Source organism: Bremerella alba (assembly GCF_013618625.1).
GTDB classification, from domain to species: Bacteria; Planctomycetota; Planctomycetia; order Pirellulales; family Pirellulaceae; genus Bremerella; species Bremerella alba.
Window position 1 is genome coordinate 57,672 of the sequence record NZ_JABRWO010000001.1, and the last position, 115,343, is coordinate 173,014.

79 protein-coding genes and 5 tRNA genes (2 of these 84 cut by a window edge) are annotated in these 115,343 nt (G+C 52.2%); 51 read left to right on the forward strand and 33 right to left on the reverse strand.

Annotated features, from left to right (window positions below):
- Together HOV93_RS00215 and HOV93_RS00220 are read right to left on the reverse strand one after the other, a co-directional pair.
- On the reverse strand, positions 1–964 hold the start of the coding sequence (locus tag HOV93_RS00215; RefSeq protein WP_235989639.1) for a DUF1588 domain-containing protein. 1,532 nt of this gene lie to the left of the window's left edge; only the first 964 of its 2,496 coding nucleotides appear in the window; its start codon is at positions 962–964; its stop codon lies beyond the left edge, outside the window.
- The gene (locus HOV93_RS00220) at positions 961–2,280 is read right to left on the reverse strand and encodes a DUF1552 domain-containing protein (protein ID WP_207394439.1); all 1,320 of its coding nucleotides are present in this window, start codon (positions 2,278–2,280) and stop codon (positions 961–963) included. The genes HOV93_RS00215 and HOV93_RS00220 overlap by 4 nt, the downstream gene beginning before the upstream one ends.
- Positions 2,281–3,236: 956 nt before the next feature.
- On the opposite strand from HOV93_RS00220, the gene HOV93_RS00225 reads away from it, so the two are divergent.
- Both HOV93_RS00225 and HOV93_RS00230 read left to right on the forward strand, forming a co-directional pair.
- A complete protein-coding gene (locus HOV93_RS00225) occupies positions 3,237–4,517 on the forward strand; it encodes an efflux RND transporter periplasmic adaptor subunit (protein ID WP_207394440.1) in 1,281 nt (426 codons plus the stop codon).
- Positions 4,518–4,574: 57 nt separating this feature from the next.
- Positions 4,575–7,976, forward strand: coding sequence for an efflux RND transporter permease subunit (locus HOV93_RS00230; protein WP_207394441.1), 3,402 nt, complete (start codon positions 4,575–4,577; stop codon positions 7,974–7,976).
- Positions 7,977–8,060: 84 nt separating this feature from the next.
- On the opposite strand, the gene HOV93_RS00235 is transcribed toward HOV93_RS00230, so the two are convergent.
- The 7 genes from HOV93_RS00235 to HOV93_RS00265 all read right to left on the reverse strand — a co-directional run bounded on the left by HOV93_RS00235 (position 8,061) and on the right by HOV93_RS00265 (position 18,425).
- Positions 8,061–9,341 carry a GDSL-type esterase/lipase family protein gene (locus tag HOV93_RS00235; protein WP_207394442.1) on the reverse strand — a complete coding sequence of 427 codons (1,281 nt, stop codon included), beginning with the start codon at positions 9,339–9,341 and terminating at the stop codon, positions 8,061–8,063.
- A 143-nt stretch (positions 9,342–9,484) separates the two neighbouring features.
- Complete coding sequence (locus HOV93_RS00240; RefSeq protein WP_207394443.1) at positions 9,485–10,771, reverse strand: DUF1501 domain-containing protein; 1,287 nt, start codon at positions 10,769–10,771, stop codon at positions 9,485–9,487.
- Between the two features lie 64 nt (positions 10,772–10,835).
- Positions 10,836–14,558, reverse strand: a complete 3,723-nt coding sequence (locus tag HOV93_RS00245; RefSeq protein ID WP_207394444.1) for a DUF1553 domain-containing protein — start codon at positions 14,556–14,558, stop codon at positions 10,836–10,838.
- A gap of 71 nt (positions 14,559–14,629) precedes the next feature.
- A complete protein-coding gene (locus HOV93_RS00250) occupies positions 14,630–15,061 on the reverse strand; it encodes a hypothetical protein (protein ID WP_235989640.1) in 432 nt (143 codons plus the stop codon).
- Positions 15,062–15,135: 74 nt separating this feature from the next.
- Positions 15,136–16,068 carry a DUF1559 domain-containing protein gene (locus HOV93_RS00255; RefSeq protein WP_207394445.1) on the reverse strand — a complete coding sequence of 311 codons (933 nt, stop codon included), beginning with the start codon at positions 16,066–16,068 and terminating at the stop codon, positions 15,136–15,138.
- Between the two features lie 126 nt (positions 16,069–16,194).
- Positions 16,195–17,898, reverse strand: coding sequence for a FecR domain-containing protein (locus HOV93_RS00260; RefSeq protein WP_207394446.1), 1,704 nt, complete (start codon positions 17,896–17,898; stop codon positions 16,195–16,197).
- The gene (locus tag HOV93_RS00265) at positions 17,895–18,425 is read right to left on the reverse strand and encodes a sigma-70 family RNA polymerase sigma factor (protein ID WP_207394447.1); all 531 of its coding nucleotides are present in this window, start codon (positions 18,423–18,425) and stop codon (positions 17,895–17,897) included. Before HOV93_RS00265 ends, HOV93_RS00260 begins: the two co-directional genes overlap by 4 nt.
- Before the next feature lie 622 nt (positions 18,426–19,047).
- On the opposite strand from HOV93_RS00265, the gene HOV93_RS00270 reads away from it, so the two are divergent.
- From HOV93_RS00270 to HOV93_RS00315, 10 genes are all read left to right on the forward strand, one after another.
- The gene (locus HOV93_RS00270) at positions 19,048–19,890 is read left to right on the forward strand and encodes an ABC transporter permease (protein WP_207394448.1); all 843 of its coding nucleotides are present in this window, start codon (positions 19,048–19,050) and stop codon (positions 19,888–19,890) included.
- Positions 19,891–21,207 carry an ABC transporter ATP-binding protein gene (locus tag HOV93_RS00275; protein ID WP_207394449.1) on the forward strand — a complete coding sequence of 439 codons (1,317 nt, stop codon included), beginning with the start codon at positions 19,891–19,893 and terminating at the stop codon, positions 21,205–21,207.
- A 117-nt stretch (positions 21,208–21,324) separates the two neighbouring features.
- The gene (gene pseB / locus HOV93_RS00280) at positions 21,325–22,323 is read left to right on the forward strand and encodes a UDP-N-acetylglucosamine 4,6-dehydratase (inverting) (protein ID WP_235989642.1); all 999 of its coding nucleotides are present in this window, start codon (positions 21,325–21,327) and stop codon (positions 22,321–22,323) included.
- A gap of 51 nt (positions 22,324–22,374) precedes the next feature.
- The gene (pseC, locus tag HOV93_RS00285; protein WP_207394451.1) at positions 22,375–23,574 is read left to right on the forward strand and encodes a UDP-4-amino-4,6-dideoxy-N-acetyl-beta-L-altrosamine transaminase; all 1,200 of its coding nucleotides are present in this window, start codon (positions 22,375–22,377) and stop codon (positions 23,572–23,574) included.
- On the forward strand, positions 23,571–24,284 hold the full coding sequence (gene pseF, locus HOV93_RS00290; RefSeq protein WP_207394452.1) for a pseudaminic acid cytidylyltransferase: 714 nt from the start codon (positions 23,571–23,573) through the stop codon (positions 24,282–24,284). The genes pseC and pseF overlap by 4 nt, the downstream gene beginning before the upstream one ends.
- Positions 24,275–25,312, forward strand: a complete 1,038-nt coding sequence (gene pseG / locus HOV93_RS00295) for a UDP-2,4-diacetamido-2,4,6-trideoxy-beta-L-altropyranose hydrolase (protein WP_207394453.1) — start codon at positions 24,275–24,277, stop codon at positions 25,310–25,312. The genes pseF and pseG overlap by 10 nt, the downstream gene beginning before the upstream one ends.
- 19 nt (positions 25,313–25,331) lie before the next feature.
- Entirely contained in the window at positions 25,332–25,937 is a 606-nt protein-coding gene (gene pseH / locus HOV93_RS00300; protein WP_207394454.1) for a UDP-4-amino-4,6-dideoxy-N-acetyl-beta-L-altrosamine N-acetyltransferase, read from the forward strand.
- A gap of 153 nt (positions 25,938–26,090) precedes the next feature.
- Complete coding sequence (pseI, locus tag HOV93_RS00305; protein WP_207394455.1) at positions 26,091–27,161, forward strand: pseudaminic acid synthase; 1,071 nt, start codon at positions 26,091–26,093, stop codon at positions 27,159–27,161.
- On the forward strand, positions 27,158–28,651 hold the full coding sequence (locus HOV93_RS00310; RefSeq protein WP_207394456.1) for a hypothetical protein: 1,494 nt from the start codon (positions 27,158–27,160) through the stop codon (positions 28,649–28,651). The genes pseI and HOV93_RS00310 overlap by 4 nt, the downstream gene beginning before the upstream one ends.
- 35 nt (positions 28,652–28,686) lie before the next feature.
- Positions 28,687–29,631 (forward strand): glycosyltransferase family 2 protein, encoded by a 945-nt coding sequence (locus tag HOV93_RS00315; protein WP_207394457.1) that lies wholly within the window; start codon positions 28,687–28,689, stop codon positions 29,629–29,631.
- Here HOV93_RS00315 and HOV93_RS26280 read toward each other — a convergent pair.
- Positions 29,588–30,802: a glycosyltransferase gene (locus HOV93_RS26280; RefSeq protein ID WP_207394458.1), complete on the reverse strand. Its 1,215-nt coding sequence runs from the start codon at positions 30,800–30,802 to the stop codon at positions 29,588–29,590. The genes HOV93_RS00315 and HOV93_RS26280 overlap by 44 nt on opposite strands.
- Positions 30,803–31,103: 301 nt before the next feature.
- Here HOV93_RS26280 and HOV93_RS00325 point away from each other — a divergent pair, with 301 nt between their 5' ends.
- From HOV93_RS00325 to HOV93_RS00340, 4 genes are all read left to right on the forward strand, one after another.
- Positions 31,104–34,103, forward strand: a complete 3,000-nt coding sequence (locus tag HOV93_RS00325) for a DUF1553 domain-containing protein (RefSeq protein ID WP_207394459.1) — start codon at positions 31,104–31,106, stop codon at positions 34,101–34,103.
- 14 nt (positions 34,104–34,117) lie between these two features.
- Positions 34,118–35,575 carry a DUF1501 domain-containing protein gene (locus HOV93_RS00330; protein WP_207394460.1) on the forward strand — a complete coding sequence of 486 codons (1,458 nt, stop codon included), beginning with the start codon at positions 34,118–34,120 and terminating at the stop codon, positions 35,573–35,575.
- Between the two features lie 102 nt (positions 35,576–35,677).
- The gene (locus HOV93_RS00335) at positions 35,678–38,077 is read left to right on the forward strand and encodes a DUF1549 domain-containing protein (RefSeq protein WP_207394461.1); all 2,400 of its coding nucleotides are present in this window, start codon (positions 35,678–35,680) and stop codon (positions 38,075–38,077) included.
- A gap of 13 nt (positions 38,078–38,090) precedes the next feature.
- Complete coding sequence (locus tag HOV93_RS00340; protein ID WP_207394462.1) at positions 38,091–39,521, forward strand: DUF1501 domain-containing protein; 1,431 nt, start codon at positions 38,091–38,093, stop codon at positions 39,519–39,521.
- Positions 39,522–39,657: 136 nt separating this feature from the next.
- Here the strand turns inward: HOV93_RS00340 and HOV93_RS00345 are convergent, their stop codons facing one another.
- Positions 39,658–40,224 carry a hypothetical protein gene (locus tag HOV93_RS00345; protein ID WP_207394463.1) on the reverse strand — a complete coding sequence of 189 codons (567 nt, stop codon included), beginning with the start codon at positions 40,222–40,224 and terminating at the stop codon, positions 39,658–39,660.
- Positions 40,225–40,466: 242 nt separating this feature from the next.
- Between HOV93_RS00345 and HOV93_RS00350 the strand changes: the two genes are divergently transcribed.
- Complete coding sequence (locus HOV93_RS00350; protein WP_207394464.1) at positions 40,467–42,269, forward strand: c-type cytochrome; 1,803 nt, start codon at positions 40,467–40,469, stop codon at positions 42,267–42,269.
- A 341-nt stretch (positions 42,270–42,610) separates the two neighbouring features.
- Here HOV93_RS00350 and HOV93_RS00355 read toward each other — a convergent pair whose 3' ends face one another.
- The 8 genes from HOV93_RS00355 to HOV93_RS00390 form a co-directional block, all read right to left on the reverse strand.
- Positions 42,611–43,123 carry a hypothetical protein gene (locus HOV93_RS00355; protein WP_207394465.1) on the reverse strand — a complete coding sequence of 171 codons (513 nt, stop codon included), beginning with the start codon at positions 43,121–43,123 and terminating at the stop codon, positions 42,611–42,613.
- A gap of 31 nt (positions 43,124–43,154) precedes the next feature.
- Positions 43,155–43,252 (reverse strand) — tRNA-Trp (locus HOV93_RS00360).
- 18 nt (positions 43,253–43,270) lie between these two features.
- Positions 43,271–43,345, reverse strand: a tRNA-Gln gene (locus HOV93_RS00365).
- 152 nt (positions 43,346–43,497) lie between these two features.
- Positions 43,498–43,572: transfer RNA gene (locus HOV93_RS00370), tRNA-Asn, on the reverse strand.
- 15 nt (positions 43,573–43,587) lie between these two features.
- Positions 43,588–43,658, reverse strand: a tRNA-Gly gene (locus HOV93_RS00375).
- Positions 43,659–43,710: 52 nt separating this feature from the next.
- Positions 43,711–43,782: transfer RNA gene (locus tag HOV93_RS00380), tRNA-Thr, on the reverse strand.
- A gap of 455 nt (positions 43,783–44,237) precedes the next feature.
- Positions 44,238–45,221, reverse strand: a complete 984-nt coding sequence (locus tag HOV93_RS00385) for a dihydrodipicolinate synthase family protein (protein WP_235989645.1) — start codon at positions 45,219–45,221, stop codon at positions 44,238–44,240.
- Positions 45,218–47,770, reverse strand: a complete 2,553-nt coding sequence (locus HOV93_RS00390) for a sialidase family protein (RefSeq protein ID WP_207394466.1) — start codon at positions 47,768–47,770, stop codon at positions 45,218–45,220. The genes HOV93_RS00385 and HOV93_RS00390 overlap by 4 nt, the downstream gene beginning before the upstream one ends.
- 361 nt (positions 47,771–48,131) lie before the next feature.
- Here HOV93_RS00390 and HOV93_RS00395 point away from each other — a divergent pair, with 361 nt between their 5' ends.
- The 7 genes from HOV93_RS00395 (at position 48,132) to HOV93_RS00425 (ending at position 56,677) form a co-directional block, all read left to right on the forward strand.
- Positions 48,132–49,202 (forward strand): GntR family transcriptional regulator, encoded by a 1,071-nt coding sequence (locus HOV93_RS00395; protein WP_207394467.1) that lies wholly within the window; start codon positions 48,132–48,134, stop codon positions 49,200–49,202.
- A 67-nt stretch (positions 49,203–49,269) separates the two neighbouring features.
- Positions 49,270–50,157, forward strand: coding sequence for a DUF1559 domain-containing protein (locus tag HOV93_RS00400; RefSeq protein ID WP_207394468.1), 888 nt, complete (start codon positions 49,270–49,272; stop codon positions 50,155–50,157).
- Between the two features lie 43 nt (positions 50,158–50,200).
- The gene (locus tag HOV93_RS00405; RefSeq protein WP_207394469.1) at positions 50,201–50,638 is read left to right on the forward strand and encodes a hypothetical protein; all 438 of its coding nucleotides are present in this window, start codon (positions 50,201–50,203) and stop codon (positions 50,636–50,638) included.
- Between the two features lie 360 nt (positions 50,639–50,998).
- The gene (locus HOV93_RS00410) at positions 50,999–54,202 is read left to right on the forward strand and encodes a hybrid sensor histidine kinase/response regulator (protein WP_207394470.1); all 3,204 of its coding nucleotides are present in this window, start codon (positions 50,999–51,001) and stop codon (positions 54,200–54,202) included.
- A 150-nt stretch (positions 54,203–54,352) separates the two neighbouring features.
- Positions 54,353–55,597 carry a sensor histidine kinase gene (locus HOV93_RS00415; protein ID WP_207394471.1) on the forward strand — a complete coding sequence of 415 codons (1,245 nt, stop codon included), beginning with the start codon at positions 54,353–54,355 and terminating at the stop codon, positions 55,595–55,597.
- Positions 55,587–56,153: a response regulator gene (locus HOV93_RS00420; RefSeq protein ID WP_207394472.1), complete on the forward strand. Its 567-nt coding sequence runs from the start codon at positions 55,587–55,589 to the stop codon at positions 56,151–56,153. Before HOV93_RS00415 ends, HOV93_RS00420 begins: the two co-directional genes overlap by 11 nt.
- Before the next feature lie 5 nt (positions 56,154–56,158).
- Entirely contained in the window at positions 56,159–56,677 is a 519-nt protein-coding gene (locus HOV93_RS00425) for a hypothetical protein (RefSeq protein WP_207394473.1), read from the forward strand.
- A 6-nt stretch (positions 56,678–56,683) separates the two neighbouring features.
- Here HOV93_RS00425 and HOV93_RS00430 read toward each other — a convergent pair whose 3' ends face one another.
- The 9 genes from HOV93_RS00430 to HOV93_RS00470 all read right to left on the reverse strand — a co-directional run bounded on the left by HOV93_RS00430 (position 56,684) and on the right by HOV93_RS00470 (position 67,399).
- Positions 56,684–57,979, reverse strand: coding sequence for a DUF1552 domain-containing protein (locus HOV93_RS00430; RefSeq protein ID WP_207394474.1), 1,296 nt, complete (start codon positions 57,977–57,979; stop codon positions 56,684–56,686).
- Between the two features lie 32 nt (positions 57,980–58,011).
- Positions 58,012–60,438 carry a DUF1592 domain-containing protein gene (locus HOV93_RS00435; RefSeq protein ID WP_207394475.1) on the reverse strand — a complete coding sequence of 809 codons (2,427 nt, stop codon included), beginning with the start codon at positions 60,436–60,438 and terminating at the stop codon, positions 58,012–58,014.
- A 193-nt stretch (positions 60,439–60,631) separates the two neighbouring features.
- Positions 60,632–62,122: a pilus assembly protein TadG-related protein gene (locus HOV93_RS00440; RefSeq protein WP_207394476.1), complete on the reverse strand. Its 1,491-nt coding sequence runs from the start codon at positions 62,120–62,122 to the stop codon at positions 60,632–60,634.
- A gap of 29 nt (positions 62,123–62,151) precedes the next feature.
- Positions 62,152–62,604, reverse strand: a complete 453-nt coding sequence (locus tag HOV93_RS00445; protein ID WP_207394477.1) for a TadE/TadG family type IV pilus assembly protein — start codon at positions 62,602–62,604, stop codon at positions 62,152–62,154.
- Positions 62,601–63,014, reverse strand: a complete 414-nt coding sequence (locus HOV93_RS00450; RefSeq protein WP_207394478.1) for a TadE/TadG family type IV pilus assembly protein — start codon at positions 63,012–63,014, stop codon at positions 62,601–62,603. Before HOV93_RS00450 ends, HOV93_RS00445 begins: the two co-directional genes overlap by 4 nt.
- Positions 63,011–63,904: a type II secretion system F family protein gene (locus tag HOV93_RS00455; RefSeq protein ID WP_207394479.1), complete on the reverse strand. Its 894-nt coding sequence runs from the start codon at positions 63,902–63,904 to the stop codon at positions 63,011–63,013. Before HOV93_RS00455 ends, HOV93_RS00450 begins: the two co-directional genes overlap by 4 nt.
- A gap of 112 nt (positions 63,905–64,016) precedes the next feature.
- Entirely contained in the window at positions 64,017–64,976 is a 960-nt protein-coding gene (locus HOV93_RS00460; protein ID WP_207394480.1) for a type II secretion system F family protein, read from the reverse strand.
- Positions 64,977–65,001: 25 nt separating this feature from the next.
- Positions 65,002–66,273, reverse strand: coding sequence for a CpaF family protein (locus HOV93_RS00465; protein WP_207394481.1), 1,272 nt, complete (start codon positions 66,271–66,273; stop codon positions 65,002–65,004).
- On the reverse strand, positions 66,254–67,399 hold the full coding sequence (locus HOV93_RS00470; RefSeq protein ID WP_207394482.1) for an AAA family ATPase: 1,146 nt from the start codon (positions 67,397–67,399) through the stop codon (positions 66,254–66,256). The genes HOV93_RS00465 and HOV93_RS00470 overlap by 20 nt, the downstream gene beginning before the upstream one ends.
- 452 nt (positions 67,400–67,851) lie before the next feature.
- Between HOV93_RS00470 and HOV93_RS00475 the strand changes: the two genes are divergently transcribed.
- From HOV93_RS00475 to HOV93_RS00580, 22 genes are all read left to right on the forward strand, one after another.
- Positions 67,852–68,637, forward strand: coding sequence for an alpha/beta hydrolase family protein (locus HOV93_RS00475; RefSeq protein ID WP_207394483.1), 786 nt, complete (start codon positions 67,852–67,854; stop codon positions 68,635–68,637).
- A gap of 747 nt (positions 68,638–69,384) precedes the next feature.
- Complete coding sequence (locus HOV93_RS00480; RefSeq protein ID WP_449243530.1) at positions 69,385–70,308, forward strand: AAA family ATPase; 924 nt, start codon at positions 69,385–69,387, stop codon at positions 70,306–70,308.
- 82 nt (positions 70,309–70,390) lie between these two features.
- Positions 70,391–71,266 (forward strand): DUF58 domain-containing protein, encoded by an 876-nt coding sequence (locus HOV93_RS00485; protein ID WP_207394485.1) that lies wholly within the window; start codon positions 70,391–70,393, stop codon positions 71,264–71,266.
- A complete protein-coding gene (locus HOV93_RS00490; RefSeq protein WP_207394486.1) occupies positions 71,263–72,249 on the forward strand; it encodes a hypothetical protein in 987 nt (328 codons plus the stop codon). Before HOV93_RS00485 ends, HOV93_RS00490 begins: the two co-directional genes overlap by 4 nt.
- Positions 72,249–73,316, forward strand: coding sequence for a vWA domain-containing protein (locus tag HOV93_RS00495; protein WP_207394487.1), 1,068 nt, complete (start codon positions 72,249–72,251; stop codon positions 73,314–73,316). The genes HOV93_RS00490 and HOV93_RS00495 overlap by 1 nt, the downstream gene beginning before the upstream one ends.
- A gap of 57 nt (positions 73,317–73,373) precedes the next feature.
- Entirely contained in the window at positions 73,374–74,468 is a 1,095-nt protein-coding gene (locus HOV93_RS00500; RefSeq protein WP_235989646.1) for a vWA domain-containing protein, read from the forward strand.
- A 20-nt stretch (positions 74,469–74,488) separates the two neighbouring features.
- Entirely contained in the window at positions 74,489–75,616 is a 1,128-nt protein-coding gene (locus HOV93_RS00505; RefSeq protein ID WP_207394488.1) for a tetratricopeptide repeat protein, read from the forward strand.
- Positions 75,617–75,699: 83 nt separating this feature from the next.
- Positions 75,700–78,498, forward strand: a complete 2,799-nt coding sequence (locus HOV93_RS00510; RefSeq protein WP_207394489.1) for a BatD family protein — start codon at positions 75,700–75,702, stop codon at positions 78,496–78,498.
- A 109-nt stretch (positions 78,499–78,607) separates the two neighbouring features.
- Positions 78,608–80,092 carry a sensor histidine kinase gene (locus tag HOV93_RS00515; RefSeq protein WP_207394490.1) on the forward strand — a complete coding sequence of 495 codons (1,485 nt, stop codon included), beginning with the start codon at positions 78,608–78,610 and terminating at the stop codon, positions 80,090–80,092.
- Entirely contained in the window at positions 80,082–81,452 is a 1,371-nt protein-coding gene (locus tag HOV93_RS00520) for a sigma-54-dependent transcriptional regulator (protein ID WP_207394491.1), read from the forward strand. Before HOV93_RS00515 ends, HOV93_RS00520 begins: the two co-directional genes overlap by 11 nt.
- A gap of 454 nt (positions 81,453–81,906) precedes the next feature.
- Positions 81,907–83,658, forward strand: coding sequence for a chloride channel protein (locus HOV93_RS00525; protein ID WP_235989648.1), 1,752 nt, complete (start codon positions 81,907–81,909; stop codon positions 83,656–83,658).
- Positions 83,659–84,293: 635 nt separating this feature from the next.
- Positions 84,294–85,976 (forward strand): arylsulfatase, encoded by a 1,683-nt coding sequence (locus tag HOV93_RS00530; protein WP_261358546.1) that lies wholly within the window; start codon positions 84,294–84,296, stop codon positions 85,974–85,976.
- A 34-nt stretch (positions 85,977–86,010) separates the two neighbouring features.
- A complete protein-coding gene (locus HOV93_RS00535) occupies positions 86,011–87,807 on the forward strand; it encodes an arylsulfatase (protein WP_207394493.1) in 1,797 nt (598 codons plus the stop codon).
- Between the two features lies 1 nt (position 87,808).
- A complete protein-coding gene (locus tag HOV93_RS00540; protein WP_315853317.1) occupies positions 87,809–89,302 on the forward strand; it encodes a sulfatase family protein in 1,494 nt (497 codons plus the stop codon).
- Between the two features lie 37 nt (positions 89,303–89,339).
- Entirely contained in the window at positions 89,340–90,785 is a 1,446-nt protein-coding gene (locus HOV93_RS00545) for a sulfatase family protein (protein WP_207394494.1), read from the forward strand.
- Positions 90,786–91,116: 331 nt separating this feature from the next.
- Positions 91,117–92,016: a DUF1559 domain-containing protein gene (locus HOV93_RS00550; protein WP_207394495.1), complete on the forward strand. Its 900-nt coding sequence runs from the start codon at positions 91,117–91,119 to the stop codon at positions 92,014–92,016.
- Between the two features lie 91 nt (positions 92,017–92,107).
- Positions 92,108–92,497, forward strand: a complete 390-nt coding sequence (locus HOV93_RS00555) for a hypothetical protein (RefSeq protein WP_207394496.1) — start codon at positions 92,108–92,110, stop codon at positions 92,495–92,497.
- Between the two features lie 175 nt (positions 92,498–92,672).
- Positions 92,673–93,242, forward strand: a complete 570-nt coding sequence (locus HOV93_RS00560) for a sigma-70 family RNA polymerase sigma factor (RefSeq protein ID WP_207394497.1) — start codon at positions 92,673–92,675, stop codon at positions 93,240–93,242.
- Positions 93,239–94,981, forward strand: a complete 1,743-nt coding sequence (locus HOV93_RS00565) for a FecR domain-containing protein (RefSeq protein WP_207394498.1) — start codon at positions 93,239–93,241, stop codon at positions 94,979–94,981. The genes HOV93_RS00560 and HOV93_RS00565 overlap by 4 nt, the downstream gene beginning before the upstream one ends.
- A 3-nt stretch (positions 94,982–94,984) precedes the next feature.
- Complete coding sequence (locus HOV93_RS00570; protein ID WP_207394499.1) at positions 94,985–98,215, forward strand: DUF1549 domain-containing protein; 3,231 nt, start codon at positions 94,985–94,987, stop codon at positions 98,213–98,215.
- A gap of 48 nt (positions 98,216–98,263) precedes the next feature.
- A complete protein-coding gene (locus HOV93_RS00575; protein WP_207394500.1) occupies positions 98,264–99,691 on the forward strand; it encodes a DUF1501 domain-containing protein in 1,428 nt (475 codons plus the stop codon).
- A 354-nt stretch (positions 99,692–100,045) separates the two neighbouring features.
- On the forward strand, positions 100,046–100,255 hold the full coding sequence (locus HOV93_RS00580; RefSeq protein ID WP_207394501.1) for a hypothetical protein: 210 nt from the start codon (positions 100,046–100,048) through the stop codon (positions 100,253–100,255).
- Positions 100,256–100,350: 95 nt separating this feature from the next.
- Here HOV93_RS00580 and treZ read toward each other — a convergent pair whose 3' ends face one another.
- Entirely contained in the window at positions 100,351–102,156 is a 1,806-nt protein-coding gene (gene treZ, locus HOV93_RS00585) for a malto-oligosyltrehalose trehalohydrolase (RefSeq protein WP_207394502.1), read from the reverse strand.
- A gap of 187 nt (positions 102,157–102,343) precedes the next feature.
- Between treZ and HOV93_RS00590 the strand changes: the two genes are divergently transcribed.
- Genes HOV93_RS00590 through HOV93_RS00600 form a run of 3 tightly spaced genes read left to right on the forward strand, consistent with a single transcriptional unit; the run spans position 102,344 to position 107,097 of the window.
- The gene (locus HOV93_RS00590; RefSeq protein ID WP_207394503.1) at positions 102,344–104,074 is read left to right on the forward strand and encodes an arylsulfatase; all 1,731 of its coding nucleotides are present in this window, start codon (positions 102,344–102,346) and stop codon (positions 104,072–104,074) included.
- A 12-nt stretch (positions 104,075–104,086) separates the two neighbouring features.
- Complete coding sequence (locus tag HOV93_RS00595; protein ID WP_207394504.1) at positions 104,087–105,709, forward strand: arylsulfatase; 1,623 nt, start codon at positions 104,087–104,089, stop codon at positions 105,707–105,709.
- A gap of 44 nt (positions 105,710–105,753) precedes the next feature.
- Positions 105,754–107,097, forward strand: coding sequence for a sulfatase family protein (locus HOV93_RS00600; RefSeq protein ID WP_207394505.1), 1,344 nt, complete (start codon positions 105,754–105,756; stop codon positions 107,095–107,097).
- Positions 107,098–107,174: 77 nt separating this feature from the next.
- Here the strand turns inward: HOV93_RS00600 and HOV93_RS00605 are convergent, their stop codons facing one another.
- The 4 genes from HOV93_RS00605 to HOV93_RS00620 form a co-directional block, all read right to left on the reverse strand.
- Positions 107,175–108,443 (reverse strand): tetratricopeptide repeat protein, encoded by a 1,269-nt coding sequence (locus HOV93_RS00605; RefSeq protein WP_207394506.1) that lies wholly within the window; start codon positions 108,441–108,443, stop codon positions 107,175–107,177.
- Positions 108,440–109,786 (reverse strand): ATP-binding protein, encoded by a 1,347-nt coding sequence (locus tag HOV93_RS00610; protein ID WP_207394507.1) that lies wholly within the window; start codon positions 109,784–109,786, stop codon positions 108,440–108,442. The genes HOV93_RS00605 and HOV93_RS00610 overlap by 4 nt, the downstream gene beginning before the upstream one ends.
- A gap of 131 nt (positions 109,787–109,917) precedes the next feature.
- On the reverse strand, positions 109,918–111,453 hold the full coding sequence (locus tag HOV93_RS00615; protein ID WP_207394508.1) for a hypothetical protein: 1,536 nt from the start codon (positions 111,451–111,453) through the stop codon (positions 109,918–109,920).
- Positions 111,454–111,597: 144 nt separating this feature from the next.
- Positions 111,598–113,109 (reverse strand): aldehyde dehydrogenase family protein, encoded by a 1,512-nt coding sequence (locus HOV93_RS00620; RefSeq protein WP_207394509.1) that lies wholly within the window; start codon positions 113,107–113,109, stop codon positions 111,598–111,600.
- A gap of 225 nt (positions 113,110–113,334) precedes the next feature.
- On the opposite strand from HOV93_RS00620, the gene HOV93_RS00625 reads away from it, so the two are divergent.
- Positions 113,335–114,147, forward strand: coding sequence for a hypothetical protein (locus HOV93_RS00625; RefSeq protein ID WP_207394510.1), 813 nt, complete (start codon positions 113,335–113,337; stop codon positions 114,145–114,147).
- 85 nt (positions 114,148–114,232) lie between these two features.
- Positions 114,233–115,343, forward strand: the 5' portion of a protein-coding gene (locus tag HOV93_RS00630; protein ID WP_207394511.1) for a sulfatase-like hydrolase/transferase. Its footprint extends 272 nt past the window's final position; 1,111 of the gene's 1,383 nt are visible here — the first part of the coding sequence; it begins with the start codon at positions 114,233–114,235; its stop codon lies off the right edge, out of view.

The following is a 115,343-nucleotide window of genomic DNA, read 5'->3' on the forward strand; positions in this document are numbered from 1 at the left end:
ATTCATACACCGGCGTCAGTGGACGCACAACCTTGGTACTGTAGACAATCGAAGTAGGCAGGCCGCGAAGGTCTCCCTGCATCTTATCTCGAATTGAGTTCGGATCATCCGTAATTTGATATGGTTCGGCGATACTCAGGGGACCGTAGGCCATGTAGCGAATGATGTTGTCGGCGATGCTGATGATCTGAATCGCTTCGGCACTATTAACCGTTTGAAAGTGAGGATAGTTCTTCAACCCGTGATCTCGTGCCGAGGATAGCACGGCTGGAACGCTTTTTACTGCGGTAGCGTAAGCGACGGTTCCTCCTTGCCACTTAATGATGCGATCGATGCCGAAGTAAAGCTTCAATTCCCCACCGTGATTCGTAGGGACGGCGTCGCCATGAGCCCGCAGACCGGGCTTAGAAGGATTAAACTCCGGCTCACTGTTGATCAACTCGTTCAATCGCGTAATGTGCTCTTGAGGTGTCACCCGCCAGATACGTGCAGGAGATGACGCTGGCCGGAGTTGAATGTCATCCGGCAATGGCCCAAAAAGCAGATCATGGTCGATAAAGTTACCTTTGCCTGGATCAAGATGGGCCTGGAACCCGCCTTTGTCTTTCAAGACGTGTGTAAGCTCTTGAACGATCCAGTCAGAAAGCTGTAGCCTCTCGACGACTTCCAGCTGAGTCATGTCCTTGGGGGGCATCTGCTTCAAGGTGACCTGTGCCCAAACCGTATTCCAAGCCTCAGCATTCAGGTCATCGACAACGCCCAGGTCATGAAGCGAAAAATTCCCTTCGTTTGCGTCTGGATCCTTCTCTCCGTGACAGTCCCCACAATAGGTAGTCAGAAGGGGTTTCGCAAAGCTACGAAAGTCTTTTTCAACACGTTGGCCAGGCGTGTATGTCTCGGCGTTTGCCACTGCGATTAAGCCACACCAGAGCATCCCGAACCAAGCGAATGCGAGCTTGCTCATACCAGCAGTTCCTTGAGCGGTCCGTTGCCATCGTCGAACTTTTGCGCCAGCTTGTCATCCATGTTGAAGCGATCGCACGTAACACCTGCTGCCCGCAGAAGCGTGGTATGGAGTGCGTTGATTGGACGGTTGCCATCAATCTGCGTAAAGCAACCCGTCTTGAATGCCCCATCGAAACTCCCCAACAACATGACCGGCCAGTTTGTGCCCCGGGTATGCTGACTATCCGCATTGTTACTGGTGTAAACAATCAGCGTGTTGTCCATCATTGATCCGCTACCTTCGGGAACGCTTTCCAGCGACTCGATGATCTTCACCAACATGCGACTGTTGTACTGGCGAATCTTGATCCAAATTGGATTGTCAGGCTGCTTCATGTGCCCCAGGTTGTGTCCCTGTTGTTCAATCCCCAACCCCTTCCAGGCACCGAAGATCTCGCCGCGACCTGATCCGATGGTTAACGTGTTCGTAATCCCCGAGGTGAGTGCCGAAATCCCTAAGTCCAATAAGACATCGTGCCAATCGGTCTCAAATTCTGGCTGGGTATACCGCTCGTCCACCTCAGGCGCAAATTTTTGTAAGTGGCCGGAAACCTTATCGAGACGTTCACGCAAGCCGTTGATATCCTGAAATCCGTCGACAAACTGTCGATAGCGTTGACCGTCTCCAGCAGGCAGTGACTGCCCTTTGGCGGCGGCAAGACCTTCTATCTCATTAAAAACATTGGAGCGTGCTTCGTGCTGAAGACGGATATCGCCTGTCGAGATGCTCCCATACAGCATCTGATACAGGTGATTGGGATTCGAGTGCATAAAAATCGGTTGACCGGCACCACTTGCAGAAAGTGTTGCCAGAGTCGGCTTCGACGTCATGTTTTCAATCGAATCCATTCCGATGCACAAATGAGGCAAGAGCGTCTGAGGCAACGCCTTGCTCAACTCGTAGTCGATAGTCGCTGCACTCGGCGGAACGCCATCCCCACCACGGTAACCGCCCAACGCGCCGAAGAACGCGCTATGCGAAGGACTAGTATGTAGGCCATGCAGGCCGTTGATAATATGAAGGCGATCTTTGTATGGCTCGAGTGGGCTGATCGGCTCCGGCAACTCGGCATTTGCTAAGGAACCACTGTTATGAATTCCCTTGGGAATGCAGGTCGCTGGGTCGAAACCCTGATTCTGCATAAAGAAGATGATTCGCTTAGGCGTGGTGCTCTCTGAAGATGATGCGACCAGCCGCTGGGCAGTCAACGGAAGACCTAGCGCGACGCCGGCACTGGTTGCCGCTGCTTGCAGTATGGTTCTACGGGTAAGCATGATCGATCCTTCCGCATATCAAAGGAGGTCAATTGCCTTAATTATTTGCTCAATGCATGGCAAGGGGATACTCGATCCCTCTTCGCAGTGAAACTCGCAAACGGAGTTGCTGCAATGCAAATAATGGACTTGGCGGGAACGCTTGCAAGATGGGGGGTGGGGCCTACGCTTTTTAGTATATCGGCACATCGCCCGAAAGACTACGGAATTCGCCGGGAACAATGCGTTTTTTTACCTATTCGTTGTCCTTTTTCGCTTAAGTCGGACGCCTAATTACCTAGCTTCACGGTATGGAAACAGTGGCCCCGATTGCCTATTTAGATTCTCGGTATTTGAAGAATATTCTCCTTATCACATCAACTCATCCTGATCCAAGTGAATGGGGCATGCGAGATCACCGACTGCTGGCTGACCATCTGCAATAATTGGCTGCAAAATTTGATCGTGCTAGAAGAAAGTCTTTCGAACTGGCTGGGTGAGTCCGAAGCTATTCGATACTTACTCAACCTCACAATAATTTTATCAAGTTCAGATTCGTTTATCTAAACGAGTGACCGGTCTGTTGACTCAAGAAAGCTGGCCGATGATATAGGCAAGATCACGCCCAATAAATCGGGGCAGTCTATTCGGTGGTAGTCCAAATAACTCACCTGGTGGTTACGAGAGCCATCGCGTTCCCCCTAAAACACACAGACTGACTGATCCTCACGGACAACCAAAGCTAAATATACTCCAATTCATTCAGCTCGAATTCGTTTACTACGGTCACCTTTTTAAAGAACAACATGGTTTCTCAAATAAGTCACTTCGGTTGGCCTCGTGTAATCTGACTGCGGTCACGGTATAAAAGAGAACTTCGTTCAACATGAATTCAAGAGACGTGACTGGCCCCAGTGAGACTCGCCTCGTTCATCGTCATCGCCTACGATCAAAAAGACAGCAACAGGAAGTTAATAATGAAGCTGAACGTGCTTCGCTTGACGATCACCCTGGCACTTACCTTGCTTATCGTGATTGGCTGTGGCCAACGTCGACAAATGCCGAAAGTCGAACCACCGGACGTGACCGTCGCTCCGGCAATCAAGCGTGAAGTGGTTGACTTCAGCGAGTACACAGGCCACATCGAAGCGGTTTTTTCCGTTGATGTTTACGCCAAGGTCTCAGGTTACCTTCAGAAGGTTGCATTTAAAGACGGGGCGGTGGTCAAGCAAGGTGAGCTTCTATTCGAGATCGATAAGCGAACCTACCAGGCCGAATACGATCAGGCCGTTTCCCAAAAAGCACTCTATGTCGCCAAAAATGAGTTGGCACAAGCAACCTTAGCTCGCAACAAAAAGCTGGTAGGAAGCGGTGCCGTTAGTCAAGAACTTTTCGACGAAAGCGTCGCGTCTGCCAACGAAGCAGTAGCTCAAGTCAATGCCGCAGAATCGGCAATTGCCGCCCGGAAAGTTGATCTGGACTATTGCACGATCAGTGCGGCGATCAGTGGCCGCATTGATCGTACCTACGTCACCGACGGGAATCTTGTCCAAAGTGGAGTCGGCGCCCCGACGCTTCTAACCACCATCGTTTCGGTCGACCCCGTATATGCCTACTTCGATGTCGATGAACTAGCTATGTTGAGCTACATCCGACAGCGAATAGCCGAGAAAGGTCAACGAGGAGATGGCTCACTCCGAGAACTTAACATTCCCGTCCAAATCTATCTTGCCGATGGTTCTGAGTATCCTCATCTTGGAACGATCGACTTTGGCTCAAATCAAGTGAGCGCTGGCTCAGGTACTTTGACCGTTCGTGCCGTAGTCCCGAATCCCAGTGGGATGCTCCGCCCTGGGTTATTTGTTCGTGTCAAGGTTGCTGCCAAGCCCCCTTACCATGCCGTGCTCGTTCCCGAAAGCGCTATCGGTGCCGACCAGAGTGATAGGTACGTTTATGTGCTCGATAAAGATGGCAACGCCGAGCGACGCAGCGTTCAACTGGGAACCCAGCAAGGTCTGCTACGCGTCATTAAAAAAGGTCTCGCTGAAGGCGAGAAAGTCATTGTCAATGGCCTACTGCTGGTACGACCAGGAAAACCTGTCAAGCCTCAGGATACGACCATGCCAGAGCCCCCGAAGATTGACGAAACTATCCTTCGTTCCGTGAGCCGGAACGAGCCCCCCATGTCGAGTCAACCTTCGCAGCAACCGGTGAATCAGACGAACCCATCGTCGGCTCCGATGCCAAATGGTTCCTAATCACCATCGCAATTTTGTTCGTTTGATCGCCAAATAACACCGACGAAAGATAGCAACGTGCTGGCTCGCTTTTTTATCGACCGCCCCATCTTTGCCTGGGTTATCTCTATTATCATTGTCCTGGCGGGCTCGATCTGCGTCTGGTTACTACCCATCGCACAATATCCAGAAATCGCCCCGCCGACTGTTTCAGTGACATGCCAATACCCGGGCGCGAGCGCGGAGGTTGTTGCAGAAACGGTGGCGGCCCCTATTGAACAACAGGTCGTCGGTGTCGAGGACGCACTGTACATGTCCTCACAGTCAGCGAGTGACGGTAGTTACACGTTGACGGTTACCTTCGCCCTAGGAACCGACCTGGATATGGCCCAGGTCTTGGTTCAGAACCGCGTCGCCCAAGCCACGCCCCTCTTGCCCGATGTGGTCAAAGCTACCGGGGTGACGACCCAAAAGAAGTCCCCCAATATCTTGCTCGCCGTAAATCTCTTTTCTGCAGACGATCCCGAAACAGGCGAGCCAATTCTCGATAACCTTTACCTGAGCAATTACGCCACGATCCAAATTCGAGATCAGCTTTCCACACTCGAAGGGGTTGGCGACGTGGGTATTCTGGGCGAACAAGACTACAGCATGAGAGTTTGGCTGAATCCAGATGCCCTCGCCTCGCGTAGCATGACCGCCGGCGACATCGTAACTTCCTTGAAAGAGCAAAACGTCCAAGTGGCTGCTGGGCAGATCGGTCAGCCTCCGGTCCCTCCTGGGCAGCAAATGCAGCTCACCATGACAACATTGGGACGGTTGAAGACGCCTGAGCAATTCGCTGATATTGTCGTCAAAACAGGAAGTGACGGCCAAATCACGCGAATTAGTGATGTTGGTCAAGTTGAACTCGGCGCCCAGAATCTGAACACGATCTGTCGGTTCGACCAAAAACCTTCGGCCGGTATCGGCATCTTCCAATTGCCAGGATCAAACGCGCTAGACGTGGGCGAACAAGTAAAACGTAGGATGGAAGAGCTGAAAGAAAAGTTTCCCCCCGGTCTCGAATATGAAATCGGCTACGACACGACACCGTTTATCGAACAGTCTGTAGAGGAAGTTTTTAAAACGCTTCGAGACGCAATCATCTTAGTTGCCATCGTTGTGCTCTTCTTTCTACAAGACTGGAAAGCGGTGATGCTGCCCCTGATCGACGTGGCGGTTTCGCTGATTGGCACATTTGCAATCATGGCAGTCATGGGCTTCACGCTCAACAATCTGACGCTATTTGGCCTGGTACTCGCGATTGGGATCGTCGTGGATGATGCGATTGTCGTTCTAGAAAATATCGAGCGATGGATCGGAATGGGTTATAAGGTTCGGGACGCCACCATACATGCCATGGAAGAGATCACAGGACCTATCGTTGCGATCACGCTGGTGCTGAGCAGCGTGTTCTTTCCTAGCGCTTTCCTAGGAGGCGTCACAGGGCAGTTCTTCCGACAGTTTGCCTTGACCATTGCGGCGGCCATGTTGATTTCGGCCATGAACGCAATGACGATGACGCCAGCCCGAGCGACATCTATTTTCCGCGACCCCAAGCCCGGCGAAGATCATACGAAGCATCGTGAAGCTCTGCCATGGTGGGGCATTGCCGTATTGGGTGGGGTTCTCTCTGTTTGGCTTGGAAGCATTTTCCTGAGTGGTTCCGGCCTGAAGGGCGAAGAGGGCATGGCCCTCTGGATGCAAGCCGCCCTCTTTATTCCGGGAGTCGTCGTTGGCTATTTATTGTCCCACACGGTGAATCGCGCATTGGCGGCCGTGTTCGGCGTCTTCAATCGAGCGTTTGATTGGGTGACCAACCTATACGGCCGAGGCATCGCTTCACTACTTCGCATTAGCGCGGTGGCCGTCGTTGTATATGTCGGACTGATTGGACTAACGGGTTATGGTTTCAATGTGATCCCCGGAGGCTTCATCCCCACCCAGGATCAAGGCTACCTGGTGTTTGACGTTCAACTTCCCGACTCTGCCTCGCGTGAACGCACCGACAAGGTCATGACTCAGGTAGAAAAGATCGCCTTGGAGACACCCGGCATTGCCCACGTTGTCGATGTTTCAGGGCAATCATTTGTGCAAAACGCTGTGAGTTCTAATCTAGGCGGCGGTTTCTTTTCGCTGGCTCCTTTCTCAGAAAGGCGGGGAAAAGAAACCACGGCCGAGTATATCGCCATGGAACTTCGCAAGAGGTTCAGCAAAATCCAAGAGGCCCGTGTCTCTGTGTTCGAGGCCCCGCCAATCAATGGCCTGGGAAATGCGGGTGGCTTCAAGCTGATGGTCGAAGACCGTGGCGACAACGGCTATGCCGTGCTCCAGGCCCAAGCGGACCGTCTTGCTAATTTGGCCCTGGATCAACCGGGGATTGTTGTGGCATTTAGCACCTTCCGGGCAAGCACGCCACAGTTGTTCGTCGACATTGACCGCGAAAAGTGCAAGAGCATGGGCGTCGAATTAACGGCCGTCTTTGAAGCACTTCAAGTTTACATGGGCGGCTACTACGTCAACGACTTCAATCGTTTTGGTCGAACATGGCAAGTCAACGTTCAGGCAGATTCCAAGTTCAGAGTGAACGCCGAATCCGTCCGACAATTTAAAGTTAAAAGCGTCACCGGAGACATGGTTCCGCTGGGTACTCTTTGCACCATCGAAGACAGCACCGGACCGATGTTCATAAATCGCTATAACAACTTCCCCGCTGCGGCCATCAACGGTGTAAATGTGCCGATCGTCAGCACAGGCGAAGTTCTTACGATGATGAACGATCTGGCCGCAAAAGAACTACCTGCTTCGATGGAAGCGGAATGGACCGAGATTTCTTTTCTGCAGGAGCAGGCAAGTCAGTTTCAATCGTTTAAGGATGTGCTTCAGAATCCGATCTCGGCACTTATCGGTGCGGTCATCTTGGTCTATTTGATTCTGGCGGCACTCTATGAAAGCTGGGAACTGCCGATCACAATCATCCTGGTGGTTCCCATGTGTGTCCTGGCAGCAATTACCGGAGTGATGATCGTGCACATGGACCTCAATATCTTTGTGCAAATCGGCTTTGTGGTGTTAGTGGGGCTAGCGTGTAAGAACGCGATTCTCGTGGTTGAGTTCGCTAAGGACCTAATGGAGAAGGAGAACAAGCCACTCCTGGAAGCTACGGTCCAAGCTTGTATAGTCCGTTTGCGTCCGATCATCATGACCAGCTTCGCATTTATCCTGGGTGTTGCACCTTTACTTTGGGGGCATGGAGCCGGAGCAGAAATGCGGTTCGCCCTAGGGGTCACGGTGTTTAGTGGCATGCTGGGTGTGACTGGCTTTGGCTTAATCTTTACGCCGGTATTTTTCTACGTCGTGATGAAGCTATTGCAAAAAGAAGGCCTTTCCCCGATCCATCAGCATGAGCCTACCCCCGAATCACCACCTGAATCGTAAGACGGCTTATATCGACTTCCAAACGCCGCTGAGACATGCAAACTCTCACGCGGCGTTTTTTATTTTGACCAATCCGTCATTCCTTTAGGGAACGAGTTCTCCCAAAACAAGAATCTGACTTGCCCGGACTTTTGTGCCTTGGTACTTGGGCATCTTCAATTCTTCTTCGGGATTTTTTAGCCGAAACGCGACTGGTTGCCGATCCGGCTGATCGGGATGAACTTCAATGGTCACCTCATGAACCGTTTCTGGATCGACATCGCCAGCCAAGAACAGCGTTGCGATGCGATGATAGGTAGAGTAACTGTCAAATCGCGGCACGAGTTTCTCTCGAGTTTTGCCATCGACGGTAATGATGACCTGACCACCATCAGGGCCTAGCAAGTCGTACAACTTGGCGGACGACCCTCGAAAACGAAACGTCAACTTACTACCAGGCTCGGTTGCCTCATAAATCTGGCCCATACGATTGCCAAACCGCCGAGCTAGTTGGGCATCTTCCGGCAGTGCTTTCCAGTCTCCGCTAAGCATATCAGTGCTGATCGGCACCATCTTGGCGGCTTGCCAGTGGTCATTCACAAACGCAGTCTTTAGCTTGGCCTTGTGGTCAACAGGCTGAGCATCGATCGCCATCTGCTCGATCGCATCAGCAAGGACTTCCGTATAGATTTCGTGACCTGCATCCAATGGATGGACTCCATCTTTCGAAAAATGAATCTTTCCTTCTTCCGGTTGGTCGCTCTTAAATACGAGCTTACCGTCCGATTCCAGTTCGACTATTTTCTTCGCAAAATTTACCGATGGAATTCCGTAATGGTCAGCCAACATCTCCATCGCAGAGGCTGCACGAGGGCATTCACCATTACGAAGTGGGTCTTCGTAGTTAACACGAAACGTATAGACGAAGCAGATGTCTGTCTCCGGATCGACTGCCCAGGTCTGACGGACGATTCCCTCCATTGCCTTCCAAATCCGATCCGGCGACGCACCACCGTCGTTTACGGCGAATTCAACAAACAAAAGATCCGGCTTATGCCGCAGGGCATCGCGCCCCAAGCGAAACACACCCAAGTCGCTGCCGGTACCACCGATTGCTGCGTGAATTTCTTCAATTGTCGCATCCGGGTATTTTTGTTTCAGCCATTGGGTCGTTTTTACTCGCCATCCATTGGCTGCCGTAATCGATCCTCCAAGGTATGCAACCCGAACGGTTTCTCCTTTTTCAAGTTTCGCCAGCACGTGCCCCATGCCATCACGAGGCTTAATTAGCTCCGCTTGAACTTCATGATACATGGGCTCAGCGATTGCGATCGCTGGCATTAGGGCACCAAAAACAAACGCCAACGTGGCGAGGACAGATTTCATCGTTGAGGCTCCATCGTGGAAGGTATGTTGTGGGTTGTACAGTCTAATTGTGCTCGCGGAGGTTTGCGAGCTAACTGCAAAAAAGCCCTGGCTAAGGTTAACCAGGGCTAGGTGAAAGGAGGTGCTGCGAATTTCCAGGCCAACTAACCGAACAATTTCGCTATGGGTATCCCACCATCAGTAATTGGTACGGGACGATCTCCATCGTAAAGTGACTTCGCATAATCAATTCCCAGCGAAGCATGAATGGTCGCAAAGAAATCTGGCACCGAAACAGGATCCTTAACGATTTTCTGTGAAAGCTCATTCGTCTCACCATATGCCCCTTGATGCTTCAGACCACCGCCGGCCAGCACGCAAGTGAATGCCGAACCCTGGTGACCACGTCCTCCGCCACCATCGAATTGCGGCGGTCGACCGAATTCCGTCGTGATGACTACGAGCGTTTTGTCTAATAATTTATGATCCTCTAAGTCGAGTATCAGCGTTGAGACGGCATCATCCATTTCGCGAATCAACTTATGCTGGTCAAGAATGCCCCGATTATGAACGTCCCACCCTGCCCCATTCAAAAAGTTAAGATTGTGAGACACTTCAATAAAACGTACGCCTCGCTCGACCAGCCGACGGGAAAGCAGGCATCGTTGACCGAACTCGCCTCCATAGCTTTCCCGCAACTCAGCCGGCTCGTTATCGAGGGCAAAGCTCTTCATGAACTCTGGTCCGCTCAGTCGTAGGCTCAGTTCAGCAGCCGCTTCGTAATCACGCAGTCGAGCATCCTTCGTTTCCGGCTGAACGCCACGAAGATCCTTGAGATACTGTTCGCGGCGCGCTTGGCGACCCGGCGTGATAGCATCGGGGCGAGATAGACCGGCCGGCCCGCGTCCCGTCTCTGTAAGATAGAGATAGCTATCCTTTGCCCCGAGGAACCCAGGCCCCCGCGAACTATTGGGATAGCCAATCAATACGTAAGGAGGCGCTGCTTCCGAGACGGCTCCTCGCTCGTGGGCGATGATCGACCCGAGCGAAGGGTACACAACCGTGCCGCTTACCGGACGGCCAACATGCATCCAGTTCGTAGCTGCTGCGTGCTCGTCAATCACCGAGTGATTTACCGTGCGAACAGCCGTGACTCGGTCCATAATCGAAGCGACCTTAGGCAGATGTTCGCAAACTTCAACACCTTCCACGGCGGTGGGAATGGAATCATAGTAGGCACCGGCTTTCTTCTTACTTGGATCGCCCTTACGTTTGGGATCAAACGTATCGATCTGCCCCATCCCTCCCCCAAGCCAGATCGAGATAACATGCTCGGCCTGACCTTGGATTCGCTGGCCTTCGTGCGAAGCCCACGCAGGGGTTGCGGCCATGCTTGCGGCAGCGGCACCTGTCGCCAAAAACCTACGTCGATTCAATGCCTGACTATTCATAGAAGATATCCTTTGATCGAGCTTAATTTTGTGCGGGAATAAAACGCGATGATGATATCAACGCTTAGGGCATCCAAACGAATTCTTTGAGGTTAGCAACGCTCCAGACGAAGTCTTCGTATCGCATCCGCCACTCGGACTGAAGACGTGGGTCAGCCGGCGGGCCTTGGCGAACACGTTCGGCATGCTGCTGCTGAATCGTATTCGCTTCCGAACGTAAGTGATTCGACCAAGTGACCTGCGGCAACCGGTCCCATGGTTTCGGTTGCACAACTTTACTTTGCGGAACCAGTCGATTAACGAAGCCATCAGAAAGTCGCTCGTGAAACAGCGTTCGTTCCTCCGGCGTGGGATATCGACTCAATAGACGTAGAAACACCGAGTCGATCAAAGCATCGACCGATTTCGCATCGACTGCCAAGTCGGCTAAGGGAGAATTGTAAGCGGCTTTGGTCAAATTGATGGTTAGATTGCTATTTGCCATGACCGCTGGCTGGCGAACGTTCGGATCTGTTTCACGATCCGTCTTTGGTGCCTGTCGATCGGCAGACCATCCAAACGCAGTAAGCACTTCCGAGACCATCGCCGCGTAAGGAAACGTAAGGCTCGGTCGATCACGTTCGTTAGACAGACTCACGAACATCCAACTGCGATGTGGGGTGCCGAAGTTATTCCGACTGCCGGCGGCACGACGACCATCCGGATCGACCGTCATCGTTTCGACATTCATTTCTTGCCCCGTTGCGGCATACAGTGAGTCGACAATTTGCTCGGCCGTCATGCGGCGGCGTTCCGGAGCGTTGAACAGCCGATGCATTGGCTCCGCACTCAAGTTCTCTCCAATAGCCTCTTGCTGATAGAGATCTGATGTCATGATCACTTTAGCCAGATGCTTGATGTCATAGTCGTTGGCGACAAGCTCTTTTGCCAGCCACTCGAGGAGTTCCGGATGGCTTGGCGGATTTCCCTCCCAGTCGTGCGGCAGTTCGACGAGCCCAGCACCAATGAGCCGACGCCAGACGCGGTTGGCAATCACCTGCGCAAATCGTGTGTTTTGCGGTGCGGTGATCAATGTCGCCAACTTTTCGCGACTATCTCCCTTATTCTGCATTAAGCTCCATAGTTGCTCGTTATCCTCTGCCCCTGTTAGTTGAGCGAAGGGCCATGTTGGCGTTACAGGTTCGCCAGGCTTTAGCGTCACCTCAATCAAGGAATCTCGCTCTTTCGCTTCAAAAAAGCCTGGCGGCACGGTACTCGACTTGGGCACGGTCACCGATTTACGGGCAAACATTGCCGCAAGCGAATAGAGATCGCGTTGGGTAGTAGAGTGATACGGCGAGTCATGGCAGCGAGCACATTGCATCTCAACACCAAGAAAGGCACTCGCCACGACATGCCCTTTGGCTGCAAACGGCGAATCGTTCTGGGCTGCCTGGGCGAAACCCGCGCTGCCACCTTCGGGACTACTTCCACGCATCATCATTAACTCGGTAACCATTCGATCGATTCCCTTATCATCGACAAGAGAATCGTACAAGAACCATCGAAAGGGACCTGTTGCGTTGAGGGTGGCATTGATCATCGTAGGATTCTCGGCCAGTAGGTCCTGCCAGTAGCCGACCCAGTGATCTGCCCAACGAGGATCGGCGAGCAATCGATTGATCAGTTGCTCTCTCTTGTTCGGCGAATCGCCCTTTAGAAACTCCCTCACATCGGCCTCAGATGGAACAACACCGACCGTATCGAGATAAGCCCGCCGGATAAACGTTGCGTCATCTACAATTTGGGCTCGCTCAGTACGTCCTTCAGCTAGTGAAGCCTCTGGCCATATAGCTCCATCGGCAATCCACTTTTCGAGAATTTGGATTTTCTCCTCCGACACACGCTTACCGGTTGGCGGCATTCGTGTGTCTTCCTCGGAGCTTCTCATTCGAGAAATTATTTCGCTGGCATGTGGATCGCCCGGTTTAATCGCTGGCTCGCCGGAGAAGCCTCCGAGCACAGCCAAATCACGCGCGTTCAGTGAGAGACCTCCCTTGTCCTTTTCGCCATGACAACGAAAACACTCGCCACGAAGAATGGGAAGCACCTTCGACTGGAAGTGATTCGCTTCGGACATTGGCAAATCGCCACTGGTGGCTTTCACTTCTTCAATCCGAGCAACAATAAAAGCGTCGATCGGATGCTCTACCCTGGACGAAGTTGCGGGAATATCTGGCTGCGGATTTTGAGCAACCCATTCTCGACCAATTTCATGTCTTTGTTCCCACCATTTGCCCTGAGTGGCAGCCGCGATGTGACGATTCCTGTCATTGAGTCGGGTCATGGAAGCCGAAATGCGGTCCAGTTCCGCTTCGACAGCATGGTCTGTCAACGGAAGAGGATCGCTGGACAGATTTAATGGCCGCAAAATGGAAAAGGTCTCTTCGCCATCAGTGCTGATGGCAACGGTTAGTTCCCCCGGTTCTGCTCGGAAACGCTTGCCACCAGCGATCGCTTCCACCACTACCCGGACTGGACCGGACTTCTCAATCGAAAGCGTCTCTTTCACTTCCTTGCAGCGATGCCACTTCGCGCGATGGCCAGGAGCAGGCGGCTTGGTGATCGGGGTAATCGGTTCCTCGCCATCCGGGGAACCCGAAAGAGGCGTCGTCTTTGCAATCAACTTCCCATCGATCCACACTCGCGACATGCTTCGGGCACGTAAAAGCAGCGTATGTTCACCTTGGGGAAGCATCACATTACCAGCCATACGTACAACCACAGGAGCTTTCCAGGCCGTGCGGATGCCCCAGTCGTCATAGCGCACAGGAAGTTGATCGAGCAGGAAAGACTTTCCAGCCCAAAGTGCCGATGCTTCCGGGAAGGACTCGTCCGACATCAGCCAGCGATCGTGGGCAGGAAATCCTTCATGAAAGGTTACTTGAACTTCGTTGGGAGGAATGAAGCCCAGATCTGGCATCGCTTCCGGCGCAGGACCAACGACCGCTCGCTGTCCCTCAAACCGAAAACGCTTCTCGAGTATTTCGTCACTAAGAATCTCGCGATGAATGGCAATCGAGTCGAGCCCACCTCGGAAACTTGTTGTGGATGCTCCTCCCATCGACGAGCCGATCCATATTTCATCATCGTCAACAATAGGGGCCTCCTCCGTCGGGCCACCCATATCCCAGAAACCGTCCACCTTCTGTCCGTCGATCCAGGTACCGATACTCTTCGATTCACCAAAGCGATAAGTCGCGGCGATATGGTGCCACCCACTACGAGGAACAAATCCTTCGCGAGACGTCCAACGATGCCAATGGTTTTGACCGGCAGCAGAGTTCGGCGTGGCGAAGAGGAAACTCACGCATGCCTTGCCATTGAGACGTCGAACTCGAAGCGCCCAGTTCTGATTGTCTCGTGAGAAGCCTGGCCGATTCGTTCGCCCTTTGCCAATCACATACGTGTTTTCCCCTTCACGCAGTTCGCGAATATCGACCCAAGCTTCCAAGGTAATCTCGTCTCCGTTGGTGAAATCAAACGGACTAAGCTTACCCGGATCAGAAAAGACAAACCGAGAACCACTTCCATCGAATTCAACAGCCGTATTATTGACCGGAAAATCGGGAAAATCCGGTGGCCTAGGACCAGTCGTATCACGATGGACACCCCCAACCGATCTCAGCGGAGTCTCCTCTTCGGTTCCAAATTCCCAGCTAGCGACCGGCTCCTCCGCGAATACAAGTGGTAAATCCCAAGACGCTATCAGTAGACAGAGTATCAAGAGGGGACGGATACGATTCATAGGAGGGCCTTCCGAAATTGTCTTCATGGTGGGAGGTGTTTGGCGGGTCGAGAACTGGGGATAGCCGAACGTCAATCATTCAATTCCAGCGCAAATTGATTTTTACCACTGGAGACGACCTCAGCTGTCAGTTCGCTAGTAGAGAAGCTGGTGTACTTTTTAGGAATCATTGATTTGGGAACAGTCATTTCTGTGTTCGCTGCTGTCGCTGCCATTACGCCGGCGTCTACCTCTGTCGCTGTCACAGAAACTTGATGCGTACCGACGATGGCGCCATCACCATTACCGTACGTCGACAACGAGAATCTCCCGTCGGATTGAATCTCGCCGGTTGCTGGTGAGCCTGCCGGAGGACGAAAGCTCACCCGTCCGTATGGAAGCGGCTTCCCGTTGTAGGTGACGATGCCCGTTACGGGTGCCGTCTCCAACCCCTTCTGCCCGAAGCAACCCGAACAAAGCATCAAGCCTATCGAAAGCATAAAAAGCAAGCCGAATAATCGCATATGTATTTCCTCACGCCATCGCTTAGGTAGGGTTGCGAAAGTCTTAAACTAGATAGGTCGGAAGCTGGGAGGGACTAGGGGATCGAATGCGACTCGCCGCCATCGATCGTGGCAATTGCTTGGTAAACTTCAAAATTAATAGTCTCTGGCAGGAAGTGAACGCTACCGTCCGCTGCAAGAAAACTGCCACCGCCTGGATGCTTGCTGGTGAACGGAAGATGATTGAACGCAATCCCGTCGTTTCGATCACGGCGAGAGTTGATCGTGTCTTCGTAAATGATCTTGACGTTGTAGAGGGCACCATTAACGGTGCTCGTTGTGCCAGCGATCCAAACTCGCACATTTCCTGGAAAACCACTATTTACGCCTGTGCGATCACGGTGAGCGTAATCGCCAATCATGATCGTATTACTCAACCCATCAACAATATCGGCAGCACGGCGTTCGCCATTAATGCGAAACACTCCGTTGGATGTGATCATCCCGTGCCCTGCATTGCCGGGAAGATTTTGATCGAGTACCGAGTCATTAAAGTAGACGCCCGCGATACCTTGATAGGTAAGCAGTGCTCCATCGGAATATAACGCACCGGATGTATTCTTAGAGTCGCCATTGAAACTGGGACAGATGAAGCCATCGACGACTGTCTTCCGAATGTCTTGTTGCGCTGCGGCCAAGGGGTTCAGCGAAAAATTGTACTGATCGTACAAAGCGTTCTGTTCAATGAATGGCAGTATCGCCACCGCCCAGCCATGCGAGTCCCATTGACCAGATTGCAGCTTGTAATACGAGCCTGGCGGAAAGCTTTCTTGGCTAATGTCCATATAATTGTGGCAAGCAAGGCCCATCTGCTTAAGGTTGTTCGAACACTGCATTCGACGAGCGGCCTCACGGGCTTGTTGCACGGCCGGCAGTAAGAGAGCAATTAAGATCCCAATGATGGCGATGACAACAAGCAACTCCACAAGCGTAAATCCGAGCTGACGTGATCGAGACAATCGTTTCATGAATAGGTGCCTTCGAGGCGAGAACAAGAGGAGAAAAAATGAGTAATGGATGGCCGATCAAAAGAGCCAAATGGATGACATCGACCCTTTGCCCAAATTGGCCTATCTGTGGGACTGCAAGATAAGTTACGGCTTCGCTTTTGAGAGGTTATTTGGTTGCGGTCGCTCTACCTCAGGAAGTCCCGCGATGAATGTAGGATCGACTATATCATCATCATTCAGGGCATCTTGAAAAAACAAACCTTCGACCTCGGCCCCTTCCTCATAGCCGAGATCGGAGAGATCGATCCCCACCGCAATCGCTTGAAATTTAACGGCCTGAATCATCGGAGTCGAACGGAAGGATTCTAATTGGGAAAGTGAACGTGGAACGTTGTCAAACTTCTGCAGGAACAGTGGCTGAACTTTCAGTGCTTCCGGAGACTCGAGAGTAAGGTCGTACGATGTTACAGTGTGCGAATGCAAACCATCACGAAATTCGAGTGGGCTAATGTGAAACGCATCTCCGTCGAGCGGGTTGGAGAACACTTGCAGTTCAAAGAAGACTACGTCCGCCCCAGGACCATTCTTAACGGGACGTTCAAATCGAATCGCCATGCCAGGCGTTCCATATTGCCCATTACTTTCATCAACGACCAAAATTGGATCATCCGTTAATTGCTGCTGGCTCCCACCAATATTAATTACGCCGGTACAGATGCTTCGGTCTGAAGCTAGACTGGAATGAACTACCGGCAAGGCGGCCTCTCCGATCAAATAGCCATGGCTATCTTGGGCATGAAAATGTGTGATCTGAGAACCGATAAGATCTTCAACCGGATATTTATAAGTCTCGCCACCACGTTGAACCTGGACGCTCAGTAATTCATCGGCCCGGCCATCTTCAGACATAGTCGCTTCATACGCGACAATTCGATCAGGCAATTGCCGCTGATACTGATCGGCCTTGTAAGGAACAGTGACCGCTTCCTGGGAGTCTCCGTACGAAAATCGACGAGCTTCGGCTGGTTTAAGTCGCAATTCAAAGATTTCGCTTTGAACGTTTTCCCTGGCAATCGTTTTTTTTCCATATATGTCCGCCGCCCCTTCGACAACTTGCACTTCGGTAGCATTGTCCTCCAATACATGAACTGAGAATCGAGTTCCTCGATCAATGACATTCACCTCAGGAGTCTCTACCTGAAAACCTTCGGCTCCCTCAGGTGCATGAACGCTACAACGGCCAACATCGAGAGCCAATCTTTCTTCCGATTCAACGCGAAATACTGCAGGGCCTTCGATTATTACGGAAGCACCTCGCTTAAAGGCGAGTTCCACCATTCCTTCCTTTAACACATAGTCACGGTTCTTGAGAGGAGAAACATTGATCTTAGGTGGCATTTCGCCGAAGAATCGAGCATGCGCTAAATTGGCGAACCGTACGTCATTGACTATTTGCTTATGCGTCGTCGGTTGTATATTGGCGGTTTGGGAGTTCGCGTTCTGGGCAAGTGGACTCCCACCAAGCGGAAGTAATGCTCCTACGAGAAACGCGATCGGTAGCAAAAGGGCGATTGCCAGTCCTGTTTGCCAAAAGGCAAAGCTTGGGTTGCTTTCAGTTTCTCTTTTCTGGGAAGCGACCTCGACCGTCTGACCTTCATTCGAAAGAGAAGCAACCTCAGGCAAATCCTCATGGATTTGCAGAGCGTCCAGGTAGTGTTGTCGCGATACAGGATCGTCTTTCAGCATTTGGTCGAGACGATGAAATTGATCATCGGTGATCGATCCATCAATAAGTCCCGCGATTAGATCGTTCAGTCGGCAATTATCGGCGTTGTTCGCTTCGCTCACGATGCGCCCTCCGAGGCCGCCAGCGATCTACGCACGCAGTTGGCCAGTAGATATCTAATTCGTGCCAACGAACGATAGAGTTTCGCCGTAGGCTCTTCGATTCTCGTTGCTAAGCTTTCCACTGTTTCTTCACTGAAGTACCGCAATTCGACCAGTTTACGGTCCTGGCTTTTTAGCTTACGGAGACAAACGGATAACGCTGCTTTTCGCAGATCGGATAGCTGCTGATGTTGTTGATACTCGGCAGCGATAGATTCGACTACTTCTTCCGAGAAATGCCGCCCGCGAGTCTTGGCTCGTTTACGATGCTGCATTACCTCGTACAAAGCAAAACGACATGCCCAATTGAAGAACGGTTGGGTCACATCATATTGATCAAACTTCCGCATGAGAGCTATCGCTGTCTCTTGAAGGATGTCATCAACATCGGACGTCACAGGCACCAATGCACCGACATATCGCCGTAAACGACCTTCTGCCTTGGCGTACAACCGAACAAATTCTTCATTCTGCTTTGTAAATTCCACGATCACTCCGATTTGCTTCCCATAGAGTCATCCTGAAACCAACCAATTCTCGCAATAAATTTGAGAACTTTAGAATTTCCTGGAACCGCTCTACCAAAGAGTAACCGTAACACACTTCAACAAAAAGACTTACGAATAATTCGACTGATACCGTAGTGGTAGTTGATTTTAGAAGTTGAGAACGTCAAAGCATCCTTTAAATGAACACTCACCGACCTGCTGATATGAGGGCACCCAATACGTCGCACACCCCTAGCGGCAAACGAGCATTTACCTGCCATTAACATTGCGCAAGAGCGACTCCCCTTTCAAACTAACCGCACATGGCGGGGAACTCATCAACCCGACCTCAGCACAAATCGGGTGTAACAGACGTGCCTAAAAAGACTTACGTCCTGCGACCCTGTCTTTCAAATGAATAAATGTTTGCTGAACACGGATTCAACCGAGATGAGCCGGACGAACTCTCATTTTCATATCCCATCATCACTGCGCTAACACAACCTTAATATACGCCTCTTAAACTGAGTCGTTTGAGTTCCTGCCTAGCTTGCTACTAGGTAAGCGATGTTCGCTGGAGCCAGATCAGATTGATTTAGTGATTGCGTAAACCTCGGCAAGTATGGCAACCGGCGAAATACAGGACGATCTTCAATACCACAGTGCCCGGCACCAGTGGGACCTGATCGATATTCAGGAACTCTGGCGCTTTCGCGAGCTGATTTGGATGTTTGCTTTGCGGGACCTGAAAGTACGTTATCGACAAACGTTTGTCGGTATTGCTTGGGCCGTGGTTCAGCCGTTAGCAATGATGCTCGTCTTCAGTTTTTTCTTCCGTGTTTCCGGTGGTAAGCCTTCAGAGAGCGGCTTGCCGTACGCAATCACCGCGTTGTGTGGCTTGATTCCTTGGCAATTGTTTGCATCGACTGTAACGTCTGCCACCCAATCGATTGTGGCCAATCAGCAACTGGTGACCAAGGTTTACTTCCCTAAGATCATTCTTCCGATTTCGTCCGTAACCGTGGCCTTGGTCGATTTCAGCATCGCTTTTTGCATGCTGCTCGTCGTAATGGTCTGGTATCAGGTTGCTTTTACTATGGCGATACTTCTGTTGCCGCTGATGATCGTCATTGTCGTGGTTTGCTCGCTCGCCGTATCATTATGGCTATCGGCAATGAATGCGATCTATCGGGATGTTCAATATCTCGTCCCCTTCTTACTCCAGATTGGGTTGCTGGCCAGCCCCACTGTTTATGAGGCCTCGATGGTCTCGCCTGAGTGGCGATGGCTCTATTCGCTCAATCCAATGGTTGGTGCCTTGGAAGGATTTCGCTGGGCGATTCTTGGTACTGCACCACCAGCTTTGGGTCCCATGGCCATCTCTCTAGGTTGTATGCTTGCTATCCTGATCGGCGGAATGATTTACTTCCGACGAATGGAACGTTTTTTTTCAGATCGAATCTAAATGCCGAAACACGCAATCCGAGTCGAAGGACTGGGAAAGAGATTTAAGATTGGAGTCCAGCATGGCGGTCATCGGCTGACCGAAATGATCTCTGGTTACGCGCGCTCGGCAATCAACACACCTGTGCGATACTTGCGTACTCTTCGCAAAGCCAAGAGTCCGTCAGCTCCTCCTCCAGCGTCCGAATATTGGGCTTTTCGTGATCTGAATTTCGACATCCTACAAGGCGAAGTCGTTGGAATTATCGGCAGAAATGGGGCTGGAAAAAGCACTCTTTTGAAAGTGCTGTCACGAATTACTGAGCCAACCGAAGGCCGCTTTGGTGTGCGGGGTCGAATCAGTTCTCTTCTAGAAGTCGGCACAGGCTTTCATCCAGAACTTACGGGCCGTGAAAACATTTACCTAAGCGGCGTTGTCCTGGGCATGAAGCGTGCTGAGATCAAACGGAAGTTTGATCAAATAGTTGATTTTTCAGGTACGGAAAAATTCCTGGAAACGCCGGTCAAGCGATTCTCGTCGGGAATGCAAGTCCGGCTTGGGTTTGCAATAGCTGCATTCTTGGAACCTGAAATTTTGATCGTGGACGAGGTTCTCGCGGTTGGGGACCACGAGTTTCAGAAGAAATGCTTGGGCAAGATGTCGGCCATAGCTGAAGAAGGCCGCACGATAATCTTTGTCAGCCATAACGCTGGTGCCGTGCAACAAATGTGCTCGCGTTGTATCTGGCTTCGAGATGGTTCGATACACGGTGATGGTGATCCACAGTCGGTCCTTCGCGATTATATGTCTCCAGATCAAGGGGATCTCTACAACTTACCCGTGAAGGGAAATCTCGGAGTAGAGATTCGTTCAATCTTGCTCAATGAAGTTCCCCTAAGCGACAACCAATGCATTCGCTTTACTTCACCATGCGATCTGACATTCGAGATTGGTGCGGAAACACCCCTCCCCAATCTTCAACTGATGGTACGCATTGGCAGCGGAGAGTCTCCTCTCTGCGAACTAAACACCGCCTACGACGCGAAAAGCATTGCGTCTGGCCGGGGCAATCAAGTTTCAGTTACCTGCCAGATTCAATCCCTGCCATTTTATCCCGGCACCTATGATCTTTCGCTAAGACTCCGAGGTGCCGGGATGAGTCGAGACTTGCTTGCCTGGACACCGGTAGGGGAACTTAAAATAGTCCCCGATTTTGAACTCGCAGATAGCGACAACACCCAATTCCACAACGCATTCGAGACTCGTCCGCCGGTCCACTGTTCTCATACTTGGACTGTTCAGCGAAATGAGAAGGCTCACGCGACAACCAGAAATTGATTGCCGAAAAGGGATCGCCTTAGATATTTCAAGCACTAGTCGAATGTCGCGGTTTGCAATACGAGGCGTTAAAAGACATTTCGATTTTAAGACTGTAAACGACAGATGAATGAATCAATGAATAACGTTCTTATTACCGGTGGCACTGGATCGTTTGGAAACGCGCTTGTCAAGCGACTTTTCACCTTGAATGAAGTGCCTTCACGCATTGTCATCTACTCGCGAGACGAACTAAAGCAGTATGAAATGAGACAGCGATTTCCCGCTGACAAGTACCCCCAGCTACGGTTTTTTATTGGGGATGTTCGTGATGGCGAAAGATTAACGCGTGCTATGGAAGGAGTCGACACAGTCGTTCACGCTGCGGCATTAAAGCAAGTGCCAACCGCCGAATACAATCCTTTTGAATGTATTCAAACTAACGTCATGGGTGCCCAAAACGTTATCACGGCTGCCTTGCAACAGAACGTCCACAAGGTCGTAGCGTTGTCGACAGATAAAGCGTGTGCTCCCATCAATTTGTATGGGGCCACGAAACTCTGCTCGGATAAACTGTTTATTGCGGCCAACAATATTAAGGGACCTCGCAGTATTACATTTTCAGTCGTCCGTTACGGCAACGTAATGGGCTCCCGTGGTTCAGTTATTCCGTTCTTTTTGGAACGTCGCAATAGCGGAACGCTTCCTATTACTGACCCCCGTATGACTCGATTCAATATCCTTTTAAGCGAAGGGGTCGACTTGGTCCTAACTGCCCTAAAGAAATCGCTGGGAGGTGAATTATTCGTTCCGAAAATCCCTTCCTATCGAATTACTGATGTCGCTAAGGCGATTGGGCCAGATTGTACACAGGAAATCGTCGGCATCCGTGCTGGCGAAAAACTGCATGAGGAAATGATCACCGCCATTGATTCCCTGCAGACATTAGAGACCGACGACCATTTCATTATTGTTCCCTCTCATCCGCATCTCGGCTTAACCTCTCAAATCAACAGTTTCGCTGAATTCCATGAGGCACAACTTGTACCGGAAGGCTTCTCGTATCGCTCAGATGAAAATGCTCAATGGTTGACTATCGATGATATTCGTAATTTGATTGAAACCCAAACCTTTTAACATTCCGTAATTCTGTCAAATTTACGACGAACTTTCCCTGGCGATCACAATATGATTCCATACGGCCGTCAACAAATCGAACAGCCTGACATCGATGCCGTCATAGCGACGCTCAAAAGTGATTGGCTAACAAGTGGCCCATGCGTGGAAGAATTTGAGAGGCAGTTCGCCGATTTCGTTGGAGCCCGCTATGCCGTAGCAGTAAATAGTGGCACGGCTGCCTTACACCTTGCGACGATGGCTGCGGGGCTCGGTCCTGACGATCGACTAATTACCAGCCCTATTACATTTCTCGCTTCTGCGAACTGCGCAACGTACGTAGGAGCGACGCCTGACTTTGCCGATGTAAATCGGGCTAGTCGTAACCTTTGCCCCAAAGCTTTGGAAGCCAATTGGCTACCAGACACCAAGGCCGTTGTTGCCGTCGATTTTGCCGGCCAACCATGTGATATCCAAGGCATCTCCGAAGTAGCCAGGAGGCGAGGCGCAATCGTTATCGAGGACGCATGTCATGGAATCGGCAGTGCCACGAGCCAAAATGGCCAAGTCATTAGAAGTGGTGGAAGCGAATGGGCGGATATTACGACGTTCAGCTTTCACCCGGTCAAAACTATGACCACAGGCGAAGGCGGCATGCTTGTTACCAATAGCGATGCGTTGGCAAGCAAAGCACGTATCTTGCGAAACCACGGCATGACGCGTGATACGAATTCATTTGTTGGCCTGGGAAGCGAAGAACAGGCCTTTCAACCTGGCCCGTGGTATTACGAAATGCAGGAGCTTGGCTTCAACTATCGAATTAACGATCTGCAATGTGCGCTCGGGCTTTCACAGTTGTCGCGACTGCCCCAGTTTATCCGACGCCGCCAGGAAATTGTCGCGATCTACAACGAAGCATTCCAAGACATTGAATTTCTTCAGACTCCTGCGATTAGCCCGAATGTCGAGCCGGAGTTGGTCTCGTGGCACCTTTATTCGGTAGAAATTGATTTCGACTCGATTGGAATTTCTCGTAACGAGTTCATGATTAACCTCCGAGAAAAAGGAATCGGGACGCAAGTTCACTACATCCCTGTTTACTTACAACCATACTACCGGCAGCAATATGGTTACTTACCTGGCAAATGCCCAGAGGCCGAGGCCTATTTTTGCCGGGCACTGAGCCTGCCTCTCTATTCAGCGATGACTGACAATGACGTTCGAACCGTGGTGAACGGCGTGACCGACATGTGCGAGAAGGCGAATTCATGAAAATCGCAATCATCCCCGCTCGAGGTGGCAGCAAACGAATCCCACGAAAGAATATTCGTCTTTTTGCCGGAAAGCCGATCATCGGATACTCGATTGAAACGGCGATTGGCAGCGATCTCTTTGATGAGGTAATCGTTTCGACGGACGATCAGGAAATAGCAGATGTCGCTAACTTCTTCGGTGCTAAGACCCCCTTTTTGCGACCGAAAGAACTTTCAGGCGATCACACGCCTACTCTTCCCGTGATTCGACACGCAATTCAACATTTTGAGACCGGAGCAGGTAACGTTCACTTGGCATGCTGTATTTATCCAACCGCTCCGTTTTTGAGTACGGAAAACCTAACCGCTGGCTGTCGCTTGTTAGAGCATGACCGACATGCCGAGTTCGCTTTTTCAGTGACGAGCTTTTGCTTTCCTATTTTTCGATCACTTAAACTCGAAGGCGATCGCGTTAGCATGTTATGGCCGGAGCACGAAGCAACCCGATCCCAAGATCTTCCTGAAGTATTCCACGATGCCGGGCAGTTTTACTGGGGCACGCGCGATGCCTTTCTTCATGCCAGCGGAGTGTATTCCGCGCACGCAAAGGGAGTTGTCCTACCGAGACATTTGGTGCAGGACATCGACACCGAAGAAGACTGGGTACGCGCCGAACAGATGTTTTTCGCACATCTCGCAACGCTGAAAGGAGACGACGCGTGCTCCTGATCCGCGCAGATGCCAGCGTTACGATAGGAACAGGCCACATCATGCGATGCTTGGCACTTGCCCAGGCATGGCGAAATCGCATTGGTCCCGTAAAGTTCCTTTGCGCGTGTATACCCGACAATCTTTTGAAACGGCTGAACGACGAAGCGTTCGAAGTTGTTACTTCGGATACAGTGCCTGGAAGTGACGACGACCTAGATCGCTTACTGGAAATCCAAGATCAGGAAGCAGCAACTTACCTCATGGTCGACGGCTATCAATTTGATGACAATTTTCAAACACATTTGAGCACCAGCACAGCTCGCACCCTCTTTCTTGATGACTACGGACACTGCAAGCGATATGATGCGGATTGGATCTTGAATCAAAATTTGGGCGCCGACTCCAGCTTCTACGACAATCGCAGTGAACGTACAAAACTACTGCTTGGAAGCTCTTACGCACTACTTCGCCAAGAATTTCTTCGCTTAGGTGGCCAGTCGTTTTATTTGAACTCTCCCATTGAGAACGTACTAATCACCTTGGGTGGCAGTGACCCGCAAAACCTGACGTTGTCAGTTCTCACGGCATTAACTTGCCTCAAGTGCCGCCCTCTAAAAGTACGTGTAGTTCTTGGAGCAGGTAATCCTCACTCGGAAGAGTTTTCAAACATCGTCGATTCGATCCACGAAATCGAAGTTCTAACCAACGTTTACGACATGGCATCGCTTATGCGATGGGCAGACATCGCGATCTGTAGCGGCGGTAGTACAAACTGGGAATTTGCTTATTTTGGAACTCCCAGAGTTGTTTTAATCCAAGCCGACAATCAAGTGGCAGCGACGCAAGAATTAGAGAAAGCAGGCTGTGTTCAACTTATCGATGCTCGCAAGTCACTTGATCTAGACCGATTGATGACACAGTTCTACTCACTTGCGAATTCTTCTTCCTTGATTCACAAGATGTCTAATGCCAATAAGTTACTTGTGGATGGGCAAGGCGTTAATCGTATTTTGACGCAGATCTACCATGGTGAAGTGCCGCTTTGAAATAGGGATAGATGAGCTGATGACCAGTTCGACTCCAAGATCCATTGAATTAGTTCCTTTGCTCCAAATCGTCCCGGAAACGCAGGATAAAGTAAGGCACATCCGAAACGAGCAAGGCGTAAGAATATGGATGTTTAGTGACCATATCATCACAGAATCAGAGCATCGCGCGTGGCTGGAAGGCCTACAGTCCAATTCCAAACAAATTGTTTTTGCCATTTTAGATGACAACCAGGCTCCATTAGGGGTCGTAAGTATCAACGCATTGGACCGGGTTCACCTAAAGTCGGATTGGGCATTTTATTTGACTGGGGATTCCAGAGGTGGAATGGGAGCTGTAATTGAATTTGCGTTCATTGACTTTGCGTTCCAGGTACTTGGGCTTGAGAAGTTGAACTGCGAAGTTCTCGAAGGGAACAATGCTGTTGTCACTCTTCACAAGAAGTTTGCGTTCGCTGAAGAAGGCTTTCGAAGATCCAACATCAAAAGAGATGGAGAACGCCTTGGGGTTCATCTCTTGGGACTTCAACAGAATGAATGGAATGCCAACAAGAATTTAATTTATGATAAGTACAAATCACTCTTTGACCGATTCAAGGTCACCATTCGCTGGACTTCTTCTTGAAAGAATTCAATAACGTCCTGTCCTCCCACCCACGTTCCCCGGATGCGTTGACGACCGCCGCACAACGCCTTGGGAACCCAGGTTGGACTTTCAGCAGCGGAAGTATTTACAGTCGTCCGAGAAATTTGTTAGCCGCGAGTGGAGTGTCGGTCCATGAAATCAATTTCCAAATTACTGAGTAACGAACGCGATGTTTCCAGCGGCGCATACATCATCGCGGAATTGTCAGCAAACCATCATCATCGGTATGAGCGAGCCGAACAATTGGTGCACGCGGCTCATCAAGCAGGTGCGGATGCGATTAAGTTGCAAACTTATACCGCGGATACCATGACCATCGACTGCCCGAACGATGTGTTTCAGATTGGTGAAGGCACCATCTGGAAAGGGCGACGGCTATACGACCTTTACCAGGAAGCCTACACCCCCTGGGACTGGCAGCCGAAGCTCAAGACGCTTGCCAACGATCTGGGCATGGAGTGTTTCTCCTCGCCATTCGACAGCTCATCAATAGATTTTCTTGAAGAAATGGACGTCCCTTGCTACAAGGTCGCTTCTTTTGAGCTCGTGGATACCGGACTACTGAAAAAAATTGCCCGTACCGGGAAACCGGTCATCATGTCGACGGGCATGGCCGCGCTAGGGGAAATTGAAGAAGCCCTGGCAACGCTACGTATCGCAGGCTCTGGACCGATTGCTTTGCTGAAGTGTACCAGCAGCTATCCTTCCCCACCGGAAGAAATGAATCTGCGCACAATACCACATATGGCAACCGCATTTGGAGTACCGATCGGCTTGTCCGATCACACGCTGGGAATTGCCGTTCCGGTCGTCGCGGTAGCGTTTGGTGCCTGTATTATCGAGAAACATCTAACTCTGTCTCGTGATGAGCCAGGCCCCGATAGTGCTTTTTCTCTCGAACCTCATGAGTTCAAGGCAATGGTCGAGGCCGTCCGCGTCGCTGAGAAGTCAATGGGAACGGTAAATTATGCTCCTACTTCACGAGAGCATGTGAGCCGAACATTTCGCCGCTCTCTATTCGTCGTCAAAGACATAAAAGCAGGTGAACCATTTACCTCAGAGAACGTTCGATCAATTCGTCCGGGCCACGGACTCGCGCCGAAATGGCTGGATGTGGTTTTAGAGTCCAGAGCATCGGTCGCCCTAGAAAGAGGGACACCGCTTCAACTGCATGACGTGAACTTTCCGGGAGTACTAAAGTGAAAACCCTATTCATTCCCCTGATACCCACGATGGCACTTCACTTTGCTACCGATTTGGAACTGATTGAGCAACACATTGAGCAAGGCAAGGAAGTTGAGGTACTGCTTTGCAACTCTGAACTAAAATCGTGTGACATCAATTACACGCATGATCAAGTTCAATGCGATCATTGCATGGCAATTCGTAAAAAGGGGTTTCGTCTCATCGAACCATCCCTGAAAGTCCGACGATTCTCAGAGTTGCCTGGTTGGTCCGCGCCAGTTGATTTAGCAGAGCTTGATAAGTGCAAAACACTGACTGATTTGTTGCAATGGAAAACGCCTACCTTTGACGTCGGCATGGCACTTGCTTCTTCACTAGTCACAAAAACGCGTGATCCATTTCCGGATATTGATCAGTATAGGTCCCTTCTCAACCCGCTTGCTGACGCCAGCCTTAGAATTCACAACACACTGCTTAATATACTTTCCACGGAAGAGATCGAAGCCGTTTACATTTTCAACGGCAGATTTGCTACTCTTCGCGCAACCGTCCGTGCGTGCGAAAGCAAACACATAAAGTATTTCACTCACGAAATTGGAAGAGACCGGAAGCACTACGCCCTATTCGCCAACTCGCTTCCTCACTCGATTACAACCTTTGAAAGCTCGGCACGCGATCGATGGGAACAGGCGTCACCGAATTCAAGAGAACAAATTGCGAGAGAATGGTATGAGAAACGTTGCGAAGGAAAGTTAAAATCGCGTTTCAACTTTGTAAAAGAACAGACGTCAGGCCTTCTCCCTGATAACTGGCACTCTGTAACTGAACGTCGCATTGCCGTTTTTCCATCGTCGGAAGATGAGTTTGTTGCGATCGGCAAGGAATGGTCAAACCCACTTTTTTCAACACAAAATGAAGGCTTGCGAGCGATCGCAGATGCGATCCGAAGGCACCGCTTACCAATCCATTTATTTATTCGATGCCATCCAAACTTAATCACTGCACATCCTCGTCAACTCCAGGAATTCCAATCATTGCAAGGTGACGGTGTCACAGTTATCCCCCCTGAAGACAAGGTGTCCACCTATGACATGATGAAGAACGCTGACTGCACGCTCTCTTTCGGGTCTACTGCTGGAATTGAGGCGACCTACTGGGGTCGCCCCTCAATTCTTGCAGGGCGATCTTTCTATACCAATTTGGGTGCAACGTACAATCCAAATACACTGGCCGAACTGATCGCATTGTTGCAAGAGGACCTATCAGCAAAGCCCGTCTCTGGTGCACTGATCTATGCCCACGCTCTTGCGACAGCTGGAATATCTTTCAAGCATTTTGAACCACACCCAGGCGGCAGGGGCAAGTATCGGGGAAGATTCATGAACCCCGGATTATTGGATTACTTGCGAGAAGGTGACTTGATTCAAATTGCACGGCGCGGACTAAAGATAGCCCATAAGACGATTTCAATGCAAAGTAAGATATCGAAAAAGGTCTTAGAGGACTAATGACAATGTTAAGTGATCATACAACAAAGCCCCCGATGGTTAGCGTTGTCATCCCTGTTTTCAACGCCGAACTTTACTTGAAACGTGCCTTAGAAAGCATGTTGTCTCAGACGCTGAATGAAATCGAGATCATTTGCATCGATGATGGATCGACGGATGACAGCCTAAAGATATTGCAGGAATTCCAAGCTGTCGATGATCGTTTGATTGTGGTTTCCCAAGCAAACGCTGGAGCGGCGACTGCACGTAATCTTGCTATCGAAATGGCTCGGGCTGAATTTGTGGCAACTTTAGATGCCGATGACTATTGCTCACCTCATCGATTGGAAACGCAGCTTGAGTTTCTACAGCGCAATCCGGAGTGTGTCGCGGTGGGCTCATTTGCAGAAATTGTCGATGAATACGAACGATCAATCACTGTAGTCACGACCCCAACCGAGCATTCAGATCTTGATACTCGAGCGTTTAAGTATGGCGAATGTGCGATGTGCGGCCCGGCCCTAATGTATCGACGAAGTGCTCTTATCCAAGTCGGCGGCTACCGGGAACAGTATAATTTCGTAGAAGATTTTGATCTCTTCTTTCGGCTTGCAGAAGTTGGCAAATTAGCTTGTCTTCCAGATGTGCTTTACTACTACCGCCAATTGCCCACAAGCATCTGTCGGACGAAGAAAAAAGAGCAGCGTATTCTGATTGAAAAGTGTATCCAAGAGACATGCCAACGGCGCGGATTAGGCCTCGATAAGAAAGCGTCACTTCCGAGGTTTCTGCCGTATGAGATTTCCACCTCGCGACACTACGTAAATGTCGCCGTTCAATCCATTCTCGGAGGAAATCCTAAAACAGCCCAAGCGAATGCGTTTCGGGCTTTGCAACACCAGCCTTGGCATCCGTTTCCTTGGGCCGCTTTCGCATTGTCATTCATGCCAAGCAGCGTCACACGCTCCTTAGTACAGAACGTGTTCGGTCGGGATGTTTAGCGATGCTGTAATAGACCTTTTCCAGGTCGTTAATAACTTTTCCCAGCGAAAACCGATCCTGAGCAAGGCGACGAGCATTTTCTTGACATGAAAGTCTTTTTCGATCGTCGCCCAACAGCAAGCGAAGGCGACTCGCAATGGAGCCAACGTTCGTATCGGCGATGTACCCGGCATCGTATTCTTCGATTTCAGGCACATTGCAATATAGCGTTAACAACATCGCCAAACCATATCCAAGCCCCTCAATCACGGCGTTGGGTAAACCTTCGGAATGACTCGTAAGCGCGAAAATATCCGCAGACTGCAGAGCCTTTGTTTTTTCTTCTCCGCCGATGAGGCCGCTGAATCGAACGCGTTGCTCAAGTCCGAGCTTCTGCACGAATTTTTTTAGTGTCGCCTGAATCCCTTCGTCTGGCCCGGCAATCATCAATTGGGCATTCGGAAATTCATCGCTGATTTGATCGAAGGCATTGAGAAGTAGGTCGATTCCCTTAATCGGTGATATCCTTCCCATGAACAGAATTACGATATCATCGTTGGTATATCCCAATTGTTGGCGAAGTCCCATTTTAGCTTCGCGGGTATCGATCGGCGGCAACGAGAATCCATTGGGAATCACAGCGATTCGTTCCGGAGACACGCCCCACTGCATCAGCGTGTCGCGTTCGTATTGCGAGACGGCCTGACAAACGGCCGCTTCTCGGACAATCCGATTCTCATAGAAATATCGAAAGAGTTTCTTCTCGAACGATTTGATCTGCATTCGCTTGGGACACAGCGCCCCCTCGGCGTTGTAAACGTAGGGAACGCCGGCCCGCTTGGTCAGTTTCCTTACCATGTCATTAGTTAGCGTGAGGCCAATATTGGTTTGAACAACATCCGTCCCATCAAGGATCTCGCGCAAAGGGCGGCGAATGCTTGGCGTGTAATAGGGGGGCATTCGATGGTGCGGAGAGGTCGATGCATAGTAGATGTGATAGCCTTCGTTCTCGATCCATTCGTTGCGTCGGATGTCTTGCGGTAGCTCGATGTCTGTTGTTATTACACGGACTTCATGTCCACGTGCAGCAAGCTCCCGGCATACGACTTGTGCCTGAACAACTGGGCCACCAAATCGAAGTGCTTGTAGCGGATAAGGGATAACTTTGGCAATCTTTAACGGACGATCCACAATGCAACCTTGAGAAAATTAATCGATCGAAAGCGTGACTCGAAGCGAGCGTACTAACCTAACGGACAAGCGACGGAGCAATGTAATCCCTTAGTTTAAGAAGCCCCATCTATGTATTTTGTTAAGTGTCTGGCAAGAAACGGTTAACGCGAAAGCAACCGAATCCCCAGGAGCCTGATCGGACACTTCGATGTTTTTACTTGCCAAACCCCCTCGGAACTTGGCACACTTGAGCATTGAAAGGCATTAATGGCCTTATTCTTCGGCCCTAAGGTCGGACACCTGCCTCACGAGTCGTTCGATGTTGCTTCTAGTTCTTCGATTTATTCCAGTTTTCTGTCTTCTCGTAGTGCTAATTCTATGCGGCAGGACGTACGCTCAGAGAGCATCTTCGCCGCAAGATTTCTTCGAGAAATCGGTCTCTCCGATCCTTACAACTCACTGCGTCACATGCCACAACGACCAAACCCCGAAAGGAGGGTTTTCGCTATCGAACAGCCAAGCAGCCCTACGCGGGGGGGACAGTGGTGAGTCGATTGTTCCTGGTAATCCTGAATCAAGTTTTCTGCTCGATTACATCACAGGCGATCCACCCGAGATGCCCAAAGGCGGCCCATCACTATCGAAGCAAGAGATTACCAGCATTCAACAATGGATTGCCGAGGGAGCCTCGTGGCCCAAAGGGCTTCGGTTAGAAGTCAAAGACGACTGGTGGTCTCTAAAAACGCTCAAGAGACCACCAGTTCCAGAACTTCCGCACGAATCGCAAGCTTGGGTGAGAACCCCTATCGACGCGTTCATCTTGGCGCAACTGCTCGAACAAGACATGACTTTTTCCCCGGAGGCAGACTCAAGAACGCTTGTGCGTCGTTTGTACTACGATCTGATTGGCCTTCCACCAACCCCTGAGGATATGCGCCGATGGACTTTGAGACTCAATGACGGAGATAGTGGTTATCAACAGTTAGTCGAGCACCTATTGGCCTCTCCTCACTACGGCGAACGCTGGGCAAGACACTGGCTAGATGTCGTGAAATACGCGGACACTTGCGGTTACGACAAGGACAAGCTTCGCCGAAACGCATGGCCCTATCGCGACTACGTTATCCGGTCGCTGAACGACGATAAGACGTACGCACGCTTCGTTGAAGAACAAATCGCTGGCGATGCCCTTTTTCCCGGCGAGAACGATGGCATTCTGGGACTGGGTTTTGTCGCGGCTGGTCCCTGGGATTTTATTGGTCACGTCGAGGTGCCTGCCAGCAAGATCGATGGTAAAAATGCTCGCAATCTCGATCGCGATGAGATGGTCTCCAATACGCTCAATACTTTCTGCAGCGTGACTATTCAGTGTGCCCGATGCCACGATCACAAGTTCGATCCGTACACCCAGCAGCACTACTACGGTCTGCAAGCTGTTTTCGCAGCCGTTGATCGGGCCGAACGTCCATACGACACAGAACCCAAGGTAGAGAAAAAGCGATTGCAGCTTACTCAAGAGAAGCAAGCCGTCCAGAAACTACAAACCAACCTACAACGAGAAATGGCTGCGGACGGAGGTGAACGCCTCTCCGAATTGCGTGCTCATATTCAATCGCTCAGACGACAAGTAACGCCGCGAACAACCGTGCCACAACATGGCTACCACAGTCATATCGAAAAGACGGCCGATCAAACGAAATGGGTGCAAATTGATTTAGGTAGTCCTATCGAGATTACCAAGCTCGTCTTGCACCCCTGCTATGACGACTACGCAGGCATCGGCCCCGGTTTCGGCTTTCCTGTACGATTTAGGATCGAAGTAGCAAATGATGCCGCTTTTAGCGATTCTCAAATAATTGCCGATGAAACCGCCCTGGACTATCCCAATCCACTCTTGGCGAGCTATGAAGTAGAAATGCCCGTCACGGCAAGATTTGTTCGCATCACGGCGACTAAGCTTGCCCCGCGCCAGAACGATTTCATCTTCGCGCTCTCCGAAGTGGAAGTGCTTGATGCGAGCAGCTCAAACTTAGCTCGAACCGCAGCGGTTACATCGTTAGATTCCATCGAAGCCCCGATTCGATGGCGACAGGCAAACCTAATCGATGGTTATTGGCCGCAAGCAATTTCTGACGATGCCTCGAAAAAGCTGTTTGAAACAAAACAATCTCTCACCAAGCTTGAGGCACGAATCGAAAATCCAGAACGCCTTACGCAGAAGTCGGAGCTTGAAAAGCAAGTTCAAGCGATCGATGCCCAGTTAAAATCGTTACCCACCGGTAAGATGGTTTACGCAGCGGCCACGCACTTTCCCCCGCAAGGTTCGTTTAAACCTACCAAAGGTGAGTCGCGCGAAGTTCATGTTTTACATCGCGGAAACGTAACCGCCCCTCGTGCGGAAGCTTTTCCAGGTACCTTGCCGTTACCTGGAAAAGAGGACTTTCAATTCACTCTTCCGACGGCCCACGACGAATCGGATCGCCGCGCGGCACTGGCCAAGTGGATTACGGCCCGCGATCATCCGTTAACCTGGAGAAGCATCGTCAATCGAACATGGTATTACCATTTCGACCAGGCCATTGTCGGATCCCCCAACGACTTCGGACGCATGGGACAAATACCAACGCATCCACAATTGCTCGATTGGCTTGCCGTCGAGTTTCGAGACCATGGTCAGTCCTTCAAGCATTTGCATCGACTAATCGTCACTAGTAGCGTTTATCGCCAGTCGTCCCGACACCATGAAGTGCACGCAACCAAAGACAGCAGCAATCAATACCTATGGCGAATGAACCGTCGACGATTAGAGGCCGAAGAAATTCGTGATTCGATTCTTTCGGTAAGCGGAATGCTGGACAAGTCGATGGGTGGACCGGGGTTCTTTGCCTTTAAGCTCGAAAAAGAAGCCCATTCTCCTCACTACGAATACCGCAAATTCGATCCTCGCGATCCTGCAACTCATCGACGTAGCATCTATCGATTCATCGTCCGTTCACAGCCGGATCCCTTTATGACCACGCTCGACTGCGCCGATTCATCACAAAGCACCCCTAAGCGGAGCGAAACACTTACGGCGCTTCAAGCTCTGTCCATGCTGAACAATCCATTTCAGTTAGTCATGGCAGAAGAGTTTGCTAAGCGACTTCAGAACGAAGCTTCAACGCTCCCCCAACAGATCGATCGTGGCGTCCAATTGACACTCGGCCGTAAACCAACCAACTTCGAGCAAGATAAGTTCGCCGAATTTGCTCAGGAGCATGGGCTCGCCAATTTATGCCGTGTGCTCATCAATCAAAGCGAATTCATTTACCTCGATTAACCTCAGAAATACCCATGTTTCCTTCCCGACGCGAATTCTTGCAGCAAAACGCCTGGGGCTTTGGCGCACTTGCTTTATCGTCGCTGTTGTTACAAGACGAAGCGAGTGCTCGCGATGGACAGGATGGCGTACTTCCGACACTTCATCACCCACCCAAAGCGAAACGTGTTATCCAGCTATTCATGAGCGGAGCGGCAAGTCCGATCGATACATTCGATCACAAGCCGCAACTCGAGAAGCACCATGGCGAAGAATCTGATTTTGGCGAGCACGTCGAGGCCTTTCAAAATGGCCTCGGGCCGTGGATGAAGTCTCCCTTCAAGTTCAGGTCCCACGGTCAGTCAGGCAAGAAGCTCAGCGAGGTCGTCGCACCTCTGGGAACATGCGTTGATGACATCGCTTTTATTCATAACATGGTCGGCAAGAGTGGCGTGCATTCTCAGGCAACCTATCTGCAAGCAACCGGTTTCGACACACCAGGATTCCCAGGTATGGGCGCTTGGGTCAGCTATGGACTGGGAGGCATCAGCGATAACTTGCCGGCGTTCGTGGTGCTTCCCGATCACCGTGGCTTTGCCAGCAATGGCCCTAAAAATTGGGGGAGCGCTTTTCTGCCGGCAAGCACCCAAGGCACCGCGATCTTCCCACAGCGTGTGAACCCGATTGAAGATTTGACACCGAATTCTTCGTACACTTCCAATATGGGTGACGACGCCAGCCTGCAACTTCTCGAGCAAATCAATGGACGCTATCAAGAGCAGCGTCCTGGCGATTCAAGGTTGGAAGCTCGTATCCGAAGCTATGAACTAGCGGCGAAGATGCAACTGAGCGCTCCTCAGGCTTTGGATATCTCGAACGAACCAAACCACATCCTCAAGATGTACGGGCTCGACCGGATGGGAGCAGAGTATCCTTCCGAGATCAACGCCCCAGAAGAAATTGAATACTTCGGCCGCAAGTGTCTTATCGCGCGACGTCTGATTGAGCGTGGCGTTCGATTCATCCAAATTTGGTCTGGGAACGACAACGGTTTCCCTCGTCGCAATTGGGATAGCCACGAGGATATCCGTCGAGACCATGGCCCTTTGGCCACTGGCATGGCGGTCGGTACCGCCGCACTTATCCAAGATCTTAAGCAACGTGGATTGCTCGACGACACGATTATCCTCTGGACGACCGAATTTGGCAGGATGCCTTCGACCCAGGGAAGTAAGGGACGCGATCACAATCCGTACGTTTTCACCAATTGGCTGTGCGGTGGTGGTATCAAGCCAGGCATCACTCACGGCCAATCAGACCAATGGGGATACAAGCCACTCGACCGCAATCTCCCCACCCATGTCTATGATATCCATGCGACGATACTTCACTTATTGGGGATCAATCACGAGAAACTAACCGTCCGCCACAACGGCATCGATCGCCGATTAACGGACGTTCATGGACATGTCATTCGCGATATCATAGCGTAGCCGACACATTTCTCATCCAAATTTCAAATTAGCACATTGGGCGGTTGCTTATTTTCCAGGTACAATAAAAGTACCTGCCCCCTGCCCTATCTCAGTGACCCTATGAAAAGAATCCTTGTCATAGCCCTTGCGTTGGCATTTCCATGCTTGGCTCTTAGTGAAGAGATCGACTTCGCGCATCAAGTAGCCCCTTTGCTAAAGAAGCAATGTGGCAAATGCCACAGCGGCACACAAAAAGAAGGGGGTTTCTCACTTAATACGCGTGAGTTACTTCTTGCTGGGGGCGAATCAGGAGAAGCCGTTGTCCTTCGAAACGCAGATCAAAGCGTACTGATCGAGCGGGTCACGTCGGACGATGAATTCACTCGAATGCCACCTGACGGGGATCCTCTTACCGCAGACCAAGTTAAGCTCTTGCGGCGTTGGATCGAATCGGGCTTATTCTGGGAGCCAGGCTTCACGTTCGGTAAAAAGATTTACGAGCCACCCCTGAAACCACGTCGTCCTGAATTGCCGCCAGCTATCGCAGGTCGCACCAATCCGATCGACAGGATTCTTGATGCGCAGCTGACTGAGCAAAACATGTCTCCCTTAGAACCAATCGATGACGATGCCTATCTGCGTCGCGTCTATCTGGACTTGATCGGTGTACTCCCGACACCGAAAGATCGCAAAGCTTTCCTGCAAGATTCATCTCCAGATAAACGCTCTCAGTTAGTTCAAACCTTGTTGGCTCGAGATGTTGATTATGCGGAACACTGGCTTACCTTTTGGAACGATCTACTCCGGAACGACTATGCAGGCACCGGATTCATCACTGGTGGTCGAAAGCAAATCTCTCGGTGGTTGTACGACGCTCTTGTCAACAATATGCCATACGACCAATTCGCTCGAGAACTAATCGCCCCGCCCACACCGGAAAGCTCTGGGTTCGCCCAAGGCATCAAGTGGCGTGGGGAAGTCAGCGCCGCCCAAACCGTTGAGGTCCAATTTGCCCAGAACGTTGGACAGTCTTTCCTTGGCATCAACTTGAAATGCGCCTCGTGCCACGACAGTTTCATCGATCGCTGGAAACTCAAGGACGCCTATGGCTTAGCCGCGATCTACTCCGAGCGATCTCTCGAACTTCACCGCTGCGATAAGCCCATTGGCGAAACCGCAGAGGCAGCGTGGCTCTTTCCTGAAATAGGACAGGTCGATGCATCCGCACCTCAATCGAAACGGTTGCAGCAACTCGCCGATTTAATGACTCACCGCGAGAACGGCCGATTCACGCGCACGATTGTCAACCGTCTGTGGCATCGAATGATGGGGCGTGGAATCGTTCATCCGACCGATGCTATGCAAAGCCCACCATGGAACGCCGACCTGCTCGATTTCCTGGCCGAACATCTCGTTGAGAATGATTATGACCTCAAACAAACTTTGCAACTGATTGCCAACTCTCAGGCTTATCAAACGCAAGCCGAGCGAGTCGCGGATAAAGCGGATCCCAATAGTTATCAGTATGCAGGCCCCCGCAGCAAGCGAATGACGGCGGAACAGTTTGTCGATTGCGTCTGGCAGGTGACCGAGACTTCTCCAAGTAAATTTGATGCTCCTGTTATCCGGGGCAACCTAACCTCAGACCCGAATAGTAACGTCAAAATCGTAGGTAAATGGATTTGGAATCAATCTGACGTAACCCAGGTAGCGACCGGAGAAACGATCACGCTGCGAAAGCGATTTGAGCTTTCGCAGGTACCTTCAGATGGATTTGCATTGGTAACCTGCGACAACGAATACACACTCTTCATCAATGGAAAGAAGCTTGTTTCTGGCGATAATTGGATGGAGCCAGACTTGGTACGACTTACCTCGCTGAAAAAGGGTACCAACGAAGTCCTTATCATGGCAAAGAATGCTGGCAGCGGTCCCAATGCGGCTGGGTTGTTTTTTGAAGCACGTTTCGCAGATCAGGTCATTGCCTCGGACGAAACCTGGCAATGGACAACCCAAGTCCCCAGTAACTCTGGCAAATTTGAGAAACAGCCCGATAATTGGAATACTACCTCCGTTGTGAAGGGACAGGAGGTATGGATGGGACGCCTTAGACCGGCCATGGCTCGACTGCTTTCTCAGGGAATCGACGGCCAGCGTTATCGGGTTCGGGCTTCGCTTTTAAAGAGCGACTTTTTGATGCGTTCGCTAGGCCGTCCTAATCGAGATCAGGTTGTCAGTGTACGACCTTTAGAGCTGACCACACTTGAAGCAATCGACCTCTCAAATGGTGAAGCTCTGGCAAACACGCTACGTCGTGGGGCAAAGCAACTGAATCAACGCGAATGGAAGTCACCTCAGCACTTTGTCTTGTGGTTGTATCACTTCGCGTTGAGTCGAGATCCGACGGAAGCCGAACTGGCAACGCTCGCGGACTCCCTCGGCCCGGAGATGTCCACCCAAGCGATGGAGGATGTCCTCTGGGCTGTTTTCATGCTTCCAGAATTTCAACTTGTTCACTAAGTTAGGGTTCCCCATGGACCGCGCACAAGTACGACGACAATTCTTAAAGCAATTGGGCGCCGCGTCGACAGCGACCATGATGGCCGGCGCGCCTCAACTGGTCACCGCCAACGATGCAGCGGTCGAGAACCCTATAGCAAAAGCCGATTCTTGTATCCTGATTTGGATGGCCGGCGGCATGGCTGCTCCTGACACGTTTGATCCCAAGAGGTATGTCCCGTTCGAGGTGGGCATGCCGGTAGCTGATATCGAAAGCACTTTTCCATCGATCGACACCAACGTCGACAACATCAAGATCTCGCAGGGCCTGGAAAACATCGCCCAGGTGATGGATAAGGCCACCTTAATTCGCTCGCACGTGCTACCAGACCTGGGAAGCATTCTCCACTCGCGACATCAATATCACTGGCATACCGGTTATGTCCCCCCGCAAACGGTTGCCTGTCCGCATATCGGGGCGTGGATGGCAAAGACCCTCGGTCCCTTGAATCCCGTGATGCCTGCGTTTATCAATATTGGCCAGCGACTGGAAGGAGTCGGCGAGCAGGAAGAGTTGAAAGCATTTACCACCGCTGGTTTCTTTGGCAGTGAATTTGGTCCAATGAACCTGCCTTACCCGGAACAAGCCGCGCAGTCGGTGCGTCCTCCGGAAGGGATGAAGTCCCAGCGGTTTGCCAATCGTAACAAACTCTTACAAAAGCTAATCGACCAGTCACCGCAACGCGACTTTATCGGGGACTTTCAGCGTGAATCGCAGTTACGCTCGATGGAGAACGCCTATCGGCTTCTATCCGCGAAAGAGCGTGAGGCCTTCGACATTTCGCTGGAGCCGAAAGCGTCTTACGAGAAGTACGATACTGGACGCTTTGGACGTGGATGCCTATTGGCCCGGCGCCTAGTAGAGAATGGCGCCCGTTTTGTCGAAGTAACCACCGAATACGTACCGTTTCTCAACTGGGACACGCACGCTAACGGTTTCACCACCCTGCAGAGAATGAAGCAGGAGGTCGATCGGCCGATCGCACAGTTGATTCTCGACTTGGAAAGCCGCGGGCTGCTCGATCGTACGCTCGTCATCCTGGCTAGTGAATTTAGTCGCGACATGATCATGGAAGGCAAGCCAGGCTCGAACGCTCGTGATCAAGCCACCGAAAAAGTCGATGTTTTAAAAGAGCTGAAGCACTACGGACAGCATCGCCACTTCACCGGCGGTTCATGCGTCGCCATGTGGGGCGGCGGTGTCAAGACGGGACACCTCTACGGCAAGACAGCCAACCAGCGTCCTTTCGTCGCGGTCGAAAACCCAATCTCAGTAATAGACCTCCATGCGACTATCTTCACGGCCATGGGCATCAGTCCCAAGACTCAATACGAAGTCGAACGCCGACCGTTCTACGCTACTGAAGACGGAAAAGGCAAGCCGGTGATGGACATCTTCGCTTAGAACGAGCATGGTTCTGATACTTTCACGAAGGTTTTTGCAGCCCGTAATCACCCGTCCACATGCGAAGTAATAGAAAGAGCCGCCGATCCAAGAGAATCGACGGCTCTATATTCTTGATTCATTCGTCAAAGCGATCCTAGTTCAGGATCGACTTCAGGCCACCGACGACAGCGTCGACCTTAAGGTCCTTGGCGGAAGCAGCAGCGAAGTTGGCCTTCACTTTGCCGCCTTGGGCGAGGATCACGGTCACTTCGGCGTTTGGATTGATTCCGTAATCTTCCGGGCCATTTTCAAATTCGTTCGGCAGCACGAAAGGAACGTTTTCGGCATTGGCGGTCTTGGCCAGCTTTTCAGCGGACGCTTTGGCAGCAGCCTTGTTTTCGCCGAGGTAGTTCACGAAAGTACGAAGCTGCTTGTCTTCGTTCTTAGCGATTGCTTCGTCCAGTTGTTTCACCAGATTCACGACCGCCTTGTCATCACTACGAGTGAAAATTATCACCTGAGGGCGACCGCCGTTCTTACAGCGATAGCACAGGTTTTTACCAACTTCCACACCATCTTCGGAAGCACCGGCAAGCTTGGTCACGTAGAAAGCGCCGATCATTTCGCCTTCTTGCAGACCGCTTTTGGTTTCTTCTGCCATCAGCAGCGAAGAACCAGCCATCAGAGCGACCGCAGTCAGAGCCATTGTCAAAAATTTCATTGAGAGTCTCCAGGGACAAACCAAGGGAAAACAAAACGGGGAGGTAAACGGAAGGGATAGACGCCTAACTTTGAGCGTCGAGGTTGACCTGGGAGGATATTCCCTGTCAGATGCAGTATCCGCAATCCGGAGCCACGCTTCAAGTCTTTGAAATGATTATCCTATTGATTCCATAATTCTGTTATGTTGCTAACAAACCCCGAAATTGCCTGCCGGTTCTCCTCATTTTGAGCATCTTTTCGATGAACCTACGCCGCCTGACCTACCTCGGAATTGCTGTCTGCATCGCAAGTGTCCCAGTGCTAGCCGTTCCTGCTCAGCCACGCTCCGTCGAATACCGCTCGCCGGTCGATCTAGTTTTATTGAAGAACGACACTTGGTTAGTCGTCGCCAATCAAACATCGAACAGCGTTAGCCTGCTCGAAACAAAAAGTGGCAAAATCCTCGACGAAATCCTCTGTGGTGATCATCCCTCTGCCATCGTGGCATGCCTGGATGGACAACATATACTGGTCAGCTGTGCCCATAGCGGCCAGATCTCCCTCATTCAGGTTGAAGGGGGCAAACTAAATGAAATTCACACCATAGATGTTGGCTTCGAGCCTACCGGACTGACCGTTGCCCCCAATGGTAAGACAGCTTACGTAGGCCTAGTCGCGACCGGCGAAGTCGCGGAACTCGATCTAGTGCAAGCGAAGGTCGCCCGGAAATTTTCGGTTGGTGCCTGGCCCCGCTACCTTACCGTTTCACCTAACGGCGAGCGGCTGGCCGTTGGCTGCAGTGGCGAAAGTAAGATCGTCATTGTCGACCTGATCCAAGGAGAGATTGCTTACTCGTCGAAACTTTCCGGAGGGATCAACATCGGCCATTTGCAATGTTCGGCCGATGGAAAGTATGTCTACTTCCCCTGGATGATTTACCGCAGCAACCCGATCAACCGAGACAATATCCGTCGCGGGTGGGTCCTGGGAAGTCGCATAGGTCGCGTTCGTCTCGACAAACAGGAATACCGTGAAGCGATTACGTTGGATGTGCCAGGCATGGCGGTCGCCGATCCGCATGGAATCGTGATGGACAGTTCCAACAAACGACTCGTCGTTTCGGCAGCGGGTTCGCACGATCTATTGGTCTATCGACGAGACGATTTGCCCTGGGAAGGTGTTGGCGGTCCTGGCGACTTGATCGATCCCAAGCTGATGCAAGATCGCGATCTTTTCCAACGTATTGATCTCGGCGGACGCCCCATGGGTATCGCCATGGCTCGGGACGGTCGAACGGTTTACGTCGCCAACTACCTGAAAGACGCTATCCAAGTAGTCAATATCGAAGATCGAAGTATCCTTCGCGATATCCCCCTAGGCCAGCGACCGCGACCTTCTCAGGTACGCCACGGCGAAGAACTCTTCTACGATGCCCGACGAAGTCTCGATCAGTGGTACAGCTGCCACACGTGCCACTACAACGGCGGTGTGAATTCCAAAGCAATGGACACCTGGAACGATGGCTCCGCGCTGACGATGAAGACGGTCCTGCCACTGGAACACCTCGACAGAACGGGCCCTTGGACGTGGCACGGTTGGCAAGAAGATCTACACGATGCCATGCACAAGTCGTTCACCACAACTATGCAGGGGCGCCCGGCAAGTCCTAGAGAAGCCGATGCGATTCTGGCGTACCTGAAAACCGATCGTTCTCCGCCCAATCCATTTCGCGAGAAAGACGGTTCTTTAAACGAGTCAGCCATTCGTGGCCAAAAAGTCTTCGCCGGCACGGAAGCCAATTGCATCAGTTGTCACAACGGGCCTCACTTTACCGATGGTGAAATTCACGACGTAGGCCTGGGTTCGGAAGAGGACGAGTACCAAGGCTACAACACGCCCAGCTTGACCGGCATTTATCGCAAGGTCCGCTTTCTCCATGATGGCCGAGCTGGCAGCTTGGAAGAAGTTTTGTCGGACTATCATTCACCGGAAGAGGTCTCTGGAACCCGTGCGATGACCGAAAGTGAATTGGCGGATCTAATTTCATATTTGAAATCGCTGTAAGAAAGTGTTCTCGCCAGGAATTGAACCTGGTCCGACAGCTTCGGAAGCTGCCATGCGAATCCAGCACACTCACAGGCGAACAACGGGCAACCGAGGAGAGTCGAACCGATCACACCGATCTTGCAAGAATCAGTCGCCCCCATCAGCATGCAGGCCCAATTATGTAAAAGAAGCGGGTCCGGGAGTCGCACCCGACCGTCCAGGCTTATGAGGCCCAAATGAGCACTGGCTCACCCGCGTCAAAAGACAAGTAAAGGGGAGACTTGCACTCCCACTTCCCAAGGACACGACGTTCTAAGCGTCGCGCGTCTACTAAGTTCCGCCACTCGGGACATGTCAGCCTATCTGCCTGCAAGTCGGCATTCGATCTCAACGGTTCGATCAACCACGTCAGTTCCCGCTGTGAGCCGGTAAATCTCTAACTTGTCGTTGACCAAAACGGACGAGAGATTCAGAACGACATAGTTTTGTATTCGTTTTCGCAACCCAACCTTTCCCTGATGGGGAATGTTTCTCGGCACGATCAACCAGGCCGCACCTTCGGAGGACAATTGTTTCTGAATCGAAGTAAGTACTTGGCTCCGCGAGACACGGGTCAGCATATTCAAAACGTGATTGCACACGATCGTGTCGTAGCCACCTTTCGGCGACAATGGCCGATAGTAGGGATCGAACGCGTCCCAGCCAAAGCAATCTGCGTCAAAACCAAATCCACACCCATAGTCGAGCACACGTCCGCGAATCAAACTGGCCTCAACCAACCAATTTGCAGCGAAGCTAACCGACTGGCGTCGTATCGCTCCCCCTAATTCTTTGATAAATCTGTATCCACAGGAACACTTTAGCTTGGGCACATCCAATCCTTTTCTTACTGCCGTCAATAAGTGGGCCGTGAGGGAATTAAACCTCTCGTCGCCCACCTTGCTTCTTTTTCTGACGGAGGCATCACTGGGTTGGAACCAGCAGTGTTACCGTTACACCAAAGACGTATTTTCAAAAAGCTGTGAGGGTTGGAATCGAACCAACGACTTCCTGGTTCAGAGCCAGGCGATACTACCAACAGCGTCTACCTCGCATTGTTGTCAACAATAGACCAGAACTTGATGTTAAGGTTCGCTATAAATACTGACTTATTTCTTAGCGACTTTTCTACGAAAGTCGAACCCGCCTCGCCAGGCTAGGGCCTAGACTCTTTGCCGATCGGCCAAGAGCATGTTAACAGGAAAAGCTGTGGAGGCAGGAATTGAACCTGCGACAATGCGGTTAACAGCCGCCTTCCCGTACCAACACAGGACCCACCACAAGGTTGAAAAACAAGAGCGCCCAGTGGGAGTCGAACCCACACATCCGCCATGGCAAGGCAGTAGGCTGCCGCTACATCATGGGCGCTGATTATTCCGTTTCGATTACCAATGAACGCCGAGCCTGTTTTGACTCTCAGAGCACCGGGAGGGACTCGAACCCTCGTAGCCGCATTACGAATGCGGTGTCTTTGCCTCTGGACGACCAGTGCTTGTAACGGAAGTGGTAGCCCTGGGAATCGAACTCAGCGCGGCCTGAGTATCAGTCAGGCCTGGACGACCAGTCCTCGACTACCGTGGATCTGTATGGGCACAAAAAAAGCCCGGCGTCGTTTATGACACCGGGCTTGAATTAGCCGCTTCGGGAAAGTTCCCTATGTCATAAGCGCAGACGATGAGCCAGAGAACCGATACCTGTTTGCCCAGGCAATCGCTTACCAGCATCATTTGAATTTCGATCGTTGTGTATCACGATCAACATCGAAGGCTATTGCCTCATGCTCTTAAAACGTTTGAGCTTTTAACGTCTGTGTGTTTGGACCATTCACCCAGCCAATGGTTCGGTGAGAACTTTACATTCTTGAAAAAGAATCGGTGCATACCAGGCAGGGAGTGACTTGGCAGGTCTTTCGAGATTGAGATTTGAAGGCTAGCAAGATCACCAATCCTACTCACGCCACTCGAAGAACCCAAGCTTTTTCAAATCCCCTTCTAACGTTTGCTTCTCCTGCGTCGTTAAATCACGCCAAGGCAGTCGCGGCGGACCGATCGGCATGCCGACCATTTCCATGATGGCCTTCTGGGCAGGCAGCGCCGGGTAACGCACGAAAGCCTGAACCATTTCAACGGACAGCAATTGCAGTTCACGTGCCGCTTCGTTTTCACCCTGTCGGAACGCCTCGATCATGCGGCGGTAGAGTCCAGGTGCGAAGTTATAGGTACTACCCACGGCGCCGTTCGCACCTGCGCCGAGACCGCTAAGTAGCATCTCGTCACAACCGTATAAGAGATCGAACTTGTCAGCGAAATGCGCTCGACAGGCCTGAAATTCGTGGATTGATTGGGCCGTATATTTCACACCATTGAGCTCCGGCAAATCTTTCGCTGCTTGCGAAAGGAGTGCGTGCAGGTCGAAGTCCACACCCGTGATCCGTGGGATGTGATAGTAATAAAACGGCAGTCCCTGTGCCCCCTGCATAATCTCTCGAAGTGAGTCGAGGAGCAGTTCGATACTGGCCGGCTTGAAGTAGGTTGGCGGCGTTGCGCTGATCGCGTTAGCACCGATCTCCTGAGCGTGTTCGGCCAGTTCGCGTGACTCTTGCACACTGTTGTGCCCTACTTGAACAATGACCGGTATCCGTCCGGCAACGGCTTCAACAAATGCTTCAGCCATCTGTCGACGCTCACGGCCAGTAAGCGAAACACCTTCTCCAGTGCTTCCATTGACGTATAAGCCGGCCATGCCGGATGCGATCAACGTGTCGACCATCGTCCCGATAGGCTCTTGGTCAAGTTTTCCCTCAGCGGTAAAAGGAGTGAACGTGGCGGCGACCAGCCCTTCCAATTGCATGCGATCCGGCTCCTGAGATTTCGGCAGCGGCTCTGTCGTTTGGTTGCAGAACATTCCCGCTTTCATTGTGTCCGAGTTCATGGATTCTTCGCTTCCGATTTTGGCATGTTCAAGAGGAAAAGGGAAATTGTCTCATAGGGATTGTTCTCCCCGATTTCTGCCAAGCAGCCCACTTGCCCTTCACCCAGAGGCGCAAGACATGAATAGGCCGTATGGCTCGGGTAAAGGTTCTTCTTCCACGGCCAAGTTTTGTTATCGTCAAAACTGGCAAGCACCGTCAGGTTCCGGCGTTTTGCAGGATCGCGTGGACTAGAGAAAAGTAATATGCCGGAATTGTCAGTTGTCGGCCACTGGCAGCGAATCATACTGGCCTGACATACGGGGGAAATCAATTCGCGGGCATCGGAAATCTCAGACCACGTCTGCCCTCCGTCTGTGCTGACCGCCTGGGCTCGGCAGCCCTGTCCGCGATAAGAACGCATATCGATGACCATGTGCCCCTGATCGCCGATCTCGACTACCTGGCATTCGTTCATATTTGGTTGAATCGTGCCGCCAAGTTGCCATGACTTTCCGTGGTCGTCGCTGTAGATGACATGCGAGCCAAAGCCGTAACCTTTCTTATCCACTGAGGGATCAATCGCATAGCTATGGTCACATGGAATAACCAAGCGTCCCTTGTGCGGACCATGTTTCAGCTGAATGCCGACACCTGGGCCGGTAGCATACCAACCCCAGTCTGGGTTTTTGGTCGATTCGGTAATTTCGACCGGATCAGTCCAGGTTTTGCCATGGTCATCGGAGTGACATACCCAGACGGTCCGCGTTCCCTTCGCCTTCTTCAGCTTGATGGCTGACTCGTGATCTTCTCCTAGGTTGTGGGTCAGCAGCAAATGGATCCGCCCGGTCGTTTCATCCACCACCGGACAAGGGTTTCCGCAGGTATTATCTTTATCTTTCCAAACAACGACCTGATCGCTCCAGGTATTCCCATTGTCGGTCGAGCGTTTCATTACCAGATCGATCGCTCCAGTATCACTTCTCGAAATGCGACGACCTTCACAAAAGGCTAATAGCGTTCCATCTTGAGCTTGGATTAGCGAGGGAATTCGGTAGGTATCGTATCCATCTTTACCGCTTTTCCAAACGGTAATAGGCTGCCGTTCTTTCGCGAGACGATCAAGCTCATCGACAGTGAAACGTACCGAGACGACGGAGTTCTTTTCATCAGGCCGATATCCGACATAGGTCGTCGCAACGAAGGTTCCACCCGGTAGGCGTTCGAGACCGGGGTAGCCTGTATCGAGTGATCGACCGTGGTGCTCCAGCAAGCGAACCCTATACTGACCGGGCTTGCCAGCCAGGATATCGGTATACGTTCCAACCCAGATAACAAAGTGCCCGTAAGTTGGGCTCTTTTTGACGACATCTCGAAATGCAATGACTAGACGGCCCTCTTCGGTGTACCTGGCGCAGTGACGATCGCCGGTCAGGGCCGCATTCACTTCTTGCGGATCCGACCACGTTTCTCCTTCATCATCAGAGACCATCACTAGCGAGTTCAGTCGTCGAGCATTCTCCCGCATTAGGCACATAATCTGCTTCCCGTCAGGGGATCGCAGCAAAAATGGCTCGCACGGATTGGCTCCTTCAACAGCGGCCACCATTTGTTGGTTCTTCCAAGTTAGTCCGCCATCGGAAGAGATCGCTTGCCAGATCTGCAGCGGTGGGCGATCCAAGTCCCCTGCCCCGCGATGATAAATAGCCAAGTGCTCTGTGCCATTGTTTATTGGCAAGATCGTAATGGGCGCGACAATGCACTTCAGCCCGTTCTTCTGCATCGGCGACCACGTCTTGCCTTGATCGAGAGAAACCGACTGCGTCATGTCTCCACGACCGGCGAAGACGAACAGCCGTGCCGTGCCGTCGGAATCTACCAAGCGATGGAGACAGGGGCAGTTCTCGATATCACTCCAATTGCCGGGAACGTCAATCAGATCGCTCCAAGTTAATCCGCCGTCGTCGCTGCGTTTTAAAGGCCCACATCGCCCTCCATGGTTATAGGTCCATGCAGCGAAGATTGTTTTGCCATCCGGCATCAACAGTGTTGTGGGATGTCCCTGATAAACGTCCTTCGTTCCCCGAGCGACAACGATTTGGCGTGAGTCGTCATGGGCCAGATCGATCGTTGGAATCGTGATCTCATCGCTGAGCTTCTTAGGTAGCCAAGCTCCACTGCTGAGATCTCCTTCGATCGTAAACTCCTGGACGGTCATCGTCGAACGCCAAGGCCGCAAGCCAACCAAGCCGAGTGGTCCCTTCAGTGAGCCCTCGTAGACTTGCTTGCCATCTATTGAAATGTCTAATCGACCTCCGGCGGTCGTCAGTTCGACTAGAAACTTCTTCCCTGGCTGAAGGCTGGACTTCGCTGGAGCCAGAAATTTGGTTCCTCCGCCAAAGACAGGCCCCTGGACAAACAACTGATTGCCCGCCCCGTCAAACCCAAATTGGCTGCCGGGCCCTAGGGAAATCGATGCGGCTGTGTGGTTTAATTCATCGAGTGAAAGTTGAATCCGCACTTTGGCGTTAGGGCCTGTGATACCCCGCAACGCCCAGGCGACATTTCCCATTCCATTTCCCTGAAGGCCCTCCTTCTCGGTATTCCATGCCGGCCCGTCGTATCGCACTTGCTGTGCGACACCACCCTCGACGGCATGAAGTACCTCTGCAGATAGTGGCACGGAACAAAAAACGACGCTGAAAAGCACCGCACAACAGCTCGAGATTAAGTGGTATGGACGCATAGTCGGCAAGGATCTCTGAAAGAGTAAAGATAGGCAGAACTGAAGGAGCAACCCCCGGTCGGTGGTGTTCTGCCACCTTAGGCAAGTCTAATGTCTCGAATATTTATTTTCAACTCAAATAGAAATATTCCGTCGTTTTCAGGAAATAAATATTGCAATCTTTGAACCTCTCGATAATCTTAGAAGCATGGATAGTTCAACCACACCTCGCGTAATTCAGTTGGCCGATCAAATCATGGCCGACATTGCCGGCCGCGGCCTTCAATCGGGCGACCCCTATTTAGGTACAGCCGAGGCCGCGCGCATGCTGGGCGTTAGCACGACATCCGCCAATCGAGCGATGCAACTGCTAGTCCAAAGGAACATCCTCAGTCGACGACAAAAAAGGGGAACGTTTGTCGCTGATGGCATTCACGGTGAAACACAGCGGACCATCGACCGAGTGCATCTCGTTGTAAACAACACGTATCTCGCCACCGAAGGCATGATGGCCGATGGCGTGATCGTAGGAATTCAAAGCGTGCTTCCCCACGCCGAGATTGAATTCAATCACCTTCCCGGTAGCGATGATACCGCTTGGGTTTCAGAACTAATCGCGAAAACGGCCCGCTCGCGACAAGCCGAAGGCTTCGTTCTGGCCCGCTCGTCGCTTACCTCGCAGCGACTATTTCAAGCCAGTGGCCTACCGACAGTAATCTTTGGTTCACGCTTTCCATCGATTCAAGCACTGCCATCGATTGATCGTGATCATGTTGCATCCGGTCGGCTGCTTACCAAGTCTCTGGTCGAACAAGGCGTGAATAAATTAGGCGTACTTATGCGTAGCCAGGTCCTGCCAGGCGACCACTCGTTCATGGACTCGATCTGGCGCACGTCCGCCGAACTTGGGCTGTCACCGAATGACCTGACAATGCGGTTTTTGCCCACCGATGATCAAGCCATCCAGCATGCCACCCGTGATCTCGTTCACCAGCACGGCGCCAATGGGCTCATTTGTCGATCGCAACCTCTGGCCGAATCTGCTTCAAAGACAATCAAGGCCTCCAAGCAAATAAAGATCCAAGCGACGCCAATCGCTGTTTCTGACGTTTATAGCCGAAATCAGGCCAAGCTACCCTGGCTAACCATACGCACGGTTGATACTTCGGAATCAATCGGGGCAAAACTGGCCGAGATCCTGGTCGAGCAAGCTCACGGGAATGCCCCCGAGATTGCCATACGGCGTCTAGAAGTTCAGCTAAGCAATCCGTCAGCGTAACCACGCGATCGGAACGCTAGTCCTTTTCCATCATCCTTTCTATCTTCAGCCCCGAAGAGGTTACGTTATGCAAAAGCGAACCGGATTTACGCTCGTCGAACTCCTTGTGGTGATCGCGATCATTGGTGTTTTGATTGCACTTTTATTGCCGGCAGTTCAGCAGGCACGCGAAGCGGCTCGTCGGATGCAATGCTCTAACAACATGAAGCAACTCGCCCTGGGGCTGCACAACTATCACGATACCTTCGGAACGCTTCCGCCCGGGGCAATCAATGACAACAACCTCGGCTGGCATTCGTTCATTCTTTCATTCATCGAACAGAGTGCACTACACGATCAGTTCAATTTCAACGCAGGTGCCTGGAATGCTAGTACCAATAAAGAAGGTCCCAATAAGAACATCCATGGTTTGATCCAAATCGATATGTTCATGTGTCCCAGTTCGCCGCGTCTGCTTACCACCCATGGAAGCAGTACTTTAGGCGACGGACAAAAGACTTACACAACTCACTATTACGGTGTCATGGGCCCCTACGGAACCAATCCCGCTTCAGGTTCCACTTATCCGCATGAACCGAATCCCTCGGGACATGGGGGCTTCTGCGAAGGGGGAATGATGCTCTTGGACACTGGCGTCAAGTTCAGGGATGCAACCGATGGCTTGTCCAACACCTATGCACTCAGTGAAATCGGGGGTGACAACGGAAGCTATGCAAGTTGGGTTCGCGGTGTTCATGGCAATGGGATGGCTGCCGCCAAGAACGTTCGCTATGGCATCGGCCTACAGAACGAGTCAGGCGGGAACTTCAATAACATCAGCTTCAGCAGCGAACATCCAGGCGGCGCTATGTTCACCATGTCAGATGCCTCGGTCCGCTTTGTCTCTGAAACGATCGACTTCGAGGTTTATCAATCTGCGGCGAGCAAATCCGGGGGCGAGACCAATGGCCAGTAACTCTAAGCCTCAAAGTGATAATCGAATTCTAAAAGTGATGATCATGCCTCAAATCAGCTATTCCCTTGGCTTCCTAATATTTACGATTACCTTGCTGGCCAGTCTAACCGGATGCAATGGGAGCAATGAAAGCGCGACGGCCTTTCATGTTCGTGGGCAGGTCCAATTTGAGGGCAATCCGTTGCCTGCGGGAAGAATCTACTTCACCCCGGACGCTTCTCTAGGGAATCAAGGCCCCCAGGGAACTGCGACGATTGAAGATGGCATGTACGATACGGAGGACTCTCGTTTCGGTATCGTCGGTGGCCCTTATATTGTGAGGATCGACGGATACGACGGAGTTCAACCGTCCGATGATGAAGATGGCTTGTTTCCAGACGGACAAGTGATCTTTCGCGACTATGAAGTTAAGCTCGAGTTTCCGCAAGCCGATCACGTGGCCGATCTGGATGTCCCGGCATCGGCTTCCAAGCGAAAATAGCCATCTTTCTATTTCTTATTGCGCTGGTTTACTCGGCGACCTTTCTATTGCGGCCATTTAGTCCCATCCCTCTATTCCCGAACTTACGGGCGACTTCGACGATTAGAGGAAGCCCGAGGGCTTAATTGACTTCACCCTTATATTGTTGCTAATTGGCATATCCCCCGACAAGGCAATGTCAACTGACAATCGCTGAAGTTTCGAATGACTTGGGAATATCTTCTGTCTTAGGCGCCTCGGTCGTTGCCAGCTTCATCTCTTCTGCCTTAAATTAATAAAGGCTCTTGGATGTAGCGTATCACGATTCTGCATTGCGGAATCGTGTGACTATTCTCACTCAACGACTTTTCTGACAACTGCATGCGTATCGTCCATAAGTTGCTGTTAGCGACGGTTCTGCCTGCCCTGTTAATTTGGGTTGTTGGTTATTATGCGGTTGCGGTAAGCGAACGCAGCCTTAAGCAAGTGATCGAGGACCGATCGGCAGCCCGAGCGGCGGCCGTGATGGACGAAACCGATCGCGCCCTGCGATCCCATATCGCAAACCTTGAAGCGCTGGCACGCAGCAAACAGGTTCGTGAAACGTTGGCTGAGTCCAACGCAACGTTCGCCGAGTTGGCCGATCCCGCAGCGGAAGTCGAAAGCTTGGATCAGATTTGGCAAACCGGTGACATAGCCCAGCAGCAAGAACTACTTGCCGGAGTCATTGATAACGACCTGTCGCAAGAACTTCGCCTACGAAGCGAAAAGCTACAAGAAGCAACTGGATACGCTGTTTTCGGCGAAATTTTCGTTACGAACCGCTACGGTGCAATTGCGGCATTAACAAGTCGTACATCTGATTTCCGCCAGGATGACGAATCATGGTGGCAGGAAGCCGTTCAAAATCATATTTATGTGGGCGATGTCGCTTTCGACGATAGTGCTCATGTCTACTCGGTAGACATCTGTATTGAGGTTGAATCTCCTGATGGCAAATTGGCCGGAGTGATGAAGGCCGTCCTCAACATTCAAGAGGTCTTCAGTATCATTGATGGCCAGTCGCGAGCGGACACCAACGCCTACACTGAATTCTATTTGTTTACTCAGGACTATCGCATCGTCCGGGGACCAGCTGGACAGTCGGAACCTCTTTCAGATGGAAGCAAGTATTTTGAAGACCTTGAACAAGACTTCAAACAAAAGGGAATCATCGCGACAAGACATCGCCCTAATGGAAACGGCGAAGTCCTAGCCGCTTACGCTACTTCAGCAAGCGAAGGAGATCCGCGGCAAAACCTTCATTGGATCGTAATGGTTCAACAAGAAGCAGCACTCGTTTTCGCCCCCATTCATGCAATGCGGCAAAACATCTGGTCGCTGGCCTTATTTGCAACATTGCTCACATTGGCCGTGGCAGGGGGTTTCTCTTGGTCCTTATCACGGAGAATTCGCGAAATCACCGATGCATCTGTCGCCATCGGCGAAGGCGACTGGGAGGCTAAAGTTCCGGTACGTGGCAGCGACGAAGCGACTCAGCTTGCTCGGCAATTCAATTTAATGACCGATCAATTGACCGAAATGAATCGGCAACTTGTTTCCGCCAAGGAACAAGCCGAGTCGGCTAATCGCTCTAAGAGCGACTTCCTCGCCAATATGAGTCATGAAATTCGTACGCCCATGAATGGCATCATCGGCATGACGGAACTCCTGCTCAATACGGATCTAACGAGCGAACAGCGGGAATATCAAAAGCTTGTCCAGAGTTCGGCCGATGCCCTACTGGTCTTGCTAAACGACATTCTCGATTTCTCGAAGATCGAAGCCGGCAAGATGGAGCTTGAGGGCTTACCCCTCCGCCTGCGTGACACACTGGGCTCGACGTTGCATACGCTGGCCGGTAGGGCCTCGAAAAAAGGGGTGGAGTTGGCCGTTCGCATCTTGCCTGAAGTGCCGGACGAGTTGGCAGGCGATGCAGGTCGCTTACGACAGATTGTTGTCAACCTGGTTGGCAATGCCATCAAGTTTACCGAGCATGGCGAAGTCGTCATGAAAGTTGAGAATGAATCGTTCTCTGGCGACTCGATCACGCTCCATTTCTCGGTTCGTGACACGGGCATTGGAATCTCGAAGGAAAAACAAGCTCAAATATTCGATGCGTTCACCCAAGCCGACGCGTCAACAACACGGCAATACGGAGGCACCGGACTCGGACTGGCCATTTGCTCTCAGCTAACAAGAATGATGGGAGGTAAAATCTGGGTCGAGAGTGAACCAGGTACTGGAAGTATCTTCCACTTCACCGCAAAGTTTAAACGATCTGAAAAGCAACCTGATTCGAAACCCGCAGCGTTCGAAACACTGTTTGACCTGCGTGTGCTCGTCGTTGATGACAATTCCACTAATCGCATCATTTGCGAAGAGATGCTCCACAATTGGGGAATGAAACCAACCGTGGTGCCCAATGGGTTAGAGGCCCTTAAGGAATTGCAGCGAACATTCCAATCGGATGCCCCATATCAATTGGCTCTGGTCGATGTGATGATGCCAGAGATGGATGGTATCGAATTGGTACGACATATTCGGCAATTCTCCGATACCTCCTCTTTGACGATCGTGATGCTTTCGTCGGCCGATCGTCCCACCGACCCTGATTTTGCGCGAACACTCGGCGTGGCCGAATGCATCACCAAGCCGATTACCCAGTCGATGTTGCTCAATGGTATTGCATCGGCTATGGGCACGTCTCAATCCGATTCAGTGCACGGCAGGAAATTTGCGCCGGAACATTCTCAACGCTTTATTCCCCGCAATATTTTGCTTGCCGAAGACGGCGTGGTGAACCGTAAGGTCGCCCAAAGCCTTTTAGAAAATCGCGGTCATCATGTCACCTCCGTTGAAAATGGTCAATTAGCGGTCGACGCATTTCGAAGTGGCAGCTTCGATCTAATTCTCATGGATGTCCAAATGCCAGTGCTGGACGGGTTTGCCGCCACAGAAGAGATTCGCCGACTGGAAAAGGAAACTTCTCGCAAGATTCCAATCATCGCTCTCACTGCCCACGCCATGAAGGGGGATCGTGAACGGTGTCTTGAGGGAGGCATGAACGACTACGTCTCCAAGCCATTTCGTCCCGAAGAACTGTTCGCCGCAGTTGAGCGAGTTCGACCGGTCGTCATTCGTTCCCCGGACGTAAATCCAGAGACGGATCACCTCTCTGAAGACAATTACCTCCCATTTCATCCTGGAAGAGCACTCGAGAACGTAGGAGGCAGCGAAGAGATCCTTAATGAAATGATCGACCTTTTCACGACCGAGTGCCCCAAGCAACTGCACGAGATCCAAGCTGCGTTTGCATCCGGTGACAACGAGAAGTTCATCCGTTCCGCACATACGTTAAAGGGATCGGTCGCGTTATTTGCTGCTGACGAGGCCACCGCCTCCGCTCGACGTATCGAATTTATGGGGCGGGACAACGAACTGAGCGACTTTCAGGATGCGTGGAATGACTTAACTCAAAACGTCAATGAGTTGATCTCCGCGTTGAACAATGCGAAATCACATCGAGACAATCACTCCTCATGAGGCCTATTGCGCAGAGCATCTCAGACAACCATCGCATAGGATTTTTTGGGCCTCTGGGAATAGTCGCCACTTATTTCGCCAAATAGAAAACAACAACCTGTTATTTTGAGCCAAGCAAGACGGCCCTTGTCCCATTGAGACGAGAATAGCATGAGAGTACTTGTTGCCGAAGATGGAATGATGATGCGACGGATTCTCGTCCGGGCGCTCGAAGGGTGGAAGTACGAAGTTACTGAAGTCGAAAACGGCGCCCAGGCTTGGGAAGCATTCGAGGCCGAGCCCTTTCGCATGGTGCTGACCGATTGGGTCATGCCGGAAGTGGACGGTCTGGATCTGATTCGGCGGATTCGTTCTGCCAATTTGCCATTTTACGTCTATATCATCCTGCTGACCGCCAAGAGCGAGAAGGAAGATCTTGTGGTAGGAATGGAAGCCGGAGCCGACGACTTCCTGGTCAAACCGGTCGATCACAACGAACTACGCGTTCGACTTCGCGAGGGGGAACGCATCGTTCGACTGGAACAAGAGCTGGCCGAACAAAATCGCCAGCTGCGTGAAACACAGGCTGCTCTGGTACAGAGTGAAAAGCTGGCCAGCCTCGGCCAGATGGCCGCAGGAATGGCCCACGAGATCAATAATCCGATCGCACTGGTGGCCAATAATCTGGCGGTGCTCAAGCGGGATGTATCTTCTTCTCTGGAACTCTTGGACATGTACCGTTCAATCCATGACGAGATCGCCAAGATAAAGCCGGAACTTGCCAAGAGGGCGGCAGATCTGGAGGAAGAGTGCGATTACCAATGGATACGGAATGAGTCGCCTGAGTTGTTCGATCGATCTCTTTCCGGCCTACAGAGAGTCCGTGACATCGTCCAAAACCTGCGTTCCTTTGCACGTCTGGACGAGGCAGAACTCGACCACATGGATGTCAACGCAGCCTTGTTTGCCGTATCGCAAGTTCTGCATCACGAGATCGAGTCCCGACAAATTGAACTAATTGTCGACCCTGGAGACGTTCCTTCGATTCTTTGTGAACCGGTCAAGATTCAACAAGTACTCCATCACTTGCTATTAAACGCGATCCAAGCCAGCAATATTAGCGGGGCAATTACCCTCCGCTCCTCGCGATGTGACGAAGGCGTCCAAATTGACATCCAAGACCATGGAAGTGGTATGTCCGGAAGTGATTTAGCCCATATTTTTGAGCCCTTTTTCACGACCCGGGCCGTCGGTAGCGGCCAAGGATTAGGGCTCGCGGTTAGCTATGGAATCGTTCGGGACCACGGCGGATCGATCCAAGTCCGAAGCCAATTAGGCCGCGGCAGTACTTTTAGTGTACAATTGCCCATACGACCGCTCGATAATCAATCGCCGGGAGGTAGTCATGAAAGCTAAACCAGCAATTCTGTTGGTAGACGACGAGCCAGATATTTTGCACTCTTTGATCGGCTTACTGCGGCGTCAATTTACGGTGCACACGGCCCAGTCTGGAGAGGAAGCCCTGCAAGTCATGGCGGAACACTCTATTGCCGTTATTATGACCGATCAACGCATGCCAGAAATGACTGGCGCCGAGCTGGCACGTCACTGCTGCCGTCGCTTCCCCAACACCACGCGTATCTTGTTTACCGGGTATGCCGACATTAAGTCCGTCATCGAAGCCATCAATTCCGGTGGCCTCTATCGCTACGTCACCAAGCCCTGGGACCCTGACGATCTGATTGACTTGCTGACGGAGGCCGCAGAAGTTTACGAGAAAGAAGCAGCCCACCAAAATCTCATGGACGAGATACAGCGATACGTTGCGATGGGTCAACAGATCTCACAGCAGCTACGATTGGGCAATGAGGGGCAACAGGTTGATCGCGACTTACTGCAATCGTTCCACCAAACAGGAAATTTACTGGAAGATTTGACCAACGAAACATGTAAGCCGGCCGCAGGAGAATAGCCCCCTTGTCGACGAAACAACCCGTGCTGTTGACCGTGTTCATCGAATCGGCCACATTCCGTTGGTACGTCGCGGGCATTGACCAGCAAGGCATCACGACCCCACTGCTCTGCTCCCAGGAAGGGGACCTCTCTTCGTACGTTGGAGAGGCCTTAGACCAACAAGTCAGCTTTCTTCGCCACCGGCTTTCCGGGGTCCTTCAACGCGGCTGCGATCGATTGTGGGGCAAAATGATGAAACCGTGCGAGATTGTCTTCGTCACTGACAGTCCTTTTCACGAAGCAGATGAAGAACTAACTCAGCGAGTCGCTGATCATTTCGACCAATGGATGACTAGCCCACCAGTCGTTTTCTTTTTGATCGAAGCAGGCTCAAAACCGTGTAGCCCTAAGCTCACGACAATTGCAGGACAGATTCCTGCTGAATGGCGTGATGCACTCGACAAAGGCTTTCCGTCGATGATCACCAAGTGCGGCGAGAAAGATCCTTGGGAATTGGTTATCTCAAAACCGCACGCCACCTGATTTGCGTTAAGCCACCTCTAGGCCGCGCATCGTTCCCGTGCTCGTGGCAAACTGATCGACATGCAGGCCCGATTGCTGTAGCACCGACAGATAAAGGTTCGGCAGCGGATAATTGTTCTTCTGATCGAACGCCAAGTGCTGACCATGCTTGAAGCCACCACCAGCAAACAGAACGGGCATGTTGCGGTTGTCGTGGCTGGATGCATTGCCCAGATTACTTGTCAACAATACAGACGTGTTCTCAAGCAAACTACCTTCATCTTCCTGAATGCCATCGAGGCCTCGCAGGAAGTCTGCCCAGGCATGGATGATGCCCGTCTCGACACGCGCTAGTTGCTCAAGCTTCTCTTCGTCGCGACCGTGATGACTCAGCGAGTGGTATCCTTCGTCGACCCCTTCAAGGGGCACTACGCCGCCACTACCACCCAGGTGATATGAAACAAAACGCGTCGAATCCGTCGACAAAGCCAAGCGAATCATGTCGTTCATCAGACGCTGACGGCCGATGAAGTCATTGGGATTGCTAATATCAATCGGCTTCTTCGCATCGACCTTGGGCTTGGGTAGGTGTGCCCACTGCTCGGCTTCAGTCATTCGCTTTTCCAGTTCACGAACGCTGTTGAAGTAGGCAGCCAGACGATCTCGGTCGCCTGCCCCAAGTTCACGCGATAGGGACTTTGCGTCTTCCGCGACTAGGTCCATGATGCTCTTGCCTTGCCGAGCTCGGTGCAATTGCTTGGCCTGTTCTTCCGCCGAATCGCTTACGAACAATTGCATGAACAAGCGCGCGGGCGAGCTTTCAGCCGGAATCATCGAACCGTTCTCAGTGTAAGAAGGGCTATTATTTCCCGACGAACTGAGTACTAACGAAGGAAACCGAGTGTGGTGCCCCATGTGCTTAGCCAAAAGCTGATCGATCGAAATCGTCGTACGGGCCTGGGCTCCTTTTCCCATCGGAGTTGCCGAAAGTAGACTTGCTTCCGCTCTGTGACCTCCGGAAACCTCAGGATGTGATGTCCCTGATACAACGGTGTATTTATCGCGAATGTCTTGCAACTTCTCCAAGTATCGCGATGGCTTGTAGTCGCTACCCGTTTTTTCCGGGTTGAGATTCTCGGCGTGCAAACCTAGCCCCAACGTCATCGCGACGAAGCGTTTTGGGGTTTTCTGCTCTTCATTCCCGGCAAATGCTTTTTGCATTGCAGTTAGCCACGGAATAGACATCCCTACACCTGCGGTGCTTCGCAAAACGGTTCGTCGGTTCAGCTTCTTACCGAAGTTAAAATGAACTTGGCGCGACATAACTTGTCTCTTTCCGTTTCAGGCAAGGATGGCTATTTGCTTAGAAATAGATCGCTTGTAACAACATGCTCGATAATTGAGTGCAGTCCGTAGTTGTCGGCAGCAGCTTTATTGGCGATTGTTTCGACTTGTGGACGATCAGCGAACTCAATCGTTGCCCCGGTCCCATACACCAATAGGTGCTCTGCTACGTTCTCGGCAAGGCGATGAGGATGGCTGGTAACGATCTTCTGAAAGCCTTCGATGTTCTTAAATTCCTGTCCACTTGGCAATTCGTAACTTGCGTCAATCTCAGGACCTTTCTTCACACTTCGGCCCTGAATCTTCGGATAGTGGTCTCGCCATTTACCAGTTGGATCGTAGTTCTCCAACGCAAACCCGGCTGGATCAACTTTTGTATGGCAACTGGCACACTGCCCTTGGCTACGATGCTTGGCCAACTGCTCGCGAATCGTCTTGGCACCACGGATATCTGGTTCGACAGCCGGAACATTGCTCGGCGGCGGAGGTACTTCCACACCTAACAATCGCTCGGATATCCAGACACCACGAATCACCGGTGAGGTATTCGAACCATTGGCGGTCACTTTCATGATCGCTCCCTGGGTGATCAGCCCACCACGTCGGCTTTGAGGCTTTAACTTTACGCGTTGCAGTTCGTCTCCAGTGACCCCTTCAATATCGTAATAACGGGCCAACCGACTATTGAGGTACGTAAAGTTGGAATCGATTAAATGAGATACGCTGAGGTTCTCTTTGAGCATTTCACCAAGATAGGCCTCTGTTTCAGTGAGCATGGCATTTTCGACAATTGGATCGAAGTCACGGTACAGCTTTGAATCAGGCTGGGTGAAATCAATCTGATCCAAGTCGAGCCATTCGGCCGCCAAATCGTGCATGAACTGCTCTCCTTTGCTACCAGATAACAGTCGTCGAGTTTGCTTCTTGAGCGTTTCCGTATCGCGCATCTTACCAGCTGATGCTAACTCCATAAGTTCATCATCGGGTGTGCTGCCGGTCAGAAAATAGCTCAAGCGGGTCGCGACCTCATAGTCATCTAGTGAACCGGGCTCTTCAGCGAAATAGATAAATCGGGGCGAACACAATAGAGCACGGTAACCTAAGCGAATGGCGTCGACGAATTCGGCCTCGCCATCGATGGCGGCGTATACCTCTTCCAGATAGGGTTGCATCTCGTCGGAGGCGACCGGGCCCCGGAAGGCACGACTGGCAAACCGCGTCAACAGACGCTCTGCGTCCGCTTTGGGATTCTTGCTAACCACTTTCCACGGCTTACGCTTATCTTTCTGAGGGACAACCTTCAAGTCACCTAGCAGGAAATCGCGGACTTGGTCGTCTGCACCTTTGAGATGAACCTGTTTCATCGTCACTCGGTCGAACGCGATGCCGGGGATTTCTTGCGGCTCTCCTTCGCCAACACCAACTTGACCGCCGGCGAAACGTCCCTTCTTCAAGGTCGTGTCGCCGGGTCGAATCTCAAGCATATGTCCCTTAGGAAGCCATGTGGTGAACTTAATCACTTTCGGCTTCTCCATTGCCTCAAACGTTGTAATGTTGGTAAGCAGCGGAGCACTCGAAACGCAAGGACCACTACGAACAGTCGACCAAACGCCACCCGACTTCGGTAACTTGATCCCGGAAACGGTAACTTCAAACTGAAACCATCCGTCCGTTTTCGCCACAGTGGCCGGCAAGCGGCCATAATAGATCATGCCTGAGTTCCAGATGACAGCCTGATTTTTTCGCATCTCAGGCTCACGGCAGCGACGCTTGGGGTTCGTTCGAGCAACCCCCTTAGCATCGAAGTCGCGCTGGTATTCGTCTTCAGGACTCAGCGCACGACGAAAAGCCTCATCGAGCGCGACATCGACCGTCTCGAGATGGGCAGCCAACTGAAAGTGGGACATCCCCTGCCCCGAAGCAACCGTGGTGAATCCTTCCGTCTTCTGCTCTTCCGGCAGGTAGTCTCGCAGTGGAATATCGATGGCGAGCAAATCTTGAATCGATCGTTCGATCTGTTTTCTGGTCAGTCGCCGTCCGCGGACACGCCCATACTTTGTATGGATGTTCTTTTGATAGTTCGTAAGTCCTTGATGGGTCGTTGCGAGAAACGCCTGACGCTCTTTCGGGTCCGCTTCGCCGTAATCGGAAGGAGGCATCTCTCCTTCATGAACTCGATCGTAGACGCGCACCCAACTTTGCCGAATGCTGCTATCACCCAGATCGAATGAAAGCTTCTCAAGGTCAAGTGCAGCCTCTGCCGAATCGCCTTGGTGGCAATCGTAGCAGTTATTTTCGAGGAAGCTGCGCACCGTGTTGGGGGATGTCGACTCTGCTGCTTGCAGTGCAATGGTCCATAGCAGCGAAAGAATCAGACCCGCCACACTTACAATCAATGTGTGGTGCGCGCACGTCAAAGCACGTAGGGTTAGTTTCATGGCATTCGCTATGCAGGTAGGAAGGAACCGTTATGCAGGCAACGGCAAGTTGCGGGAGGGTGTCGATGCCAGGGTAGGCCTCTCTTTTCCTTCGGCATCTCCCTGCAATTCTAGCCAACATGCTCAAGAAAAGCGAGAAGCTTTGCTGAGCCTAGCGGGCGATTTCAGCCCACATTCAGCCCATTCGGGTGGCCTATTCAGCCAGATAGACATCATACGCCGGTGGCAGGTCAACCGAAGGACGTATGTCCATATTAAGCAAGGCTATAATTCGCAATGTCCCGACAACGAATCGGGCATCAAATGTCCCTTTTCCTGCCAATATGACATGCCCCCATTTGGAATAGATATTCCCCTCCAGGCTACCATTGCCGAGTAAATTCTCCTGAACGAATACCATCGGACGACGATCCATACGACGCTGGTAGAACGAGAAGCCATCAAAAGGACTACCCGAGTCGCTGATCGGCCTGATATCGCTTCCTAGCAAGCCAACATTAACCACTGCAGAAGGCAAGAGTCCGAGCACATCCGCAAGCAGACCACCATCATCCGGTCGTGTTTCACCATCGAAAGCGTCCGGCGAGCCCGAGTTAGGAGAGTATCCCGCATTATCAGTGATGTAAAACATGACGCCATCTGCCTGGACCTGCCCCGCTAAGATCGTCAGCGAAATCTGCGTGAGGGGATCTGAGTTTCGAATAATGTAGACACCTGGTTCAAATTCGACGCGGCCCGTTAAGACGGTAATCCATTCATACACGCCGGGCCTTAGCTTGATGGGCGGCCCAATTAAAGGAAGGCCCACAATTGTTCGGCCGCCATGAAAGTCTGCTTTCACATTCGAAGGATCGGAAGAAACGGTTGGCACTGGAATTCCTCGAAACGGATCAGGCACCGGGCGCCGCTTTGCCTGAAGAACTGAATCGGCCCCAGAGCCTCCGTATTTAGAATAGTTCTGCAGTCGATCGACTCCTCCTGTGGTGCGGATATCGGTGGCGGCAAGTTTTGCCAAAGGAAGGATCGGCAAACAAGAAATACCGTAGGGCGGAAGACCATTTTCTCCCACGTTATCGCCATGCTCATCGACACCACCCCAGTCAGTGTTCACGATCACCGCGCCATCGACGGTGACTCGCCCAATGCCTAAGACTTCCATCCCGCCGAGAATCGCCGGCAAGGAAGGCACAATAGGCAGCACCGGCGACAAGGCGAACGGTGGTGGATCGTCATCCAACACGATGATCGCCGAGTCGTCGGTAACTGCCTTCAGGCCTGCCACCGATCGGGCACTGATGGTGGTCTCTTCATTCCCGAGGCTACTCGAGCCAAAGGAATTGCGTACCGCGTCACGCAAGATCACTTCCACATGATTGGAAGAGCCTGCGAAATTTCCAGATAAAGGAGGACAGTTGACTTCAATCGTAGCACTGGTGGTCGAGACGTTTGCCTCGGCAAACTCTCGAGCGACCTGCTCTACTTCGCTCGCCGTCGAACCGAAGAAAAGTTCGTCTGCCCCAGATAAAGCTGCCGTATCGGCCACTTGCTGGACGTCGCGAAAACTGGCCGTCAAGTTACTTCCATCGAGAACTAACAGCAAAAGGGTAAAGAGCGTTGGCAGTAGAACGGCCAGAAAGACCAGAACCTTGCCACAGCGTGCCTTTTTACCTGTGTTACGTCTCATTGGTTTGCCCCTTACTTTTGATGGATCGACTACTCGATGCGTTCAACAGCACGACTGGAGAGTAATATCGAATCCATCCCCCAAAGTGTTCCTAACAGTAACGGCTGATCGCAAGTCACCCAAACGGTCAGTTCGGAGTTCGTGGTTGCCAAATCATCCTCCCAAGACATTTCAACGTTCACACGACTGGTATCCAGCATATAGGCGGCCGGTCCGATTTCGGCGACCAAGTCCGTTTGGGTATTCAACGATGCTGAAATGGCACTCGGTCCCCAGTGCCCCAAAGACGAATCTTCGCCGCGGATCGCTCCGGCCCGGGCGAGCCGATGGGCGGCTTCGTCCAGCATGTTCTGTCGAACGGCCGCCATTCCGAACTCGAATATCCCAAAGATCGTGACAAACAAGATCATGAGCACCAGGGCCGTCTCGACCAATGTGGCGCCATGCAGGCATTTTCTTAACTTGATGGATTTCTGGTTCATCGATACTGCCGAATTCTTAGGTTGCGACGAATTTCAAAATCGCCTGGCAATAATTGCATCGGCGAGTCAATCGTTAGATGCATTTCCATTTCGATTACGACACGTTCGTCGATCTCTGTTGTTTCCAAATCGATAATGAGGTTGTCAGGATTAAAAGCCGTTAGTTGCGATAATTCCTCCACCGCCTCAGACAAAACATCGGCCTCCCACTGCTCCACTTCGTCCTCATCGAATTGCGTCGTACTGGCATAGCGAATCGCTCGCCAGGCCGCCTGATTGGCGACAGACTTGATGTGATATCCCTGGGCAAGTTGCACGCAAAACATCGTCGTAGCAAACAGCAGCGGCAAACAGATCGCCAACTCGGTGGCGGCCAGTCCATTCAATTGATTACGTCGTGTTGATTTCATCTCTTAGACTCCGCTGGCTTAGTTTCCTGCGGAAGTTCCTGGAACGACTGTTGAATCTGTAGTGCAGCCGGCCCCGCTAAGACAACAAAGATAGTCGGAAAGATAAACAAGAGAGTCGGCACCAAGATCTTGACGGATGCTTGCTGTGCTAACTCCTCGGCGCGTTGCTCGCGTTGAAAACGAAGCATATCGGAGAGTTCCCGCAAAGCTGACCCCATTTCCGAGCCAAACTTCTGCGATTGTTCGACGAAAGACGCCAGTGCCCGGGCCTCATCGACTCCGGTACGGACACTCATCCGTCCAAACCCCTGCCCCAGGGTTTGGCCCAGATGAACATCCCGTAACACGAAGTCGAGTTCAGTAGCTAACACGCTGTGAGTTTGCCGCATCTCGGAATGGACTTGGCTGACCGCTTCCGAAAGTCCCATGCCCCCTTCCACGCACGTAATAGCCAAGTCAACAAAATCTGGCAATGCCTGGCGAAAGTACCGCTGACGATTTCGGGTTATCGAGCTAAGAATGATGTCTGGTACAAACATTCCCACGAACCCTAAGAGCGCACCAACCATCAAAGTCCAATGCCACGGCCACGGAAACGCCCAAGACATTACGATGCTCAACAGGAGCGGTGCGATCATCAAGCTAACCTTCATAATCATGAAGTAGCCCAGCGAGGCCGGTTCGTAGTAGCCAGCGCGGATCAGTCGATTCATCATCCGGGTTCGACGTGTCTCGTCATCAGGCATCAGGCGCCGCATCAGTTCCTTGGTCGCACTGCTGACAGCCACGCGACTCCAAAGTTCGGATGCCTTTGAGACTGAGTTTTCACGCTCCCCCTCAAGCAGTCCGTCGACTCGCATTAGGGTCTTGTCTGGAGCGGGTGCCAACATGCCCGAAGCCACTATTACCAAACAAGACACACCCGTGAAGACGGAGGCCACAATCAACCAAGTCGTCCATTCCAACTCAAACATTTTTCTGCCCCTAAAATGCCGGCCTTTGCTAATAGGAAAAATTGACGATTCGATAAATACAAAACGCACCTAGCAATTGCGAGAAAACGCAGCCTGCTAAGATGTCGTGTCGCTCTAGTAGCACGCTGATGTACTGTGGTGCGATCAGCGACATGATCATAACTACAATCGTCGGCATCGCGATTAAAACGGCAGCTTGCATGCGGCCTTCGCCCGTGAGCGACTTGATACGGCGTTTCATCTTCACGCGTTTGCGAACCAATTCAGATAGCTGCTGCAACAGTTCCGCCAGGTTCCCCCCAGATCGCTTGTGAACAATCAAAGCAATCGTGAAGATTCGCAGTTCCATCACATTGACTCGACGAGCCATATCACGCAGGGCCACTTCCGGAGGCACCCCCAGATGTTGCTGCTCGTAAAAGTAGTTGAACTCTTCGGATAGCGGCTTGGGAAAGTCGTTCGCGATCATCTGTACGACGGCTGGCACGCCCTGGCCGGCTCGCAGACCTCGGCTCATTGCGGAGAAGGCATTTGGCAACTGGGTCGAAATCTGTTCGCTACGTGCATTGCGGCGTGAATATACAACGATCGCAGGCAGAAGTAGCGATAATGGAGTTCCAATTCCCAGCACCCAACCTGGCCCGAAAGCGAACCCAAACGCTCCGCCGAACAGGCAAGAGACGATCAGGCTAATTACAGCAAACTGCCAAACATTTAAGCCTGTGGCCGCCTGATCTAGCCATGTCTGAATTCGATCCTGCGTGCGTCTTAGGAGCGGCTTTTTCCCACTGCGGATCGGTCGCACCATATCTTTTATGATCGGCGAGTTTTCCTGATGACCCTCAACACGCTCACGCATTGCGTCGTCGATGCGATCTGCAACTTTGCTCTTCACGCGGAAGAATGAGTCGTACACAAGCCACGCCACGGCGACGATGCCAATCGTTACACCAAGAAACGTGTTGATCAAAATGAAAGATTCTGACATTAGATTCTGCCCCTAATTGTCTTCATTAACAGCGTGAGTTCATTTTGCCTACCAAGTCGGAAGGTATTTCTCGACGCTCAAACACCGGCTCACTTCCGTCTGCGGAAAAGCGGCATACAAACATCGGTTTCAATTTGATTGCGTCGCCATCCCTGACAACCTGGCCAATCTGAGTTAGCTTGCGTTTGCCGTTATCTAATCGTTTGACATGAACGACCAGATCGATTGACGATGCAATTTGTTGGCGGATGTACCACATTGGCAAATTATCTTGTGCCAAGCCGAGAAGCATTTCTAAACGACTGACGGTGTCTTCTGCGCTGTTGGCGTGAATGGTAGTCAAGCTTCCATCGTGACCGGTGTTCATTGCTTGCAGCATGTCGAACACCTCTTCACCACGACATTCGCCGACGATGATTCGATCTGGCCGCATACGAAGCGCGTTCCGTACCAGATCGCGGGTAGAAACAAGCCCTTTTCCTTCGAGGTTTTCGCAACGTGTTTCCATTCGTGCCACATGTGGCTGGCGTAAGCGAAGCTCGGCGGCATCTTCAATCGTGACGATTCGTTCTCTTGGCGAAATATAACTGGAAAGCATGTTGAGCAGAGTTGTCTTTCCGCTACCGGTACCTCCGGCAATCACCATATTCAGCCGGGCATGAATGGCTGCCTGAAGAAAAGCCATCATCTCTTCCGACATGCCGCCACTACTGACAAACTGTTGGGCCGTGATGGCATGTGATGCGAAACGGCGAACCGAGACCAGAGCTCCATCCAAAGCGATCGGCGAGATCACGGCATGAAAACGACTGCCATCGGGTAATCTCGCATCAACCGTAGGCGACGACTCATCAATTCGCCGGCCGACCCGGCCAGCGATTCGCTGGACAATGCGAACGAGTTGTTCGTTATCTGAAAATTGAACTGAAGTTTCTTCTAATTGTCCGCCACGTTCTACGTAAACGTGCTGTGGTCCATTGATTAAAATGTCGGTGATCGTATTGTCCCTAAGCAGGGACTCCAGCGGCCCGAAGCCCACCATCTCGTCAATCAACTCTTGTGCCAACCGGTCCTTTTCACCATGACGCACCAGATCTGCATGAGAGAGAAATAGCTTTTCGATTGCCGCACGAAGCTCACGTCGCACGACGGCTTCGTCCAGCTTTAACATCGCTCGGACGTCCACCATTTCGATCAACCAACGATGAAACTTCTCTTTAATAACCTTGTCATCCTGCCGCGAAGTCTTTGACTCTGGCCGGACTTTTAACAGGTCACTATGCGTTTGCTGGAACATGGTTATCCATCTCCCGAGTTGGTGCTGTATTCATTATTGTGTCGGTAAGTTTGGCGATTGCCTGACTGAATTTTGATCGGGGAAATTCCAGTACGGCTGGCTCTCCCATGTTTACACCATTGAGAACACTGGATGGCTCGTGCGGTATGACAGAGGTTAAGCGACGCTTCATGACCGACTCGAACTTGACCTCTGGGATGCTTGTGCCCTTGATATAGTTATTGGCGACGACACAAAAGTTGGTGAGGTCACGACTCGCGAAGTATTCAATCAATCGCTTAGTGCGAAGCAGACAAGGAAAATCTAGCCGAGTCACAACAATCACCATGTCGGAACATTCCAACGCTGCAAATTGCTCTTGATGAAAGGCATCCTCGACATCGAGTACGACAAATTCGTGTAATTGCGCAAGATTGGCCACGAGGGCTTTAACGGACTCCGCCGGCAAGACGCTATGAGCACCCAAGTAGCTAGGTCCTGCGATGAGTTTCAGTCCCGATGCATGATGTTCCAAAAGCGTCGAAACAGTGACCGAGTGGATCTCGTCCACATGACGAGGGCAATCGGAAATGGTCTGTCGCGGTGAAATCCCGAGATGCTCAGCCGCATCTCCACCGGTTAGATTGAGATCTACTAGTACAGTGCCACGGCGTTTATTTGCCGCAAGATAGGTAGACAAATTAGTCGCCACGGCGGTCTGCCCCGATCCTCCTACCGCCGAGACGACACTAATCACCTGACCACTCCGTTTGGTCAAGCCTTCCGAATCAAATAGGCGTTTCAGAGAGTCTTCCAGGTCATGTAGGAAGTCGCCGGACATTTCGATAAAATCAGCAGCTCCACTGCGGATGATTTGAATAACATCTGAAGCAGAACCTGCTACGCCGAAAACGAGAATGGGTTTGCTAATGAGAATCTGCAAACCGCAAATCACGCTGCGAGTTACTTGAAGATCGTCCCCTGCAACTAACAGAAGTAAGTCGCACTGGGTTGAATTTTGTTCGAAGTACGCGCGAATCGCAGTTAGGTCATTGTCGATGCGATCGACGACCATAACTCCACGCTGCTGTACGACCGGCGCAAGCGTTTCCGCAACCGCGCTCGGCCCGAGTATGACCGCTTTCATAGCGAGCCCTGCCCCTCGGATCGTATTTATGTGCCCCACTCACGGTGATATTTGCCCCACCGAAAGCAACTAATCAAACTTGCGGTCTTCCGTAGCCGCAGTCAAACTGGATAAAAGAAAATGGAGCATCTCTACGGTAAAAGCAGTCGCTTATTGCGCCTTTGAGGATTACCAGGGAGTGCAATTACCCCGTTTTAAGTACACTTATTTCCTGTTAATTCAACCCCCATCAAGAGGACTATAAAGCATACAACGCCACTAACACCATAACTTCCCAATATAAAGTAAGCTGATCGCCCATTACATACTCTTGACGACATCATCCACTGTCAAATAAGGGCTTCGCATTCCGTCGATGCCCCACCTCAGCCCCTCGAAACCTAATCCCCAACTCCAGGACAACTCCTACTGTGTGCCGTACTTACTACTTGATTGCATCTTTGTTATTCACCATGACCTTCTTCCTTGGCTCTCTTACGGCAGCGGATTGGCCAGGACAAGAGTCACAGTGGAATGGGTACGCTAAATACGACTTCAAAGTGGACCAGAGGCCTGCCTATGTCGTCGTTCCGAATCATCCTGCTCCCGGCAATCCCTGGGTCTGGCGAGCCCGTTTTCCTGGTTTTCATGCAGAAGCTGACTTGCTGCTACTCAAACGCGGCTTCCATATCGCTTACATCAATACGAACGACATGCTGGGAAGTCCTACCGCAATGGGGCACTGGGACAACTTCTATGACTTCCTTACCGAGAAAGGACTTGCCAAACGCGTCGCCCTGGAAGGCGTCAGCCGCGGTGGCCTGTTCGTTTACGGCTGGGTAGCTCGTCATCCGGATAAGGTTGCCTGTATTTATGCGGACACCCCGGTATGCGATTTCAAAAGCTGGCCAGGCGGCAAAGGAAAAGGAGTTGGTAGCAGCGGAACTTGGCAACGCCTACTAAAGGAATACGACTTTACGGAAGCTGAGGCCCTAGCGTACGACAAGAATCCGATCGACATCCTGGCCCCAATCGCCGAAGCCAAGATCCCCGTTCTGCATATTGTTTCGCTGAATGATGTCGTTGTCCCACCGACCGAGAATACTTTCGTTCTGGCCGAGCGATATCGTAAATTGGGAGGAACAATTGAGATCATCGAAGTCGAGGAAGGGACGGAAAAGTCACAGGGACACCACTTCACCCACCCAGATCCCAAGCGAGTTGCCGACTTCATCGAGAAGTATGCTGCGCATCCCTAACCAACTCTCATCGGTTGCCGGCAAGCATTTTACCGTAACCCGCTACGGCATAAGAAAAGCCCAACATCATTTTGATACTTGCCGACGATCAAAGCTCGGCATTGCTTTTTTCTTTGGTCAGTAAACGAAAAATTCGATCGCCCTCTCTTTTCGTTTACTGACAGATGTACAGAAGACGCGTCTCTCTACACTAGCAGGAGTTCCGACGCTGGCTGACGCAGACCGGAATCGATACGACCGGTCGCCAGATCGTGTCGACTCGTAATCTCTTAGGCTACAGACCAGGGCGGGCGAAGTTGCGTTGAAATGCACCTGTAACCTGCCTCCCCGAATGATACAGAGGGCGCATGTCCTCGAGGAACACTTGCCTGGTTGCATTCGCATGTCGGGGCTTCATCTGCCTGTGGATTAAAACTTCGTAATCACTGGGAAGTCATGGAATCGGCATAGCGTCTTCCTAGCCTCTGCCACGCCCACCCAAACATCGCAGAAGGTGGGGCAAAATGCCGCGCCTGGGTGAAATGCCCCAGTGTTCGTTCTGCAGGTAGGCGGCGAAATCGGCGTTTTCTCGGCAAAAATGGCCTTTTAAGGGTTTGGCACATCGGTTGCCTTAAGGGGAATCACCACCAAACAACATTCCCTTTCCGATGCATAGGAAACTCCATGATTCAACAATCGGCAGTTCACAGTCACGTTACTCAACTCACTCAAGAGATCCAGCAGCATAGCCAGCCGCTTCGTCGGATCATGGGACAAATCAATCAGGTCCTCGTTGGTCAAGAGAAGCTGGTACATCGGATGCTGATCGGACTGCTGGCCAATGGTCATATCTTAATTGAAGGGGTTCCAGGACTCGCCAAAACCACGGCCGTATCCAGTCTGGCGAAGACGATAAACACCGGCTTTCAGCGTTTGCAGTTCACGCCCGATTTATTGCCGGCGGACTTGATCGGCACGCTCGTTTATCATCCGCAAGATCAAACGTTTGTCGTTCAAAAAGGACCGATCTTCTCAAACCTGATCCTGGCCGATGAAATCAATCGAGCGCCCGCCAAAGTTCAAAGCGCCTTGCTGGAAGCGATGCAGGAACGCCAGGTTACTATCGGTTCCGAAACGTACCCGCTCGATCAGCCGTTCCTGGTGATGGCAACGCAAAACCCGGTCGAGCAAGAGGGCACCTATCAATTGCCAGAGGCCCAAACCGATCGTTTCATGTTGAAGGTGATGGTCGATTACCCTAGCCGAAACGAGGAACTTCAAATCTTGCGACGAATGAGCAAGACATCGGCTAAGTTCGAGGTCTCTTCCGTCACGTCGCCTGAAGAGATCATGGCTGCTCGGGAACTCGTAGATCAGATCTATGTCGATGAGAAAGTCGAGAACTACGTCGTTGACTTGGTGATGGCCACGCGGACACCGGAAGCCTATGGCCTGCAACTTGGCGAGTTGATTCAATTCGGTGGTTCGCCGCGAGCAACCATCTACCTGACCATGGCAGCGAAAGCGAATGCGTTTCTGGCTGGGCGAGGCTATGTCACGCCGCAAGACGTCAAGGATATCGCCCTCGATGTGCTTCGCCATCGCGTGATGATTACCTACGAAGCAGAAGCCGAAGATCGCACCAGCGAATCGATTGTGAACGAGATTCTCGATCACATTCCTACTCCGTAGTCGTTGGTGGTCTCGCGATGCCAGCGGTTCGCTGGCATCGCTTCTTCAGGTTTTATCTTGCTAATGGAAAGGACATTTACCGATGATTCCCGGTGAAGTCTTGAGAAAAATTCGCCGCATTCAGATTCGCACTTCTCACAAAGTGGACGAACTACTGGCCGGCAATTGGCATTCCGCGTTCAAAGGGCGCGGGATCGAGTTCGAGGAGGTCCGCCCCTATCAGGTCGGCGACGATGTTCGCATGATCGACTGGAATGTGACCGCGCGAAGCGACATGCCGTATGTGAAGCTATTTCGCGAGGAACGCGAACTGGCCGTTAGATTGCTGGTTGATGTCAGTGGTTCGCAGAATCTTGGTACCACCACGCAAACCAAGCGTGAACTGGTCGCTGAGCTAGGTGCCATCCTGGCCATGTCCGCGATCAAAAACAATGACAAGGTCGGCCTTACCCTGTTCTCGGACGACATCGAAAAGAACATTCCTGCCCGCAAAGGCTCGCGGCACGTTCTGCGGATAATCCGCGAGTTGTTGTATTGCCAACCGGCAGGCAGCGGCACCAACCTGCGTCGGGTTTTAGATCACCTTAACCGAACTTCCAAGCGTCGAACGGTTGTATTCCTGGTCAGCGACTTCCAAGACAGCGGCTATGAGGCCAGCCTGAAAGTAGCTCGTAGACGGCATGACATTGTTCCCGTAGTCATCACAGATCCACTTGAAGGCAAGCTACCCAACGTGGGACTGGTTCGGCTGCAAGATTCAGAAACAGGCCAAGTCGTGACTCTCGATACGGCCAGCCGGAAGAATCGGCAGTGGTTTGAACAAAAGTACCGCGAGGAGTCAGAAGCACGCGACAGCATGTTTCGCCGAATGCGACTTGCACCTATTCATTTACAAACCGGTTGCGACCTGGTCGAACCGCTTCGCAACTACTTTCACCTACGAGAGAGCCGGCAATGAACACCATTCGTCCCACTCAGCCCATAGGCATTCGTTTGCTGTTGGCCGCGATGTTCGGGCTGGCCTGGATTCAGCATGCCCACGCCAGCCAAGATCCGCGACTGGAGACAACAGTGTCCCAGTCTTCGCTACAAGTCGCCGAGCCATTTTGGCTTGACTTAACGGTCGAAGCTCCGATCGGCGCCAAGGTCGACTTCCCTGCTCCTGGCGAAATGCTGGGCGGCTTTAACGTTCTCGATAAACAAGATTTGTTCGATATCCCTAGTCGCGATACGGATGACAAGCGAACCTGGACCCGGCGTCTGAGACTAGAGAGCTTGGTCACCGGCGACCTGGAAATCCCATCGCTGGAAATCCAACTATCAGAAAAGAACGCGTCCCACGTGATTCGCTCAGAGCCGATACCAATACGGATTGCAAGTGTATTAGAAGGACATGGAGATCCTACGCAAATACGCGACATTCAGTCGGTTGTGGATGTCGCTGTCCCGCAGGCTCCTTCCCATGCTTGGGTATGGTGGTCCATCGGCAGCATGTCAGGCCTTAGTGTAGTAGTAGCGGCCGTTGCGTTGGTTGCTCGACGTCGCCCTAGGATGTCACCAGCCGACTGGGCAACACAGCAACTCGATCTTCTGGAACAGGCAATACCGACCGAAACAGCTGAAAGTGGCCAATTGGCGTCACGCTTGGCAACGATCCTTCGGAACTACCTGCAATTGGAATTCTCGTTAGCCAATCCAGGGCGTTCCCCTGACGAGTTGCTTGAAACCCTCTTAGACAATCATTCCATCGACGACGCGACGTCGGACCAACTCAGTTTGATCTTCGCGTTGGTAGAGCGAGCCCAGTTTGCAGGACTACCGGTTGCGGAAAAACAGTTCCTGGATGCAATCGATCGGGCTCGGTTGCTCGTTACGCGGATTGCTAAAGACTCAGAAACCAACGCGTCACCTGCTGACCACGCAACGACGGAGGCCCTGTAATGTTTTTCTCTCCCTGGTATTTCCTGCTTTTACTAATCGTTCCATTTGTGGCGTGGGCACTGTTTGCCCAGCGACGTTCGGGCGCCATTTCGTTTAGTTCTGTTCGAATGGCCGGTCAACTCGCTCCGACTTTTCGGCAGCGACTGTTGTGGTTGCCCCGCGCACTGACTATTGCAGCAATTGTTGTTCTCATCGTCGCAGCGGCACGTCCGCGAGAAGGCAACGAGCAAACGATCGTCGAAAGCGATGGCATCGCGATTGAAATGGTGGTCGATCGCAGCGGAAGCATGCAGGCCATGGACTTTCAAGTCGACGGTCAGCATGTCGATCGGCTCACTGCGATCAAGAAAGTGGCCGGTGATTTCATCACCGGCGGCGACGCTCTGGAAGGCCGTCCGAGCGACCTGGTCGGTTTAATCGCCTTCGCCGGTTATGCCGACGGCGTGACGCCTCCGACGTTGGATCATGCCTTCTTAGAAGCACAGCTCAATCACACACAAATCGTAACCAACCGCAGTGAGGATGGAACGGCCATTGGCGACGCCATCTCGTTGGCGGTCGAGAAGCTAAATGCTCTGGACGCAACCCAGAAGCACAAAGTGCAGAGCAAGATCATCATCTTGTTGACCGACGGCGAGAATAACGCAGGCGACCTAGAACCGATCCAGGCCGCCGAGTTGGCTCAGGCGATGGGCATTAAGGTCTACACGATTGGTGTGGGCACCAAAGGACAAGCACCGGTCCCGGTGACAGATCCGTTCGGACAACAAACCGTGCAATGGATGGCAGTGAACATCGACGAGGAAACCCTGCGTGAAGTCGCCTCGACCACGGGAGGCAAGTACTTTCGTGCGACCGACACCGATTCGTTGACAGGCATTTATGCCGAGATCGATGAACTTGAGAAATCAAAGGTCGAGGCACAGCACTATGTCGACTATCGCGAGCTGGCCGTGCAGTCGTATCCAATGGGGTACCTCTCGATACCGCCGCTACTGTTAATCGCCTTTGGCCTGCTGTTGACGCGGATCATTCTTGCGGAAACCTGGCTCAGAGAATTGGCTTAGCATCTACCGCCTTCCTACCGCGAGTCAAACCTTAATCACCTTAGTAAGAGAATCTCGATGGATATTCATTTTGGTAACCCTGGCAGCCTGGTCTTAATCGCATTGGTCGCGATTGGATTAGCTGTCAGTGCTTGGGCCATGGTAGCCAGACGTCATGCGTTGGGGAAGTTTTTCCCAATTGTGTCTCGACCGGGATTCAAGAGGCCTGTCACGTCGTCGCGGCGATGGCTATCCGCTGCCCTTGTTTCGGTCAGCTTGGTGTTAATCGCGATTGGCTTGTTGGATGTACGGTGGGGCAAGACATGGCAAGAGGTACCTCAAAAGGGTATCGAGGTGATGTTCGTCCTGGATGTTTCTCGGAGCATGTTAGCCGAAGACGCAACCCCCAACCGCCTGCAACGAGCCAAGCAGCAGATCAAGGACATGGTTGACGCCATGCCTGGCAATCGAGTGGGGCTGGTGGTGTTCGCAGGCGATACCCGCCAAGCCGTTCCCCTCACCACGCACTACGAAGACTTTAAGCAACGTTTAGATGCGGTCGGACCACATACGATACGCAGTGGAGGTTCCCGTCTGGGAGACGCCCTGGACGCCGCGTCTCATGGGTTCATCAGCAAGACAAACGACCATAAAGCGATCGTCGTGTTTACTGATGGCGAGGACCAGGAGAGCAAGCCCGTCGAAGTCGCCATGAACCTATTCAACGACAAGGGTATTCGCATATTCACGGTTGGACTTGGCGACATGGACCAAGGGGCTCGGATCCCCGAAACGGACTTGGCACAAGGAGGCTATGTCCAATATCAGGGGCAGCAAGTTTGGTCCAAGATGAATGGTAGAACGTTACAGGAGATCGCTACCGATACCAACGGGGCGTACATTCCTGCTGGAACCAGTCAAGTTGATATGGCGGATGTCTATCGCCGCTATGTGGCCAACGTGGAACAGACTGAGTTTGAAACGGCCAAAATCAATTCCTATATCCCTCGGTTTCAATGGTTCGCGGTGCCTGCTTTGGCGGTGCTGTTGCTGGAAGTGTTCGTAGCCACTCGTCGTCGCGGGCCCGCTTCGGTTGGTGTGTCGATCCCGGCAAGTTCACCAGTCACCCGTCGAGTGCCACTTCAAGCACACGTGACTTCCCACCACGCTTAACTCTACTCAGTGAGTCCCTCATGTCACAACGCATTCAACCATTATCCGTTTTGTTACTCGCGACCATGATTTGGCCGTCGGCTGCATGGGCAGGCAACTTGGAATCGGATATCGCAATCGCCAACGCAATCAACTCGGCGAACGAAATGGTTCGCGAAGGAAAGCTAGACGATGCGATTGCATCGTACCAGCAAGTCCCAGCAACCAACGTCGATGGTGATTCGCTGCAATACAACCTGGGCGTCGCTCAGTTTCGCCAAGAGAATTACGCGGAGGCCCAGAGGTCATTTTCGCAAGCGGCCACATCCTCCGACGCTTCACTCGCGGCAAGCAGCCGCTACAACCTCGGAAACTGCTTCTACCAAGAAGCACTCCAACAATCGAGCACCAACAAGCCGGCCGCGATCGAATCGCTGAAAGAAGCCATTGGAAACTACCGCGGTGCCCTGCAAGGAAATCCCAACTCCGTCGATGCTCGGGCAAATATCGAACTAGCGACCAAGCTAATGCATGAGCTAAACGACCCACAACAGGACCAACAACAGGACCAACAACAAGACCAACAACAAGACCAACAACAAGACCAACAACAAGACCAACAACAAGATCAACAGCAAGATCAACAGCAAAGCTCAGATTCCGAGTCGTCTGAGAGTCCGGATGGCAGCGACTCACAGGAGCAGGAATCCAAGGACAGTTCAGAGGAGGGACAATCGCCGGAAACCCCTCAAGCGTCCAGCGAGAATGAGGATGCTCAGTCAGATCAAGACCAGAAATCGACCGACGATCAACAACCTTCGGAAAGTCCAGAGGAACAGACCGCGCAAGATGCCCCTAGTAAGCCAAGCAATGGCCAGCCGGCCGAACCGCAAGACCCCGATCCGTCCGGTGAACCGTCGCAACCAGGTGACGAAACCGACGAGGGCGAGATTCCGACCGGCGACTTGACCGCTGCTCAGCAGGAGCCCACCGAGGAACAATCGTCCGACCAAGCGACCATTGGCACAACCGCTGCAAGCGAGGAAGCCATGACTCAAGAAGAGGCACTCAAGATGCTGCAAGCGGTACGTGATCGCGACATGCTCCGTCGCCTGCGACAAGAGCAAGCCGCGCGATCACGCCATGTCCCGGTCGACCGAGACTGGTAGTTCCCTGACACTCCTGCGTGCATTCGCAGAAGTTGATGGGCCCAATTTTGACAACTTCCACTACGGACTTGAATACGATGACGATGAACCGATTTACCCTACCTGCGATCATCGCGCTGACAACCCTTGTTTGCTTTGCCGATGCCGCGACAGTCAACGCCGGGAATGTTGACATTGGACTTTCTAGCCGCGAAGCCTATGTCGGCATGCCAGTTACCATGCGGCTTACGGTGGCCGATGCCACGAATTATGAAACACCAGCGATTCCGGAGATACCTAACTGTGATGTCAGGATGGTGGGAAGCCCATCGCAGAGTTCACAAGTCACCATCATCAATGGTCGCCGTAGCGAGACCCGCAGTGTGACCTTTCAATACGCCATTACGCCACGAACGCCAGGCACCTTCAATATTCCACCATTGTCGATCGACGTCGACGGGAAGCAAGTCAAGACGCAAGCACTACGGTTCGTCGCCAGCAAGAGCGTGACGGGTGATTTGATGTTCGTCGAAATTGCTGGTGGCAAGGAAAAAGTCTTTGTTGGCCAACCTCTCGATTTGTCCCTCAAGATATGGCTCAAGCCCTACTACGATTCCGAGCGCGACCTAACGCTTTCCGAAAGCGATATGTGGAATATGATCTCCGAGCAAACATCGTGGGGAGACTTTGCTGATCGTTTGGAAGAGCTTCGCGAGAACCATCAAAGACCTGGCGGCGAAGAGGTTTTACGGAAAGACGCCGAGGGCAGTCTACGCAGCTACTACTTATACGAGATCAAGGCGACCGTTTATCCCAGGCAGTCCGGGAAGATCGATGCGAAAGACGTTCAGATCATTGTTAATTATCCCACCGAGTTGGGATCCTCTCGCTCTCCGCTTGACGGTTTCTTCGGCGATAGCCCCTTCGGAGGCAGGTCTCCGTTTTCACGGATGATGAACGACGACTTCTTTCAATCTTCCTTTGGCAACCGACTCGCCGTCACCGCATCGCGGCCGATCGTGGGGGAAGTGAATGTCGATGCGACGCAAGTTTTGCCCGTCCCTATCGCCGGTCGGCCTGCCGACTACCGGGGTGCTGTGGGAACCTACCGCATTGCAACTCGCGCAACACCCACGACGGTCAATGCAGGGGACCCTATCACCCTGGATATCGGCATTGCTGGTAGTGGCCCCATGGAATTAGTCCAGGCTCCTCCTTTGTCCGAATTGCCTGCCTTAACGCAAGACTTCAAGGTGACGGATCGGTCCCTGGCAGGCTTCGTGCAGGATGACTCGAAGGTGTTCTCGACGACGATTCGGCCGAAAGAAGCTGGGATCACCCAGATCCCCGCCATTCCGTTCAGCTTCTTTGACCCTGAAACCGAAACGTTCCAAACAGTGACAAGTGAACCTATCACGATCACCGTGAACCAATCGGAAACGCTTGCCCTCGACGCCATTGTCGGCAACTCAGAAAAGCCGCAGCACGCCGATCACGAATCCTCAGCGATCTGGGGCTCGACTGGACCAGACTTTTCCAACAATAACTCGCCTATTATTTTGCGTTCTCAACGTGCCCACCTACCATTCGCGTGGTGGTGGACGTTGATTGTAGTTCCTCCCTGTGCGTGGCTAGCGATCGTGGTCGTTCGGAATCATCAACGGATTCGTCGTTGGATTCCCACCTTTCAATCGGCGCGGAAGCGATGCGTTTCCTCGATTGAGCGTGCCGCCAGCCTTGCCGACATTGCCGAAGCGATCACGCACTACATCGGCGATATGACTCGAACGCCTTGCACAACGCCGACGGCCTCGTTAGGACAACTTCGAATTCGTGGCATGTACGATTTGGCAAATCGCCTTGATTCCTTTTATCAGGACATGGAAAAGAGACCAATGTTGGAAAGCACTTCAAGCGATCGCTCCTCATGTGAAAGCAAGGCATGCCTGCTTGTTGAACAACTCGACGACTCATTTAAGGCGGCGAGGAAGCCCCATATCCTTCGCTCTGGAAAACCGATGGTACAGCCAGCCTCCCCAGTGCTACGTCGCAGTTGGGCGTTCCTTATTGCAGTTGTGTTCGCAGCGTCTGCCAACGTTGTCTTTGCATCCGAGACAGATCCATCTGAGATTGAATTGTCGATATCGCAACAAGAAATCATCCTGAAAGAGGCTGGCGAAAACTACACCCAGGCGAGTGAGTCAGCCACAATCGACGCAGCCGACGCCAAGCAAAAGTTCGAATCCGCTGCCCAGAAGTACCAACTTTTGGTCGATGCAGGCGTTCAAAACAGTCAATTGTTTCTCAACCTCGGCAACGCCTACATGCAGACGGGAGAGCTTGGCAAAGCGATCGTCTACTACGAGCGGGGCCAGCAACTGGCTCCCTACAATCAGCAACTATTCGCCAATCTCGAGTTTGCCAAACATCAAAGGGCTGCTCCCCCACACATGCATGCGGCAGGTTGGTTTGACGGGGTGGTTCAGCAACTTCAGGGTGCAAACAACACGTTCGTCCAGACACTCGGCATTGCGAACGTGATCGCCCTGATGGTCATTTCTTCCCTGGCATTTTGGGGACTGCTCATCGCAAACACGATTGGCCTAAGGTTTCCTATCTGGCGAAGTTCGTTGGTGCCACTGTTGCTTCTCTTAGTCTCAATGGGGTCCTACCAGCTATTTACGTACAACACCGTAAACAGCCACATGGCCGTCGCCGTTGTCGATCAAATGCGGCTATATGTTGGCGATGGAGAAGAATTTGCTCAAGTTGCCACGCTCGACAAAGCTCAGGGACATTTCGTTAATGTCTTAGCTAAGCGAGGGGGTTGGATCAAAATCCACACAGCTCAGAATCAAGTAGGTTGGGTTCCCACCACTAACATTATTCCGATTCGGAGCTAACTTTATCTTCTCTGGCGTGGCAGAGCGGATCATGTAAAATGCCCCTTTTTAGTCGTCGCCGTGATTAGAGATCAAGCCTCCCTCATTCGTCTGCGGATTGTGCGTTACCATGCGATTAGCCGCTAAGCTGATCTCAATATTCCTCGTCGCCGTGGCGCTGCTCACGGCGGCAAATGCCTATATCACAATTCGTGCGCAGCAGGAGGCTTTCGAGAATGAACAAGCGGAGTATGCAACGCGTGTCGGAAAAGCGATCGAAGGTGAATTGCTGATTGCTTGGAAAGCTCAAGGGGATGACGCAGCGGCGGCTGTTATCGAAAATGAGCGTCCCAAAAATCAATTCATTGAAATCCGCTTCACCTCTTTCGAATCCGAAGCATCGCGGGGAAATCAACCCGCCGTGTCAAAGGACTCGCTTGCCTCATTGTCTCATGGGCAAGTTACCTCCGTAATGCGTAACGAGCGGGGCGGTACCCTTTGGCTACACACGTACTATGCAGTGATTGGCGATAGGCAGCAGAAAGGGGCGATCGAATTCTCGCGACCCGCCGGACCAATTCAAGCGCAATGTCGCGCAACGATTTTTTGGTCCATTGTCTCGATCATCACAATGGCGACCATCGCTGTTGGTCTGATCTTGGTGGCCGGAATCAACTTAATTGGAAGACCTCTAGATCAGTTGGTCGAAAGGACACGACAGATCGCCGCCGGCGAATTCTCTCAACCATTGATCCTTCAGGGACGAGACGAACTAAGCCAATTAGCAACCGCCTTGAACGAAATGTGCGAGCAGTTGGCGAAGAACGAAGCGGCAATTCGCGGCGAGTCTGCCAAGCGAATCGCAATGTTGGAACAGTTGCGGCATGCCGATCGGCTGAAGACCGTTGGCCGCTTGGCAGCAGGAATCGCTCATGAACTTGGCACACCACTCAATGTGGTTGCGGGAAGAGCCGGATTGATCGCTTCCGGAAAACTAACGGAGACAGAGAACCGTCAGAGCGCCGAAACCATCAAGAGCGAAGCGAATCGGATAACCGCCATTGTACGTCAACTGCTAGATTTCGCTCGTCAAAATCGACCAGAGCGTAAGCCGGACAATCTCGATAGTCTCGTGGAACGGACAATTTCTTTGTTGCAGCCTTTGGCAGACAAAAAAGGAGTTACTTTTGCTCGAGGGTTCACCGAACGCGTGGAAGCTTCCATCGATGCGTCACAAATACAACAAGTCCTGACAAACCTTATGGTGAATGCCATTCAAGCTTCGCCGACAAACGGCCTAGTCGAGGTCTCGACGCGTCGCGAGACAATGCGTTTTCCGGAGAACGCAGATGGCCCGTTTGCCGAATACGCTTCGATCCAAATCCAAGACAACGGGGCCGGAATCGACGAACAAACACGCGACCAGATTTTCGAACCCTTCTTTACGACGAAAGATGTCGGCGAGGGGACTGGGCTAGGGCTATCGATCGCCTTCGGAGTTGTGCGTGAGCATGACGGATGGATCGAGGTCGACTCTCACTCCGGCAAGGGAGCGTGTTTTACTATCTATTTGCCAATCGAATCAGTACCAGCGGATATCACACATGCACGGTAACATCCTGATCGTCGACGACGAACAGAACATGTGCGAATTGATTCACACGGATCTAAAGATTCGCGGGTTCGAGTCCACATGGTTTACTTCCGCAGACGAAGCTTTTCGCGCGCTGAAAGAGAACGAGTTCGATGTGGTGCTGACCGACATCCGCATGCCGGGCACCAACGGCATACAACTTTGCGAGCAAATTGCCGCGAATCGTCCAGATGTACCTGTCATCGTCATGACCGCGTTCGGCAGCTTGGAAACAGCAGTCGCTGCCATTCGTGCAGGCGCATTCGATTTCGTCACGAAGCCGATGGAAATGGACTTATTGGCGATCGCTCTAGAGCGTGCCGCCAAACAGCGGCAATTGCAGCAACAAGTAAAAATGCTCGGAGACGCGATCCATCGCGCACGTCATTTTGGCGACTTGATCGGTGAAAGTCTGCCTATGCAAAAGCTATTTGATCAAATCGCCCAGATCGGACCCACCTCTTCTTCGGTGCTTATCACAGGAGAAAGTGGCACCGGCAAAGAAGTGGTTGCGAACTTGTTACATCGGCAAAGCCAGCGAGCCAACGGTCCGTTTGTCGCCGTCAACTGCGCGGCGTTGCCTGAAGCCCTTTTAGAAAGCGAACTGTTTGGCCATGCCAAGGGAGCTTTCACCGATGCTCGAGCCGAACGCAAAGGCCTGTTCCTACAGGCCGAAGGGGGAACCTTGTTACTGGACGAGATTGGCGAAATGCCTCCCTCGATGCAAGTTAAACTACTGAGAGCATTGGAAGAGAATCGAATTCGCCCGGTTGGTGGCGATCAAGAGGTCTCTTTTGATGTTCGCGTTTTGGCCGCTACGAATCGAGACCTGGAGTCTGCCGTCGAGGACCGGCAATTTCGCGATGATTTGTATTATCGAATTAACGTCATCCAATTGGAACTGCCGCCATTGCGATCACGCGGAACCGATATTCTGCTCTTGGCACGTTATTTCGTGGAAAAGTACGCAGCGCGCGCCGAGAAAGCGGTCGCAGGGATTTCCGATCAAGCCTGCAACAAGTTGCTTGCGTATTCCTGGCCAGGTAACGTGCGTGAGTTACGAAACATCATCGAGCGCGCCGTTGCACTGACTCGTTACGAGATGATCGCCGTTGAAGACTTGCCAGACAAAGTTCAGGATTACCGTGGCTCTCAAGTGTTCATCGGAGGGGAAGATCCGGACGACTTAGTCTCGATGGAAGAAGTAGAACGTCGCTATATTCTGCATGTTCTCAATACCGTGAAGAAGAACAAGACAACTGCGGCCCGCATACTCGGCCTTGATCGCAAGACCCTCTATCGCAAGCTCAAGCAATACGGCCTCGAAGACAACGAAACCTAGTGGGTTTGCCATATCGTGGGGAGCGTCGCCAGGAAACTGCACCGATTCTCGATAGAAATATTGCGGTGTCGACTTCTTCCGAAACGCACCTGATGCCTGAGTAAATTCTCTGCCCCAACTCTTTGGGCTGTGGAAGTATTCCCCCTATGCAACCTCTGGCTTGCGTCTGATCCGCTTTCCGACCACTACCAATATCGGCTAGATGCGGCAACCTTATTTGTGGACATCGACAAGCAAGGCAAAATAGTGGACGATGGTGTCGAGATTGACCGCAATACGCGGGTGAAGACCTTTCCGCATTGCAACTTCAGATCTATGAGATAGGTTCGGTCCTGAATAAAATCTCAGCGACTAAGTAATTTATTTATCGTAGCATCGCAATGATTCCTGAGGGCCTAAGACGTCAAGAGTTAAGGATGGCTCAATCTTCATCCGTACTCTGGCGATTTTGGCGTTGCTGGAGACCCGACCGATCGCTGAAGACACCACACCCCTAGAAAAGGAGCAATCGCTCCTTAGCATGTGTCTGCTTGCCCTCATCGTAGGCGCAATTGGAGGCATCGGCGCTTGGGCATTTCGCCTGCTGATCGGCTTGTTGCACAACTTGTTATTTCTGCAGGAAGCGCAACTAGCCTACGACGCAAATCAGCATACATCCGTGAACCCATGGGGCATGGGGATCATTCTGGTGCCGGTGGCTGGCGCCGTCGTTGTTACATGGCTAGTTAAAACGTTTGCCCCGGAAGCCAAGGGACATGGCGTCCCGGAAGTTATCGACGCGATTCACTATCACGGGGGCACGATTCGCCCGGTTGTCGCTATCGTAAAGTCGATTGCGTCCGCAGTTTGTATCGGCAGCGGTGGGAGCGTTGGACGCGAAGGCCCAATCATCCAAATAGGTAGCGCCTTTGGATCGACGGTCGGGCAATTGCTTCATATTCCCGCGAGACAACGCATCACTCTGGTGGCCGCCGGAGCGGCAGCCGGAATCGCAGCGACCTTCAACGCGCCACTAGGTGGAATCGTATTCGCGATCGAATTGCTGTTAGTTTCGATCAATGTGCGAACATTGCTGCCGGTTTCTATCGCGACTGTCACGGCAACCTACTTCGGCGAAGCTCTGCTCGGCACGCACCCAGCTTTTGATCTAGAAGTGCTGCGAACGACTGATTTTCAGCTGCAATCGCCTTGGTTGATGATGTCATTCATACCGTTCGGATTGCTAATGGGCCTAGCATCGATTTTGTTCGTTAAGGGCATTTACTGGGCTGAAGATGCTTTCGATGCGATGCCTGGCAACGAATACACAAGGCATTGCAGCGGCATGCTGCTGGTCGGAATTATCCTGTTCGCAATGTTTCATGTGAATGGCAAGTATTTTGTCGAAGGCATCGGGTACAGCACCATCATGGATGTCCTGGCAAGCCGATTGACCGACCCGGGGTTCCTGCTGTTCTTGTGTGTACTGAAATTAATAACGACGTTTCTAACAATCGGCAGCGGTGGATCAGGGGGAGTGTTTTCGCCAGCAATGTTTGTTGGCGCGACGTTGGGTGCGTCGTTCGGCCTAACCGTTCACATGATCGTGCCAGGATTTCCGATTGATGTGGTAATGTTTGCCCTGGCCGGAATGGCGGCAATGATTGGGGCATCAACCGGAGCTATTGTGACAGCGTCGGTGATGCTGAACGAAATGACCGACGACGTCAATATTATCATGCCTGTGATCATTACATCCGTGATCGCCTGTGCAGTGCGCAAGTTGATATCACCGAGCAGCATTTACACGCTGAAGCTTATTCGACGAGGGCACATCGTTCCCGAAGGCTTGCAGGCGGCCTTGGATGACGCGAGAAATGTCGCCCACTTGATGTCAACGAACTATCAAATTGTTGCGGACGACGAGAGTGACCCAATTCCCAGTTCGACCAAGGTGACTATTTTGGGTCGCGATGGAGAGATTAAGCGGTTAGTGGATCCGCTGGTTCCTGTGGTCCAACAATCTGCCGACACACCCGTTTCTTGGGTTATGGTTCGGCCAGGTGACTCACTGGTAAGCACGCTTCGCAAAATGCATTTAGCGGGCGTTTCGATTGCCGTGGTGACCTCGACACCGGAGTCATCGTCAGTCGACAACGTGGTTGGAGTTTTGACTCCCAGAGAACTGCATCTCTATCGAACAGAACTGGCAGAACTATTTGAATAGGTCAGTCCGACGAATAGAAACAAGTTGACCTCAGATCGTCCAACGATGAGAAGTGGAACTGGACCAAGTAAGTCAGGTTACGGCTGACCATCTATAATCGCACTTGCGATCATCGCCGTGACTACTCTAGTGGCGTAGTAAAACCACAGACACCGAGACTCAGCTGAAGCCACGCTATTAGACAAGCAAAGAGAGTTGCCCGCCGCTGTCGATTCGATGCGTGGAGGAATTAGGGCCTACGACAGCGGCCATGCCTTCCGTTTTATGAATTCCACCCCATCCATGTGAAATAGCTTTTCCCGCTTATTTGTACTCGGAAGCGAGAAATACCAAGCAGTCTGCCTCCCTTCAGTGCCACGCAAAACCATACTACTGACAAGGCAATTCTTCATTCCGTGCCATTTTCAATTGACCTTATTGGGTTGCCTCGATCGCCGCAGGAATTGACTTATGAAATGCGAGATAGGACACTAAGAACTGGAACAGACTCTGGTTCCTAGCCGCCAAGGGATTAACACGCGGTTTGCCGACCGTGATCCTTTGGTCTTTTCATGCGCAGACTAAGCTCTAAATGTAGCCAGTCACGAGGTTGAAACGAGCGCAGCACGCCCGTCATTCGAAGAATGAGATTCAACATGTTTCAATTCCTTACCATTTCGGCGTGCCCCCTTGGAAACCCCAGTTGCGGCCGAACATTCCCACCTCTTTTGCTATTCAGAATTACGACACCCGTATGTGTGTTGAGTCTGGCTGTTTTTGCACAGCTCTTTGTTCCAGTACCACTTAGCGCCGAATCAACAGATCGTCCCAACATCATTTTGATGATGGCCGATGATATGGGGTTCTCCGACCTTGGTTGCTACGGAGGAGAAATCGAGACGCCCAACCTCGATCAACTTGCTCAAGGAGGCATTCGCTTTACGCAGTTCTATAACACGGCTCGTTGCTGCCCGACACGGGCCGCCTTGCTGACGGGCTTGCACCAACACCAGGCCGGCATTGGCCACATGGTTGGCGACTACGGCATCCCCTCCTATCAAGGCTATTTGAACGACCAATGCGTCACCATCGCCGAAGCACTTCGCGGAGCAGGATATACGACCCTGATGAGCGGCAAATGGCATGTCGGTTCACGACCGGAACATTGGCCAACCAAGCGAGGTTTTGATCGTTACTGGGGAACGCCGTCCGGAGGGGGTGTCTATTTCAAAGACACACTTCAAATCCGGAACACGGTTTTCTTCGTTAATAATGAAGAAAAGATCGAGCTACCCGACGACTTCTATATCACCGATGACCTGACCGATCGCGCGATCAAGTTTATCGACGAGGCAGTGAACGAAACGAAAAAACCCTTCTTTCTCTATCTGGCTCACATAGCACCCCACTGGCCATTGCAGGCTAAGCCGGAAGACATTGCTCGCTACGACGGCAAGTACAATCAAGGATGGGATGCCGTTCGCGAGGCACGATTTGAGCGGCAAGCGTCCATGAAGTTTTTTCCAAGCGGCACTCAATTGAGCAGTCGCGATAAATCTGCGAAAGCCTGGAACAGGCTACCACCATCGGCTCAAGAAGATCTGGCTCACCGCATGGAAATCTATGCCGCGCAAATTAGTTGTATTGATGATAATGTCGGCACATTAATCACCAAACTCAAAGAGTTGGGCCAATACGAGAATACGCTCTTTATCTTTCTATCCGACAATGGCTGCTCCGCTGAAGGTGGCCCTGGAGGCTTCAGTCGTGGCAAGAAAGACGCACCAATCGGAACCGGGCTTTCGTATGCCAGTGTCGGCTTGGAATGGGCGAATGCCAATGACACTCCTTTTCGTAAGTTTAAGATGGACACGCGTGAAGGAGGCATTTCTTCGCCGCTAATCATTCATTGGCCCCAAGGTGTAAAGTCCAACGGACGCCTGGTCGATGCCTCCAGTCACGTCATTGATGTCATGCCCACCCTTTTGGAAGTTGCCAGAGCAACCTATCCAGACAAACGAAACGGCAAGGCAACCATTCCCCTCGAAGGGCAAAGCTTTGCCAATCAGTTTTCGTCAACTAAGACTGTTCCTGATCGTGACCTGTTCTGGGAGCATGAAGGAAACCAGGCGATTCGACGGGGTGACTGGAAAGCCCTGAGAATCAATAACGGTCCTTGGTCCTTATACAATCTAAAGGATGATCGTACGGAGACCACGAATCTATCCAAAACTCACCCTGAGATAACGAAAGAGCTTGCGACAGCCTGGGAAGCCTGGGCGCAGCGCTGCGGAGTTTGGGACTGGAACAAACTTCAGGAACACCGACGTAAAAAATGATCTCTTATCGATTCTTCTCCAAGGACTTTAATTCATGAAACGGCTATTCCTCGCTGCGATACTCGCCGCATTTAGTTGCTCTAGCCTATTAGCAGAAAAACCCAATGTCGTCCTCGTGATCACGGACGACCAAGGGTACGGCGATTTGGGCTGCTACGGCAATCCAGTTATCCAGACGCCCAACATCGACAAGCTTGCGTCCGAGTCTTCGCAACTTTCCAACTACCATGTTGCCCCGACTTGTTCTCCGACACGTGCGGCGCTTCAATCGGGTCACTGGACCGACCGTGCCGGTGCCTGGCATACGATAATGGGACGCTCGATGCTTCGTGCGCAAGAGGCAACGCTCGGCCAGCTTTTGAAAGATAACGGCTACGTCTCCGGCATGTTTGGCAAGTGGCACCTTGGCGACAACTATCCTTATCGCCCCGAAGATCGCGGCTACGACGAAGTCTATCGCCATGGCGGAGGAGGCGTGGGACAAACGCCTGATCTTTGGGATAACGCCTACTTCGATGGTCACTACTTCCACAACGGTGAGATTGCTCCGGCCGAAGGGTTTTGTACCGACGTGTTCTTCCGCCAAGCGAATCAATTCATTCGCGACAGCGCGAAGTCAAACAAGCCATTCTTTGCCTATATATCGACCAACGCACCGCATGGCCCGCTGCATTGTCCACAAGACTATATGGATAAGTATGCCGATCAAAAAGAAGGCATCGCCGCGTTTTATGGGATGATCACCAACGTCGATGACAATGTCGGAAAAACGCGAAAGTTACTGAAAGAGCTAGGCATCGCGGATAATACGATCTTCATTTTCACCACAGATAACGGCACAGCGTACGGAGCCAATGTTTTTAACGCTGGCATGCGGGGCAAAAAAGGGAGCGAATACGATGGCGGGCATCGGGTGCCGTTCATGTGCTATTGGCCAGCGGCCGGGATGGACGGGAAGCACGTTAGCGATCGGTTAACTCACGCCGTCGACATCGCCCCAACGCTACTGGCCATGACTGGTGGATCGGCTCCTGAGAACTACAAGTTCGACGGTAAATCGATTCAAGCTCTTCTCAATCCGACAGCGGATGTCGCCTGGGAAGACCGTTATCTGGTGACGGACTCGCAGCGTCTACGAGATCCACGAAAGTGGAAGCAGACGGCCGTCATGTCGCAGCAGTGGCGATTGATCAACGGCAAAGAGCTGTACGACATCCAGAAAGACCCAGGCCAGAAGAACAACATCGCCAAGGACCACCCTGATGTGGTCGCTAAGATGACAGCATTTTATGATAAGTGGTGGGCTGAACTTGAGCCAACCTTTGCTGAGCCAACCGAGATCTACTTAGGGCACCCCAATGCCCCGGTCGCATCTCTGACCGCACACGATTGGATTCAGAAGGCTTATCCACCATGGAACCAGGGCCATATCCGCAGCGGCGATGGTTACAACGCGAAGAAGCAAGGTGCAAAGCATGAAGGACACTGGGCCGTCAAAGTTATTCGTGACGGCACTTACGAAGTAAGCCTTAGACGTTGGCCGGTGGAAGCAGATCAACCAATCCTGGCCGAATTGCCACCGGGAACGGACGTCCCAGGTGCAAGCCGAGCGATGCGTGCTCGCCCTGGCGTCGCCTTGCCGATCACGACAGCCACCTTGCGTATCGACGAGAAAGACCTGGAATCGAAGCCTGTCCCTCAAGATGCTCATGAAGTGACCTTCACGACGAAGCTTAAATCTGGCTCACATAAGTTGTCTCCTCTGTTCGTTACGGATGATGGCAGCGAACTGGGTGCTTACTACGTCGTGGTTCGTTACCTGGGAGACTAGTGTGAAGCGAATAATTTTTGCGGCCATCCTTTCGGTTTGGTTCGGTGTGCCGCTTAACGCCGCCGAAACGCCCAACATTGTCATTCTATACGCGGATGACATGGGGTTCGGCGATTTAGGTGCCAACAACCCTGATTCCAAGATTCCCACGCCTCATTTAGATCGTCTGGCACGGGAAGGATTGCGATTGACCGACGGACACAGTTCGTCTGGAATCTGCACGCCTAGCCGCTATGCCTTGCTAACGGGTCGATACCACTGGCGAAAATTTCATGGAATTGTCCAAGCGTTTGGGCCCCCGGTGATCGACCAAGAGGAACTGACACTGCCAGAAATCCTGAAGGAAAAAGGCTATCGCACGGCATGCATTGGAAAGTGGCATTTGGGTTGGAATTGGGATGAAATCATTCGCGAGGATGCTGAAGTTAAACGCAATGGCGGTAACCGGGTAATTCGACCAGAAGCATTCGACTGGTCGAAGCCTATCTCCGGCGGGCCGACATCGCACGGGTTCGACGAATACTTTGGGGACGATGTACCCAACTTTCCTCCTTACGCCTGGTTCCAGGATGATCACGTCTTAGGCCAGCCATCGGTCATGCTGACGAAAACTCCTAAGACTCCCGAAGGGAGCTGGAGTGCGCGACCCGGTCCGGCTGTCAAAGACTGGGACTTCTGGGAAGTCGTTCCCAAGTTGGCCGATGAAGCCGTCGATTGGATCTCCCGCCAGAAAGGCAAGCCGGAGCCGTTCTTTCTGTACGTGCCGTTTAACTCGCCTCATTCGCCGATCGTCCCTACTAAAGAGTTCATCGGAACATCCCAGGCTGGGCCCTTTGGTGACTTCGTCCACATGACCGATGCCATGGCCGGCAAGGTACTAGAAGCTTTAAGAGAGAACGGCTTTGAGGATAACACGCTCGTTATCTTTACTGCCGACAATGGTGCAGAGAAATACGCATACGAGCGCGTCAAGAAATTCGGCCACTGGAGTTCCGCACCCTTTCGTGGTGTGAAACGGGATCTCTACGAAGGTGGACACCATGTCCCATTCGTGGTCAAGTGGCCAGGAAAAATCAAGCCAGGCAGCACGAGCGATGCCTTGATCAGCCAGGTCGATTTAATGGGGACAATTGCTGCCATTATTGACTACCAACTTCCTGAGGACTCGGCACACGACAGCTTCAATCAACTACCGGTTTGGACATCGCTTGAAGCAAGCCCTCGTGAAACAATCGTGCATAACACGGCCACTAAGGCATACGCCATCCGTGATGGCAGCTGGCTACTGGTCGACGCCCAGTCAGGCTCTCACAATCGAATCCCCAAGTGGTTCGACGAAGAACGAGGCTACCAAAAGGACGATCAACCTGGCGAACTTTACGATTTGAGCAAGGATCCGGCTCAGAAGTCTAATCTCTACAGAAGCAATCCCGATCTTGTGCAACAATTGAAGCAGAAGCTGAAGTCGATCCAAGCAAGCGGGCAGGTCCGCTAATTTCCGAATATTCTTATCCACAACGAAGAGTGCTTTCATGACGCGCATCACAGTTCTTGCCGTAACCTGTTTAATTGCATCCGGCTTGTCAGTAGCTAATGCCCAGACAGCCGATTCTCAAAAGCGACCGCACATTATCTTCGTGATGGCGGATGATATGGGCTGGGGGCAAACTGGCTATCGAAATCATCCCGTTCTGAAAACGCCTAACCTGGATCTGATGGCCGCCAATGGCCTGCGTCTCGAACGATTCTATGCTGGCTGCTGTGTTTGCTCTCCTACCCGTGCCAGCGTACTTACCGGCCGATCGCCGGTCCGTAGTGGTGTTCTAACGCATGGTTACGCACTACGGCATCAGGAAAAGACAATTGCCCAGGCCCTCAAAGCCGCCGGCTACGTCACCGGCCACTTCGGTAAGTGGCATCTCAATGGCCTCCGCGGCCCAGGCGTACCAATCCTTGCGGAAGATACCTATGGTCCAGGGCACTTCGGTTTCGACGAATGGGTCTCGGTGACGAACTTTTTTGAGGTCGATCCTCTGATGAGTCGACAAGGTAAGTTTGAACAAATGGAGGGGGACTCGTCGGAAGTCGCCATGGCTGAGGCGATTAAGTTTTTAGAGAAGCATAAAGATGGCGACAAACCGATGTTTGCGGTCGTGTGGTTTGGTACACCGCACGCTCCTTTTAAGGCGCTCGATGACGACAAGACTCCATTCGGCAACCTCACCGCCGACTCCGAAAATCATTATGGCGAACTTGTAGCCATGGATCGTAGTATCGGCACACTCCGGTCCGCGTTACGCGAAATGAAAATCGCGGACGATACCTTGTTTGTCTTCTGTAGCGATAACGGTGGCTTGCCCCGGATTGAACCTGACACAGTCGGCGGACTGCGTGGCAAAAAGGGTAGCGTTTATGAAGGAGGTCTCCGGGTTCCAGCAATCATTGAATGGCCATCGATGATTCAACCACGCATCAGCAGCTATCCAGCGTGTACCACGGATCTCTTCCCTACCGTCGCTGACTTGCTAGGCCTACCCGAAGACGTGTTCGTCAAACCGCTGGACGGCGTCAGCTTAACACCACTTCTTGCTGATGATATCGGGCCGCGCGAGCAACCCATTGGCTTCCGATTTCAGAAACAGGGCGCCTGGGTCGACAACGACTGGAAACTGGTAGCGACCCACCGGGGGCAAAGGAACAAATTTGAACTTTATAACTTGAAGGACGATCCACACGAGCAAAAGGATCTTTCCCAAGCACAGCCTGAACGGCTCGCAAAATTACAAGAGGCATACCAGGCTTGGGACACAGGCGTTCAGGCGAGTTATGCCGGAGATGATTACGCTGCTGGAAAGCTGACCGAATCTGATCCCGAACCCCATTTCTGGACGATCGACCCTCGCTACAAGAAGTACCTGCCCGAGTGGAAGGACCGCTGGGAGTACCGCTCCCATATCCAAAAAGCCCTGAAAAACTGATGGCCGATTAGCCACCGTTGCAGCAGGCAATTGGCCCGTTAAGGGAAATGCTAAAGATCGCACTCACGGACTGCGATCTTTTTTATTATTTTCCCGATTAAACCTTAGTAAGGCACAGGCCTGCCGTACGACCTTCTTATGAAGAGCGACTCCTTATCTTGCTCTCCACTTTCCTTAACACGTCTCATACTCTTTTCGCTTTTCAACAACATGCTCTGTTGACCCAGCTAGCCAGCACATGGGAATTCAGGCAGCCCTTTCTGGTTTGCATTAGCCCTCCAGACCTGCGGTTCATCTCTCTTATACTTCTTATCTATTCAGGAATTGCACAATGCCCTTTCAATCTTCTACGATTATCCGTCGTGGCTTCACACTCGTTGAGCTGTTGGTGGTCATCGCAATTATTGGTGTCCTGATTGCATTGCTTTTGCCAGCAGTACAACAGGCACGTGAGTCCGCTCGTCGCACCCAATGCGTCAATAATCTGAAACAGGTAGGACTCGCTGTCCACAACTTCCACGACACTTTCGGCGAACTGCCGCCTTCACGGATTCAATATGAATATCTGGGATGGTCTGCGCTGCTGCTTCCCTTCATGGAACAGACAAACCTCTACGATCAACTCGACCTGAAAAAGAAATACAAAGACCAAACCACCCTTGTCCAGCAAGCCAGTGTTGGCGGCTACGTTTGTCCTAGCCGCCACCAGGAAGGTGATCTGACGGAAAAGGTTCAGGCCATCAACGCTGACAATGGTGCGGTTTGGGACTACGCCACTGTTTGTGGTCCCAGTGGCGACAACTCTATCATTCGTCAATTTGGCAAGGAAAAAGGGATGCTTGTTGTCGCGAAAGGCAATAAGGACAAATACAGCAGTCAGACCGGTTTTGCCTCGGTGACCGACGGTTTAACCAACACAATCATGATCGGCGAACGTCATGTTCAAGTCGACAATCTGAAAGACGAAACAACCGGACACGATGGCCCATTACTTAGTGGCTGGGCATATACCACCATGCGGGCCGCCGGTCCTGATTACCCTCTAGCCAGCAACATGCGGGATGATGTCGATGGAGTGGAACATCTTGTTTTCGGCAGTTTTCATCCAGGGATTACTAACTTTGTCATGGGAGATGCGAGCGTACGTCCTATCCAGGTCAATATCGATGAAGACAATCTTGGCCGATTGGCAAGCCGCGATGACGGCGAAGTGATCAGCGTCGAGTTTTAGTCGATTGTCATCCCTGGTTCTTTAACGATTGCTTTAGGAGGTTCGCCCCACTGTGAATGCTTCAACACTTCATCGCCATCTCTGGATCGGTATGGTTGCCCTATCCTTTATTTCCCTTGTTGGCTGCGAAGCTTCGGTGGCCACCCACCCCGTTTCCGGCAAGGTAGTGCTTGCTGATGGATCGCCGGTAGGTGGAGGCATTATCAAGTTTCGCACGAAGTCAGACGAAGGGGAAACTGTCAAAGCTCACGGGCAAATTCAACCGGACGGGTCCTTTCAACTAACGACCTTTCAAGATGGCGACGGTGCCCTGGAAGGAGAGCATGAAGCGATCCTTTTCAGCCCAGCGACGGGAGATGGCCATAACGCCGTAGCCGCTCCCAATTTTCCGACCAAATACCGAAAGTACGAAACGTCTGGACTTAAATTTCAAGTGGGTCCAGGCGAGAACGATTTCGTCATTCAACTCGGAACTCGCTAAGGTTCGAGCCTGTATGGTTTTACCCGTAAGGTGCTAGGAAGCCCCTTTATTCATTCGTTTTTATCCAGATTTCTTTAGTAAACTACCTTTAATGCGTACGATTAAAGGGTAAGAGCCCATTGATCTCTTGTTGTATATAGGCTCATCCCCCCCGAAAAAACGCCTTCCGTAAGTTATGCCCTACGATTTTCCAGAACGTTCTCCGCTCGACGACGCGGCGCAAGATCAGCGTTACGCGGACTTTCTGGCATATTTCTCCACGGACTGTGATCGGCTACATGCCTATATTTATTCCTTACTACCTCATCACGCGGACGCAGACGACGTCTTCCAGCGATGCAGTCTGCTCTTATGGAAGAAGTTTGAAACCTTCGATCAGCAACGAGATTTCCTCTCGTGGGCGTGTGGCGTAGCATTTTACGAAGTGAAGAATTTTTTGCGGACCGCCCAACGCGATCGCCTGCAATTTAGCGAAACGTTGTTAGACCTTCTGGCAGAACAACGAAGCGACGATCTAGCGAGTGCGCCTGATCACTTGGCGGCTCTTCGCCTATGCGTCAAAGAGCTGACCGATCGCCAACAACAATTGGTCTGGAAAGCATACGGCAGCGCGACCACGGTGGCCGACCTGGCTGCCGCATCGGGACGTTCGGCCCAGACACTTTACAATCAGTTGGCAACCATTCGCCGCAAACTGGCCCAGTGTGTCCAGATGCGACTCGCCGCCTCAGGAGAGGACGCATGACTTACGACCTCAACAAACGCCTGGCTGAACTATCGCATCGTAGTGTTCACAATAGCCTGACGGCTGAAGAGCACGCCGAGTTGGAGGAACTGCTTTTAACCAGTCCGGAAACTCGGGACGAGTATTTTCTTCTCTTGGACCTGGAATATGGCCTCGCCAAGTTGGCCGTCGAAGAAACCGGCCGCCAGTCGCTCAGTTTGCCAGAAGCCGTGGTTCGCCCTGCGAATCAAAAACGCGAACAGCCGGTAGTAACGCCCCTCCGAGTCGGCTACTGGCCGTTATTAGCTTTGACTCTGGTAGGCCTTCTGGTTGCTCCGGTGGTGTATTGGACCGCTAGTCAAACTTCGGTGGCCCAGGGCGATCACCAAGTAGAAGGGAAGTCAAAGGAAGCTCGATCGGGTCCAGAGATCGCCCCTGCCGTTGCGGCGATGCAAATCGTGCAACTCGCCAGAAGTCGCTTCTTCGGCGAACCGCGTGCCTTCGCTCCCGGCGATACGCTTGCCCTGAATCATGACTATGCCTTGGTCGAAGGAAGTGTTCAGCTTCGCAGTCGCACCGGAGCTGAAATGATCGTCCAAGCCCCTGCCGTTTTTACCGTCCATTCTGCGGAACGGGTTCTGCTTAAAGTAGGTGAGTGTTCGGTCTATGCCCCCAAGGGCGCCGAAGGCTTTCGTGTCCTGACCCCGCAGGCCGAAGTTGTGGACAAAGGTACCCGGTTCTCGATCAGCGTTAACGAATCTGGCGAAGCGGATGTCGAAGTCATTGAAGGAGCCGCCGAGGTATTCACTACTCAGGAAACCAGCGAACCGATTCACACCGGGCTACTTCTCGAAGCAGGAGAAGGACGCGTGATTAACTCTATGGGAGAAGTTGTCGCCGGCGATGGATCGCAGTTTGGTCGCACTTATAAGTCGATCTTGCCTGACCGTATCATCTCATTTGACGTTACTCCAAAGGAAGATCCAGAGCCTGACAAGCTTCTGATGGTTACCGCACAGCGGGGCGGAAAAACAGTTTCCTACGATGTGAACCAACTCATTGGTTTCGATTTGATTCACTTCAAAGTCAATCAAAACATTAACAATCTGACTACACCTCTGCTAAGTGTTGATCCGAAACACGGAGATGACACACGTCGCCGAGCAGAGTACTTGGATCGCGACCATTGTCTTTGTACCGGTATCTTGAATCCAGGCGGAAGCGCAACCCCTTTAACGTCGGATCCAGATATCAACAATGAAGACCTCAACAAGCGTACACCGGGCCTGGCGGTCCGTTTCCATGAGCCTATTGTCAATGGCCCCGGGGCTGATATCGTCTTCTTCGACCTGCACGTGGTAGTCCACCCCGAGGACGGCGATCCCTTTCACGTGTCGCCTACTCATTTCGAGCCCGGCTTGAAATCCCACACCATTGGCGAGTATGACATCTCGCTCGTCGATCATGGCTCGCATCAACTCAGTAGTTTTCGGTTGTATGGATTTGATCGCCGTATTCGTAGCCTGGACGAACTTTGCCAATCGAATCACAACGGCGGCGTCCCCCACGCGGTCCCGGCCAAAGTGATCGCAACCGGCATCGATCTATCAGACCTCGGGTATCCAAAAGGTGCCGAGGTTCGCGAGTTGTTCATCCAGGATGCGATGGACGACGAGAACTACATCGACCCCGTGTTTATCGGCGGATTCCCACCCGTTTCTTCCACCTCGCCCGCAGAGCCCACCTCAACGGAAGAGTAAGTCATGCCTAATACCCTTCGCCCTCTCACATCACTAGCACTGCTGCTTTTGATGGGAATGATTTCGCCCATATTGGCGGCGGATGAAAATAAACAAGCGATCTTTTTCGAAACGAAAATCCGCCCTTTGCTGGCCCAGCACTGCTTTGAGTGCCACGGCGCGAAAGAGCAAAAAGCAGATCTACGTCTCGACCGCCGCAACCACTTTATGAAAGGTGGCAGCAGTGGCCCGATTGTTGTGCCTGGCAAGCCCGACGAAAGCGAACTCTTAGCGGCAGTCAAATACGAAAGCTACGAAATGCCACCTTCGGGACCGCTTCCCGACGAGCAGATCGCGGTTCTGGAAACATGGATCAAGAATGGTGCCTATTGGCCCGAGCACCCAGGCGAACCCCGTGAGGACGAACTTTTCTCCAAGGAAGATCGTGCTTGGTGGGCGTTTCAACCGGTAGAGCGTCCCGATGTCCCTCAGGTCGATCACGAAGCTACTAAGCACAATCCCATCGACAATTTCATACATGCAAAACTGAAAGAACAAAAGCTCTCTGCTGCCCCACCTGCCGAGCCGCGAGATTTGATTCGCCGCCTCTATTTCGACATGCTCGGTGTCCCCCCATCACCGGAAGATGTCAATGCCTTCGCCAACGATCCGAGTGCGGCGGCATACGAAAAACTTGTCGACAAGGTATTAGCCGATCCTCGGTATGGACAACGGTGGGCGACCCACTGGCTGGATGTTGTTCGTTACGCCGACTCCGATGGCTATCGCCAGGATGCCTATCGTCCATTGGCATATCGCTACCGCGATTATGTGATCAAGAGCCTGAACGAAGACAAGTCGTACAAGCAGTTCATGACCGAGCAGTTGGCCGGGGACGAGGTTGCCCCAGATGATCCCGATGCCCTCGTGGCAACGTACTTTTTGCGCGCAGGCGTTTATGAGTACAACAGCCGAGACGCCGAGGGACAACAGATACTCATTAACGATGAATTGACGGACACCGTCGGTGATGTTTTCCTGGGCATGGGCATCGCCTGTGCTCACTGCCACAACCACAAGTACGATCCTATCCTGAGAGACGACTATTATCGCCTGCAAGCGTTCTTCAAGCCTTTGATCTGGAAGGATTCGCATCCATTGGCATCGGATGAATCGCTCGAAAAGTATCAGGACGAATTAGCCAAGTGGGAAGCCAAGCACCAGAATCTACTAGATCAGATTGAAGAGATCGAAAAGAAGCCGCGGGAAAGCGCCCAGCGCAAAGCCGTCGAGATGTTCCCGGAAGAGGTTCAGGAAATGTACTGGAAACCAGCCGAGCAACGGAACACCTACGAAAACCAAATATTCTATCTCGTTGAGGAACAGGTCGGTTTCGAATACGCACGACTTCAAAACCGAATTCCCAAAGACAAAAAGCAGGCATGGGAAGACCTGAAGAAGAAGTTACAGGATGTCCTTAGCAGCAAGCCTAAACGCCCACCAATCGCTGACGTTGTCGGAGATGCCGCAGGGACGATCTCCCCAACCACGGTCCCGGGAGATCGTTCCCAAAGAGAAATCAAGCCTGGCTTCTTAACCATTCTTGAACCGGGCGATGTCGAGATCGATCCTTCCTTGAGCAAGAACGGTGACAGCAGCGGGCGACGTGCTACGCTCGCCAAATGGCTCAGCCGAGATGACAACCCGCTTGCCCCTCGCGTGATCGTGAACCGGATTTGGCAATACCACTTCGGTGTAGGCCTCTCCTCAAATTCCAGCGACTTCGGTCGTCTCGGAGACCCTCCTTCGCATCCTCAGCTATTGGATTGGTTGACCAGCCAATTCATCGAAAACGGCTGGCGTCTCAAACCGCTTCACCGTCAAATCCTACTGTCGGCGACCTATCGTCAGTCATCTTTGATCGATGCGCCCAAAACAGCCAAGATGGTCGACCCACAGAATCGTTTGCTGTGGCGGTTCCCTGCCCAGCGGTTGAAAGCCGAGCAGATTCGTGATGCCATGCTTGCCGTCAGTGGTGAGCTGCAAAACAAAACCAGCGGCCCAGCATCTTCCAGCAATAGTGCCGTGCGTACCATCTTCACTAAGAAGATGCGAAATACTCCGGATACCCTGTTGGAAAGCTTTGATTCGCCCGCAGGTTTTGCCAGCGTCGCTCAGCGAAACGCAACCACGACCGCAACACAATCGCTGTTAATGTTTAATGGTGACTGGTCACTAAAACGGTCCGAAGCGATGGCCAAGCGACTTAACCGCGAGCATGGCACGGACTACGAAGCCATTGTTCGGGAAAGCTTCCGCGAATGCTTCGGTAGAATGCCTCAACCGGAAGAGCTCGAATTATCCGTAGCATTTATCGAGGAACAGGTTGCCTACAATCGCGATCTATCGAAGGCCAAAGAGGGCAAACTCCCTTCAACAGCCCTACTGGACGAGCCGCAGATGCAGCGTTGGAGTACGTCGTTCAATATTAGCGACAAAACGCCTCATCAGTTTTTGACTCTCCCAGACACCAGGCCGCTGCCATCACGCAACTTTACGATCGAAGCGGTCGTCTTCAATCGAACCTTATTCGAGGATGCCTCGGTTCGCACGATTGCGGCTCATTGGAATGGATCGAATTCGACGCCAGGATGGAACTTCGGCATTACGAGTAAAAAGTCTGCCTATCGTCCGCGAAACCTGATTCTGCAATTAATAGGCAAGGATAAAAGTGGTCAGGTGAAGTACGAAGTCATTCCGTCCAACATTCGAGTTCCTTCCGACAAGCCTTATTACGTTGCTGCCTCGGTCGACTACGACTCTGGCACAGCAACCTTTTATGCCCGTGACATGTCGTATGACGAATCGGAACTAGAAACCGTTGTCGTCAAACATTCGATTGTGGGGGACAGCGGCTCTAACTCATTGCGGTTCAGTGTCGGTGGCCGGGATGCCCACAGCCCACACAACTGGGACGGGCTCATCGACGAAGTTCGACTGACGCGAAGTGCGATCGAAGATGAATCCCAGATTTTGATCAACACGCCCAACGATCTAGTAACCGATGACACCGTCGGCATGTGGCAGTTCGTTCGCTCCAACCCAAGTGGTCCGCTAGCTGACGTTGCGAACCCGGAACGAGAGCTGGAGCTCTCACGACGTTCCGATCGGCGCGGCCTGGGTCCGATATTGATTGCCCTGAGTGATTACTGCCACGTCCTGTTGAATTCTGGCGAATTTCAATTCGTCGACTAACCCCGTCTTGCAAGTGCCTACCACCGAAACTCCGAAGGGAGAATCGCCATGAATAACCAACCCCACATTGAAGTCCCTACCACCCGACGCGAATTCCTGGCCAAGTCAGGCGGCGGCTTCGGCGCAATGGCCTTAGCATCGCTCATGGGGCAGTCGGCTTCCGCTGCTCCGGCCGATCCACGGTCACCGAAGACGACCCACTTCCCTGCCAAGGCGAAGAACGTAATCTTCCTGTTCATGGAAGGGGGACCGAGTCATATCGATCTGTTCGACCCTAAGCCTCTGCTGAATGAATTGGCAGGGCAGAAGCTTCCCGAGAGCTTCGGGAAAGTCATCCTGGCGATGGGTGAAAACAATGCTCCCCTGATGCGCTGCCCTCGCAAGTGGAAACAGCACGGTGAAAGTGGTTTGTGGGTTTCAGACTGGTTCCCTGAAATCGCCACGTGTGCCGATGACTTGTGCGTCATTCGATCGTGTATTTCAGATGGGATTAACCACTCGTCAGGCGTTTGCCAGATGAATACCGGTCACGTTATTGGTGGTCGTCCTTCCTTGGGAGCATGGGCAACGTACGGCCTGGGGACAGAAAACCAGGATATGCCGGCGTTTGTGGTGCTGACCGATGGAAAGGGACAACCGGTTAACGGATCACGAAATTGGGGTAGCGGATTCATGCCGGCCGCCTATCAGGGTGTTCAATTCAAGTCAGGTGCCGATCCTATCTTGAACCTAAATCCACCAAGCCACATTACGCCGAATCGCCAAAAATCGAAACTCGACTTTCTAAGCCAACTAGACCGAGAACATGCAGCACAGCGAGAAGATTTTTCAGAGCTAGAGGCTAGAATCAAATCGTACGAACTTGCTTTCCGTATGCAGTCTGCCGCACCTGACATTGTCGACCTGAGCAGTGAGTCAGAAGAAACCAAGCAGCTATACGGAATTGACCAGAAGGAAACGAATGTTTTTGGCAATAACTGCCTACTAGCTCGCCGCTTGGTTGAAAATGGAGTTCGCTTCGTTCAACTTTACAGCGGTGCCGGCAGCGGCTGGGATGCCCATAGCAATATCGAAGGCAACCATGGCAGGCTCTGCAAAGAAGTCGACAAGCCAATTGCCGGCTTACTGAAAGACCTCAAACGCCGTGGGCTCTGGGACGAAACGCTAGTGATCTGGGGTGGCGAGTTCGGGCGAACGCCGATGTCGGAACAAGGGAACGGCCGCGATCATAATCCAACCGGCTTTTCCATGTGGATGGCCGGTGGTGCCGTCCCCGGCGGACGTACCATTGGCGCGACGGATGAACTCGGCCTCAAGGCTGTCGAAAATCCTATGCACGTTCACGATCTTCATGCAACCGTCATGCGTGTGCTAGGTGTCGACCACACGAAACTCATCTATCGCCACAAGGGTCGGCCGGAACGAATTGACATGAATGAAGGCAAGGCAGAATTGAAGGTGCTTGGCCTTGGCTAAGTGGTTAATTTTGCAAGTTCTCGCCTCCTTCGCACTAACTTGCATGTCCGCGTACTGCGGGTAGCCACATTAAAGCCCTTCAAAATGTAACCATATATTAACTAGGTGATCACCAATTCGTATCGTTTCGCGCGAGAGTGATTTCATGGTGGTCACCTTTTGTTCCGTCTCAATGAAAATCTGACTTCGTGGAATTTTTCCCATTTACAGTTTTTGGTTCTCTTGGGAGACTTACCGAAATAAGGAATACTCGTCGCAAGGAGTGCGCGACGATGTCGCACCGTTCTAGGCGGAAATTGGGACGCTCGGCATTTGGATTTGATTGTGCAACAGCTACCACAAAAGGAGTCCAACATGGTCCGTTTTGCCATTCTCGAGGTCAATCAGAACCTCACCATTGCCCAAGTCACGCCAGGGCAGTTGCCGGAAGACACGGCTCGCCAAGAGCGAGGTTATTTGATCGATCCAGACACCTACCGGTCGTATGAACAAGCTCGTGAAGCGTTGTTCAAGATAACGCGAACGACCTCAGCGAGCATGGATCATCCTACCCTGCCCGCTTAGATCAGTTGCGGGGACAACACTAAATTGTAGACTCGGTCAGGGCATACTAACCGAGTCTTTTCCTTTCTTGGTTGTTCTCAATCGTTCCTAAGCAATTACAACGAGACAGAACGAATTTGCCCTTCTCCAACAACAACACCCAAAGTACCCAGTGCCCAGGTGCTCGCTTGATCTAACACCGGTCGAGCCTCCTGGGAAAGCAGAACGTTGCCAGATAACTCGACATGCATATCCCCAGTTTCGTCTTTCGGGACGCCTAGCCGAATAACAGCAAACGCAGATTCGTCTGCGTGCTGATATTGAATTATCGCGGCATGAGACAACAAGTCCCACCGTGCCTGAAGATTCGCGCCGGAGAAGAGACCTCGCTTCGTCCACTCTTTTCGGAGACTAATCAACTCGCGATACCACTGGAGCGTCTCTGCATTTCCCTTCTCTCGCAGACCGATCTGCGACTTTCGAAACGCGGCCTTCGACAAGCACGATACGGTGTCGGTCCAGTCGTGCTGAGGATACTCACGACGACGTCCCTTTTCGACCGCATCTCGAAGATGTTCGTCACCAAAGTCGGCAAAGAAGTAGAAGGGCTTTTCGGAAGCAAACTCTTCCCCCATAAACAGCATAGGAATCGAAGGCAACAGACACATCAAAGCGGCAGCCGAACGGTGGGCCTGGTGAGAGGTGACTTGATGTAATCGCAGGCCATCGGGGTGATTGCCGATGAAATCGTGATTCTGGATCGAGAAGATTAAGGACTCCCAATTGGCGACCGCGTCATCCTCAGCAAGTGGAATTCTTCGGCGTTTTTCCTCGAACGTTCCACGAAACACATATCCACGCCGCAGCACCACATCAATATCTTCGCCTGAGTTGTAATGCCGATCAGACATGTGCTCGTCTGGACGCGTCTCTGCGGCGACAGCATGCAGAAAATCATCGCACCAGATGGCGTCGAAACCATAGCCGCCGGTCGCGAGAGGTCGGAGAAGTTCCGGATCGTAAACATTACTTTCAGCGATCAGATGCAATTCGCGACCAAGTTGAGTCTGCATCTCTGCGAAGGCTTTACCGACATCAGCCACAATGTGCGAGGATGATTCGTCCAAAATGCAGTGCGTCGCGTCCAGTCGCAAGCCATCGAAGTGAAACTCTTCAATCCAGTATCGAACGTTCGCGACGATAAATTCCCGCATCATCTCACTGCCATCACCATCCAAGTGCGGGGCATCCCCCCAAACTGTCTGGTGCCTCGGTGAAACATAGCCCCCGAACGGGTGCAGATAATTTCCCTCGGCACCGAAGTGGTTGTAGACAACATCGAGAATCATCGCAATTCCGCGCCGGTGTGCCGCATCTACGAATTGCTTCAACTCATCCGGTGTGCCAAATGTATTTCGCGGCGCGAAGAAATTGGTACCGTCGTAGCCCCAGTTCCATCTTCCGGCCGACTGTGCGAGCGGCATGATTTCAATTGCAGTGATTCCAAGATCGACCAACTCATCCAATCGATCGATCGCTGCCAAATACGTTCCCTCTTTGGTAAACGTACCGACATGCAGTTCGTAGAGAATCATTTCCGCTTTAGGTAAACCTTGCCATGGCTCATCCTTCCAGCGATAGGCGGTGGGATCGATCCACTGCGAGGGGCCGTGGACTCCATCCGGTTGAAATCGACTGGCCGGGTCTGGACGAGGATTCCCATCTGGCACACGAAACCAATATCGCGTACCCGGAGGAACATTCGCGGAAGCGGTGAAAACGCGGTCCTCCGTCGCGTTCATAGGCAACTCTTGCTCGTGTTCACCTTCAATTCGTAAAGTCAGCTGCTCACACGCTGGTGCATGAACCGTGAACAGGATGTTGCCATCTTCCAAACGAGAGGGACCAAAGGCGCGCAGCATAGAGAACTCAATTTCAATGCAAAGGTTGTCAATTGTCACAATATTTCTAAAACCACATGTCGATTATTTCGCTATCAGCCTGCTTCGACAAGGATTCGCTTTCTCGCAAATATACAATTCGTTTTTTGGTTTTACTTCGACTACAATTAGAGCCACCACTCTCAACTCTGCTATTCAAGAACTCACCATGCTACAACTTTCCACTTGGGTCCCTGCGTGGACATTTGCCCTGACCTTCTTCGCGGTCACTTGCCTCTCAGCCGCCGACCAGCCAAACATCGTTGTTATTCTTTCCGATGACATGGGCTACTCAGACATCGGTTGCTATGGCAGCGAAATCCAAACGCCGACACTCGACACTTTAGCCGACAACGGTTTGCGATTCTCGCAATTCTATAACACGGCTCGCTGCTGTCCGACGCGTGCGTCGTTGCTCACAGGGCTGTATCCACACCAAGCTGGCATTGGCCATATGGTGACCGGCAGCTACGACATCAGCAAGTTCCCCGGCTATCAAATGGGATTGAATCAGCGCTGCCAAACTATTGCCGAAGTACTTAAACCAGCTGGTTACAAAACGTACATGAGCGGCAAGTGGCATGTTTGCAATAACATACGCCCCGAAGGCATTAAGAAGAACTGGCCCCGTCAACGCGGCTTTGATCACTTTTATGGGACAATCACTGGTGCCGGCAGTTTTTATGATCCGGCTGCCTTATGTCGCGGCAACACCCTGATCACCCCTGAGAACGACACCGAGTATCAACCCGAGACATTTTATTACACCGACGCCATCGGCGACCACGCAGTCGGCTTCCTCAAGCAACATCAAAAGCAATCGAGCGAGTCCCCCTTCTTCCTTTACGTCGCTTTTACGGCAGCCCATTGGCCAATGCATGCGTTACCGGAAGACATCGCTAATTATGACGGTGTTTATGACGAAGGCTTCGCTGTTATCCGTGAGAAACGACTTGCCAAGCTGAAACAGTTGGGACTAATTGATCCATCGTGGGAGATGGCCAAACAAGTAGGCGATTGGGACAAGATAAAGCACAAAGAGTGGGAAATTCGCAATATTGAAGTCTACGCGGCGATGATCGACCGCATGGATCAGAACATCGCTAAAATTACGGCTCAACTGAAAGACTCTGGCGACTTCGACAACACGGTCATCTTCTTCATGCAAGACAACGGCGGCTGTGCCGAAGGCATTGGACGTGCCAGTGATATGAATTTACCTGAACCTCGTCAGGCCATGGCGGTCGACCAAGTGCAATTGGATATCATCCCCAAATTTACCCGCGACGGTCGACCCGTTCGTCATGGGCCAGAAACGATGCCTGGTGCCGATGATACCTACATCGCCTACGGCCGAGATTGGGCAAATGTCTCGAATACCCCGTTCCGTGAATACAAACATTGGGTTCACGAAGGAGGGATCGCCACGCCGCTGATCGTGCATTGGCCGCAGGGTATCGATGTCTCGCGCAATGGGAAGCTCGACCACACCCCCAGCCATTTGATCGACATCATGGCAACGTGCGTGGATGTCGCAAAAGCCAACTATCCTCACCAAGTAAACGGCAAAGAGATCACTCCGCTTCCAGGCGTTAGCTTGTCGCCAGCGTTTGCAGGCAATCCGGTGCAGCGTAAGACACCGATCTTCTGGGAGCACGAAGCGAACGGGGCGGTTCGGGATGGAAAGTGGAAGATCGTTCGCTACGGCAAGATGGGCTCAGGAAAAACCATGTCGTGGGAACTGTACGACATACAGGCCGATCGCACGGAACAACACAATCTGGCCAGCCAGCACCCCGAGCGTGTCCAGAAAATGGCCAAACAGTGGCAGGCCTGGGCAGAAGCGTCAGACGTCCTTCCTTGGCCGTGGGGTCATCTTCGCAAGAAGCCAGTTCACTAGAGAGACTTCCGCATGAAAACCTCCCTTCCTTTGGCCGGCCTTTGTCTCTTACTTCTTTCGGCGATGGTTCAAGCCGACGAACGGCCCAATATCATCGTGATCATGCTAGACGACTTGGGGTACTCCGATCTCGGCTGCTATGGTGGTGAAATACAAACACCCAATATTGATTCGCTGGCTCAGGATGGGTTGCGTTTCACCTCGTTTTACAATTGTGCCCGATGCTGCCCGACACGCGCGGCGATGCTTACCGGACTCTACCCCCATCAGGTCGGCCTTATTCGTAATGGACGTTCGCTCACCAAGAACGGTGTTACCATCGCCGAGGCCCTCGGCAACGCCGGTTATCAAACGGCCATGGCCGGAAAGTGGCACCTGAGTCAAACCAACCCGATCGACAATCGTCAAAAACAGCTTGATTGGCTCAATCATCAAGCTGACTTCGGCCGCCCTTTCGCTCCGTTGGATACTTATCCGGCCAACCGCGGATTCCAACATCACTTCGGCCCCGTCTGGGGCGTCGTGAACTACTTTGATCCCTTTTCCCTGGTCGACGGCACGAAGGTCGTTAAAGACATTCCCGATGACTTCTACATGACCGATGCCATCACTGACAAGGCCGTCGAGTACATCGAAACGATGTCGCAAAAGGACGCCCCCTTCTTTCTTTACGTCGCCCATACGGCCCCGCACTGGCCACTGCATGCCAAGCCAGAAGACATCGCCAAGTACGAAAAGACCTATATTGAAGGGTGGCAGAAACTGCGTGATCAGCGTTATGCCAGCATGATTGAAATGAAATTAATCGATCCCCAGTCTTTTCCTAAGCCGCAGCTTCAAGGGGATGGCCTCGATTGGCAAGCCCTGGATGACGAGCACCGCAAGCACATGGCCCAATTGATGGCCGTCCATGCTGGTATGATCGATTGTGTCGACCAAGGCGTCGGTCGAATTCTCGATACCCTTAAGTCAGCTGGTCGCTTTGATAACACACTGATTCTTGTCATGGCAGACAACGGCGCATCGCCGGAACGCTATCTCAATCCTGGCTTCGATCGGCCTGATCAAACACGAGACGGTCGCAACATACAGTACAACGGCGTGTTCGATCCTGGCAGCGAAGAGACGTGGGGCTACATTGGCTCGTTTTGGGCCAATGCGGCCAACACACCCTTTCGCTATTGGAAGGCGCAGTCGTTTGAAGGGGGAACCCATACGCCGCTGATCGCTCACTGGCCAAGTGGCTTGAAAACGAAACCGGGAACCCTGACCGATCAGCCCGGGCATGTGATGGACATCATGCCCACGTGTCTCGAAATCGCTGCCGCAGAATATCCTCAAACCTACGACAGCCATAAGATCACGCCGTTGGAAGGCAAATCGCTTTCGCCCATCCTCCGTGGTGAGAAGCGTGCTGGTCACGACCAACTCTTCTTCGAGCACGAAGGGGGCAAAGCCGTGATTGCCGATGGCTGGAAACTCGTTCAACCAAAGCAGAACGGCAAATGGGAACTTTATCACCTGGCACAAGATCGCACGGAAACCAAAAACGTTGCTGTCGATCATCCCCAGCTTTTGCAAGAGATGAAGAAAAACTGGCACTCCTGGTTCGACCGCGTGAAACCAGCGGATTAGTTTCCAATTTCCTCGAATTCATTCTCCCTGCTAGGAGCCTCGGCATGCGTTTCGTTCTTATCGGCCTCTCGATACTTGCATGCTCTGCCTGCCAACTCGTGGCCGCAGAGCTTCCTGATATTGTCGTATTCCTTTCGGATGACCACACCATCGGCGATTCATCGTTGTATGGATCAACTGACTTGAAGACGCCCAACATGGATCGCATCGCCATGCAGGGCCTAACGTTCGATCAGGCCTTTGTCGCATCCCCCTCATGTGCTCCTAGTCGGGCTGCTTTACTGACCGGATTGATGCCTTCGCGCAACGGCGCTGAGCCCAATCATTCGCGTCCTGATAAAGAGATCAAGAAGTTGCCTGCCTACTTTCAAGAGCTAGGGTACGAGGTGGTCTCGTTCGGTAAGGTCGGGCACTATCGCCAAACGCCTGAATATGGATTCGATATCGCAAAACACTTTAAATACCACGAAGACATTGCCGTGCCGGAAGCTCTCAAGTGGCTCGACGCTCGCGAAAGCGACAAACCGCTACTCCTTTTTGTCGGCACCAATTGGCCGCATGTCCCCTGGCCAGAGCCCGAAACAATCGATGCCAAAACGATCAAGATTCCTTTGCACCATGTGCATACACCTCAAACACGCATTGCTCGTGCACGCTACTATCAGGCCATCACAACGATGGACCGCGAACTAGGGGAAGTCTTCGACGCCGCCTACGAAAAGCTCGGGGACGACACCTTGTTTCTGCATACGAGCGATCATGGTGCCCAGTGGCCCTTTGGTAAGTGGACACTCTACGACGAGGGAATCCGCACACCCATGATCGCTGTCTGGCCAGGCAAGATCCCCCCTAGTAAGCGTACCGAGGCAATGGTTTCGTGGGTCGATATCCTGCCAACACTTTACGCTGCGGTCGGTCAGACTGCACCGGAAGAAATCGACGGGCGATCTTTCTTGCCAGTCCTCTTGGGCGAAACGGATACGCATCGCGACGTCATCTTCACTGTTCACAGTGGCGATGGCAATAAGAACGTCTATCCCACCCGTAGCATTCGCACACCGCGATGGAAGTACATCCGCAACCTCCATCCAGAATTCAAGTTCACGTCGCATATCCTGGGGGATACGCGCCCTCAACCTTATTGGGGAAGTTGGGTCGAGAAAGCCAATAAGGTTCCCGAGGCTGCTCGCAAGGTTAAACGATACCTCGAGCGGCCGGCAGTAGAGTTGTATGACCTAAAAGCCGATCCGACAGAACAAAATAATCTGGCCGCTTATGTCGAGCACAAAGAAAAACTGGCAAGCCTAGCCAACCAGTTGGATGCCTGGATGAAGACGCAGGGAGATCAGCAAAAGGTCTATGGCGAGCCTACGCTCCTAAAGAATTGAGCAACTGCTTTTTGATGAGGGTCCCCGGCAATTCACCGCCAGCCAAGGAGACTTCTTCCTTCAGCACATGGAAAACCTTACCGCATGCTCAACACGTTGGCCAAGATGATCGATCCCAATGGTACGAAAATGAACCCTTGCGAACACGTCTGGCAAAACGATGCTGCGGCCGTTGGCAGATTTTCCAGCCCGTGAATCGCACCTACGCCAAACCCCACCGACATCACAACCGCAGCCATGGTCACAAGTGCCAACACGTTTCTCGGCGTTCCTTCTCGCGATTGGAACATCATCGCCATCGGAATCGCTGTAAAGCCGAAACACATGGCCAACACGAGGCCTGTTTCGTTCTGCCAAACGATCTCGCTGGCGAGCGATGCCAGTGTGAGAACGATCGCCGCGCCCACGGCCAGTCCGCCCCAGCGTTCCCATGGAGTTAATGCCATGCGCCCAAACGGATGCAGAACGAGAAACGCGTTCGAGATCGGTCCGGCAAACCAGGTCGTCACGCAGAATAGCAGGTACACTGCCATGAACGCGTAGGCGAGTCCTTGCGTGCTTGGATTAGCTGCTAACGCAACGTAGATGACCTTGTAACCCAAGTAGAGCCCAACGATGATCATCCACTGTATGCCAGCGGTCTTGGTGGCCATCCAAATGAAATAGCCCAAGATCCAGCGATAAATCGGCACCTTGGCCTTAAGGGTTTCCAGTGCTCCTTGGCGTGCCCAGTCCAATTCGGGATTGATGCGTAATGCTTCGCGAAAGTGAGTTTCTGCTTTGTGCAAATCGCCCTTTTGCAAATAGGTCCAACCGAGATTGGCATGGGCAGTCGCATCTTCGGCATCAATTTGCAACGATCGCTTAAGCTCTTCCTCCGAGGCCCCTGCTTTGCCCTGGCTGCGAAGGGCAAGTGCCCGAATGTTCAACGCTTCGGTATCGTCAGGATCGTACGACAGCGTCATCTCCGCCGCACGAGATGCCCCTTCCCAGTCCTTGTAGTGAGCGTACACCATCGCGATGACGTTCGAAGCCATCGTCTCTGAAGGTTCCAGCTGCAACGCGTGCTCGGCCCCTAACTTGGCATCTTTATATTTGTCTGCTTGAAGATAAATCCAGGCCAGCATTGCGTGCGATTTTGCCCAATCAGGTGCCATCCGAACGGCCAACTCGCCATGCTCGATCGCCATGGCATGTTCTTTCAGCGTAGAGTGGCACAGGCCCAACATCAGATGATTGCTCGGATTCTCCGGATCTTCCGCCAAGCCGAGGGAAAGTTCGCGTTTCGCTTCTTCATAGCGATGCGAATGGATCAGCATCTTGGCCCGCTCAAGTCGTTGAGTCATTTCAATTTCATGTAGCTGAGGATGTCGTCGTAAAGCCCGCCTTCATTGGCATACAGGGCATAGTTTCTCGCAGTCGCAAACCACTCCTTGGTGGTTGGCTTGTGCCGCTTGGCTGCGGCGAGCAAATCCTTGCCAGATACCGGGACCGGTTTGCCGGTTTTCAACGCTTCGCTCAATTTCGATTCCACGGCCAGGTCGACGACCGCCTTCATGTCAGCTCCGGAAAACTGATCGGTCTTCTTAGACAAATAAGCGAAATCGACATCCTTGGTTGGTTTACCTTGGCAGAGAACCTGCAAAATCTCGGTCCGCGATGGCTGGTCAGGTGGAGGGACAAAGATCACCCGGTCGAAACGTCCTGGTCGCCGAAACGCAGAATCAACGTGCCACGGAGCGTTCGTAGCCGAGAGAACGAGGACGCCTTCATTGGAGTATTCTGCGCCGTCCATTTCGGCCAGAAATTGATTGATCAGTTGCCGCGCGCTGCCTCCGTTCATGTCGCTCCGACGACCACCCAATGCGTCGACTTCGTCAAAGAAAATCACGCAAGGACTGCTACTGCGGGCAAGTTGAAACAGCTGATGCAAATTGCGTTCACTGTTACCCATCCACATATCCAGGACATCGTTGATGCCGATGCTGATAAAATTCGCGTTGATCTCGCCGGCGGTGGCTCGAGCCAAATGGGTTTTGCCGCAACCAGGCGGGCCGTACATCATGATCCCGCCTCCGATCGTTTTGCCATACGCCTTGTAGATTTCGGGATTTTGCATCGGGTAAATGATCTTCATACGAATCTCTTCCTTGAGATCCTCCATTCCGCCAACATCCGCAAATTTAATTTTGGGACGCTCGACCGATGCGTTGACATCTCCAGAACTCTCGCCTGATCCGATGCGAATTCGTCCATCCACGACCTCGCTCTCCTCGAACTGAGCACCCACGCCAAGACGTTCACTGAGTTCTTCATCTTCGAGATCAGGATCTAGATCGATCGCCGTCTTATAGTGGTAGACGGCCGACGAGGTGTTGCCCTCGGCTATCGCAATCCGCGCAGCCAGCAGATGCGCATCAGCCGAAGCATCTTTACCATGGACCACGCGTTCGATAACGACAGCGGCCTCGCCGATCTGATTGTTTTGCAGAAAAGAATCTGCCAGACGCAGCGGCCAAGTACCATTTTGAGGCTCTATCCGCGATAGCTCCTTGAAATGGTCAATCGCCGACTCAAACTTCCCCAAGCGGTAAAGCGTATCGGCCAAGTGCGAGCGCAAAGGAATATTATCCGGGCTAAAACGCAATGCCTCTTCTAGCGCGCGGAGCGATTCTTCAGACGAACTCATAGACACCCATCATCGGCAGCGAAAAGTCAATTCACAAGACTCCCCCTATCATGCCACGTGGGGGATGCCTTGCCCACTCACTCTCAGGCATTTTTCCAAGATCATCATCTAGAAACACTGAGAACAATCGATCAAGTTAGGGCTGCCTGAATTCGCTGAACAAGCTGGTTGTCTGCCCGCTGAGAATCACGCAGCAGGAAGATATTGGAGGCCAAGTAGGCATCACGCCACTGGGGTGACACCTGGTAATAATCTTCTAGAATCGCCGAACTGAATTTGTAATCGTGGGCATTGCTTCCTTTGCGAAAGACTAGCACCCGGGCCGCGTCGATTAACTGCTTCGCCTTGGCTTCATGGTTTTCCTTTTCTTGCAGATAACCCAGGGTCATTTTCGCGGCATTGAGTGGGTCGCTACCAAGTTCGGAAAAGATGCTCTCGACCGCTTCCGCCGTATTGCCTTCCGGCTTTTGGGGATCGAGCGTGGTCGCGGTGACATCCTTGACGCCACCCCGCCCTCGCATACCACTGCGAAACATAGGCAGAAACGCCGCGTTTTGCAGCATCAACAGTCGACGCGTCTGGTCGTCTCCGCACGTCTCATAGGCGTAACGCAGGGCATTGGTCGTAGTGACGCTGTGCAAAGGAACGATCGCTGGCTGTTGCATCACCATTTCGCCTGCCACCACGTGCAGGGCATCCCAAATTGATTGAGGATGGGTCCCTGCGTTGATCAGTTGAACGACCTGATCGCAGGCGTCATCGTTGGAACTGCTACGCAGTGTTTCGATCATCGTTTGCGTTGCATCTGGATCGAGTTTGCCGGTCGTCCAATCGTCTCGCATCTTTGCGGCGATTTCTTCGTTGCGCCGGAAGGGACGGTCGGCTTCGTCATCTCGTTTTGCGGGATTGCTGCCTTCGTGCATCAGCAAGGCATAGGTCAAACTGCGAAGCACCGGCTCGGCATGCTGCCAGCCGATACAACCCAACGTGCGGTAGCTGTTGGCAACATAGATCGCCTTATGACCAATACTGCGATAATCGCGCGAGCCATAGCGAAACAGCAAGCGGTAGATCTCGTTCGCACCGCCGGTACGTGCCAGACTGGCGGCGGCAACATCGGCTTTCTCTTCATCCCAGTTATCCATCGCATCGATGAACTGAGCCCTGGCCTTGCTGTGCGAGAGGATCTTACTGTCATCCATCGCAGACATCGTCCAATCACCCCGTTCTTGGACATCACGTTTCTCGGCCGATTTGTAGTGATCGAGCGCCCAAAATATCGGTAACCAGCGATGTTCATCCGGCGATGACAGGCTCGCCAGGTGGGCGGAGTTAACGACCAGCACTGCGTGGAACTTGTGTCCGACACTTGGTCGCGGTTCGACATTCTTTACCCCCACCAACAGCAACGCGGCGAGCACTTCGCGATAGCTGGTCCCTTTCTTTACCTTCGCCGCAATCTCTTCGAGAAGCGTTTCCCGAGGGGTCTCTTCGATGAATCGGACTAGGGGCTCGATACTGGGATCGAGCCGCACGACGTCGGGGTCCAACTTCGCTTCCGCCGCCGATACCGGACGAAGCTGAGAGAGTAGCCCGAGGTCGCCCATAGATAGCAGACCACCGGCAAGGGCACTCGACTGAAGAATCTGACGACGAGATAAAGGCATGGGAATTCCTCCTAGGAATGAGGAGAGTTGGGGCATCCGCGCACTTATCTTTGTATCGCGCTGCGATCAGAAAACAAAACGAATTCAGTCGCATCTCTCCCTTGCCCGAGCGGACAAGGAAGTTATTTTGACATACGTGACGCTTTATTTCAGTTGCAGCGTGACCGCTTTGGTCTGTGTGTACAAGTTGACCGCTTCGTGACCCATTTCTCGGCCCCAACCTGACTGCTTGTAGCCGCCAAAGGGGAGCGAGGCATCGAACACGTTGTAGCAATTCATCCAAACGGTGCCGGCCTTGATTCGTTTGGCGATCCGATGCCCCAGGCTAATGTCTTTGGTCCAAACGGCCGCAGCCAGACCATAGATGCTGTCGTTGGCCGTGGCGATCACTTCTTCGATGTCATCGAATGCCACCGCGGCTACCACTGGGCCGAAGATCTCTTCCTGAATCACCTTCATGTTAGAGTGGGTATCGACCAAAACGGTTGGCTCGACGAAGTAGCCATCGCTATCGGCCCTCTTGCCACCACATACGGCCGTAGCTCCTTCCTTCTCGCCGATATCAAGGTAGCTGCAAACACGGTCTTGCTGAACCTGAGAGACCATGGGCCCCATATCCGAATCGGGATGCATCCCGGGCCCTAATTTGATTTTCTTCGCTTGTTCCGCCACCCCTTCGACGACTTGATCGAAGTGGTTTCGATGCACGAACAAGCGGGAACCGGCACAGCAGCATTGGCCATGGTTAAAGAAGATCGCGTTGGCCGCCCCGGCAATCGCCGCCGGAATGTCGGCGTCAGGCATAATGATGTTCGGGCTCTTGCCACCCAGTTCGAGCGATATCTTTTTCAAGTTGGTTTCACTAGCCGCTTTAACAATTAACTTGCCAACCTCGGTCGAGCCGGTGAACGCGATCTTGTCGACATCGGGGTGGGCTGATAGTGCGGCCCCAGCGGTTTCTCCGAAACCGGTGATCACATTCACAACGCCCGGTGGGAAGCCGGCCTCTTGAACCAATTGAGCTAAACGCACCGCACTCAACGGGGTTTCTTCTGCCACTTTGAGCACCACAGTGCAGCCTGCGGCCAAAGCTGGCCCCAACTTCCAGGCTGCCATCAACAGGGGGAAGTTCCAAGGTATGATCTGCCCGACCACGCCAACAGGTTCTCGCAACGTGTAACTATGGAACTCGGCCCCTTCGAGATACGGCACCGAGATCGGAATGGTCGTTCCTTCGATCTTGGTGGCCCAGCCGGCCATATAGCGAAATAGATCGATTGCCAAGGGAACGTCGGCCCCAGCGGCAACCGCTTTTGGTTTACCATTGTCGAGCGATTCAATCTCGGCGAGCTCTTCGGTGTGCTGTTCCATCAGGTCGGCCAACCGCCAAAGCAATTTGCCTCGATCTGAGGCCGTCATGGCAGGCCAAGCTCCGCTCTCGAACGCTTTCCGCGCGGCGGCCACCGCTTTATTGACATCTCGCTGACCACCTTCAGCCACCTCGGCAATCACCTTGCCGTCGGCAGGGTTCACCACTTCAAATTTTTGCCCGGTTTCTGCCGGCATCCACTGGCCATCGATCAACAGCTTATGATCCTGGTCTAAAAATACTTGCGTTTCAGGACGTGCGACAGGGGCACTCGTCGTCAGAATCATGACTCTCTCCTTCGTCGATGGGGGAAGCGGTTTGTACAGCGATGGCGAGAAAATAAAAGCGCAGACTCACTGCGGTGGTCACTCAGGCCTTCTCCCATTCTATGCGTTGTTGGCTAATCGATAAAAATATTTGTTTTCCATGTTGTTATCAATCTCGCCCAGTCGGTCTACCTCTTAAGAGTCATAAACACCCCACATATCACTCGAAGAACGAGGTTTTGGGCCATGGAAACTTTTGCTCAGTTGCAGCGCACATATGACGCGATCCATGCCGAGGCTATCCGCCTGGCCGGTACGACGCGGCAGCTATCACAACGTGCGGCCACCTACCATCACATTTACGAAGATTCAGGCCGAAATCACATCTTTCCCCTGATCGCTGCCCATGGAGCCTTATGGGCTCGGTTGTATTTCGCCTTCGGCATGAGGCTTGGCAAAATCTTCTCATACCAATACGCCCTCTCGACAACGGTTCGTCAACAAAAGCTCAACGCTTTAGAGGCATTCGCCGAAGCATTTCGTGAGGTAAACCGACGGGTTTGCGTGCAAACCTACACGACCTATCACTTCACCAAGCTTCACGGAGATCATTCGGATGCCGATAAACTTGTTGCCTCCCACTTACTCGCTGCCCTAAAGCGCATTCATGCCGCGAATCGGAAGGGGGAGCAAATGTCCGATCAAAGGAAACGAGACATTTTTGAAACACACTTCTTGGACGAACAGGAGACCGTCGTTGGACCACGAATCGAAAAGGCCGTAAGCCAGTTCGACTGGCCGCTGATGAAATCGCTGGCACTGATGCCAGCGGTTCGTTTTGCCTACTTCCCGGTCGGCTATTGGCTTCAATTTTGGAAATTTGACCGGAAAGAGGAACGCATCGCTCGTGGCCTGAGAGCATTTGATGTGGCCGCGGAAATGGGATGGAAACACACCGAGGCGACACTCGATCGCTATGCGATACTTCCCCAAGATTTCTTTGCGGATTCGATCGGACATTTCTCTCACTTAAAAAACGAGATCCTCACGGCAGCTTAGCCTAATAGCTTGTATCGCCGTTCAGAACCGCTATCCTGAAACGAACCTACCTGAATTCCCGCCCACTGTTTCCGAGATAGCTTCTATGCGTGCGCTGCTTTGCCTTGCCCTGCTTTTCGTCCCTGCTGTTTTGTTAGCTGCCGAGCGTCCGGCCAACATTGTGTTAATCGTCTCCGACGATCAAGGTTATCACGACTTAGGGTCGTTCGGAGCCACCGATGTCCGCACACCGCATCTCGATCGATTAGCCTCCGAGGGCACTCGGCTTACCAGTTTCTACGTCGCATGGAATGCCTGTACCCCTTCACGAGCAGCTTTCCTGACAGGCAGATATCCGCAGCGAAATGGCACCTACGACATGATTCGCAACGATCGTGTTGATGATGGGCACCTCTACTCGCCGGAAGAATACGTGTTGTCACCAGAGCATCTCCTCGGCACGGACGTACGTGAGATCTATCTATCCAACGTTCTAAACGACGCCGGCTACGCATGTGGATGCTACGGCAAGTGGGACGGCGGTCAGTTGAAGCGGTTTCTACCACTTCAACGTGGGTTCGATGACTTTTATGGCTTCTGCAATACGGGCATCGACTACTTCACGCACGAGCGATACGGTGTGCCCTCGATGTTCGATGGGAACGAGCCCACGACTAAAGACAAAGGAACCTACTGCACGACGCTGTTTCGAGACCATGCGTTAGAGTTTATCGACCAGAATCATGAGCAGCCGTTCTTTTTGTACGTGCCGTTCAATGCACCGCACGGGGCTTCTAGCCTTGATCCCAAAATTCGCGGCACCGTGCAGGCCTCACCTGAATACTTAGACAAGTACACCGCCGCCAAGAGTCGCTCAGCACAACGCCGACGCGGGTACATGGCCGCCGTCACTGAAATGGATGCGGCAATCGGTGCGATTCTCGAACGACTCGACCGTTATGAAATCGCCGACGATACACTCGTGATCTTCTTTTCCGACAATGGAGGCAGCGGTCTAGCGAACAATCAACCGCTGCAAGGCCGCAAGTCGACCATGTGGGAAGGAGGCAACCGTGTCCCTTGCATCGTCCGCTGGCCAGGGCATATACCTGCCGGTAAAGCAAGCGACGCGTTTCTTACTGCCCTGGAAGTCTTTCCCACCGCGTGCTCAGCTGCTGGCACGCCCCTTCCTAGCGATGTTACCTACGATGGTTTCG

Excerpts from the sequence above, each read along its gene's own strand:
- HOV93_RS00225 (WP_207394440.1), top strand. The coding sequence starts at position 3,237 with ATGAAGCTGAACGTGCTTCGCTTGACGATCACCCTGGCACTTACCTTG.
- pseH (WP_207394454.1), top strand. The coding sequence starts at position 25,332 with ATGACCAGTTCGACTCCAAGATCCATTGAATTAGTTCCTTTGCTCCAA.
- HOV93_RS00270 (WP_207394448.1), top strand. The coding sequence starts at position 19,048 with ATGGCAACCGGCGAAATACAGGACGATCTTCAATACCACAGTGCCCGG.
- HOV93_RS00495 (WP_207394487.1), top strand. The coding sequence starts at position 72,249 with ATGTTTTTCTCTCCCTGGTATTTCCTGCTTTTACTAATCGTTCCATTT.
- HOV93_RS00395 (WP_207394467.1), top strand. The coding sequence starts at position 48,132 with ATGGATAGTTCAACCACACCTCGCGTAATTCAGTTGGCCGATCAAATC.
- HOV93_RS00220 (WP_207394439.1), bottom strand. The coding sequence starts at position 2,280 with ATGCTTACCCGTAGAACCATACTGCAAGCAGCGGCAACCAGTGCCGGC.
- HOV93_RS00505 (WP_207394488.1), top strand. The coding sequence starts at position 74,489 with ATGTCACAACGCATTCAACCATTATCCGTTTTGTTACTCGCGACCATG.
- HOV93_RS00515 (WP_207394490.1), top strand. The coding sequence starts at position 78,608 with ATGCGATTAGCCGCTAAGCTGATCTCAATATTCCTCGTCGCCGTGGCG.
- HOV93_RS00325 (WP_207394459.1), top strand. The coding sequence starts at position 31,104 with ATGTTGCTTCTAGTTCTTCGATTTATTCCAGTTTTCTGTCTTCTCGTA.
- HOV93_RS00595 (WP_207394504.1), top strand. The coding sequence starts at position 104,087 with ATGAAAACCTCCCTTCCTTTGGCCGGCCTTTGTCTCTTACTTCTTTCG.
- HOV93_RS00575 (WP_207394500.1), top strand. The coding sequence starts at position 98,264 with ATGAATAACCAACCCCACATTGAAGTCCCTACCACCCGACGCGAATTC.
- HOV93_RS00605 (WP_207394506.1), bottom strand. The coding sequence starts at position 108,443 with ATGACTCAACGACTTGAGCGGGCCAAGATGCTGATCCATTCGCATCGC.
- HOV93_RS00485 (WP_207394485.1), top strand. The coding sequence starts at position 70,391 with ATGATTCCCGGTGAAGTCTTGAGAAAAATTCGCCGCATTCAGATTCGC.
- HOV93_RS00255 (WP_207394445.1), bottom strand. The coding sequence starts at position 16,068 with ATGAAACGATTGTCTCGATCACGTCAGCTCGGATTTACGCTTGTGGAG.
- pseF (WP_207394452.1), top strand. The coding sequence starts at position 23,571 with ATGAAAATCGCAATCATCCCCGCTCGAGGTGGCAGCAAACGAATCCCA.
- HOV93_RS00250 (WP_235989640.1), bottom strand. The coding sequence starts at position 15,061 with ATGCGATTATTCGGCTTGCTTTTTATGCTTTCGATAGGCTTGATGCTT.
- HOV93_RS00315 (WP_207394457.1), top strand. The coding sequence starts at position 28,687 with ATGGTTAGCGTTGTCATCCCTGTTTTCAACGCCGAACTTTACTTGAAA.
- HOV93_RS00335 (WP_207394461.1), top strand. The coding sequence starts at position 35,678 with ATGAAAAGAATCCTTGTCATAGCCCTTGCGTTGGCATTTCCATGCTTG.
- pseB (WP_235989642.1), top strand. The coding sequence starts at position 21,325 with ATGAATAACGTTCTTATTACCGGTGGCACTGGATCGTTTGGAAACGCG.
- HOV93_RS00580 (WP_207394501.1), top strand. The coding sequence starts at position 100,046 with ATGGTCCGTTTTGCCATTCTCGAGGTCAATCAGAACCTCACCATTGCC.
- HOV93_RS00240 (WP_207394443.1), bottom strand. The coding sequence starts at position 10,771 with ATGAATAGTCAGGCATTGAATCGACGTAGGTTTTTGGCGACAGGTGCC.
- HOV93_RS00500 (WP_235989646.1), top strand. The coding sequence starts at position 73,374 with ATGGATATTCATTTTGGTAACCCTGGCAGCCTGGTCTTAATCGCATTG.
- HOV93_RS00420 (WP_207394472.1), top strand. The coding sequence starts at position 55,587 with ATGAAAGCTAAACCAGCAATTCTGTTGGTAGACGACGAGCCAGATATT.
- HOV93_RS00400 (WP_207394468.1), top strand. The coding sequence starts at position 49,270 with ATGCAAAAGCGAACCGGATTTACGCTCGTCGAACTCCTTGTGGTGATC.
- HOV93_RS00490 (WP_207394486.1), top strand. The coding sequence starts at position 71,263 with ATGAACACCATTCGTCCCACTCAGCCCATAGGCATTCGTTTGCTGTTG.
- HOV93_RS00450 (WP_207394478.1), bottom strand. The coding sequence starts at position 63,014 with ATGAAATCAACACGACGTAATCAATTGAATGGACTGGCCGCCACCGAG.
- treZ (WP_207394502.1), bottom strand. The coding sequence starts at position 102,156 with ATGCTGCGCGCCTTTGGTCCCTCTCGTTTGGAAGATGGCAACATCCTG.
- HOV93_RS00560 (WP_207394497.1), top strand. The coding sequence starts at position 92,673 with ATGCCCTACGATTTTCCAGAACGTTCTCCGCTCGACGACGCGGCGCAA.
- pseC (WP_207394451.1), top strand. The coding sequence starts at position 22,375 with ATGATTCCATACGGCCGTCAACAAATCGAACAGCCTGACATCGATGCC.
- HOV93_RS00415 (WP_207394471.1), top strand. The coding sequence starts at position 54,353 with ATGAGAGTACTTGTTGCCGAAGATGGAATGATGATGCGACGGATTCTC.
- HOV93_RS00405 (WP_207394469.1), top strand. The coding sequence starts at position 50,201 with ATGCCTCAAATCAGCTATTCCCTTGGCTTCCTAATATTTACGATTACC.
- HOV93_RS00440 (WP_207394476.1), bottom strand. The coding sequence starts at position 62,122 with ATGAGACGTAACACAGGTAAAAAGGCACGCTGTGGCAAGGTTCTGGTC.
- HOV93_RS00460 (WP_207394480.1), bottom strand. The coding sequence starts at position 64,976 with ATGTCAGAATCTTTCATTTTGATCAACACGTTTCTTGGTGTAACGATT.
- HOV93_RS00555 (WP_207394496.1), top strand. The coding sequence starts at position 92,108 with ATGGTTGCCCTATCCTTTATTTCCCTTGTTGGCTGCGAAGCTTCGGTG.
- HOV93_RS00625 (WP_207394510.1), top strand. The coding sequence starts at position 113,335 with ATGGAAACTTTTGCTCAGTTGCAGCGCACATATGACGCGATCCATGCC.
- HOV93_RS00245 (WP_207394444.1), bottom strand. The coding sequence starts at position 14,558 with ATGAATCGTATCCGTCCCCTCTTGATACTCTGTCTACTGATAGCGTCT.
- HOV93_RS00565 (WP_207394498.1), top strand. The coding sequence starts at position 93,239 with ATGACTTACGACCTCAACAAACGCCTGGCTGAACTATCGCATCGTAGT.
- HOV93_RS00345 (WP_207394463.1), bottom strand. The coding sequence starts at position 40,224 with ATGAAATTTTTGACAATGGCTCTGACTGCGGTCGCTCTGATGGCTGGT.
- HOV93_RS00600 (WP_207394505.1), top strand. The coding sequence starts at position 105,754 with ATGCGTTTCGTTCTTATCGGCCTCTCGATACTTGCATGCTCTGCCTGC.
- HOV93_RS00530 (WP_261358546.1), top strand. The coding sequence starts at position 84,294 with ATGTTTCAATTCCTTACCATTTCGGCGTGCCCCCTTGGAAACCCCAGT.
- HOV93_RS00535 (WP_207394493.1), top strand. The coding sequence starts at position 86,011 with ATGAAACGGCTATTCCTCGCTGCGATACTCGCCGCATTTAGTTGCTCT.
- HOV93_RS00550 (WP_207394495.1), top strand. The coding sequence starts at position 91,117 with ATGCCCTTTCAATCTTCTACGATTATCCGTCGTGGCTTCACACTCGTT.
- HOV93_RS00620 (WP_207394509.1), bottom strand. The coding sequence starts at position 113,109 with ATGATTCTGACGACGAGTGCCCCTGTCGCACGTCCTGAAACGCAAGTA.
- HOV93_RS00545 (WP_207394494.1), top strand. The coding sequence starts at position 89,340 with ATGACGCGCATCACAGTTCTTGCCGTAACCTGTTTAATTGCATCCGGC.
- HOV93_RS00350 (WP_207394464.1), top strand. The coding sequence starts at position 40,467 with ATGAACCTACGCCGCCTGACCTACCTCGGAATTGCTGTCTGCATCGCA.
- pseI (WP_207394455.1), top strand. The coding sequence starts at position 26,091 with ATGAAATCAATTTCCAAATTACTGAGTAACGAACGCGATGTTTCCAGC.
- HOV93_RS00385 (WP_235989645.1), bottom strand. The coding sequence starts at position 45,221 with ATGAACTCGGACACAATGAAAGCGGGAATGTTCTGCAACCAAACGACA.
- HOV93_RS00475 (WP_207394483.1), top strand. The coding sequence starts at position 67,852 with ATGACCTTCTTCCTTGGCTCTCTTACGGCAGCGGATTGGCCAGGACAA.
- HOV93_RS00520 (WP_207394491.1), top strand. The coding sequence starts at position 80,082 with ATGCACGGTAACATCCTGATCGTCGACGACGAACAGAACATGTGCGAA.
- HOV93_RS00455 (WP_207394479.1), bottom strand. The coding sequence starts at position 63,904 with ATGTTGGCACCCGCTCCAGACAAGACCCTAATGCGAGTCGACGGACTG.
- HOV93_RS00615 (WP_207394508.1), bottom strand. The coding sequence starts at position 111,453 with ATGCCTTTATCTCGTCGTCAGATTCTTCAGTCGAGTGCCCTTGCCGGT.
- HOV93_RS00430 (WP_207394474.1), bottom strand. The coding sequence starts at position 57,979 with ATGTCGCGCCAAGTTCATTTTAACTTCGGTAAGAAGCTGAACCGACGA.
- HOV93_RS00235 (WP_207394442.1), bottom strand. The coding sequence starts at position 9,341 with ATGAAATCTGTCCTCGCCACGTTGGCGTTTGTTTTTGGTGCCCTAATG.
- HOV93_RS00470 (WP_207394482.1), bottom strand. The coding sequence starts at position 67,399 with ATGAAAGCGGTCATACTCGGGCCGAGCGCGGTTGCGGAAACGCTTGCG.
- HOV93_RS00465 (WP_207394481.1), bottom strand. The coding sequence starts at position 66,273 with ATGTTCCAGCAAACGCATAGTGACCTGTTAAAAGTCCGGCCAGAGTCA.
- HOV93_RS00570 (WP_207394499.1), top strand. The coding sequence starts at position 94,985 with ATGCCTAATACCCTTCGCCCTCTCACATCACTAGCACTGCTGCTTTTG.
- HOV93_RS00480 (WP_449243530.1), top strand. The coding sequence starts at position 69,385 with ATGGGACAAATCAATCAGGTCCTCGTTGGTCAAGAGAAGCTGGTACAT.
- HOV93_RS00275 (WP_207394449.1), top strand. The coding sequence starts at position 19,891 with ATGCCGAAACACGCAATCCGAGTCGAAGGACTGGGAAAGAGATTTAAG.
- HOV93_RS00390 (WP_207394466.1), bottom strand. The coding sequence starts at position 47,770 with ATGGGAAATGTCGCCTGGGCGTTGCGGGGTATCACAGGCCCTAACGCC.
- HOV93_RS00590 (WP_207394503.1), top strand. The coding sequence starts at position 102,344 with ATGCTACAACTTTCCACTTGGGTCCCTGCGTGGACATTTGCCCTGACC.
- HOV93_RS00330 (WP_207394460.1), top strand. The coding sequence starts at position 34,118 with ATGTTTCCTTCCCGACGCGAATTCTTGCAGCAAAACGCCTGGGGCTTT.
- HOV93_RS00410 (WP_207394470.1), top strand. The coding sequence starts at position 50,999 with ATGCGTATCGTCCATAAGTTGCTGTTAGCGACGGTTCTGCCTGCCCTG.
- HOV93_RS00610 (WP_207394507.1), bottom strand. The coding sequence starts at position 109,786 with ATGAGTTCGTCTGAAGAATCGCTCCGCGCGCTAGAAGAGGCATTGCGT.
- HOV93_RS00435 (WP_207394475.1), bottom strand. The coding sequence starts at position 60,438 with ATGAAACTAACCCTACGTGCTTTGACGTGCGCGCACCACACATTGATT.
- HOV93_RS00445 (WP_207394477.1), bottom strand. The coding sequence starts at position 62,604 with ATGAACCAGAAATCCATCAAGTTAAGAAAATGCCTGCATGGCGCCACA.
- HOV93_RS00340 (WP_207394462.1), top strand. The coding sequence starts at position 38,091 with ATGGACCGCGCACAAGTACGACGACAATTCTTAAAGCAATTGGGCGCC.
- HOV93_RS00510 (WP_207394489.1), top strand. The coding sequence starts at position 75,700 with ATGAACCGATTTACCCTACCTGCGATCATCGCGCTGACAACCCTTGTT.